This is a genomic window from Geodermatophilus dictyosporus (genome assembly GCF_900115505.1).
GTDB lineage: Bacteria > Actinomycetota > Actinomycetes > Mycobacteriales > Geodermatophilaceae > Geodermatophilus > Geodermatophilus dictyosporus.
This window is the reverse complement of sequence record NZ_FOWQ01000003.1, coordinates 230,687-343,553: the sequence shown is the minus strand read 5'-3', so window position 1 is coordinate 343,553 and position 112,867 is coordinate 230,687. Positions and strand designations below refer to the sequence as shown.

The 112,867-nt window shown below is 76.3% G+C and carries 114 protein-coding genes, 3 tRNA genes, 1 other RNA gene and 1 riboswitch (2 of these 119 cut by a window edge); of the genes, 60 read left to right on the top strand and 58 right to left on the bottom strand.

Annotation, left to right across the window (positions count from 1 at the left end):
- From BMZ33_RS08900 to BMZ33_RS08890, 3 genes are all read left to right on the top strand, one after another.
- A protein-coding gene (locus tag BMZ33_RS08900; protein WP_091109201.1) for a precorrin-2 C(20)-methyltransferase crosses the window boundary here: on the top strand, positions 1-585 show its final stretch. The gene continues 909 nt to the left of window position 1, outside the view; the window shows 585 of its 1,494 coding nt (coding positions 910-1,494); the start codon falls outside the window, past its left edge; the stop codon is at positions 583-585.
- A 49-nt stretch (positions 586-634) separates the two neighbouring features.
- A complete protein-coding gene (locus BMZ33_RS08895; protein ID WP_091109200.1) occupies positions 635-1,864 on the top strand; it encodes an MFS transporter in 1,230 nt (409 codons plus the stop codon).
- A gap of 161 nt (positions 1,865-2,025) precedes the next feature.
- Positions 2,026-3,513, top strand: coding sequence for an HNH endonuclease signature motif containing protein (locus BMZ33_RS08890; protein ID WP_091109199.1), 1,488 nt, complete (start codon positions 2,026-2,028; stop codon positions 3,511-3,513).
- 36 nt (positions 3,514-3,549) lie between these two features.
- Here BMZ33_RS08890 and BMZ33_RS08885 read toward each other — a convergent pair whose 3' ends face one another.
- The 5 genes from BMZ33_RS08885 to BMZ33_RS08865 are packed head-to-tail and all read right to left on the bottom strand — an operon-like array spanning position 3,550 to position 8,628.
- Positions 3,550-5,133, bottom strand: a complete 1,584-nt coding sequence (locus BMZ33_RS08885; protein WP_091109198.1) for a YfjP family GTPase — start codon at positions 5,131-5,133, stop codon at positions 3,550-3,552.
- A complete protein-coding gene (locus BMZ33_RS08880) occupies positions 5,130-6,827 on the bottom strand; it encodes a P-loop NTPase family protein (RefSeq protein ID WP_091109197.1) in 1,698 nt (565 codons plus the stop codon). Before BMZ33_RS08880 ends, BMZ33_RS08885 begins: the two co-directional genes overlap by 4 nt.
- A 9-nt stretch (positions 6,828-6,836) precedes the next feature.
- On the bottom strand, positions 6,837-7,499 hold the full coding sequence (locus BMZ33_RS08875; RefSeq protein ID WP_091109196.1) for an HAD hydrolase-like protein: 663 nt from the start codon (positions 7,497-7,499) through the stop codon (positions 6,837-6,839).
- A complete protein-coding gene (locus tag BMZ33_RS08870) occupies positions 7,496-7,855 on the bottom strand; it encodes an FBP domain-containing protein (RefSeq protein WP_244524263.1) in 360 nt (119 codons plus the stop codon). The genes BMZ33_RS08875 and BMZ33_RS08870 overlap by 4 nt, the downstream gene beginning before the upstream one ends.
- Positions 7,852-8,628 (bottom strand): cobalt-precorrin-6A reductase, encoded by a 777-nt coding sequence (locus BMZ33_RS08865; RefSeq protein ID WP_091109194.1) that lies wholly within the window; start codon positions 8,626-8,628, stop codon positions 7,852-7,854. Before BMZ33_RS08865 ends, BMZ33_RS08870 begins: the two co-directional genes overlap by 4 nt.
- Before the next feature lie 107 nt (positions 8,629-8,735).
- On the opposite strand from BMZ33_RS08865, the gene BMZ33_RS08860 reads away from it, so the two are divergent.
- Positions 8,736-9,818 carry a cobalt-precorrin-5B (C(1))-methyltransferase gene (locus BMZ33_RS08860; protein WP_169064079.1) on the top strand — a complete coding sequence of 361 codons (1,083 nt, stop codon included), beginning with the start codon at positions 8,736-8,738 and terminating at the stop codon, positions 9,816-9,818.
- On the opposite strand, the gene cobM is transcribed toward BMZ33_RS08860, so the two are convergent.
- From cobM to def, 3 genes are all read right to left on the bottom strand, one after another.
- On the bottom strand, positions 9,815-10,558 hold the full coding sequence (gene cobM, locus BMZ33_RS08855) for a precorrin-4 C(11)-methyltransferase (protein ID WP_091109192.1): 744 nt from the start codon (positions 10,556-10,558) through the stop codon (positions 9,815-9,817). The two genes, BMZ33_RS08860 and cobM, sit on opposite strands and share 4 nt — an antisense overlap.
- Before the next feature lie 64 nt (positions 10,559-10,622).
- Positions 10,623-11,852: a precorrin-6y C5,15-methyltransferase (decarboxylating) subunit CbiE gene (cbiE, locus tag BMZ33_RS08850; RefSeq protein ID WP_091109191.1), complete on the bottom strand. Its 1,230-nt coding sequence runs from the start codon at positions 11,850-11,852 to the stop codon at positions 10,623-10,625.
- On the bottom strand, positions 11,849-12,406 hold the full coding sequence (gene def / locus BMZ33_RS08845) for a peptide deformylase (protein WP_091109190.1): 558 nt from the start codon (positions 12,404-12,406) through the stop codon (positions 11,849-11,851). Before def ends, cbiE begins: the two co-directional genes overlap by 4 nt.
- Before the next feature lie 31 nt (positions 12,407-12,437).
- Here def and BMZ33_RS08840 point away from each other — a divergent pair, with 31 nt between their 5' ends.
- The 4 genes from BMZ33_RS08840 (at position 12,438) to BMZ33_RS08825 (ending at position 16,633) form a co-directional block, all read left to right on the top strand.
- Positions 12,438-13,508, top strand: a complete 1,071-nt coding sequence (locus tag BMZ33_RS08840) for a cobalamin biosynthesis protein (RefSeq protein WP_091109189.1) — start codon at positions 12,438-12,440, stop codon at positions 13,506-13,508.
- A gap of 66 nt (positions 13,509-13,574) precedes the next feature.
- Entirely contained in the window at positions 13,575-14,309 is a 735-nt protein-coding gene (locus BMZ33_RS08835; protein WP_091109188.1) for an ANTAR domain-containing protein, read from the top strand.
- A gap of 129 nt (positions 14,310-14,438) precedes the next feature.
- Positions 14,439-15,128 (top strand): lysophospholipid acyltransferase family protein, encoded by a 690-nt coding sequence (locus BMZ33_RS08830; RefSeq protein WP_091109187.1) that lies wholly within the window; start codon positions 14,439-14,441, stop codon positions 15,126-15,128.
- Positions 15,125-16,633, top strand: a complete 1,509-nt coding sequence (locus tag BMZ33_RS08825; protein WP_091109186.1) for a cobyric acid synthase — start codon at positions 15,125-15,127, stop codon at positions 16,631-16,633. Before BMZ33_RS08830 ends, BMZ33_RS08825 begins: the two co-directional genes overlap by 4 nt.
- On the opposite strand, the gene BMZ33_RS08820 is transcribed toward BMZ33_RS08825, so the two are convergent.
- Entirely contained in the window at positions 16,620-17,018 is a 399-nt protein-coding gene (locus tag BMZ33_RS08820) for an acyl-CoA thioesterase (protein WP_091109782.1), read from the bottom strand. The two genes, BMZ33_RS08825 and BMZ33_RS08820, sit on opposite strands and share 14 nt — an antisense overlap.
- 56 nt (positions 17,019-17,074) lie before the next feature.
- Between BMZ33_RS08820 and BMZ33_RS08815 the strand changes: the two genes are divergently transcribed.
- Entirely contained in the window at positions 17,075-17,683 is a 609-nt protein-coding gene (locus BMZ33_RS08815) for an MSMEG_1061 family FMN-dependent PPOX-type flavoprotein (protein ID WP_091109185.1), read from the top strand.
- Between the two features lie 36 nt (positions 17,684-17,719).
- Positions 17,720-18,145 carry a VOC family protein gene (locus tag BMZ33_RS08810; protein WP_091109184.1) on the top strand — a complete coding sequence of 142 codons (426 nt, stop codon included), beginning with the start codon at positions 17,720-17,722 and terminating at the stop codon, positions 18,143-18,145.
- Positions 18,146-18,167: 22 nt separating this feature from the next.
- Here BMZ33_RS08810 and BMZ33_RS08805 read toward each other — a convergent pair whose 3' ends face one another.
- Positions 18,168-18,365, bottom strand: a complete 198-nt coding sequence (locus BMZ33_RS08805) for a hypothetical protein (protein WP_091109183.1) — start codon at positions 18,363-18,365, stop codon at positions 18,168-18,170.
- Between the two features lie 155 nt (positions 18,366-18,520).
- Here BMZ33_RS08805 and BMZ33_RS22630 point away from each other — a divergent pair, with 155 nt between their 5' ends.
- Complete coding sequence (locus tag BMZ33_RS22630; protein ID WP_136697248.1) at positions 18,521-19,030, top strand: type II toxin-antitoxin system PemK/MazF family toxin; 510 nt, start codon at positions 18,521-18,523, stop codon at positions 19,028-19,030.
- A gap of 4 nt (positions 19,031-19,034) precedes the next feature.
- Here the strand turns inward: BMZ33_RS22630 and BMZ33_RS08795 are convergent, their stop codons facing one another.
- From BMZ33_RS08795 to BMZ33_RS08780, 4 genes are read right to left on the bottom strand one after another with little or no spacing between them, the layout of a single operon-like run.
- Entirely contained in the window at positions 19,035-19,325 is a 291-nt protein-coding gene (locus BMZ33_RS08795; RefSeq protein WP_169064077.1) for a hypothetical protein, read from the bottom strand.
- 44 nt (positions 19,326-19,369) lie between these two features.
- On the bottom strand, positions 19,370-20,431 hold the full coding sequence (locus tag BMZ33_RS08790) for an AbrB family transcriptional regulator (RefSeq protein WP_091109182.1): 1,062 nt from the start codon (positions 20,429-20,431) through the stop codon (positions 19,370-19,372).
- A 2-nt stretch (positions 20,432-20,433) separates the two neighbouring features.
- Positions 20,434-20,727 carry a transcriptional regulator gene (locus BMZ33_RS08785; RefSeq protein WP_091109181.1) on the bottom strand — a complete coding sequence of 98 codons (294 nt, stop codon included), beginning with the start codon at positions 20,725-20,727 and terminating at the stop codon, positions 20,434-20,436.
- Positions 20,724-21,167 carry a hypothetical protein gene (locus BMZ33_RS08780; RefSeq protein ID WP_136697247.1) on the bottom strand — a complete coding sequence of 148 codons (444 nt, stop codon included), beginning with the start codon at positions 21,165-21,167 and terminating at the stop codon, positions 20,724-20,726. The genes BMZ33_RS08785 and BMZ33_RS08780 overlap by 4 nt, the downstream gene beginning before the upstream one ends.
- Positions 21,168-21,274: 107 nt before the next feature.
- A riboswitch (cobalamin riboswitch) is annotated at positions 21,275-21,355 on the top strand.
- 61 nt (positions 21,356-21,416) lie between these two features.
- Here BMZ33_RS08780 and BMZ33_RS08775 point away from each other — a divergent pair.
- From BMZ33_RS08775 to cobA, 10 genes are all read left to right on the top strand, one after another.
- On the top strand, positions 21,417-23,417 hold the full coding sequence (locus tag BMZ33_RS08775) for a putative cobaltochelatase (RefSeq protein WP_091109179.1): 2,001 nt from the start codon (positions 21,417-21,419) through the stop codon (positions 23,415-23,417).
- Between the two features lie 2 nt (positions 23,418-23,419).
- A complete protein-coding gene (gene cobO, locus BMZ33_RS08770) occupies positions 23,420-24,034 on the top strand; it encodes a cob(I)yrinic acid a,c-diamide adenosyltransferase (RefSeq protein ID WP_091109178.1) in 615 nt (204 codons plus the stop codon).
- Between the two features lie 16 nt (positions 24,035-24,050).
- Positions 24,051-25,454, top strand: coding sequence for a cobyrinic acid a,c-diamide synthase CobB (locus BMZ33_RS08765; protein WP_091109177.1), 1,404 nt, complete (start codon positions 24,051-24,053; stop codon positions 25,452-25,454).
- The gene (locus tag BMZ33_RS08760) at positions 25,441-26,124 is read left to right on the top strand and encodes an energy-coupling factor ABC transporter permease (protein ID WP_091109176.1); all 684 of its coding nucleotides are present in this window, start codon (positions 25,441-25,443) and stop codon (positions 26,122-26,124) included. The genes BMZ33_RS08765 and BMZ33_RS08760 overlap by 14 nt, the downstream gene beginning before the upstream one ends.
- Positions 26,121-26,426: an energy-coupling factor ABC transporter substrate-binding protein gene (locus BMZ33_RS08755; RefSeq protein WP_091109175.1), complete on the top strand. Its 306-nt coding sequence runs from the start codon at positions 26,121-26,123 to the stop codon at positions 26,424-26,426. The genes BMZ33_RS08760 and BMZ33_RS08755 overlap by 4 nt, the downstream gene beginning before the upstream one ends.
- Positions 26,423-27,160 (top strand): cobalt ECF transporter T component CbiQ, encoded by a 738-nt coding sequence (gene cbiQ, locus BMZ33_RS08750; RefSeq protein WP_091109174.1) that lies wholly within the window; start codon positions 26,423-26,425, stop codon positions 27,158-27,160. The genes BMZ33_RS08755 and cbiQ overlap by 4 nt, the downstream gene beginning before the upstream one ends.
- Before the next feature lie 73 nt (positions 27,161-27,233).
- The gene (locus BMZ33_RS08745; protein ID WP_091109173.1) at positions 27,234-28,085 is read left to right on the top strand and encodes an energy-coupling factor ABC transporter ATP-binding protein; all 852 of its coding nucleotides are present in this window, start codon (positions 27,234-27,236) and stop codon (positions 28,083-28,085) included.
- Complete coding sequence (locus BMZ33_RS08740; RefSeq protein ID WP_169064076.1) at positions 28,076-28,423, top strand: cobalamin biosynthesis protein; 348 nt, start codon at positions 28,076-28,078, stop codon at positions 28,421-28,423. The genes BMZ33_RS08745 and BMZ33_RS08740 overlap by 10 nt, the downstream gene beginning before the upstream one ends.
- The gene (gene cobC / locus BMZ33_RS08735; protein WP_091109172.1) at positions 28,420-29,496 is read left to right on the top strand and encodes an Rv2231c family histidinol phosphate aminotransferase CobC; all 1,077 of its coding nucleotides are present in this window, start codon (positions 28,420-28,422) and stop codon (positions 29,494-29,496) included. Before BMZ33_RS08740 ends, cobC begins: the two co-directional genes overlap by 4 nt.
- On the top strand, positions 29,493-30,752 hold the full coding sequence (gene cobA / locus BMZ33_RS08730) for a uroporphyrinogen-III C-methyltransferase (protein WP_091109774.1): 1,260 nt from the start codon (positions 29,493-29,495) through the stop codon (positions 30,750-30,752). The genes cobC and cobA overlap by 4 nt, the downstream gene beginning before the upstream one ends.
- A 26-nt stretch (positions 30,753-30,778) precedes the next feature.
- Here cobA and ygiD read toward each other — a convergent pair whose 3' ends face one another.
- On the bottom strand, positions 30,779-31,630 hold the full coding sequence (ygiD, locus tag BMZ33_RS08725) for a 4,5-DOPA-extradiol-dioxygenase (RefSeq protein WP_169064074.1): 852 nt from the start codon (positions 31,628-31,630) through the stop codon (positions 30,779-30,781).
- A 10-nt stretch (positions 31,631-31,640) separates the two neighbouring features.
- Positions 31,641-32,177, bottom strand: a complete 537-nt coding sequence (soxR, locus tag BMZ33_RS08720) for a redox-sensitive transcriptional activator SoxR (protein WP_091109171.1) — start codon at positions 32,175-32,177, stop codon at positions 31,641-31,643.
- Between the two features lie 46 nt (positions 32,178-32,223).
- Here soxR and BMZ33_RS08715 point away from each other — a divergent pair, with 46 nt between their 5' ends.
- Positions 32,224-32,919, top strand: a complete 696-nt coding sequence (locus BMZ33_RS08715; protein WP_091109170.1) for an SDR family NAD(P)-dependent oxidoreductase — start codon at positions 32,224-32,226, stop codon at positions 32,917-32,919.
- On the top strand, positions 32,916-33,941 hold the full coding sequence (locus BMZ33_RS08710; protein WP_091109169.1) for an S-adenosylmethionine:tRNA ribosyltransferase-isomerase: 1,026 nt from the start codon (positions 32,916-32,918) through the stop codon (positions 33,939-33,941). The genes BMZ33_RS08715 and BMZ33_RS08710 overlap by 4 nt, the downstream gene beginning before the upstream one ends.
- Positions 33,942-33,956: 15 nt before the next feature.
- On the opposite strand, the gene BMZ33_RS08705 is transcribed toward BMZ33_RS08710, so the two are convergent.
- Complete coding sequence (locus BMZ33_RS08705; protein ID WP_169064073.1) at positions 33,957-34,664, bottom strand: (2Fe-2S)-binding protein; 708 nt, start codon at positions 34,662-34,664, stop codon at positions 33,957-33,959.
- A 169-nt stretch (positions 34,665-34,833) separates the two neighbouring features.
- Between BMZ33_RS08705 and acs the strand changes: the two genes are divergently transcribed.
- The 3 genes from acs (at position 34,834) to BMZ33_RS08690 (ending at position 38,394) form a co-directional block, all read left to right on the top strand.
- Positions 34,834-36,786, top strand: a complete 1,953-nt coding sequence (gene acs, locus BMZ33_RS08700; RefSeq protein ID WP_091109167.1) for an acetate--CoA ligase — start codon at positions 34,834-34,836, stop codon at positions 36,784-36,786.
- Between the two features lie 121 nt (positions 36,787-36,907).
- Positions 36,908-37,429 carry a phage holin family protein gene (locus BMZ33_RS08695; RefSeq protein ID WP_091109166.1) on the top strand — a complete coding sequence of 174 codons (522 nt, stop codon included), beginning with the start codon at positions 36,908-36,910 and terminating at the stop codon, positions 37,427-37,429.
- 77 nt (positions 37,430-37,506) lie between these two features.
- Positions 37,507-38,394: an alpha/beta fold hydrolase gene (locus BMZ33_RS08690; RefSeq protein ID WP_169064072.1), complete on the top strand. Its 888-nt coding sequence runs from the start codon at positions 37,507-37,509 to the stop codon at positions 38,392-38,394.
- Positions 38,395-38,483: 89 nt separating this feature from the next.
- Here the strand turns inward: BMZ33_RS08690 and BMZ33_RS08685 are convergent, their stop codons facing one another.
- Genes BMZ33_RS08685 through nth form a run of 5 tightly spaced genes read right to left on the bottom strand, consistent with a single transcriptional unit; the run spans position 38,484 to position 42,263 of the window.
- A complete protein-coding gene (locus BMZ33_RS08685) occupies positions 38,484-39,665 on the bottom strand; it encodes a MarP family serine protease (RefSeq protein ID WP_091109164.1) in 1,182 nt (393 codons plus the stop codon).
- Between the two features lie 3 nt (positions 39,666-39,668).
- Positions 39,669-40,127, bottom strand: coding sequence for a cupredoxin domain-containing protein (locus BMZ33_RS08680; RefSeq protein WP_091109163.1), 459 nt, complete (start codon positions 40,125-40,127; stop codon positions 39,669-39,671).
- On the bottom strand, positions 40,124-40,894 hold the full coding sequence (locus BMZ33_RS08675; RefSeq protein WP_169064071.1) for an NUDIX hydrolase: 771 nt from the start codon (positions 40,892-40,894) through the stop codon (positions 40,124-40,126). Before BMZ33_RS08675 ends, BMZ33_RS08680 begins: the two co-directional genes overlap by 4 nt.
- The gene (locus tag BMZ33_RS08670) at positions 40,891-41,472 is read right to left on the bottom strand and encodes a TlpA family protein disulfide reductase (protein ID WP_091109162.1); all 582 of its coding nucleotides are present in this window, start codon (positions 41,470-41,472) and stop codon (positions 40,891-40,893) included. Before BMZ33_RS08670 ends, BMZ33_RS08675 begins: the two co-directional genes overlap by 4 nt.
- On the bottom strand, positions 41,469-42,263 hold the full coding sequence (gene nth / locus BMZ33_RS08665) for an endonuclease III (protein ID WP_169064070.1): 795 nt from the start codon (positions 42,261-42,263) through the stop codon (positions 41,469-41,471). Before nth ends, BMZ33_RS08670 begins: the two co-directional genes overlap by 4 nt.
- 104 nt (positions 42,264-42,367) lie before the next feature.
- On the opposite strand from nth, the gene BMZ33_RS08660 reads away from it, so the two are divergent.
- Both BMZ33_RS08660 and BMZ33_RS08655 read left to right on the top strand, forming a co-directional pair.
- Entirely contained in the window at positions 42,368-42,607 is a 240-nt protein-coding gene (locus tag BMZ33_RS08660; protein WP_091109160.1) for a hypothetical protein, read from the top strand.
- 147 nt (positions 42,608-42,754) lie between these two features.
- Positions 42,755-43,432: a Crp/Fnr family transcriptional regulator gene (locus tag BMZ33_RS08655; protein ID WP_169064069.1), complete on the top strand. Its 678-nt coding sequence runs from the start codon at positions 42,755-42,757 to the stop codon at positions 43,430-43,432.
- Positions 43,433-43,492: 60 nt separating this feature from the next.
- Here the strand turns inward: BMZ33_RS08655 and BMZ33_RS08650 are convergent, their stop codons facing one another.
- The 3 genes from BMZ33_RS08650 to sp36 are packed head-to-tail and all read right to left on the bottom strand — an operon-like array spanning position 43,493 to position 44,968.
- Complete coding sequence (locus tag BMZ33_RS08650) at positions 43,493-44,299, bottom strand: NUDIX hydrolase (RefSeq protein WP_091109159.1); 807 nt, start codon at positions 44,297-44,299, stop codon at positions 43,493-43,495.
- A complete protein-coding gene (locus tag BMZ33_RS08645; RefSeq protein WP_091109158.1) occupies positions 44,296-44,784 on the bottom strand; it encodes a RidA family protein in 489 nt (162 codons plus the stop codon). Before BMZ33_RS08645 ends, BMZ33_RS08650 begins: the two co-directional genes overlap by 4 nt.
- Positions 44,785-44,794: 10 nt before the next feature.
- Complete coding sequence (gene sp36, locus BMZ33_RS08640) at positions 44,795-44,968, bottom strand: Sp36 family protein (protein WP_091109157.1); 174 nt, start codon at positions 44,966-44,968, stop codon at positions 44,795-44,797.
- Between the two features lie 96 nt (positions 44,969-45,064).
- Between sp36 and bagA the strand changes: the two genes are divergently transcribed.
- The 3 genes from bagA to BMZ33_RS08625 all read left to right on the top strand — a co-directional run bounded on the left by bagA (position 45,065) and on the right by BMZ33_RS08625 (position 49,582).
- On the top strand, positions 45,065-46,057 hold the full coding sequence (gene bagA / locus BMZ33_RS08635) for an ATPase BagA (protein WP_091109156.1): 993 nt from the start codon (positions 45,065-45,067) through the stop codon (positions 46,055-46,057).
- Between the two features lie 73 nt (positions 46,058-46,130).
- The gene (gene bagB / locus BMZ33_RS08630; RefSeq protein ID WP_169064068.1) at positions 46,131-47,375 is read left to right on the top strand and encodes an ATPase BagB; all 1,245 of its coding nucleotides are present in this window, start codon (positions 46,131-46,133) and stop codon (positions 47,373-47,375) included.
- 41 nt (positions 47,376-47,416) lie between these two features.
- Positions 47,417-49,582 (top strand): transglycosylase domain-containing protein, encoded by a 2,166-nt coding sequence (locus tag BMZ33_RS08625; protein WP_091109155.1) that lies wholly within the window; start codon positions 47,417-47,419, stop codon positions 49,580-49,582.
- On the opposite strand, the gene BMZ33_RS08620 is transcribed toward BMZ33_RS08625, so the two are convergent.
- Positions 49,583-50,035: a GatB/YqeY domain-containing protein gene (locus BMZ33_RS08620; protein ID WP_091109154.1), complete on the bottom strand. Its 453-nt coding sequence runs from the start codon at positions 50,033-50,035 to the stop codon at positions 49,583-49,585.
- Between the two features lie 57 nt (positions 50,036-50,092).
- Here BMZ33_RS08620 and BMZ33_RS08615 point away from each other — a divergent pair, with 57 nt between their 5' ends.
- The 6 genes from BMZ33_RS08615 (at position 50,093) to BMZ33_RS08590 (ending at position 56,513) form a co-directional block, all read left to right on the top strand.
- On the top strand, positions 50,093-51,001 hold the full coding sequence (locus BMZ33_RS08615; protein ID WP_091109153.1) for a metallophosphoesterase: 909 nt from the start codon (positions 50,093-50,095) through the stop codon (positions 50,999-51,001).
- A gap of 49 nt (positions 51,002-51,050) precedes the next feature.
- Positions 51,051-51,124, top strand: a tRNA-Pro gene (locus BMZ33_RS08610).
- A 101-nt stretch (positions 51,125-51,225) separates the two neighbouring features.
- Positions 51,226-52,581, top strand: coding sequence for a hemolysin family protein (locus BMZ33_RS08605; RefSeq protein ID WP_091109152.1), 1,356 nt, complete (start codon positions 51,226-51,228; stop codon positions 52,579-52,581).
- Entirely contained in the window at positions 52,578-53,708 is a 1,131-nt protein-coding gene (locus BMZ33_RS08600; RefSeq protein ID WP_091109151.1) for a hemolysin family protein, read from the top strand. Before BMZ33_RS08605 ends, BMZ33_RS08600 begins: the two co-directional genes overlap by 4 nt.
- A 70-nt stretch (positions 53,709-53,778) precedes the next feature.
- Positions 53,779-54,630 (top strand): phytanoyl-CoA dioxygenase family protein, encoded by an 852-nt coding sequence (locus BMZ33_RS08595; RefSeq protein WP_091109763.1) that lies wholly within the window; start codon positions 53,779-53,781, stop codon positions 54,628-54,630.
- A gap of 65 nt (positions 54,631-54,695) precedes the next feature.
- Positions 54,696-56,513 carry a S9 family peptidase gene (locus BMZ33_RS08590; RefSeq protein WP_091109150.1) on the top strand — a complete coding sequence of 606 codons (1,818 nt, stop codon included), beginning with the start codon at positions 54,696-54,698 and terminating at the stop codon, positions 56,511-56,513.
- Here the strand turns inward: BMZ33_RS08590 and BMZ33_RS08585 are convergent.
- Genes BMZ33_RS08585 through BMZ33_RS08575 form a run of 3 tightly spaced genes read right to left on the bottom strand, consistent with a single transcriptional unit; the run spans position 56,446 to position 60,054 of the window.
- Positions 56,446-57,714 (bottom strand): glycosyltransferase 87 family protein, encoded by a 1,269-nt coding sequence (locus tag BMZ33_RS08585; protein ID WP_136697246.1) that lies wholly within the window; start codon positions 57,712-57,714, stop codon positions 56,446-56,448. The genes BMZ33_RS08590 and BMZ33_RS08585 overlap by 68 nt on opposite strands.
- Positions 57,715-57,733: 19 nt before the next feature.
- Positions 57,734-58,789 (bottom strand): aspartate-semialdehyde dehydrogenase, encoded by a 1,056-nt coding sequence (locus BMZ33_RS08580; RefSeq protein WP_091109148.1) that lies wholly within the window; start codon positions 58,787-58,789, stop codon positions 57,734-57,736.
- Positions 58,786-60,054 carry an aspartate kinase gene (locus BMZ33_RS08575; RefSeq protein WP_091109147.1) on the bottom strand — a complete coding sequence of 423 codons (1,269 nt, stop codon included), beginning with the start codon at positions 60,052-60,054 and terminating at the stop codon, positions 58,786-58,788. Before BMZ33_RS08575 ends, BMZ33_RS08580 begins: the two co-directional genes overlap by 4 nt.
- 94 nt (positions 60,055-60,148) lie before the next feature.
- Between BMZ33_RS08575 and BMZ33_RS08570 the strand changes: the two genes are divergently transcribed.
- The 3 genes from BMZ33_RS08570 (at position 60,149) to leuA (ending at position 64,502) form a co-directional block, all read left to right on the top strand.
- The gene (locus tag BMZ33_RS08570; protein ID WP_091109146.1) at positions 60,149-61,741 is read left to right on the top strand and encodes a phospholipase D family protein; all 1,593 of its coding nucleotides are present in this window, start codon (positions 60,149-60,151) and stop codon (positions 61,739-61,741) included.
- Positions 61,742-61,945: 204 nt separating this feature from the next.
- Positions 61,946-62,584: a helix-turn-helix domain-containing protein gene (locus BMZ33_RS08565; RefSeq protein ID WP_169064067.1), complete on the top strand. Its 639-nt coding sequence runs from the start codon at positions 61,946-61,948 to the stop codon at positions 62,582-62,584.
- Positions 62,585-62,762: 178 nt separating this feature from the next.
- Positions 62,763-64,502 (top strand): 2-isopropylmalate synthase, encoded by a 1,740-nt coding sequence (leuA, locus tag BMZ33_RS08560; protein ID WP_169064066.1) that lies wholly within the window; start codon positions 62,763-62,765, stop codon positions 64,500-64,502.
- Between the two features lie 45 nt (positions 64,503-64,547).
- Here the strand turns inward: leuA and mnhG are convergent, their stop codons facing one another.
- From mnhG to BMZ33_RS08525, 7 genes are all read right to left on the bottom strand, one after another.
- On the bottom strand, positions 64,548-64,955 hold the full coding sequence (mnhG, locus tag BMZ33_RS08555) for a monovalent cation/H(+) antiporter subunit G (RefSeq protein WP_091109145.1): 408 nt from the start codon (positions 64,953-64,955) through the stop codon (positions 64,548-64,550).
- Positions 64,952-65,281, bottom strand: a complete 330-nt coding sequence (locus BMZ33_RS08550) for an MrpF/PhaF family protein (protein WP_091109144.1) — start codon at positions 65,279-65,281, stop codon at positions 64,952-64,954. The genes mnhG and BMZ33_RS08550 overlap by 4 nt, the downstream gene beginning before the upstream one ends.
- Entirely contained in the window at positions 65,278-65,844 is a 567-nt protein-coding gene (locus BMZ33_RS08545; RefSeq protein WP_091109143.1) for a Na+/H+ antiporter subunit E, read from the bottom strand. Before BMZ33_RS08545 ends, BMZ33_RS08550 begins: the two co-directional genes overlap by 4 nt.
- Complete coding sequence (locus tag BMZ33_RS08540) at positions 65,841-67,532, bottom strand: Na+/H+ antiporter subunit D (RefSeq protein WP_091109142.1); 1,692 nt, start codon at positions 67,530-67,532, stop codon at positions 65,841-65,843. The genes BMZ33_RS08545 and BMZ33_RS08540 overlap by 4 nt, the downstream gene beginning before the upstream one ends.
- The gene (locus BMZ33_RS08535) at positions 67,529-68,017 is read right to left on the bottom strand and encodes a Na(+)/H(+) antiporter subunit C (protein ID WP_091109141.1); all 489 of its coding nucleotides are present in this window, start codon (positions 68,015-68,017) and stop codon (positions 67,529-67,531) included. Before BMZ33_RS08535 ends, BMZ33_RS08540 begins: the two co-directional genes overlap by 4 nt.
- The gene (locus BMZ33_RS08530; RefSeq protein WP_091109140.1) at positions 68,014-70,890 is read right to left on the bottom strand and encodes a Na+/H+ antiporter subunit A; all 2,877 of its coding nucleotides are present in this window, start codon (positions 70,888-70,890) and stop codon (positions 68,014-68,016) included. The genes BMZ33_RS08535 and BMZ33_RS08530 overlap by 4 nt, the downstream gene beginning before the upstream one ends.
- A 148-nt stretch (positions 70,891-71,038) precedes the next feature.
- Positions 71,039-72,847 (bottom strand): ABC-F family ATP-binding cassette domain-containing protein, encoded by a 1,809-nt coding sequence (locus BMZ33_RS08525; RefSeq protein WP_091109139.1) that lies wholly within the window; start codon positions 72,845-72,847, stop codon positions 71,039-71,041.
- Between the two features lie 164 nt (positions 72,848-73,011).
- Here BMZ33_RS08525 and BMZ33_RS08520 point away from each other — a divergent pair, with 164 nt between their 5' ends.
- Both BMZ33_RS08520 and BMZ33_RS08515 read left to right on the top strand, forming a co-directional pair.
- Positions 73,012-73,878 (top strand): hypothetical protein, encoded by an 867-nt coding sequence (locus BMZ33_RS08520; RefSeq protein ID WP_091109138.1) that lies wholly within the window; start codon positions 73,012-73,014, stop codon positions 73,876-73,878.
- A 99-nt stretch (positions 73,879-73,977) separates the two neighbouring features.
- A complete protein-coding gene (locus tag BMZ33_RS08515) occupies positions 73,978-75,531 on the top strand; it encodes a Mur ligase family protein (protein ID WP_091109137.1) in 1,554 nt (517 codons plus the stop codon).
- Between the two features lie 15 nt (positions 75,532-75,546).
- Here the strand turns inward: BMZ33_RS08515 and BMZ33_RS08510 are convergent, their stop codons facing one another.
- Positions 75,547-76,311: a class I SAM-dependent methyltransferase gene (locus BMZ33_RS08510; RefSeq protein ID WP_169064065.1), complete on the bottom strand. Its 765-nt coding sequence runs from the start codon at positions 76,309-76,311 to the stop codon at positions 75,547-75,549.
- The gene (locus BMZ33_RS08505; RefSeq protein WP_169064064.1) at positions 76,308-77,327 is read right to left on the bottom strand and encodes a methylenetetrahydrofolate reductase C-terminal domain-containing protein; all 1,020 of its coding nucleotides are present in this window, start codon (positions 77,325-77,327) and stop codon (positions 76,308-76,310) included. Before BMZ33_RS08505 ends, BMZ33_RS08510 begins: the two co-directional genes overlap by 4 nt.
- Before the next feature lie 108 nt (positions 77,328-77,435).
- On the opposite strand from BMZ33_RS08505, the gene BMZ33_RS08500 reads away from it, so the two are divergent.
- The 4 genes from BMZ33_RS08500 to BMZ33_RS08485 all read left to right on the top strand — a co-directional run bounded on the left by BMZ33_RS08500 (position 77,436) and on the right by BMZ33_RS08485 (position 80,870).
- Positions 77,436-78,425, top strand: coding sequence for a pirin family protein (locus BMZ33_RS08500; protein WP_091109135.1), 990 nt, complete (start codon positions 77,436-77,438; stop codon positions 78,423-78,425).
- Positions 78,426-78,536: 111 nt separating this feature from the next.
- Positions 78,537-79,448: a DUF5996 family protein gene (locus tag BMZ33_RS08495; RefSeq protein WP_091109134.1), complete on the top strand. Its 912-nt coding sequence runs from the start codon at positions 78,537-78,539 to the stop codon at positions 79,446-79,448.
- Between the two features lie 28 nt (positions 79,449-79,476).
- Positions 79,477-80,445, top strand: a complete 969-nt coding sequence (locus tag BMZ33_RS08490) for a pirin family protein (RefSeq protein WP_091109133.1) — start codon at positions 79,477-79,479, stop codon at positions 80,443-80,445.
- Positions 80,442-80,870, top strand: coding sequence for a PPOX class F420-dependent oxidoreductase (locus tag BMZ33_RS08485; RefSeq protein WP_091109132.1), 429 nt, complete (start codon positions 80,442-80,444; stop codon positions 80,868-80,870). Before BMZ33_RS08490 ends, BMZ33_RS08485 begins: the two co-directional genes overlap by 4 nt.
- A gap of 45 nt (positions 80,871-80,915) precedes the next feature.
- On the opposite strand, the gene BMZ33_RS08480 is transcribed toward BMZ33_RS08485, so the two are convergent.
- Both BMZ33_RS08480 and BMZ33_RS24420 read right to left on the bottom strand, forming a co-directional pair.
- Positions 80,916-81,677 (bottom strand): VOC family protein, encoded by a 762-nt coding sequence (locus tag BMZ33_RS08480; protein ID WP_091109131.1) that lies wholly within the window; start codon positions 81,675-81,677, stop codon positions 80,916-80,918.
- 170 nt (positions 81,678-81,847) lie between these two features.
- Positions 81,848-83,941 carry a TPM domain-containing protein gene (locus BMZ33_RS24420; protein WP_091109130.1) on the bottom strand — a complete coding sequence of 698 codons (2,094 nt, stop codon included), beginning with the start codon at positions 83,939-83,941 and terminating at the stop codon, positions 81,848-81,850.
- 104 nt (positions 83,942-84,045) lie between these two features.
- Here BMZ33_RS24420 and BMZ33_RS08470 point away from each other — a divergent pair, with 104 nt between their 5' ends.
- On the top strand, positions 84,046-84,405 hold the full coding sequence (locus BMZ33_RS08470; protein ID WP_091109129.1) for a Rieske (2Fe-2S) protein: 360 nt from the start codon (positions 84,046-84,048) through the stop codon (positions 84,403-84,405).
- Here the strand turns inward: BMZ33_RS08470 and BMZ33_RS08465 are convergent.
- The 10 genes from BMZ33_RS08465 to ffs all read right to left on the bottom strand — a co-directional run bounded on the left by BMZ33_RS08465 (position 84,402) and on the right by ffs (position 94,957).
- Positions 84,402-85,529 (bottom strand): ABC transporter ATP-binding protein, encoded by a 1,128-nt coding sequence (locus tag BMZ33_RS08465; RefSeq protein ID WP_091109128.1) that lies wholly within the window; start codon positions 85,527-85,529, stop codon positions 84,402-84,404. The genes BMZ33_RS08470 and BMZ33_RS08465 overlap by 4 nt on opposite strands.
- A complete protein-coding gene (locus BMZ33_RS08460) occupies positions 85,526-86,596 on the bottom strand; it encodes an ABC transporter ATP-binding protein (RefSeq protein ID WP_169064063.1) in 1,071 nt (356 codons plus the stop codon). The genes BMZ33_RS08465 and BMZ33_RS08460 overlap by 4 nt, the downstream gene beginning before the upstream one ends.
- A gap of 5 nt (positions 86,597-86,601) precedes the next feature.
- Positions 86,602-87,543, bottom strand: coding sequence for an ABC transporter permease (locus BMZ33_RS08455; protein ID WP_091109127.1), 942 nt, complete (start codon positions 87,541-87,543; stop codon positions 86,602-86,604).
- A 28-nt stretch (positions 87,544-87,571) separates the two neighbouring features.
- Positions 87,572-88,576 (bottom strand): ABC transporter permease, encoded by a 1,005-nt coding sequence (locus BMZ33_RS08450; RefSeq protein WP_091109126.1) that lies wholly within the window; start codon positions 88,574-88,576, stop codon positions 87,572-87,574.
- Positions 88,577-88,688: 112 nt separating this feature from the next.
- Complete coding sequence (locus BMZ33_RS08445; protein WP_091109125.1) at positions 88,689-90,398, bottom strand: ABC transporter substrate-binding protein; 1,710 nt, start codon at positions 90,396-90,398, stop codon at positions 88,689-88,691.
- A 203-nt stretch (positions 90,399-90,601) separates the two neighbouring features.
- Complete coding sequence (gene recR / locus BMZ33_RS08440) at positions 90,602-91,201, bottom strand: recombination mediator RecR (RefSeq protein ID WP_091109124.1); 600 nt, start codon at positions 91,199-91,201, stop codon at positions 90,602-90,604.
- 36 nt (positions 91,202-91,237) lie between these two features.
- Positions 91,238-91,609: a YbaB/EbfC family nucleoid-associated protein gene (locus BMZ33_RS08435; RefSeq protein WP_091109123.1), complete on the bottom strand. Its 372-nt coding sequence runs from the start codon at positions 91,607-91,609 to the stop codon at positions 91,238-91,240.
- Positions 91,610-91,664: 55 nt separating this feature from the next.
- Positions 91,665-93,974 (bottom strand): DNA polymerase III subunit gamma and tau, encoded by a 2,310-nt coding sequence (locus tag BMZ33_RS08430; protein WP_091109122.1) that lies wholly within the window; start codon positions 93,972-93,974, stop codon positions 91,665-91,667.
- A 56-nt stretch (positions 93,975-94,030) separates the two neighbouring features.
- Positions 94,031-94,702, bottom strand: coding sequence for a YceI family protein (locus BMZ33_RS08425; protein WP_091109121.1), 672 nt, complete (start codon positions 94,700-94,702; stop codon positions 94,031-94,033).
- A gap of 159 nt (positions 94,703-94,861) precedes the next feature.
- Positions 94,862-94,957: signal recognition particle sRNA small type (ffs, locus tag BMZ33_RS08420), an RNA gene on the bottom strand.
- Positions 94,958-95,146: 189 nt separating this feature from the next.
- On the opposite strand from ffs, the gene BMZ33_RS08415 reads away from it, so the two are divergent.
- Positions 95,147-96,124 (top strand): DMT family transporter, encoded by a 978-nt coding sequence (locus BMZ33_RS08415; RefSeq protein ID WP_091109120.1) that lies wholly within the window; start codon positions 95,147-95,149, stop codon positions 96,122-96,124.
- Between the two features lie 45 nt (positions 96,125-96,169).
- On the opposite strand, the gene BMZ33_RS08410 is transcribed toward BMZ33_RS08415, so the two are convergent.
- Positions 96,170-96,254 (bottom strand) — tRNA-Ser (locus BMZ33_RS08410).
- A gap of 229 nt (positions 96,255-96,483) precedes the next feature.
- On the opposite strand from BMZ33_RS08410, the gene BMZ33_RS08405 reads away from it, so the two are divergent.
- Together BMZ33_RS08405 and BMZ33_RS08400 are read left to right on the top strand one after the other, a co-directional pair.
- The gene (locus BMZ33_RS08405; RefSeq protein ID WP_091109119.1) at positions 96,484-96,831 is read left to right on the top strand and encodes a hypothetical protein; all 348 of its coding nucleotides are present in this window, start codon (positions 96,484-96,486) and stop codon (positions 96,829-96,831) included.
- Between the two features lie 43 nt (positions 96,832-96,874).
- Entirely contained in the window at positions 96,875-98,605 is a 1,731-nt protein-coding gene (locus BMZ33_RS08400) for a serine/threonine-protein kinase (RefSeq protein WP_091109118.1), read from the top strand.
- 64 nt (positions 98,606-98,669) lie between these two features.
- On the opposite strand, the gene BMZ33_RS08395 is transcribed toward BMZ33_RS08400, so the two are convergent.
- The 5 genes from BMZ33_RS08395 to BMZ33_RS08375 form a co-directional block, all read right to left on the bottom strand.
- Positions 98,670-98,757 (bottom strand) — tRNA-Ser (locus BMZ33_RS08395).
- 10 nt (positions 98,758-98,767) lie between these two features.
- Positions 98,768-99,244 (bottom strand): nucleoside deaminase, encoded by a 477-nt coding sequence (locus tag BMZ33_RS08390; protein ID WP_169064062.1) that lies wholly within the window; start codon positions 99,242-99,244, stop codon positions 98,768-98,770.
- Positions 99,241-99,897 (bottom strand): HAD-IA family hydrolase, encoded by a 657-nt coding sequence (locus BMZ33_RS08385; protein WP_091109117.1) that lies wholly within the window; start codon positions 99,895-99,897, stop codon positions 99,241-99,243. The genes BMZ33_RS08390 and BMZ33_RS08385 overlap by 4 nt, the downstream gene beginning before the upstream one ends.
- Positions 99,894-100,400, bottom strand: a complete 507-nt coding sequence (locus tag BMZ33_RS08380) for a tRNA adenosine deaminase-associated protein (protein WP_091109116.1) — start codon at positions 100,398-100,400, stop codon at positions 99,894-99,896. The genes BMZ33_RS08385 and BMZ33_RS08380 overlap by 4 nt, the downstream gene beginning before the upstream one ends.
- A complete protein-coding gene (locus BMZ33_RS08375) occupies positions 100,397-101,104 on the bottom strand; it encodes an O-methyltransferase (protein ID WP_091109115.1) in 708 nt (235 codons plus the stop codon). Before BMZ33_RS08375 ends, BMZ33_RS08380 begins: the two co-directional genes overlap by 4 nt.
- On the opposite strand from BMZ33_RS08375, the gene BMZ33_RS08370 reads away from it, so the two are divergent.
- The 3 genes from BMZ33_RS08370 to BMZ33_RS08360 are packed head-to-tail and all read left to right on the top strand — an operon-like array spanning position 101,103 to position 102,722.
- Positions 101,103-101,543 (top strand): PaaI family thioesterase, encoded by a 441-nt coding sequence (locus tag BMZ33_RS08370; RefSeq protein WP_091109114.1) that lies wholly within the window; start codon positions 101,103-101,105, stop codon positions 101,541-101,543. The two genes, BMZ33_RS08375 and BMZ33_RS08370, sit on opposite strands and share 2 nt — an antisense overlap.
- Positions 101,540-102,451: a prephenate dehydrogenase/arogenate dehydrogenase family protein gene (locus BMZ33_RS08365; RefSeq protein WP_169064061.1), complete on the top strand. Its 912-nt coding sequence runs from the start codon at positions 101,540-101,542 to the stop codon at positions 102,449-102,451. The genes BMZ33_RS08370 and BMZ33_RS08365 overlap by 4 nt, the downstream gene beginning before the upstream one ends.
- A 37-nt stretch (positions 102,452-102,488) precedes the next feature.
- Positions 102,489-102,722, top strand: coding sequence for a DUF2630 family protein (locus tag BMZ33_RS08360; protein WP_091109113.1), 234 nt, complete (start codon positions 102,489-102,491; stop codon positions 102,720-102,722).
- 91 nt (positions 102,723-102,813) lie between these two features.
- Here the strand turns inward: BMZ33_RS08360 and BMZ33_RS08355 are convergent, their stop codons facing one another.
- The gene (locus BMZ33_RS08355) at positions 102,814-104,088 is read right to left on the bottom strand and encodes a PucR family transcriptional regulator (RefSeq protein ID WP_169064060.1); all 1,275 of its coding nucleotides are present in this window, start codon (positions 104,086-104,088) and stop codon (positions 102,814-102,816) included.
- 252 nt (positions 104,089-104,340) lie between these two features.
- Here BMZ33_RS08355 and BMZ33_RS08350 point away from each other — a divergent pair, with 252 nt between their 5' ends.
- The 7 genes from BMZ33_RS08350 to BMZ33_RS08320 all read left to right on the top strand — a co-directional run bounded on the left by BMZ33_RS08350 (position 104,341) and on the right by BMZ33_RS08320 (position 112,395).
- Positions 104,341-105,141, top strand: coding sequence for an ABC transporter ATP-binding protein (locus BMZ33_RS08350; RefSeq protein ID WP_169064059.1), 801 nt, complete (start codon positions 104,341-104,343; stop codon positions 105,139-105,141).
- A complete protein-coding gene (locus BMZ33_RS08345; RefSeq protein ID WP_169064058.1) occupies positions 105,134-105,946 on the top strand; it encodes an ABC transporter ATP-binding protein in 813 nt (270 codons plus the stop codon). The genes BMZ33_RS08350 and BMZ33_RS08345 overlap by 8 nt, the downstream gene beginning before the upstream one ends.
- Positions 105,947-105,982: 36 nt before the next feature.
- On the top strand, positions 105,983-106,864 hold the full coding sequence (locus tag BMZ33_RS08340; RefSeq protein ID WP_091109110.1) for a branched-chain amino acid ABC transporter permease: 882 nt from the start codon (positions 105,983-105,985) through the stop codon (positions 106,862-106,864).
- A 5-nt stretch (positions 106,865-106,869) separates the two neighbouring features.
- Complete coding sequence (locus tag BMZ33_RS08335; protein WP_091109109.1) at positions 106,870-108,027, top strand: branched-chain amino acid ABC transporter permease; 1,158 nt, start codon at positions 106,870-106,872, stop codon at positions 108,025-108,027.
- A 60-nt stretch (positions 108,028-108,087) separates the two neighbouring features.
- On the top strand, positions 108,088-109,425 hold the full coding sequence (locus BMZ33_RS08330) for an ABC transporter substrate-binding protein (RefSeq protein WP_091109108.1): 1,338 nt from the start codon (positions 108,088-108,090) through the stop codon (positions 109,423-109,425).
- 237 nt (positions 109,426-109,662) lie between these two features.
- Positions 109,663-110,640, top strand: a complete 978-nt coding sequence (locus tag BMZ33_RS08325; RefSeq protein WP_091109107.1) for a UDP-glucuronic acid decarboxylase family protein — start codon at positions 109,663-109,665, stop codon at positions 110,638-110,640.
- Between the two features lie 120 nt (positions 110,641-110,760).
- Positions 110,761-112,395, top strand: a complete 1,635-nt coding sequence (locus BMZ33_RS08320; protein WP_091109106.1) for a VWA domain-containing protein — start codon at positions 110,761-110,763, stop codon at positions 112,393-112,395.
- A gap of 118 nt (positions 112,396-112,513) precedes the next feature.
- Here BMZ33_RS08320 and BMZ33_RS08315 read toward each other — a convergent pair whose 3' ends face one another.
- Positions 112,514-112,867, bottom strand: the 3' end of a protein-coding gene (locus BMZ33_RS08315; RefSeq protein WP_091109105.1) for a glycosyltransferase family 9 protein. Its footprint extends 591 nt past the window's final position; the window shows 354 of its 945 coding nt (coding positions 592-945); its start codon lies off the right edge, out of view — the gene reads right to left on this strand; its stop codon occupies positions 112,514-112,516.

The following is a 112,867-nucleotide window of genomic DNA, read 5'->3' as shown; positions in this document are numbered from 1 at the left end:
CCCAGCGACAACCGGGTGGAGGCCGAGCGGGCCGCGCAGGCGCTGGAGCTGGCCCGGTCGGGACGGCGGGTCGCGGTGGTCTCCAGCGGCGACCCCGGGGTCTTCGCGATGGCCGCGGCGGTGCTCGAGGTGGCCGCGCAGCCCGAGCACGAGGGCGTCCGGGTGCGGGTGCTGCCCGGGCTGACCGCCGCGCAGGCCGTCGCCTCGCGGGTGGGCGCGCCGCTGGGGCACGACTTCGCCGTCATCAGCCTCTCCGACGTGCTCAAGCCACTCGACGTCGTCCTCGACCGGCTGCGTCACGCGGCCGCCGCCGACCTGGTGATCGCGCTGTACAACCCGCGGTCGAGGGCTCGGCCGCACCAGCTCGGCCAGGCGCTCGACGTCCTCCTCGAGGTGCGCAAGCCCGGGACGGTGGTCGTCGTCGGCCGCGACGTCGGCGGGCCGGAGGAGTCCGTGGTGGTCACCACGCTCGGCGAGCTCGACCCGGAGGCGGTCGACATGCGCTGCCTGGTGCTCGTCGGGTCGTCGCAGACGCGGGTGACGCCGTCCGGCCAGGTGTACACGCCACGCCGGTACCCGTCCTGACACGCCGTTGCAGGGAACAACGAGCGGTCGGCACGCCTTGACCTGACCCGTGCCGACCGCCCGACTCCCCCGCCCGGCCGCGTTCTGGACCGTCGCGGTGCTGCTCGTGCTGGTGCTGGCCGCCTCCGGCGTCCCCTCGCCGCTCTACCGCGTCTACCAGGAGCAGTTCGGCTTCGGCCCCGGCGTGCTGACCCTGGTCTTCGGCATCTACGCCTTCGCGCTGCTGGCCGCGCTGCTGGTGGTGGGCGGGCTGTCCGACCACGTGGGCCGGCGGCCGGTGCTCGCCGGCGGGCTGCTGCTGCAGGCGGTCGCCATGGTCGTCTTCCTCGCCGCGGACGGCGTGGGCTGGCTGCTGGCCGCGCGGGTGCTGCAGGGGCTCTCCACCGGCGCGCTCACCGGGTCACTGGGTGCCACCCTGCTGGACCTGCAGCGCGGCGAGCGGCCGCTCGGGGCGCTGGTCAACAGCGTCTCCCCGGGCCTGGGTCTGTCGCTGGGCGCGGTGGGCGCCGGGCTGGCGATCGAGGGCCTGGCCGAGCCGACGCCGTGGGTGTTCGGCGTGCTGACCGTCGTCTTCGTGCTGGGCGCGGCCGTCGTGCCGGCGCTGCCGGAGTCCTCCCCGCGGCTGCCCGGCGCGCTGGCCTCGCTCCGCCCGCAGGTCGAGGTCCCGCGGCCGCAGCGGCGGGCGTTCCTCGTCGCGGTCCCCTGCCTGGTGGCGCTGTGGGCGATGGGCGGGCTGGTGCTCTCGCTCGGCCCGTCGCTGACCGCCGCCGTCTTCGGCATCACCGACCACCTCGTCGGGAGCCTGCTCATCCTGTGCATGCAGGGCGCCGGGGCCGCCGGTGGCCTGCTGGCCCGCAACCTCGCACCCCGCAGCGCGATGGCCGGGGGCTGCCTGGTCTTCGCCGTCGCCGTCGGCGCGCTCCTGGTCTCGCTGGTCACCGGCGCGACCTGGCTGTTCTTCGCCTCGGCCGCGGTCTCCGGTCTCGGGTTCGGCGCGGCCTTCCTCGGCGCGGTCGCCACGGTCACCGCCGGGGTCGCGCCCGGCAGGCGCGCCGGGCTGCTGTCGAGCGTCTTCGTCGTCGGCTACCTCGCGTTCAGCATCCCGGCGATCGCCGCCGGGATCGCGTCGGCCTCCGTGGGGCTCGAGCTGGCCGCCGAGGTCTACGGCGTCGTCGTCATCCTGCTGGCGGTCGGGGCGGCGGTGGGCCTGCGGGTCTCCGGCCGCCGCGCCCCCGCCACCGAGCCGGCCGAGGAGCCCGCCGAGCCGCTGGCGGCCTGAGCGCCGTTCAGCCTTCGGCGTTCGGTGGGGCGCTCGACCCGACTGGATGGACTCCTGACCCGACCACCCGACCACCCGGCGCCCGGGTCCTCCGCTCACGCGAGGGCCCGTGAGCTGCGGGAACGGTCGTACCCCGGTCGTAGGTTCGTCCCGTGGAGCGGATGGAGGAGGACCAGCCGCCGGCGTTCGCCGGTGGTCTCCTCGGCCTGCTCGGGGCAGGGTCGCCGGAGCTGCGGCGGCTGCCGGTGGCGTTGCTGTCGCGGGAGCAGAAGGCCGCCGAACTGGAGCGGCTGCAGGCCGTCAAGGCGATGACCGCCGCCTACGAGGCGGAACTGGTGCTGGGTCTGGCCGACGACAGCCCCGACGACCTCGATGCCGCGCCCGGCACCCCGGGTGCCAAGCGCGGGTCGTGGGCGCCGGATCCCGAGCTGCCGGGCGTCAGTGAGTTCTTCACCGCGGAGCTGGCGGTGGTGCTCGACTGCGGGCACCGGTCGGCCTCGCTGCTCGCGCAGCGGGCCTGGGTCTATCGGGAGTCGCTGCCCGGCACGTGGGGGGCGCTGGCCGAGGGCACCCTTGATGAGGCGCGGGCGAAGGTGCTCGTGGACGTGCTGCAGCACACCGACCCGGCGGTGGCCCGGCAGGTGGAGTCCCGGCTGCTGCCCGAAGCCGCCACCTGGACCACCCACACGCTCAGGAAGCGGGCCGTCGCGGCGTTGCTCGCCGTCGATGCCGACGCGGTCGATGCCCGCCGCAGGGAGGCTGAGCGGCAGGCCGACGTGCGCGTCCACCCCTCCCCGCGGGAAGGCATGAGCACCCTGGCCGCCGACCTGCCCGCGCCGGCCGCGGCGGCGTGCTTCGACCTGGTTGACCAGCTGGCGGTGCTGTTGAAGAAGGACGGCGACGAGCGACCGGTCGGGCAGCTGCGTGCCGCGGTGCTCGCCGACCTCGTCCAGCGGCCCTGGGACGACTCCCGCCCGCCGGTCACGGCGCACCTGCAGCTGATCGCCACCCTGAGCGCCCTGGCCGGCGAGTCTTCCGAGGCCGGGGAGGTCAACGGGCTACCGATCACCATCGGTCAGCTCCGCGAGCTGCTCGCCCGCCTCGACCGGCTCGGCGTCCGGACACCGGCGGGCGGATCGGTGACGCTGGCGCTCACCGATGACGACGGCGCCCTGCGGGCCACCACCACGCTCGACCGGCTGCGCCGCCTGGCCCGCCGCGGCTGCCCGGCCCACCAGGGCGCCGGTTGCGGCTGTGCGGTGCTCGACCGGCCCGCCGAGGTCGATGGCTACGCACCTTCCGCCGCGCAGCAGACGTTCGTGCACAACCGCGACCGCTCCTGCCGCTTCCCCGGCTGCGGCCAGCGCGTCGGCTGGGCGGATGCCGACCACGTCGTCCCGCACGCCTGCGGCGGCCCCACCGACTGCGCCAACCTCTGCTGCCTCTGCCGCAGCCACCACCGGCTGAAGACCTTCGCCCCCGGCTGGCACTTCCAGATGAGCCCCGACGGCGTGCTCACCGTGACCACCCCGTCGGGGATCACCCGCACGACCAGACCGCCCGGCATGCGACCACCCGGCACGCAACCACCCGGCACGCAACCAGCACCACCGCCGCCCGACCCGGACGGCGACCCGCCGCCGTTCTGACCACCGACGAGCAGGAGCGTCGGCTTCCCTGTGACGTCAGGACCGTGCGCGACCGACCGCGGCGCAGAACCGGTCGTGGTCGGCGCGGGCCTCGGCCAGCGGCGCCAGCACCTCCTCGTCGGCCACCTCGGCCACCCGGGCGGTGAGCCGCCGTCGCGCCGTCCGGGCCCGGCGTCTGGCCCCTGCGGCCACCAGCGGCCGGCACACCAGCGCCAGCAGCAGTCCGGCGAGCAGCCCGCCCACCAGCAGCAGCGTGGGCAGCGGGATGCCCTGCACCCGCGGCAGCGGGACGACGTCGTCGAGCTGCAGCAGCCCCAGTCCGGCCAGCGCGAGCAGCCACAGCGCGCCCACCAGCGCGCTCAGCGCGAGCAGCCACTGCAGGCCACCGGCGGCGCGCTGCCACAGCGGCGTCCGGTCCGGGCCGAGGTCGGTGCCGGCGACGGCGCGGTCGAGCCGGTCGGCCAGCCGCTCCTCGGTGTCCTCCGACGTCCGGCGGAGCTCGTCGCGCCAGGCGGCCGGCAACCCGCGGCCGGCGTCGTCGCGGGCCCGGCGCAGCGCGGCGTCCATCCCGGCCCGCTGCACCACGCCGGCCTGCGGCAGCGAGGTCCGCACCCGCTCGTCGCCCAGGTGCAGCCGGCCCAGCGGGTCGCCGCGCAGCTTCGCCGTCCAGCGCAGCAGCGGCCAGCCGGTGTGCGCGGTGCCGTTGCGCCGAGCCGAGCGCTCGACGGCGGCCACCACGGCCGGTACCCCGGCGGCGTCGGCCAGCGCGCCGGTGAGCTCGTCGACGGCGGCCCGACCGGGGCCGCGGTCGGGCCCGAGGTCCGGCGCGCAGTGCCCGGCCAGGGCTCCCGCGGCGGCACGGGCGTCGGCGGTGAGCCGGTCGGTGGCGGCCTTGCGCGCGCCCACCCGGCGGGCCAGCTCGGCGCGCAGCTCCGGCAGGCCGTGGCCGGTGCGCGCCGCGGTGGGCAGCACCGGGGTCCCGGCCAGGCCCTCCTCGTCGAGCAGCCGGCGCAGGTCGGTCAGGCAGGCCACCGCGGCGGCCTCGTCGAGCCGGTCCACCTGGTTGAGCACCACCAGCAGCACGCCGGAGTGCCCGGCCAGCGGCGCCAGGTAGCGGGTGTGGACGGCGTCGTCGGCGTACTTCTGCGGGTCGAGCACCCACACCAGGACGTCGACCAGCTCCACCAGCCGGTCGACCTCCAGCCGGTTCTCCAGCCGCACGCTGTCGTGGTCGGGCAGGTCCAGCAGCACCAGGCCGTCCAGCGCCGGGTCGGGGTCGGCCACCCGGTGCCGGCGCGGCACCTCCAGCCAGTCGAGCAGCCGGTCGGCGCCGTGCTCGCCCCACACGCTGGCGTGCGCCACCCCGGTGGTCGGCCGCCGCACCCCGGGCGTGCTCACCTCGGCGCCGGAGAGCGCGTTGAACAGCGTGGACTTGCCGCTGCCGGTGGCCCCGGCCAGCGCCACCACCGTGGCGTCGCCCAGCGCCTCGCGGGCACCCGCCTTGGCCAGCAGCGACCGCGCGGTGCCCACCTCGGGCACCTCCAGCCGGCCCTCCGCGACGCCGACCGCCTCGCGCAGCGCGGCCAGCCGGTCGGCCAGCGACAGCTCGCGGCCCCTCACGCGGCGGTCCCGCGGGCGGCGGCGAGGGCGGCGACGGCGGCCCGCAGCCGGCCGGCGGCGTCGTCGGCGACCGCGGTGTCGGCCAGCAGCTCCTCGAAGCGGTCCTCCTCCCAGCGCAGCAGCCGGTCGGCGCGGGCGTCGAGGTCGGCGCGGGCCCGGGTGGCCAGCGCGCGCACCGCGGCGTCGCCGAACACCGCCTCGAGCACCCGCTGGCCGACCGCCGTCGTCCCGCCCGCGATGGCGAGCTCAGCGCCCGACAGCCCCGCCGTCGAGGCGAACACGGCGACCATCACCACCGCGCCGGCCCCGTTGACGCCCCACGACAGCAGCCGCGCCTGCGAGCGCTTGCCCCGCCCCTCCTCGCGCACCAGCTCCAGCACGAAGCCCTGCCAGTCGCGCACCTCCTCGGCGGCCACCGGCGCGAAGTCCGGCGAGACGCCCGACAGCTCCTCCTCCCGGCCGGCCAGCAGCCCCGGCCCGCCGGGCAGCGCCCGCCAGGCGGTGACCGTGCGGTCGGCGGCGCGGTCGGCCTCGGCACGCAGCAGCGTCTCGACGCCGGACTCCAGCGCGCCCTGCAGCGAGTCCGACGACGACGGCCGGCCGGTCAGCGCCGCGGCGAGCCGGTCGCGCAGCCGGCCCACCTGGGTCTGCAGGGAGCGCATCCACTCGCCGGTGCCGACGAAGTCCTGCCAGCGGGCGAGCACCTCGCCGCGCAGCAGGCTGCCGTTGCCGACCCCCTCGCTGACCGCGTCCCGGGCCCCGTCGTAGGCGGCGCCGGCGGCCGACCGCAGCGTCCCGGCGGCAGCGGCCTGCTCCTCGACGCCCGCGGCGACGGCGGCCACCCGCCCGTCGAGGCTCTCCAGCGCCCCCGCCAGTGTCTGGCGCACGACGGCGGCGCGCTGCTCCTGGTCGGCGGCCAGGCCGCGCAGCCAGCCGCGCAGCGCGGCCACCTGGTCCTCGGGCAGGAAGCCGTCGGTCAGCGGCCGCTCCTCGACGACGAACAGCCGCGCCGCGCCCAGCCCGCCGCGCTGGAGCATCCCGGCGAGGTCGGCGGCCACCTCGTCGACGGCCTCGGGCGGCACCCGGTCGAGCACGACGGCCAGCGCGGTGCCCCGCTCCTGCGCCGTCCGCAGCAGGTCCCAGGGGACGGCGTCGGCGTAGCGGGCCGCCGTCGTCACGAAGACCCACAGGTCCGCCGCCGACAGCAGCTGGCCGGCGAGGTCGCGGTTGGCCTCCACCACCGAGTCGACGTCGGGGGCGTCGATCAGCGCCAGCCCGGGCGGCAGCGCCTCCGAGGCGACCAGCCGCAGCCCGCCGGCGACGTCCCCCTCCCCGGTGGTGCGGGCCATGCCGGGGAGCACGCGGTCGCCGGAGAAGGCGGCGCGGTCGGCCGGCGAGCAGACCAGCACGGGGGCGCGCGTGGTCGGCCGCAGCACGCCGGGGGTGGTGACCCGGGCGCCGAGCACGCTGTTGACCAGCGTGGACTTGCCGGCACCGGTGGAGCCGCCGACCACCGCGAGCAGCGGCGCGTCGAGGTCGCGCAGCCGCGGCAGCAGGTAGTCGTCGACCTGGTCGACTACCGCCCGGGCGGTGCGCGCGGTGGCCTCGCGCGACGGCGTCGCCAGGCCCAGCGGGGCGGCGTCGACGGCGTCGCGCAACTCCTGCAGCGCGTCGGTCAGCGGGGGCGCGGTCACCACCGGTGTCTAGCCCGTCGGAGGCCCCGCTACCCGTGCCAGCGCGGACGGCACGTCCGCGGGCACCGCCGCGACGGCCGCGGCGCCCGCGCCGGCCAGCTCACCCGGGGCGCCCGGACCCCAGCCGGCGCCCACGCAGGGCAGCCCGTGCGCGGCCGCGCCCAGGACGTCCTGGGCCCGGTCGCCCACCAGCACCGCGGGCCGGCGGTCGGGGTGGGCGGCCAGCGCCGCGGCCACCACCTGGTCCTTGTGCCGCACCGTCCCATCGAGGGTGGCCCCGTGCACGCTGGCGAAGGCCCGCAGCAGACCCACGTGCCCGAGCACCCGGACGGCGAAGACCTCCGGCTTGCTGGTGGCCACCGCGAGCACGCAGCCGTCGGCGCGCAGGGTCCGCAGCAGCTCGGGGACGCCGTCGTACACGGTGACGTCGAACAGCGCCCCGGCCGAGTAGTGCGCCCGGTAGGCCGCGACCGCGCGGTCGACGTCGCCGAGCGGGACGCCGAGCACGGTGGCGAAGCCGTCCGGCAGCGGCGGGCCCACCATGTCGCGCAGCTGCGCCGGCGTCGGCTCGGGCAGGCCCACCGCCGCCGCGGCGACCCGCACCGAGGCGGCGATGCCGGGCGTGGAGTCGACCAGCGTGCCGTCGAGGTCGAACAGGACCAGCGAGGTCACCGCCGCACGGCGTCGACGAACTCCGCGACGCGCTCCCGCAGCTCGGCGACCCGCTCCTCGCCCACCTCGACGGGGTCGCGGTCGCGCAGCCACGGCGGGATCTCGGTGCGCGCGCGGGCAGCGCAGCCGAGGTCGGCGCACACGTAGGTGCCCACCGTGTCGCCGTTGCGGCCGGCCGCCCCGGCGCGGCGCGCGGTGAACAGCGACACCGCGTCGCCGGAGTGCGTCGACCGGCAGAGCAGGCACACGACGCTCCGGCGGGCCGACATCCGCGACTCCGCGGCGCGCAGCGCGGCCGAGTCGGCCTCGCCCTTCGCACAGTCCACGAGGGAGCGCCGCACCTGCTGCTCGGTCATCGGGTCCACGAGGGGCCATCCTCCGTTCCGGCACCGGTCCATCTCAACCGCTTCGTCCAGGCCACCGCCTCCGCCACGGTGGCCACCACCTCGACGCCGGCGGGCAGCGGCGGGCGGCGGACCAGCACGACCGGCAGCCCGAGCGCCCGCGCGGCGGCCAGCTTGGCCTCGGTCATGGCGCCGCCGGAGTCCTTGGTGACGACGACCTCCACACCGTGCTCCCGCATCAGCGCCACCTCGTCGTCGACGGCGAAGGGCCCGCGGGCCAGCAGCAGCACCGCCCGGGCCGGCAGCGGCTCGTCGGGCGGGTCCACCGAGCGCACCAGCACCCGGCCGGTCAGGCCGGCGAACGCGCCCACCCCCTGCCGGCCGGTGGTGAGCAGGACGCTGCCGGCGTCCCGGACCGCGCCGGCCGCCTCGTCGAGGGAGTCGACGTAGGTCCAGCGGTCCCCCGGCCCCCGCGTCCAGCCCGGGCGCTGCAGGCGCAGCAGCGGCACACCGGTGCGGGCGGCGGCCACGGCGGCCGACGCGGTGATCCGGGCGGCGAAGGGGTGGGTGGCGTCGACGACGGCGCGCGGCCGGTGCTCCGCCAGCCAGCCGGCCAGCCCGTCGGCGCCGCCGAACCCGCCGACCCGCACGCCGCCCTCGGGCAGCGCCGGGTCGGCCACCCGGCCGGCCAGGCTGGACAGGACGTCGGCGCCCCCGGCGACCAGCGCCGCGGCCAGCCGCCGCGCCTCCCCGGTGCCGCCGAGGACGAGCACCTGCCCGCTCACGATGTCTCTGCCTCGCTCCCGCGGGCCGCTCCGCTCCTCGCTCGTTCCTCGCTGCGATGCTCACGCCCCTGTCCGCTCGGGACGCACCTGCCGGGGATCATGGGCCGGTGAGCAGGGACGGCGCCGCGGGGCTGCGGCACGGCTGGACCACCGGCGCGTGCGCGACGGCGGCCACCACCGCGGCCTACACCGCGCTGCTCACTGGCGAGTTCCCCGACCCGGTGACCATCGACCTGCCGAACGACCGGCACCCGTCCTTCGCGCTGGCGACCGAGTCGCTGGAGGACGGCGCCGCCACCGCCGGGGTCGTCAAGGACGCCGGCGACGACCCCGACGTCACCCACGGCGCGCTGGTCCGCGTGCGGGTGACGCACGGGGAGCCGGGCAGCGGCGTCGGCTTCCGCGCCGGCGAGGGCGTGGGCACCGTGACCAAGCCGGGCCTGCCGCTGGCGGTCGGCGAGCCGGCGATCAACCCGGTGCCGCGGCAGTTCGTGCGCGAGCACGTGGCGGCGGTGGCGGCGCGGCACGGCGGCAGCGGCGACGTCGTCGTCGAGGTGTCCATCGAGAACGGCGCGGAGCTGGCCAGGAGGACCTGGAACCCGCGGCTGGGGATCCTCGGCGGCCTGTCGGTGCTGGGCACGACCGGCGTCGTCGTCCCGTACTCCTGCTCGTCGTGGATCGACTCGATCCGCCGCGGCATCGACGTCGCCCGCGCCGCCGGGCACGAGCACGTGGCCGGGTGCACCGGCTCGACCAGCGAGAAGACGGTGCAGGAGCTCCACGGCCTGCCCGAGGACGCGCTGCTGGACATGGGCGACTTCGCCGGCGCGGTGCTCAAGTACCTGCGCCGCCACCCGGTGCCGAGGCTGACCGTGGCCGGGGGCATCGGCAAGCTGGCCAAGCTCGCCGACGGCCACCTCGACCTGCACTCGGGCCGCTCGCAGGTCTCCTTCGACTCGCTCGCCGCCCGGGTCGCGTCCGCCGGCGGCGACCCCGGGCTGGTCGCCGGCGTGCGCGGGGCCAACACCGCGCTCGACGCCCTCCGGCAGTGCCAGGACGCCGGGCTGCCGCTGGGCGACCTGGTGGCCGCCGGCGCCCGGGAGACCGCGCTCGGCGTGCTGCGGGGTGCGCCGGTCGCGGTCGACGTCGTGGTGATCGACCGGGCGGGGACGATCGTCGGCCGCGCCTAGCTCCGGCATCGCGCGGTCGAGTACAGGTGGCTGTCGGGGAACTCGGCGGCGGTGAGCACCGGGCCGACGACCACGACCGCCGTCCGCCTGACGCCCGCGGCCTCGACCTGCCCGGCGATGTCGGCGAGCGTGCCGCGCAGCACCAGCTCGTCGTCGCGGCTGGCGCGGGCGACGACGGCGACCGGGCCGTCGTCGCCGTAGTGCTCGGCCAGCAGCGGGGCGAGCTCGGCCATCCGCTGGACGGCCAGGTGCAGCACGAGGGTGGCCCCGGTGGCGGCGTAGGCGGCCAGCTCCTCCCCCGGCGGCATGGGCGTGGAGCGGGCGCTGGTCCGGGTCAGCACCACCGTCTGCCCGACCCCCGGAACGGTCAGCTCGCGCTTGAGCGACGCGGCCGCCGCGGCGAACGCCGGCACCCCGGGGACGACCTCGTAGGGCACGCCGGCGGCGTCGAGCCGGCGCATCTGCTCGGCCATGGCGCTGTAGACGCTGGGGTCGCCGGAGTGCAGCCGGGCGACGTCGAGGCCGGCCCCGTGCGCGGCGACCAGCTCGGCGGTGATCTCGTCGAGGTCGAGCTCGGCGGTGTCGACCAGCCGGGCGCCGGGCGGGGCGGTGTCGAGCAGCTCGCGCGGCACCAGCGCGCCGGCGTAGAGGCAGACGGGGGCGCGCGCGATGACGCGGGCCGCCCGCAGGGTGACCAGGTCGGCGGCGCCCGGGCCGGCCCCGATGAAGTGCACCGTCATGCCCGGCCGGCCCTCCCGTGCACTCTCGCGGACGTGCACGGTGCACGTCCGCGGAGGTGCACGGTCACCACCGGGTCACCGACCAGATCGTCACGGGCATCGCGGGCTTCCAGCCGGTGAACGAGCCCACCGGCCCGGCGCGGGAGACCTCCACCCGCACCAGCTCGCCACCGACCTTCGCGTGCCACTGGGCGAGCACCGCCTCGCTCTCCACCGTGACGGCGTTGGCCACCAGCCGGCCGCCCACCGGCAGCGCGTCCCAGCAGGTCTCGACCAGCAGCGGCGTGGTCAGCCCGCCGCCGATGAACACCGCGTCGGGAGCGCCGAGCCGCGACAGCACGTCGGGCGCGTGCCCGTGCACCACGCGCAGGTAGGGGACGCCGAGCCGCGCGGCGTTGCGGGCGATCCGCTCGGCCCGCTCGGCGGAGGCCTCGACGGCGACCGCGCGGCAGGTGGGGTGCGCGCGCATCCACTCGATGCCGATGGAGCCCGCGCCCGCGCCGACGTCCCACAGCAGCTGCCCGGGGACGGCGGCCAGCCGGGCCAGGGTGACCGCCCGGACCTCCGACTTCGTGAGCTGCCCGTCGGACTCGTAGGCGCCGTCGGGCAGGCCCGGCGTGGTGGGCAGCGGCGCGGTGCCCCGGTCGGCCCGGCACTCGACGGCGGTGACCACCAGGGCCGGCGCCGGCTGCGACCAGGTGGCCGCGGTGCCCGTGCGCACCTCCTCGTCGGGGCCGCCCAGCCCGCCGAGCACCGTGACCAGGCTCTGCCCGTAGCCGCGGTCGGACAGCAGCGCCGCCACCTGCGCCGGCGTCTCCCCGTCGGACCCCAGCACCAGCAGCCGCCGGCCGGGCTGCACGTGCGGGTGCAGCAGCTCGATCGGCCGGCCGACGAGCGACACCACCTCGGTGTCCTCGACCGCCCAGCCCAGCCGGGCGCAGGCCAGCGACACCGACGACGGCGCCGGCAGCACCCGCACCCGCTCGGCGCCGAGCAGCCGGGTGAGCGTGGTGCCGATGCCCGACAGCATCGGGTCGCCGCTGGCCAGCACCACCACGGCCCGGCCGGCGTGCTGCTCGACCAGCCCCGGCAGCGCCTCGGTGAGCGGCGAGGGCCAGGGCACCCGCTCGGCGGGCACCTCCTCCGGCACCAGGGCCAGCTGGCGGGCGCTGCCCATCAGCACCTCGGCGCGCTCGACCTCGGCACGCGAGGTGGACGCCAGCCCGTCCCAGCCGTCGGCGCCGATGCCGACGACGACCACCGGCGCCCCGGCCGGGTCCGCGGTGCCGGTCACGCCGGCAGCCCGCCGTCGGGTCCGGCCGCCTCGGCCAGCAGCCGCTCGCGCAGGTCGGCGGGCAGCCGGTCGACGTACACGACGCCGTCGAGGTGGTCGACCTCGTGCTGCAGGCAGCGCGCGGCCATGCCGCTGGCCTCGATCGAGACCCGCGCGCCCTTGACGTCGACGCCGTCCACCCGGGCGCGGAAGGCGCGGGCGAGCTCGGCGTAGGGGCCGGGCACCGACAGGCAGCCCTCCTCGGTGACCTCCTCGGCCGGCTCGCCGTCGGCCGGCCCGAGCAGCGTGAGCTCCGGGTTGACGACGTAGCCGACGACGTCCTCGCCGCGCGCGTCGGGGCAGTCGATGACGAAGACCCGCGCGTCGACGCCGATCTGGTTGGCCGCCAGCCCCACCCCGTCGGCCTCGCGCATCGAGGCGAACATGTCGAGCACGAGCCGGCGCAGCCGCTCGTCGAACTCGGTGACCGGCGCGGTCGGCCGGTGCAGCACCTCGTTGCTGCCGTAGGTGACGATCGGCCGGGCGACGCCGTCGTAACGGCCGGGCAGGCGCATGGCCGCGATCCTAGGAAGCGCCCTGGGCAGGATGGACGCCGTGCTCCGCCGCCGAGGGACCAGCCGCCCGGACGTCCCCACCGCCCTCGGCCTGGCCGCCGGCGCGGCCGCCGACCTGCTGCTGGCCGACCCGCGCCGCCGCCACCCGGTGGCCGGCTTCGGCACGGCCGCCGCGGCGCTCGAGCGGCGGGTCTGGCGGGACTCGCGGGCGGCCGGCGCCGGGTACGCGGCGGTCCTCGTGGCCGGTGCCGCGGGTCTCGGGGCCGGGCTGGACCGGGTGACCCGTGGGCGGCCGGCGGTCCGCACGCCGGTGGTCGCCGTCGCCACCTGGGCGGTCCTCGGGGGCACCTCGCTCGGCCGCGCCGCCACCGCGATGGCCGGGGCGCTCGACGCCGGCGACCTGTCGGCGGCGCGCGCCCTGCTGCCCACCCTGGCCGGGCGGGACCCCTCGGCGCTCGACGCCGGGGAGCTGGCGCGGGCCACCGTCGAGTCGGTGGCCGAGAACACCTCCGACGCGGCCGTCGCGCCGCTGGTGTGGGGCGCCGTCGCGGGCCTGCCCGGCCTGCTGGCCTACCGCGCGGTCAACACCCTCGACGCGATGGTCGGCCACCGCTCGCCCCGGTACGCCCGGTTCGGCTGGGCCGCCGCGCGCGCCGACGACGTCGCCAACTGGCTGCCCGCCCGGCTGACCGCCGCCCTCACCGTCGCCGGCGCCCCACTGGCCGGCGGCTCCGCCCGCGAGGCGCTGCGCGTGTGGCGCCGCGACGGCGCCGCCCACCCCAGCCCCAACGCCGGGCGCTGCGAGGCCGCGGCGGCCGGCGCGCTGGGGCTGCGGCTGGGCGGGCGCAACGTCTACGGCAGCCGGGTCGAGGACCGGCCGGCGCTCGGGGACGGCCGCGGTCCCGGCAGCGGGGACGTCGCCCGCGCGGTGCGGCTCTCCCGCGCCGTCTGGCTGGCCGCGGCCGCCCTCGCCGCGGCCGCGCGGCTGGCCGGTCGGGCGCGGGCGGAGAACCAGGCCGTGCCGAAAAGCGTGCATCCGGGGGTCCGGACGGCTAACGTCAGGAGGGCCACGAGCGGCCGGCCCAGCCGGCGTACCGCCTGAGGTCGAACCCACGGCTGTGCGGCGCTCCCCCGGGCCCCGCCCGGCGCGCGTCACCCGGAGCACGCCATGACCTCGACCGTGTCCCGCACCGTCCACCGGCACGCCGCACCGGCGCCGCGGCCGGCCGCCCCGCAGCTCCCCCCTCCCCCGGCGCCCTCCCCGCTGACCACCCGCCGCACCCGCCTGGCCGGGCGGTGGCGCTACGACCGGCTCAGCGGCGAGTGGGAGTGGTCGGAGGAGATGGCCGCGCTGCACGGGCTGGGCGGCAGGCACCCGGGACCGTGCACCGAGGCCCTCGTCGCCGCGCAGCACCCCGACGACCGCCCGCGCACCATCGACGCGCTGTCGGCCGCCGTCACCGGCGCCCAGGCCTTCTGCCTCGAGGTCCGGCTGGCCACCGGCTCCGGCGACGAGCGCCCCGTGGTCTTCCTGGGTGAGCCGCAGCTCGACGACGACGGCGCGGTGACCGCCGTCGAGGGACTGGTCGTGGAGGCGCCGTCGGGCAGCTCGCGGGCGGCCGAGGAGCGCATCCGCGCGCTGGAGACCGAGGTCGAGCAGCTGCGCACCGCGATGGCCAGCCGGGCGCCGATCGAGCAGGCCAAGGGCGTGCTCATGCTGCTCACCGGCTGCGGCGACCAGGTGGCCTTCGACCTGCTGGCACACATCTCCAGCCACACCCACCGCAAGGTCCGCGAGGTCGCCGTCGACCTGGTGTCCTCGGCGTCGGGGCACGGCGTGCTGCCGGCCGACGTCCGGGCCATCCTGCGCGACGCCTGCCCGCCCGACCGCCGCGTGCCCTGACCGCGCGGCGCGGGTGACCCCGCTCTCTCCCGCCGCCCTGCCTCCTCGGTGGTCGGCGCGACGGGGGAGGATGCCCTGGGCCCGGCCGGTGGGACGGACGCCGGCGCGGCCCGAGGAGGGGAGACCGGCGTGTTCTACCTCGTGGCGCGCTTCGTGCTGCGGCCGCTGTTCTGGCTGCTGTTCCGGCCACGGGTGCGCGGGCGGGGCAACGTCCCGGCCGAGGGGGCGTTCATCATCGCCAGCAACCACCTGTCGTTCATCGACAGCATGGTCATCCCCCTCTCCGCGCCCCGGCGGGTGCACTACCTGGCCAAGGCCGAGTACTTCACCACCCCCGGGATCGGCGGCTGGCTGACCCGCACGCTGTTCAGCGCCCTCGGCGCGATGCCCGTCGAGCGGGAGACCCACCGCGCCGCCCAGGCCGCGCTCGACACCGCGCTCGGCGTGCTGCGCCAGGGCGGGGGCTTCGGCATCTACCCCGAGGGCACCCGGTCGCGCGACGGGCGGCTGGCCCGCGGCAAGACGGGGGTCGCCTGGCTGGCGCTCACCGCGGGCTGCCCGGTGGTGCCGGTCGCCGTCCGCGGCACCGACCGCATCCAGCCCGTGGGGTCGCGGTGGCCGCGCCCGCACCGCTTCTCGGTGGTCTTCGGTGAACCGCTGACCTTCCCCGACCACGCCGGGAAGGCCGGCAACGGCCGCGCCCGCCGGGAGGTCACCGACCGGATCATGGAGGCGATCGCCGACCTCTCCGGCCAGGAGAAGGCGGGCTGGGGCGCGCCGCGCGGGGTCGCGTCGGGCACGCCACCGACCGCGCCGTGAGCGGCGCCCTCCTCGTCGCCGGCACCACCTCGGACGCCGGCAAGTCGGTGGTCACCGCCGGCATCTGCCGCTGGCTGGCCCGCCAGGGCGTGACGGTCGCGCCGTTCAAGGCGCAGAACATGAGCAACAACTCGATGGTCACCCCGGACGGCGCCGAGATCGGCCGGGCGCAGGTGGTGCAGGCCGCGGCCGCCGGCGTGCCGCCCGAGGCCGCGATGAACCCCGTGCTGCTCAAGCCCGGCGGGGAGGACGCCAGCCAGGTCGTCGTCCTGGGCCGGCCGGTCGCCGAGGTGACCGCGCTGTCCTACCGGCCGATGAAGGCCGCGCTGCTCGAGCAGGTGCTCGGCTGCCTGGCCGACCTGCGGTCGCGCTTCGACGTCGTCGTCTGCGAGGGCGCCGGCTCCCCCACCGAGATCAACCTGCGCGCCGACGACATCGCCAACATGGGCCTGGCCACCGCCGCCGGACTACCGGTGGTCGTCGTCGGGGACATCGACCGCGGCGGGGTCTTCCCCGCCCTCTACGGGACGGTCGCGCTCATGCCGCCCGCCGACCAGCGGCTGGTCGCCGGCTTCCTCGTCAACAAGTTCCGCGGCGACGTCCGGCTGCTGCGGCCCGGCCTCGACCGGCTCACCGGGCTCACCGGGCGGCCGACGCTCGGCGTGCTGCCGTGGCTCCCCGGCGCCGCGCTCGACGTCGAGGACTCCCTCGGCATCCCCACCGGCGTCTCCTCGGCCGGCCCGCCGCACGGCGAGGACGTGCTCCGGGTCGCCGTCGCCCGGCTGCCCCGGCTGTCGAACTCCACCGACCTCGACGCGCTGGCCGCCGAGCCGGGCGTGCTGGTCCGCTTCGTCGGCCGGCCCGAGGAGCTCGCCGACGCCGACCTCGTGGTGCTGCCCGGCACCCGCGCCACCGTCACCGACCTGGCGTGGCTGCGGGCCACCGGGCTGGCCGACGCCGTGGCCCGGCACGCCGCCGCCGGGCGCCCGGTGCTCGGCGTCTGCGGCGGCCACCAGATGCTCGCGCGCACCATCACCGACGACGTCGAGTCGCGCGCCGGGTCGGTCGCGGGGCTGGGGCTGCTGCCGGCCGACGTCCGCTTCGCGCGGGAGAAGACCCTGGGCCGCCCGGCCGGCCACGCGCTCGGGCACCCGGTGCGCGGCTACGAGATCCACCACGGGCAGGTGACCTACGACGAGGGCGGCGCCGAGCCGTTCCTGGACGGCGGCCGCGCGGGGTCGGTGTGGGGCACCACCTGGCACGGGGCGATGGAGAACGACGGCTTCCGCCGCGCCTTCCTCGCCGAGGTGGCCCGGGCGAGCGGGCGGCGGTTCGTCGCGGCGCCGGACACCGCCTTCGCCGCGGTGCGCGAGCGGCGCCTGGACGCCCTCGGCGACCTGGTGGCCGAGCACGCCGACACCGGCGCGCTGTGGCGGCTGCTCGAGCAGGGGCCGCCGGCGGACCTGCCGCTGCTGCCGCCCGGGGACGCGCTCAGCCCGCGCTGAGGGCCTCCTCCAGCCGGGCGCGGACGTCGTCGGGCCAGGGCGTCGCGGCGCCGTCGGCGACGGCCACGTAGGTGTTGCGGACGGCGCAGCAGACCCGCTCGCCCACGCGCACGGTGAACCGCACGGTCAGGCTCGTGCGCCCGAGCCGCTCGGGCTCGGCGTCGACGGTGACCGTGTCGCCCCAGCGGGCCGACGACGACCACTCCAGCGAGCTGGCCTTGACCACCGGGTCGGCCCGCTGGACCAGCTCGTCCCACGGCAGCCCGACCGCGGCCCACCAGACCATGGACGCCTCGTCGGCCCAGACCAGGTAGTGGGCGTTGAACACCACCCCCTGCTGGTCGCACTCGACGAACCGGACCGGGGAGTTCCACGACACGGGCACGACCGCGAAGCTAACGGGGCCCACGACCGCGACGCCGCCCGGGCTACCGTCCTCCCGTGCAGGCCGACGTCTCCCCCGACCCCGTCCTGGCGTCCTACCGGCCGCCCTCGCAGCTGGTGCGGGACAAGGAGATCGACCACCTCGACGCCCACTGCCGCGCGTTCGTCGCGCTGGCGCCGTTCGCGGTGCTCTCCACCGCGGACGCCGCCGGGGCGCCGGAGGTGTCCCCGCGCGGCGGCGACCCGGGCTTCGTCAAGGTCCTCGACGAGCACCGGCTGGTGCTGCCCGACCGGCAGGGCAACAACCGGCTCGACAGCCTGCGCAACGTGGCGGCCAACCCGCAGGTGGCGCTGCTGTTCCTCGTCCCCGGCGTCGAGGAGACGCTGAAGGTCTACGGCACTGCGGCGCTGGCCGGGCCCGACGTCCCGGGCCTCGACCTCACCGAGTTCGGCCGGGCGCCGCGCTCGGTGCTGGTCGTCACCGTGACGCGGGCCTACCTGCAGTGCGCCAAGGCGGTGATGCGCTCGGGGCTGTGGGACCCGGCCGCGCAGGTGGACCGCTCGGCGCTGCCGCCGTTCGGCACGATGATCCGCGACCACTGCCGGCTGGAGACCCCGCTGCCCGACGACGCCACGCTGCGCGCGGAGCTGGCGCTCGAGCTGTAGGAGGGACCTGTCACTGGTCGCTGGCAGGCTCCGCGCATGGCGACCGAGTTCCAGGTGACGATCGACTGCGCCGACCCGCACCCGCTCGCCGACTGGTGGGCCGAGGCGCTGGGCTGGCAGGTGGAGCCCCAGGACGAGGCCTTCATCCGGCGGATGGTGGAGCAGGGCCACGCCACCGAGGCCGACACCACGACGCACCGCGGTGCGCTGGTGTGGGCCATCGGCGCGGCGCTCACCTCGCCGGACCCGGGCCGGCCGCGGGTGCTGTTCCAGCGCGTGCCCGAGCCGAAGACGGTCAAGAACCGCGTCCACCTCGACCTGCACGTCGGCGCGGAGCAGCGGGAGGCGGAGGTGGCCCGCCTGGTGGGCATGGGCGCGCACGAGCTGCACCGGGCCTCGATCGGCCCGCTGGAGTGGGCGACGCTGGCCGATCCCGAGGGCAACGAGTTCTGCGTCGCCTAGTGCCCGGCGGCGGGGCCGGCCGCTACGGGAGCGAGACGTCGCGCGCCAGGCGGCGGCTGGCGACGGTCCGCTCGGCGATCCGGCGGACGCGGTTGCGCCGCGGCCGGCGTTCGGTGCCGAGGTAGCGCGCGTCCTCGACCAGCTGGAACGCGGCGAGGACGCTGGCACGCACCTCGCGCGACCGCGGCATCGCGGGGATCACGGGCTGGGCCGACGTCATGGGAGCCCCCCTCTCCCGGGGCGCGGCGACGACGGGCCCCGTGACGCAATGGTGCCCCGGCAGGACGCTGCGCAACCAGAACCGGGGCGAATTGGTACCGGTGTGACGAACGGGACGGACGGGACGACGGCGACCCGGGTCCGTACGGTGCGCGCATGGCCCGCCGACTCGTCGACGTCCTCACCCGGCTGGTGTCCGCCGCCGCCCCCGTCGTCCGCCGCGCGGCCGCCCCGGCACGCCCCTGGCCCCCGCGCGCACGCCGGGCGCCCCGCGCGACCCCGGGCGTCGACACCACCTACCGGCCGCGCGCCGACGGCCGGCCCGACCCCGGCGAGGTGGTGTGGACCTGGGTGCCCTACGACGAGGGCGACGGCCGCGGCAAGGACCGCCCGGTGCTGGTGCTCGGCCGCCGCGGCGAGGAGCTCGTCGGGCTCCTGCTCACCAGCAGGGACCACGACCGCGACGCCGGGGACGAGGCCCGTGCCGGCCGCTCCTGGATGGACGTGGGCACCGGCGGGTGGGACAGCCGCGGCCGCCCCAGCGAGGTCCGGCTCGACCGGCTGCTGGTGCTCGACCCGGCCGCGGTGCGGCGGGAGGGCGCGGCGCTGGAGCGGGGGCTGTTCGAGCAGGTGGTCGCGGCGGCGCGGCGCACCCAGGGCTGGTAGGCCGTCAGCCGGCGCGGCCCGGCCGGGGCGCCGCGGGGCGCAGGCGGTAGACGCCGGCGCGGCCGGGCAGCGGCTGCAGGTCGTAGCGCGAGACGACCTTCGGCCCGTCGTGCAGGTGCACGTGCGTGACCGTGGGCAGCGGGTCGCCGTGGCGGGCGGCGCGGACCTCCACCCGCCCGTCGAGGGGGCCGCCCACGAACAGCAGGACGGCGTCCTCCTGGTCCGCGGCGGGGTCGTCCACCACCGCAGTCTCCACGTCGGACAGCTCCGTCTCCTCCCTCGGCGCGCGGCTCACCCGGTCGAGGGTAGGCGTGCGGTGCCACTGGTCAGGGCACCCGCTCAGGCCCGCCCGCGGCGCAGCCCGCGGGCGATCAGCGGCGCCGCCAGCAGCATGACGAACAGCCGCAGCACCTGGACGGCGAGCACGAACGTCGTGTCCGCGCCGGTGCCGGTGGCCGTGGCGAGGACGGCGTAGAGCCCACCGGGCGTCGTCGCCAGGTAGGCGTCCAGCGCGGTGGCGCCGGTGGCTGCCGCGAGCACCGCGCCCAGGCCGGCACAGGCGACCACCAGCCCGACGATGATCGCCAGGGCGAGCGGCAGCGCACGGCCGATGGTGCGCAGGCTCTCCCGGGTGAAGGCCAGCCCGACCTGCAGGCCGATGGCCCCGAACGCCACCGCCTCCACCGGCCCGGGCACCGTGGCGCCGCCGGAGAGCCCACCGAGGTCGACGGCGGCGGCGACGAGCATCGGGCCGAGCAGCGCGGGCACCGGCAGGCGCACCAGCCGGGCGAGCCCGTACCCGGCCAGCCCGCAACCGACGGTGAACGCCGGCCCGGCCGGCCAGCCGGGGCCGTCCGGGGTGCGCACCGCGCCACCGGAGCCCGGGTCGGCGCCGTAGACCACGGTCGCCACCACCGGCATGGCGACGACGACGAGCAGCACCCGCAGGTACTGCAGGACGGCGACCATGCGGTCGTCGGCGCCCAGGTCGCGGGCCATCGCGGTGATGCCCGAGGCGCCGCCGGCGATCATCGCGAACGCGCCGGTGACCGGGCCGATCCCCGGCTGCAACCGCAGCAGCAGGCCGGCGGCCACCGTGAGCAGCAGGGTGGCGACGGTGACCAGCAGGACGGGCAGCCAGTCCTCGCCGAGCGCGGCCAGGGTGTCGAGGTCGACCAGCGCCCCGATGGAGACGCCGACGACCGCCTGCGCGGCGGCGGTGCCGGCCCGCGGCACGGCCAGCCGGGTGCGGCCGGCCAGCCCGCGGACCAGCCCGGCGAGCAGCCCGCCGAACAGCGGCGCGGAGGGCACCCCGGCGAGGCCGAGCAGCACGCTCGCCAGCACCGCCCCGGCGACCAGGCCCGCGGCGTCGGCGAGCCGGCGCAGGGGGGCGCGCGCCACCCTCAGACGCCGGCGATGCGGCGCAGCTCGGCGACGTGGGCGTCGAACGCCCGCCGGCCCTCCCGGGTCAGCGACAGGCTGGTCCGCTGACGCGAGGCGATCGTCGCCTTGCTCACCCGGACGTAACCGGCCTCCTCCAGCTGCCTGACGTGCTTGGACAGCACCGAGTCGCTCACCTGCACCCGGTCGCGGACGGCGGCGAACTCCATCGTGTCGACTGCGGCGAGCAGCCCGCAGACCTGCAGCCGCGGCGGCGGGTGGATGACCGCGTCGAAGTGCGGCGCGACCGCGGTCACGGCTGCCCGCGCAGCTCGGCGACCCACCGGCGGCCCCAGACCCGGCTGAGCACCCCCGCGGCGGTCCCCAGCACCGCGCCGGCCACCACCATGGCCCAGTACCGGTCGTACCCCTCGGCCAGCACGAACGCCGGCACCAGCACGAGGAGGACCACCACACCCCAGAGCGCCATCACGCGTGGCGGCGTGCCCACCCACACACCGGTCATCCGCCGGTAGGCCGAGACCAGCGCCCCGAGCCCGGCGCAGAAGAGCACGAGCGCCGGGAAGGTCACCCCAAGCGAGTCGAGCGCGTAGGACGCCAGGAAACTGAAGAGCAGCAGTCCCAGCGCGACGTCGTACCACCACGGCTGCAGCACCCGGTCGGCCAGCGCCGCCCGGTCGGCCTGCAGTGCTGCGAGCTGCGCGGCGGCGTCCCGGTCCACGTCGTGGCTTTCCATGCCGGAAAGAGTGGACCGTCTCTTTCCGTTCCGTCAAGTCATCGGCCCGGCCTGTCGCCCCCGCGACCCGGCGTGGTTCCATGGGCGCCGCCACAGCGACGGCAGTGGAGGAAGCCCGGTGCGACTCCGGCGCGGTCCCGCCACTGTGACCCGGCCTCCCGACCAGGAGGCCGGGGAGTCAGGAACTCCCGCCGTCGCCTCCTGCCACCTCCGGGCGTGGACACCCGGGGAGAGGACCCGTGCCCCCGCATGACGTACCCCTTCGGCGCCGTCGTCGGCATGGACGACATGCGGCTGGCCCTGCTGCTCAACGCCGTCTCGCCGGCCATCGGCGGCGTGCTCGTCCGCGGCGAGAAGGGCACCGCGAAGTCGACGACGGTGCGCGCGCTGGCCGCCGTCCTCCCGCCGGTGGCCGTCGTCCCCGGCTGCCGGTTCGCCTGTGACCCCGCCGCGCCCGACCCGGCCTGCCCCGACGGCCCGCACGACGCCGGCGTCCCGGGTCAGACCCGCCCGGCCCGGCTGGTCGAGCTGCCGGTGGGCGCCTCGGAGGACCGGGTCGTCGGCTCGCTGGACCTCGAGCGGGCGCTCACCGAGGGCGTCAAGGCCTTCGAGCCCGGGCTGCTGGCCGCCGCCCACCGCGGGGTGCTCTACGTCGACGAGGTCAACCTGCTGCACGACCACCTGGTCGACCTGCTCCTGGACGCCGCCGCGCTGGGAACTGCCTACGTGGAGCGCGAGGGAGTCTCGGTGCGGCACGCCGCGCGCTTCCTGCTCGTCGGGACGATGAACCCCGAGGAGGGCGAGCTGCGCCCGCAGCTGCTCGACCGCTTCGGCCTCACCGTCGAGGTGGCCGCCCCGCGCGACCCGGCCGAGCGCGCCGAGGTGGTGCGCCGCCGCTTCGCCCACGACGCCGACCCGGCCGGCTTCGCCGCGTCGTGGGCCGCCGAGGAGTCCGGGCTGGCCGCCCGGATCGCCGGGGCCCGCGGCCGGCTGCCGCACGTCGTCCTCTCCGACGCCGCCCTGCAGCAGGTGACCGCCGTCTGCGCCGCCTTCGACGTCGACGGGCTGCGGGCCGACCTGGTCACCGCCCGCGCCGCCATCGCCCACGCCGCCTGGTCGGGCCGCGACGAGGTCACCGAGGACGACGTCCGGGTGGCCGCCCGCCTCGCCCTCCCCCACCGGCGGCGCCGCGACCCCTTCGACGCCCCGGGCCTGGACGACGACACCCTCGACCGGGCGCTCGAGGACTCCCGCCCCGACCCCGGACCCGACGACGACCCGCCACCGCAGGGCCCGGACGGCGGCCCCGGAGACGGCGCCCCACCCCCGCCACCCCTGGGCGGCGGCGAGGACACCGGCGCGCCCGCGGGAGCCGAGGCGGCCGAGGACGGCGCCACGCCGGGCGGACCCGCGGCCGAGCGGGCGGCGGTCGCGCCGGCCGACCCCTTCCGCGCGCGCCGGCTGGAGGTCCCCGGCATCGGCGCGGGCGCGGCAGGTCGGCGGTCGAAGGCGCGCGCCGAGCGCGGGCGGGTGGTGGGCTCGGTCCGCCCGTCGGGGCCGGTGACCCGCCTGCACCTGGTCGACACCGTGCTGGCCGCCGCCCCGCACCAGGTGGCCCGCGGGCGCAGCGGCGCGGGCCTGCGGATCGCCCGCGCGGACCTGCGCCAGGCCACGCTGGAGGGCCGCGAGGGCAACCTGGTCCTCTTCGTCGTCGACGCCAGCGGCTCCATGGGGTCGCGGGCACGGATGGGCGCGGTCAAGGGCGCGGTGCTGTCGCTGCTGCTCGACGCCTACCAGCGGCGGGACAAGGTCGGCCTGGTCACCTTCCGCGGCGGCGACGCCGAGCTGGCGCTGCCGCCCACCTGGTCGGTGGAGGCGGCCGCGGCCCGGCTGCGCGAGCTGCCCACCGGCGGGCGCACGCCGCTGGCCGCGGGCCTCGGGCGCGCCGCCGAGGTGCTGCGCGTCGAGCGGGTCCGCGACCCGCAGCGCCGGCCGCTGCTGGTCGTGGTCACCGACGGGCGGGCCACCGGCACGCGCGGCACCGACGCCGTGGGCGCCGCGCACGCGGCCGCGCAGCGGCTGGCCGCAGCGGGGACGGCGGCGGTCGTCGTCGACTGCGAGTCCGGGCCGGTGCGCCTGGGCCTGGCCGGCGTCCTCGGCGCCCACCTGGGCGCGCGGACGCTGCGGCTGGAGGAGCTGGCCGCCGACACGCTGGCCGCCACCGTCCGCTCGGTCCGAGAGGCGGCCTAGGCGTGCCGCAGGGACAGGTCGCGGTCACCCCGCAGGACGGGCTGACGACGCGCCAGCGCCGCAACCGCCCGCTGCTGGCCGTGCACACCGGCGAGATGAAGGGCAAGTCCACCGCCGCGTTCGGCATGGCGATGCGCGCGTGGAACCAGGGCTGGTCGATCGCGGTCTACCAGTTCGTCAAGAGCGCCAAGTGGAAGGTCGGCGAGGAGACCGCGCTCACCGCGCTCGGCCGGCTGCACGAGCAGACCGGCGAGGGCGGCCCGGTCGTCTGGCACAAGATGGGCTCGGGCTGGAGCTGGTCGCGCCGGCAGGGCACCGAGGTCGACCACGCCGCCGACGCCGCCGAGGGCTGGGCGCAGATCAAGCGGGACCTGGCCGCCGAGGCGCACCGGTTCTACGTCCTCGACGAGTTCACCTACCCGCTGAAGTGGGGCTGGGTGGACGTCGACGACGTCGTCGAGGCGCTGGCGCACCGGCCCGGCACCCAGCACGTCGTCGTCACCGGCCGGGACGCCCCGCCGGCGCTGGTGGAGGCCGCCGACCTGGTCGTGGAGATGACCAAGGTCAAGCACCCGATGGACGCCGGGCAGAAGGGCCAGCGGGGGATCGAGTGGTGACCGGCGGGGTGGGCGGGTGAACGGCGCGGTCCCGCGGGTCGTCGTCGCCGCGCCGAGCAGCAACGCGGGCAAGACGTCGGTCGCCACCGGCCTGGTCGCCGCGCTCGCCGCCCGCGGCCTGGCCGTCTCCCCGCACAAGGTCGGCCCCGACTACATCGACCCCGGCTACACCGGCCTGGCCGCCGGGCGCCCGGGCCGCAACCTCGACCCGGTGCTGCAGGGCGAGGAGCGCGTCGTCCCGCTGTTCCTGCACGGCGCGCGCGGGGCCGACGTCGCCGTCGTCGAGGGCGTCATGGGCCTCTTCGACGGGGCGACCTCCCCCGACGTCGAGCCCGGGTTCGCCTCCACCGCGCACGTGGCCCGGCTGCTGCGCGCGCCGGTGGTCCTCGTCGTCGACGCGAGCGCGCAGGCGCAGAGCGTGGCCGCGCTGGTGCACGGGTTCGCCACCTTCGACCCCCGCGTCCGGCTGGGCGGGGTGGTGGTCAACCGGGTCGGCAGCGACCGGCACGAGGAGATCCTGCGCGACGCGCTGGGCGGCAGCGGGGTCCCGGTGCTCGGCGCCGTCCGGCGGCTGGCCGAGCTGGGGACGCCGTCGCGGCACCTGGGCCTGGTACCCGCCGCCGAGCGGTCGGCCGAGGCGCTGGCCACCGTCGCGCGCCTCGGTGAGGTGGTGGCCGGCGGCCTCGACCTCGACGCCGTCCTGCGGCTGGCCCGCACGGCGCCGCCGCTGGACGCCGTGGCGTGGGACCCGGACGCCGAGGTCACCCCGGTCGAGGGCCGGCCGCGGGTCGCCGTCGCCGGCGGGCCCGCGTTCACCTTCGGCTACGCGGAGAACGCCGAGCTGCTCGCCGCCGCCGGCGCCGAGGTGGTGACCGTCGACCCGCTGCGCGACGAGGCCCTCCCCGAGGGCACCGCCGGGCTGGTCGTGGGCGGCGGCTTCCCCGAGGTGTACGCCGAGGCGCTGTCGGCCAACGCGGGCCTGCGCGCCGACGTCGCCGCGCTCGCCGCCCGCGGCGGCCCGGTCGCCGCCGAGTGCGCCGGGCTGCTCTACCTCTCCCGTGAGCTCGACGGGCACCCCATGTGCGGCGTCCTCGACGTGTCGACGGCGATGTCCCCGCGGCTGACCCTGGGCTACCGGGCCGCGGTCGCCGTCACCGACAGCGTGCTCGCGCCGGCCGGCACCCGGGTGCGCGGCCACGAGTTCCACCGCACGCACGCCGATCCCGGCGCCGGGGCCACCCCGGCCTGGCAGTGGGCGGCGGGTCGTCCCGGTCCCGCCCACCCCGAGGGCTTCGCCACCGGCTCGGTGCACGCCTCCTACCTGCACCTGAACTGGGCCGGGTCCCCGGCGCTGCCCGAGCGGTTCGTGGCCGCCTGCGCGGCGGCCGTGCCGGAGGAGGTGACACGTGCACATCGCTGAGGGGTTCCTCCCCGCCCCGCACGCGATCGGCTGGACCGTCGCCGCCGCCCCGTTCGTGGTGCACGGCGCCCGCGCGGTGGTGAAGGAGGTGCGCGAGCACCCCGAGTCCACGCTGCTGCTCGGCGCGGCCGGCGCGTTCACCTTCGTGCTCAGCGCGATCAAGCTGCCCTCGATCACCGGCTCCTCCAGCCACCCGACCGGCACCGGCGCCGGGGCGGTGCTGTTCCGGCCGCCGGTGATGGCGCTGCTGGGCACCGTCGTCCTGCTGTTCCAGGCGCTGCTGCTGGCCCACGGCGGGCTGACCACCCTGGGCGCCAACGCGTTCGCCTTCGCCGTCGTCGGGCCGTGGGCGGGCTACGGCGCCTACCGGCTGGCCCGGGCCCTGGGTGCCGGACTGCTGCCCGGCGTCTTCGTCGCCCTCGCGCTGGCCGACCTCGCCACCTACGTCACGACGTCGCTGCAGCTCGCGCTGGCCTTCCCCGACGCCGCCGGCGGGTTCGCCGGCGCGGTGGTCAAGTTCCTCGGCGTCTTCGCCCTCACCCAGGTGCCGCTGGCGCTGGCCGAGGGGCTGCTCGGCGTGCTGCTGTTCCGGGTGCTCACCACCAGCGCCCGGCCCGAGCTCGAGCGCCTCGGCCTGTTGCCGGCCGTCCCGGCGGAGGAGCGCGGGTGACCCGCCGGCGGCTGGTCACCGCGCTGCTGGTGCTCGCGGTGCTGGCGCTCGTCGCCCTCCCGCTCGCGCTCGGCGGCGGGGACGCCGAGTACGCGGGCACCGACGCCCAGGCCGCCGCGGCCGTCGAGGAGTCCGGCTACACGCCGTGGTTCGAGTCGGTGTTCCCGCCGTCGTCGTCGGAGGTGGAGTCGGGGCTGTTCGCGCTGCAGGCCGCGATCGGCGGCGGCGTGCTCGGGTACGTGCTCGGCCGGCTGCGCGGCCGCCGCGCGACCGAGCGCGCACGGGAGGACGGCCGCCCGTGAGCGCGGGGCTGGCGGTCGACGACGCCGCCTGGGCCAGCGCCTGGCGCACGCGCGCGCCGCTGGACAAGCTGCTGCTGTGCGGCGGCCTGGTGGTGTGCGCGCTGGTGCTCCCCGCCTGGCCGGGCAGCGTGCTGGTCGCGCTCACCGCCGTCGCCCTGGCGCTCGGGCCGGCGCGGGTGCCGGCGCGCACCTTCGGGCGGGCGGTGCGCTGGCCGCTGGCCTTCGTCGCCACCGGCGCGCTGACCGCCGTCGTCTCGGTGGACGGCGGCGGCCTCGGCTGGGCGCCCGACGCGGCGGCGCGGGCCGGCGACCTGGTCGGGCACTCGGTCGCCGGCGGCGCCGCCGTGCTGCTGCTGGCCACCACCACGCCGGTGTCGGACCTGCTGCCGGTGCTGCGCCGGCTGCGCGTCCCGGCGGCCGTGGTCGAGGTGGCGTCGGTGACCTACCGGCTGCTGTTCGTGCTGCTCGACAGCCTGCGCACCATCCGCGAGGCGCAGGCCAACCGGATGGGCTACTCCTCGGTGCGCCGCTCCTACCGGTCCTCCGGCGCGCTGGCCGCCGCGGTGCTCACCCGCTCCTTCGACCGCGCCCGCCGGATGCAGGAGGGGCTGGCCGGCCGCGGCATGGAGACGGGCCTGCGGGTGCTCCCCGAGGCGCTGCCGTCGTCCCCGGCCTTCCTCGCCGCCTCCGCCGCCGGGCTCGCCACCCTGCTCACCGTGGGCCTGGTGGCGTGAGCGAGCAGGCGAGCTCACCGACGGGTGGCGCAGCTCGGCTCCCGCGGTCGACGAGCGCCGGCGAGGGAGCCGCGTGAGCCACCGGTCGCTCACCGCCGAGGGGCTGGTCGTCGGCTACGAGCGCGGCCGCCGGGTGCTCGACGGCGCCTCGCTCACCGTCCCGGCCGGGCGCCGGCTGGCGGTGCTCGGGGCCAACGGCTCGGGCAAGACGACGCTGCTGCGCTGCCTGTCCGGGGCGCTGCGGCCCGACGCCGGCGCGGTCGCCGTCGACGGCGCGCTGCTGCGGCACACCCGCGGCGGGCTGCGGGCGCACCGGCAGGAGGTGCAGCTGGTCCTGCAGGACCCCGACGACCAGCTGTTCAGCGCCTCGGTGGCCCAGGACGTCTCCTTCGGCCCGCTGAACCTGGGCCTGCCCGACGACGCCGTCCGCGAGCGGGTGGCCGAGGCGCTGCGGCTGCTCGCCGTCGAGGCGCTGGCCGCCCGGCCCACCCACCAGCTGTCCTACGGCGAGCGCAAGCGGGTGGCGATCGCCGGCGCGGTCGCGATGCGCCCGTGCGTGCTGCTGCTCGACGAGCCCACCGCCGGCCTGGACCCCTCCGCCGTCGCCGAGGCGCTGGCGGCGCTGGACCGGCTGCAGGCGTCGGGCTCCACCGTCGTGATGAGCACCCACGACGTCGACCTCGCGCTGCGCTGGGCCGACGAGGTCGCCGTCGTCGTCGACCGCCGGGTGGTGCAGGGCCCGCCCGAGCGCCTCCTCGCCGACGACGACCTGCTCGCCCGGGCCCGCCTCGACCGCCCGTGGGCGCTGACGGTCGGCGCGCGGCTGCGGGCGCTGGGGCTGCTGCCCGACGGCCCTCTCCCCCGCGACGCCGCCGCGCTGCTGGCCGCGCTGTCCGACCGGCCCGGCGTCGGCACGTGGACGTGACCGTCGGCGTGGGCGCCGTCGCGGGCGTGGCCGCCGCGGAGGTGCTCGCCGCCGTGGACGCCGTGCTGCCGGACGGCGCCCGCGTCACCGGGCTGGCCACCCTCGACGCCCGCGCCGCCGAGCCCGGCGTCCGGGCCGCGGCCGCCGCCCGCGGCTGGCCGCTCACCGGCCACCCCGCCGCCCTGCTCGCCGCCGTCGACGTGCCCGCGCCGTCGGCCCGGGTGGCCGCCGCGGTGGGGACGGCGTCGGTGGCCGAGGCGGCCGCCCTGCTCGGCGGCACCCGGCTGCTGGTCGGCAGGACCGTGCACGGCCGGGTGACCGTGGCGGTGTCGGCGTGACCTCCTACGACCTGGACCACCACGGCGACCGGGAGCTGGCCCCCGGCCTGGCCGACCTCGCGGTCAACGTCCGCGCCGGCACGCCCCCGCCGTGGCTGCGGGAGGTGCTGCGCGCGGCCCTCGACGGCGTCGCCGCCTACCCCGACGCCGGCCCGGCCCGCGCCGCGGTGGCCGCCGCGCACGGCCGCGACCCCGCCGAGGTGCTGCTGACCGCCGGCGCCGCGGAGGCGTTCGTGCTGGCCGCGCGGGCGCTGCCCTCCCGGCGGGCGGTGGTGGTGCACCCGTCGTTCACCGAGCCGGAGGCGGCGCTGCGCGCGGCGGGGCACCCGGTCGAGCGGCTGCTGCTCGAGGCGCCCGCGTACCGGCTGCGCGCGCTGCCCGCCGACGCCGACCTGGTGGTGCTCGGCAACCCGACCAACCCCACCTCGGTGCTGCACCCGGCCGCCGAGGTCGCCGCGCTGGCCCGCCCGGGCCGCGTGCTGCTGGTCGACGAGGCCTTCGCCGACACCGTGCCCGGCGAGCCGGAGTCGCTGGCCGCCCGCCGCGACCTGCCCGGCCTGCTCGTGGTGCGCAGCCTGACCAAGACCTGGGGCCTGGCCGGCCTGCGGGTGGGCTACGTCCTCGGCCCGCCGGAGCTCGTCGCCGCGCTGGCCGCCGCCCAGCCGCACTGGCCGCTGTCCACGCCGGCGCTCGCCGCCGCCGTCGCCTGCACCGCCCCCTCCGCCCGCGGGGAGGCCGACGCGGCGGCGCGGGAGCTCACCGCGCACCGCGCCGCGCTGCTGGCCGCGCTGCCGCCCGGCCTGGTGGTCGGGGAGCCGCGGTCGTCGTTCGTGCTGCTGCGCGTCCCCGGCGGCGAGCGGGTGCGCGCGGCGCTGCGCCGACGCGGCTGGGCGGTGCGCCGCGGCGACACCTTCCCCGGCCTGTCCCCCGACCACCTCCGGGTGGCCGTCCGCGACCCGGCGACCTCGCGTGCGTTCGCCGCGGACCTCGCTGCGATCCTGGGTGCCGAGATCCCTGGTCCGCTGCCGACGACGACGTCGCTGCCGGCCGCCGTCCCGGAGGAGCACCGCTGAGCGCCACCCCTGTCGACCCCGCGAGCGGCGTCGTCTACCCCGTCGGCCTGCGGCTGCTCGACCGCCGCGTCGTGGTGGTGGGCGGCGGTCAGGTCGCCCACCGCCGGGTGGCCGGGCTGCTCGAGGCCCGCGCCCTCGTGACCGTCGTCAGTCCCGAGGTCACCCCGGCCCTGGAGGCGCTGGTGGCCCCGGGCTCGCTGACCTGGGTGCGCCGCCGGTACCGGCCCGGGGACCTCGACGGCGCCTGGTACGCCGTGGCCGCCACCGACGACCCCGCCGTCAACGCCGCCGTGGCCGGGGAGGCCGAGGGCCGGCGCGTCTTCTGCGCCCGCGCCGACGACCGCTCGGCGTCCAGCGTGTGGACCCCCGCCGTCGGGCGGCAGGGCGACCTGGTCGTCGGCGTCCACGGCGGCGGCGACCCGCAGCGGGCCGTGGGCGTGCGCGACGCGGTGGTCGCCGGGCTGACCGACGGCAGCATCCGCGACCGCGCTGCCCGCGAGCCCGAGGGCGGGCGGGCCGGCAGCGTCGTCCTCGTCGGCGGCGGGCCGGGCGACCCGGGGCTGATCACCGTGCGCGGCCAGCAGGCGGTCGCGCAGGCCGACGTCGTCCTCGCCGACCACCTCGCGCCGCAGTCGCTGCTGGCCTCGCTCCCCTCGGAGGTCGAGGTCATCGACGCCTCGAAGCTGCCGCGCGGTCGGTCGATGGCGCAGGAGCAGATCAACGCCCTGCTGGTCGAGCACGCCCTGGCCGGCCGGCGGGTGGTGCGGCTCAAGGGCGGCGACCCGTTCGTCTTCGGCCGCGGCATGGAGGAGCTCGAGGCGTGCGTCGCGGCGGGCGTGCCGGTCGAGGTCGTCCCGGGCGTGACCAGCGCGATCGGCGTCCCGGGGCTGGCCGGCATCCCGGTCACCCACCGCGGGCTGACCCACGAGTTCGTCGTCGTCTCCGGGCACGTGCCGCCCGGCCACCCCGCCTCGCTGGTCGACTGGCCGGCGCTGGGCCGCCTGCGCGGCACCGTGGTCGTGCTCATGGGCGTGGACACCGCCGGCGCGATCGCCGCCGCGCTCGTCGAGCACGGTCGCGCGCCGGACACCCCGGTCGCCGTCGTCACCGACGGGTCGACGCCGACGCAGCGCGTCGTGCGCACCACGCTGACCGGGCTGGCGCGGACGCTCGCCGACGAGGGGGTCCGCCCGCCGGCCGTCTGGGTGGTCGGCGAGGTCGTGCGGCTGACCGCGGAGCCCCGCCGGCCCCGCTGAGGCCGCGGCGCGCGATGCCCGCCGCGCTAGATGTTGGCGCCGTCCGGGGGTGGCGCCTCCGGCAGCGGGGCGGCGAAGCCGCTGCCCTCGGTCCTCGGCGCGGGCATGCCCACGGTGTAGGAGGTCATCGACAGCGACCCGTAGGCGTAGCCGTCGACGAGCACCTCGGCGGTCGTCCCGGTGGCGCCGGCCATGCCGGCCACGTAGAGCAGCGGCAGGAAGTGGTCGGGCGTGGGGACGGCGAGGTCGAAGTCACGGTGCCCGTCGAGGCGGGCCACCGCGGCGGGGTCGGTGAGCATGGACTCCTTGACCTGCTCGTCGAAGCGCTGCGCCCAGTCGAAGCCGGCGTCGGGCATGGCGCGGCTGACCCCGCCGAGGTTGTGCACCACGTTGCCGCTGCCGACCACCAGCACACCGTCCTCGCGCAGCGGGGCCAGTGCCGCGCCCATCTGCAGGTGGTAGTCGGCGCCCTTGAGCGCGTTGATCGAGAGCTGGACGACCGGGATGTCGGCCTCGGGGAAGGCGTGCAGCAGCACCGACCAGGTGCCGTGGTCGATGCCCCAGCTGTCGAGGTCGGCGCCCACCCAGGTCGGGGAGACGACGTCGGACACCTGCTCGTGCAGCTCCGGCAGCCCCGGGGCGTCGTAGCTGACGTCGAAGAGCTCGGGCGGGAAGCCGAAGAAGTCGTGGATGGTGCGCGGCCTGGCCATCGCCGTCACCGCGGTCGCGTGCACGTACCAGTGCGCCGAGACGACCAGGATGGCCCGCGGCCGGGGCACCGAGCGCCCGAAGGCGCGCCAGGCGTCGGTGTAGCGGTTGCGCTCCAGGGCGTTCATCGGGTTGCCGTGACCGATGAAGGCGGCGGGCATGAGCGTCATGCGGCTCTCCTCATCCGGCGGACGGGGTGGACGGCCCCGTCCCGGATCCTGCCCCGCCGCGGCGGGGCGCGCGAGGTGCCGGGACGGCGTTGCTCCCCGGCGGCGTGCGGCGCAGCAGCGGCGCGAGCCGGCGCGCGCCGGTCCCCTCCGTCGCGGCGGAGTCGCCCGGGTTGGACAGCGCGCAGGCGGTGAGCGACAGGCAGCCGCACCCGATGCACGAGGAGAGCCCGTCGCGCAGCTGCTCCAGCGCCGCGATCTGCGCGTCGAGCCGGTCCCGCCAGCCGCGCGAGAGCCGCGCCCAGTCGCGGGCCGACGGCGTCCGCCCGTCGGGCAGCGTGGCGAGGGCGGCGCGGATCTCCGGCAGCGACAGCCCGACGTTCTGCGCCGCCCGCACGAAGGCCAGCCGCCGCAGCACCGAGCGCGGGAAGCGCCGGGCGCCCCCGGCCGTCCGGGTGGCGGTGACCAGGCCCTGCGCCTCGTAGTAGCGCAGCGCCGACGGCGCCAGCCCCGCGCGGGCGGCCACCTCACCGATCGTCAGCCCCTCCACGGCACCCCCTTGACCTCAAGTGCACTTGAGATCCGACGGTAGCGCCATGACACCCCCCACCGCACTCGTCACCGGCGCCTCCCGCGGCCTCGGCGCCGCCCTCGCCGCCGCGCTGGCCGCCCGCGGCTGGCGCCTCGTCGTCGACGCCCGCGACGCCGGCCGCCTCGCCCGCACCGTCGCCGGGCTGCCCGCGCCCGACCGGGTCACCGCGGTCCCTGGCGACGTCACCGACCCCGCGCACCGCGCCGCGCTGGCCGAGGCGGTCGGCGACCGGCTCGACCTGCTGGTGAACAACGCCAGCGACCTCGGCCCCACCCCGCTCCCACGGCTGGCCGACCTCCCGCCCGCCGACCTCGAGCGGGTGCTCGCGGTGAACGCCGTGGCGCCCCTGGCCCTGGTGCAGGCGGTGCTGCCGGCGCTCGAGCGGGCCGGCGGCACGGTCGTGTCGGTCAGCAGCGACGCCGCGGTCGAGGCCTACGCCGGCTGGGGCGGCTACGGCGCGAGCAAGGCCGCGCTCGACCGGCTCACCGCCGTCCTCGCCGTGGAGCACCCCGGCCTGCGGGTGTACGCCGTCGACCCCGGCGACATGGCCACCGACATGCACCGGGCCGCCGCACCCGAGGACGCCGGCCTGCCCGACCCCGGGGACGTCGTCCCGGCGTTCCTGCGGCTGCTCGACGACCCGCCGCCCGGGAGCCGGCTGCGCGCCGCGGAGCTCCTGCCGGTGGAGGCCGGCCGGTGACCGCGTTCGCCCTCCCGCCCGGCAGCGAGGCCACCGAGCCGCCGGAGCACCGCGGGCTGTCCCGCGACGGCGTCCGGCTCATGGCCGTCCGGCCGGGCAGCACCACCGCCGCCCGCTTCTCCGACCTCCCCGGACTGCTCGAGCCCGGTGACCTGCTGGTGGTCAACACCTCGGCCACGCTGGCCGCCCGGCTCGAGGCCCGCCGCGCCGACGGGCGGGTCGTCCCGCTGCACGTCTCGACGGCGCTCGACGACGGCAGCTGGGTGGTCGAGGTCCGCCGTCCCGGCAACGACGGACCCGAGACCGGCCTGGAGCCGGGCACCGCGCTGGACCTGCCCGGCGGCGTCCGGCTGCGGCTGCGCACCGGCTTCCCCGACCCGGCACGCCCGTCCCGGCTGTGGCGGGCCCGCGTCGAGCCCGCCGTCGCGCTGGTCCCCTACCTCACCGAGCACGGGCAGCCGGTGCGCTACGGCTACCTGCGGGCGCCGGTGCGCCTGGCGGACGCGCAGAACGTGTACGCCACCGAACCCGGCAGCGCGGAGAACGCCAGCGCCGGGCGGCCGTTCACCGACCGGCTGCTGGTGCGGCTCCTCGCCCGCGGCGTCCCCGTGGTGCCGCTGGTGCTGCACGCCGGCGTCTCCAGCCCGGAGCTGCACGAGCCGCCCGCGCCCGAGCGCTACCGCGTCCCGGAGGTCACCGCGCGGCTGGTGAACGCCACGCGGGCGGCGGGACGGCGGGTGGTCGCGGTGGGCACCACGGCGACCCGCGCGCTGGAGACGGTCACCGGCGAGGACGGCGTCACCCGGCCCGGCGAGGGGTGGACCGACCTCGTGCTCGGTCCCGACCGCGCGGCGCGCGCGGTGACCGGCCTGGTCACCGGCCTGCACGCCCCCGAGGCCAGCCACCTGCTGCTGCTGCAGGCCGTGGCCGGGGCGGACCTGGTGGCCGCGGCCTACCGGGTGGCCACCGCCGACGGCTGGCTCTGGCACGAGTACGGCGACTCCATGCTGTTCCTCCCCTGAGGGAGGCCCCCGCCGTCACCACAGGCCGGCGGCGTCCTCGAGCAGGACCTGACGGTGCTCCGGCGACCGGCCGGGGCAGGCGGTGCACATCGGCTCGGCCGGCAGCCGGTACAGCAGGCAGCAGGAAGCCCGCCGGACGAACCGGACACCGCCGACGTCGGTGAACCGCGGCGCCGGCAGCGGGGGACCCACGGCCGCGGCCACCGGGGCGGCCAGCGCGGTCACCGGCCCGACGGCCCCCAGCGCCCGGCCCACGGCGAGCAGCCGGCCGGCCAGCGAGTCGGTGGCCACCGCCCACAGCGGCGCCTCGCGCACCCCGCCGGCCGCGGCCACCGCGGCGACCGCCGCGCCGAGCGCCGTCCGCAGCTCCCCCGCCGGGTCCGGGCCGGCCGGCGCCGCCGAGACCCCGGCGACCAGCGTGCCGCTGGCCAGCTCGTACAGCGTCGTGTCGGCCAGCCGCGCCGACAGCGGCCGGCCGGTGGCCAGCCCGGCGGCCACCGGCCCGAGCAGCACCGCCGACGCCGAGTACCACCAGACGGTGGCCAGCACGCGGCGGTCGGCGCTGCGGTAGCGGCGGCCCAGGGCCGCCACGCGCTGCGCGGTCCACGCCGGGTCGGCGAGCAGCTCCGCGGGGACCGGCCGGGCCGACGGCGCGGCGAGCAGGCCCAGGCCGGCGGCGCCGGGCACCCGGGCCGCGACCTCCGCCTGCGGGCCGCCGTCCACCGGTCCAGTCTGGACACCCGCCGCACGCGGGTCACGACCGGTTCCGCCCCGGGCGCTGCACGCAGGGTGCAGGGGCTCACGCGCCATCCGATCGGGCCCTACGGTGTGTGCTGGGACACGCCGGGTCGCGACGGGGCGACCCCACGCACGACATGGAGGGAGCCGCACCGTGAGCGAGTCGACCGTGCAGGAGGGCCGTCGCTTCCCGGCGCCGGAGGAGCTGACCGCCCAGGCGAACGTCGGCCCGGACGTCTACGCCGAGGCCGAGCGGGACCGACTGGCGTTCTGGGAGAAGGCCGCCCGCCGGCTGAGCTGGGCGCAGGAGTGGGACCAGGTGCTCGACTGGAGCAACCCGCCCTTCGCCAAGTGGTTCGTCGGCGGCAAGCTCAACATCGCCTACAACTGCGTCGACCGGCACGTCGAGGACGGCCACGGCGAGCAGGTCGCCTACCACTGGGAGGGCGAGCCCGGCGACACCCGCACGATCACCTACGCCCAGCTCAAGGACGAGGTGTGCAAGGCGGCCAACGCGCTGCTCGAGCTCGGCGTCCAGGCCGGCGACCGGGTGGCCATCTACATGCCGATGATCCCCGAGGCGGTCGTGGCGATGCTGGCCTGCGCCCGCATCGGCGCCGTCCACATGGTCGTCTTCGGCGGCTTCTCGGCCGACGCGCTGGCCAGCCGGATCACCGACTCCGGCGCGGTCGCCGTCGTCACCGCCGACGGCGGCTACCGGCGCGGCGCGCCCAGCGCCCTCAAGCCCGCCGTCGACGACGCGGTGTCGCGCACCGAGAGCGTGCGCAACGTGCTCGTCGTCCGCCGGACCGAGCAGGACGTGGAGTGGACCGAGGGCCGCGACCTGTGGTGGCACGACGTGGTCGACCGGCAGTCGACCGAGCACACGCCCGAGGCCTTCGACGCCGAGCACCCGCTCTACATCATGTACACGTCGGGGACGACGGCGAAGCCCAAGGGCATCCTGCACACCTCGGGCGGCTACCTCACCCAGGTCGCCTACTCGCACTGGGCGACCTTCGACCTCAAGCCCGACACCGACGTCTTCTGGACCTCGGCCGACATCGGCTGGGTCACCGGCCACAGCTACATCGTCTACGGGCCGTTGGCCAACCGGGCGACGTCGATCATGTACGAGGGGACGCCGGAGACCCCGCACCGCGGCCGCTGGTTCGAGATCATCGAGAAGTACCGGGTGACGATCCTCTACACCGCGCCCACGGTGATCCGGACGTTCATGAAGTGGGGCGAGGACATCCCGGCGAAGTTCGACCTGTCCTCGCTGCGCGTCCTCGGCTCGGTCGGTGAGCCGATCAACCCCGAGGCCTGGCTCTGGTACCACCAGAACATCGGCGGCGGCCGCTGCCCGATCGTGGACACCTGGTGGCAGACCGAGACCGGCGCGCACATGATCAACCCGCTGCCGGGCGTCACGGACCTCAAGCCCGGCTCGGCGCAGACGCCCTTCCCCGGCATCTCGGCGAAGGTCGTCGACGACGAGGGCAACGAGCTCGGCGACGACACCACCGGCCTGCTGGTGCTCACCGAGCCGTGGCCGTCGATGCTGCGCACCATCTGGGGCGACGACGACCGCTACGTCGACACCTACTGGTCCCGCTTCGGCAAGGAGGTCTACTTCGCCGGCGACGGCGCGAAGAAGGACGCCGACGGCGACGTGTGGCTGCTCGGCCGGGTCGACGACGTCATGAACGTCTCCGGGCACCGCATCTCCACCACCGAGGTGGAGTCCTCGCTGGTGGCGCACCCGACGGTCGCCGAGGCCGCGGTGGTCGGCGCCAGCGACCCGACCACCGGGCAGGGCATCGTCGCCTTCGTCATCCTCCGCGGGAACGCCGAGGACTCCGGCGACGAGCTGGTGCAGCAGCTGCGCACCCACGTGGCCCGCGACATCGGCCCCATCGCCAAGCCGCGGCAGATCATGGTCGTGCAGGAGCTGCCGAAGACCCGCTCGGGCAAGATCATGCGCCGGCTGCTGCGGGACATCGCCGAGAACCGCGAGCTCGGCGACGTCACCACGCTCACCGACTCGTCGGTGATGAACCTGATCAAGGACAAGCTGCCCGCCAGCTCGTCCTCCGACGACTAGGGGGGACCGCCCCGGCCTCCCCGTGCACGATCGGGGAGGCCGGGGCGCGGTCCCGGCCGTCATGCGGGACGATCACCTGCGACAGGCCGCGCCGCGGTCGCTCGAGCAGGGAGGAGCCCCCGTGGCCCACAGCGTGTCCTCGTCCACCCCGGCCAGCGGGCGCCACGCCGCGTCCGCCGTCTCCGCCGACGCCGACCCCTCGGTGGGGGCGCTGGTGCAGAGCGCCATGGCCGACGTGTCCACGCTGGTCCGCAGCGAGATCGAGCTGGCCAAGGCCGAGATCGGCCGCTCGGCGAAGAAGGCCGGGGTCAGCATCGCGCTGTTCGCCGTCGCCGGCGTGCTGCTCGCCTTCGCCGGGATCTACCTGTTCGTCACCCTGGCCGAGGGGCTCACCGCGCTCGGCCTGCCCCGCTGGGTGTCCTACCTCATCGTCACCGTCCTCCTGTTCGTCATCGCCGCCCTGGCGGGGCTGATCGGCCTGCGGATGCTCAAGAAGATCGACAAGCCCGAGCGCACCCTCGAGTCGCTGCGCGAGCTCCCCGACGTCATGCACCGCGAGGAGCCCGGTCAGCGCCGCCGCGCCCTGCCGACGGTGAGCAACGGCCGCGTGGAGCGCCGCGGCCCCGACACCTACCTGGTCTGAGCCCCGCTCCCGGGCGGCGCGGCGGGCGCGCGGCCCCGGCCGCGGTCCCCACCGACGAGCGGCCCGACGCCACCAGCGTGCTGCTGCCGGGTCCGTGGGTGCACCGCGACGCCTCGGCCAACGGGGTCCGGCTGCACCTGGCCGAGGCCGGCGAGGGCCCGCTGGTGCTGCTGCTGCACGGCTTCCCGCAGTACTGGTGGACCTGGCGCGCCCAGCTGCCCGCCCTCGCCGACGCCGGCTTCCGGGCCGTCGCCCCGGACCTGCGCGGCTACGGCGCCAGCGACAAGCCGCCGCGCGGCTACGACCTGCCGACGGCGGCGAGCGACGCCGCGGCGCTGGTCCGGGCCCTCGGGGAGCGCGACGCCGTCGTCGTCGGGCACGACTGGGGCGCGCTGGTGGCCTGGACGATGGCCGCGCTGCACCCGCGCAGCGTCCGGCGGCTGGTCGTCGTGTCGATGGCCCACCCCCGGCTGCTGCGCGCGGGGCTCGCCGACCGGGCCCAGCGGCGGGCGCTGCGGCACGTGCTGGGCTTCCAGGTGCCGCGCTGGCCCGAGCACCGGCTGACGCGGGCCGACGACGACCCGGTCGCGGAGTACCTGCGCCGGTGGGCGGGGCCCGCGTGGACGCAGACCGCCGACTTCGCCGAGGCGGTGGAGCGCTACCGGTCGGCGGCGCGGATCCCGCAGGCCGCCTACGGGTCGATGGAGTACTTCCGCTGGGCCGGCCGCTCCCAGCTGCGTCCCGACGGGCTGCGCTACGCCCGCCGGATGGCCTCACCGGTCACCGCGCCGACCCTGCAGCTGCACGGGACCGCCGACCCGCTGGTGCTGCCGCGCACCGCCCGCGGCTCGGGCCGCTACGTCGCCGGCGCCTACGCCTGGCGCGAGCTGCCCGGCACCGGGCACTTCCCGCCCGAGGAGACCCCCGCCGACGTCACCGACGCGATCACCACGTGGGCCCAGTGAGGGGCTGGAACGGCCCGGGTGACCGTCTGGAACGGCCCCCGTGCAAGGGGCCCGCGGCGAGCGTGCGAGCCGGGGGGGCCCGGGTCCTTTCACTCGCAGGCGCCGGTGTCCGCGGGGACGGTGCCGGCCAGGCCCTGGCGGGCGGCCGGCGCCACCTGCTCCGCGGTCAGCGCGTAGCCGGTCGACGGGTCGTCGATCGCCGAGGCGAAGACGACGCCGAGCACCTGGCCGGTGGGGTCGAACAGCGGCCCGCCGGAGTTGCCGGCCCGCACCTCGCCGAAGAGGGCGTAGACCTCGCGCTCGACGGTCCGGGTGTTGCGGAAGTCGGGGCCGCTGATGTCACCGCGGTCCCGGACGCGGGCCGGGCCGACGAAGAAGTCCCCGCCGCCGGGGTAGCCCATGATGATCGCGTCGTCGCCGGTGGCCGCGGGCGCGGCCGCGAAGTCCAGCGGGAGCTGCGGCAGTCCGGGGACGGCGAGCACCGCGACGTCGAGCTCCTGGTCGACGTAGACCGGCGTCGCCTCGTACTCCTCGCCCTCGGCGAGCACCACGGGCCCCGGGACACCGGCCAGCACGTGCGCGTTGGTCATCACCCGCTCCGGGGCGTAGACGAAGCCCGACCCGTCGATCTGCCGCGAGCACGAGGGCGCGACCCCGCTGATCTTCACGACCGAGCCCTCCACCCGGCCGACGACCGGGCTGGCGGCCAGCGCCGCGTCGGGTGCCTCGACCTCGCGGACCTCGGTGGGGGTGAGCGGGTCGAGCACGTCGGGCAGCCCGCGCCGGTCGATGGCCTCGTGCAGCGAGTCGTACACCGCCCGGACGCTGTCGGGCACCGCCCGGTCGACCACCTGCACCAGCGCCGACTTGCGCACCTGGCCGGCGACCTCGGGGAAGGGCGCGGTGGCCAGCGGGGTGGCCACCATCCACGCGACGAGCAGCACGGCGACCGCGGACACGACCGCGCCGGCGACGGCGTCGAGCACCTCGGCGGGCTCCCAGGTGACGCGGCTGCGCACCGCCCGGCCGACCGCGCCGGCCAGCACCTGCCCGAGCAGCGCCCCGGCCAGGACCACGACCAGCGCGGCGAACACCCGGGTGACCGGGGAGCCGTCAAGGCGGTCGGCGACCGGGCCGGACAGCTGCGCGCCGAGCACGGCACCGCCCAGGAAGCCCAGGAAGGAGGTGGCCGAGACCAGCAGGCCCTGGCGGAAGCCGGAGAAGGCGAAGACCAGCGCGAGCGCGACGAGGACGAGGTCGACCAGGGACACGGATCAGCCCGACACCGTCATGACGCCGGTCTGCCCGAGCGGCACGTGGAAGCTGCACTCGTACGGGTGCTCACCGGGCACCGTCACCTCGAACTCGATGGTCCGGGACTCACCCGCGGCGAGCAGCGGGATCTCCGGGGGGATCTCCTCGGCACCGGCGCCGGGCGTGAAGCGGAAGTTGTGCGTGGCCTGGGTGGCGGTGCTCTCCACGGTCAGCCGGACCCTGCCGGGCGCGACGGTGAAGGTCCCGGGGAGCCAGACGTACTCGTCCGGCGTCTGGATGGTGACCTCCTGGACGCCGTCCTCGGCGACGGTCACGGTGCCCAGCGACGGGTCGGCCGTGGCCGGTGCCGCGGTGGCGCCGCCGTCGTCGGACCCGCAGCCGGACAGCAGGCCGGCCGCCAGCAGCAGGCCGCACAGCAGCGCCCGGCCGCGCCCGGCCGGTCCCCTCGTCGCGCTCATCGCCGGGGAACCGTACGCGCCGGACCGCCGTCCGGTGCGGGGCTCGCCACCGTCGGCGCGGCGGCGTCCTCGGCGCCGCCCTCGCCGAGCGAGCCGGGCGCCTCGGCCGGCCGGGTGCCGGACTCCTCCAGCGCGCGCACGTCGCGCACGTCCCACGGCCGCGCCAGCCCGGCGGCCTCGAGCAGGGCGTCCAGCAGACCGCCGGTGAACCCCCAGACGACCATCCCGGCCACGCCGAAGGCCGGGCCGACGTAGCCCGAGGGGTGGTGCACCCGGAACCGGTTGACCGGGTCGGCGAGCTCGGCCAGCGGCACGCGGGCCACCCGGGCCACCTCGCGCGGGTCGCCGACGACGACGTCGCTCGGGTCGTCCCACCACGCGACCACCGGGACGACGAGGTTGTCCGACGGGCCGAGGAACAGCTCCGGCAGCGTGGCCAGCACGCGGACGCCGTCGGGGTCGACGCCGGCCTCCTCCTGCGCCTCGCGCAGCGCCGTGCCGACCGGGTAGTCCTCCCCCGGGTCGGCACCGCCGCCGGGGAAGGCCGGCTGCCCCGCGTGGGTGCGCAGCCGCGCCGACTTCTCGATGAGCAGGACGTCGGTGCCGCCCGGCCCCTCGCCGAAGAGGATGAGCACCGCCGACCGGCGCGCGGTGGCCGAGGGACTCGGCATCCGGTGGCGCAGCGGCAGGTCGGGACCGGCGTCGAGCAGCCGGCGCACGGGCCCGGGCAGGCCGGAGAGGTCGGCCCCCGGGAGCACGCCGGTCACAGCTGCACCCCGAGGTGCTCGGCCACCAGCGCCCGCAGCTCGTCCACCGACGCGACCGGCCCGACCTGCGTGTGGACCAGCGCGCCGTCGGCGTCGACGAGGTAGGTGAACGGCAGCGCCTGGATGCCCAGCTCGTCCATCAGGGCGCCGTCGCGGTCGTAGGCGCTGGGGAAGGTGGCCCCGGCGTCGGCGGCGAAGCTGTCGGCCTGCGGCACGCCGTCCTTGCTGATGACGCCGACCACCGACAGCCGGTCGCCGGCGAGGTCGGCGAGGTCCTGCACCAGCGGGAGCTCCTCCCGGCAGGGCCCGCACCAGCTCGCCCAGAGGTTGACCACCGTCGGCGTGCCCGGGGCGCGGCCCAGGTCGAGGGTGCCGCCGCCGGGGCACCGGAGCGCCACCGGCGGCAGCGTCGCGGCGCCGGCCGCGGGCCGGTCGGGCTGCTCGGGGCAGGCCCGCAGGGGTGCGCTCCACGTCGTCGGCGCGGCGGCCGTCGTCCCCCCGCCGTCGCCGGACGCGGTGCAGGCGGAGAGGAGCAGCCCCAGCCCCAGCAGCGCGGCCGTCCGCCGTCCGGCGCTCACTCGGTGTCCGACGCCGCGGGCGTCTTCACCAGCTTCGCGGCGGCCCCGGGGTCGGTGGGACCGATCCCGAACGACGGGCACCAGCGGGCCAGCCCGCAGGCGCCACAGGCCGCCTTCTTGGCGTGGCACACCCGGCGGCCGTGGAAGATCACGCGGTGGCTGAACATCGTCCAGTCGCGCTTGGGGACGAGCTCGGCGATCTCCGCCTCGACCTTGACCGGGTCCTCCTCGGCGGTCCAGCCGAAGCGGCGGACCAGCCGGCCGAAGTGGGTGTCGACGGTCAGCCCCGGGACGCCGAAGGCGTTGCCGAGGACGACGTTGGCGGTCTTGCGGCCGACGCCGGGCAGGGTGACGAGGTCGGCCATCCGCCCGGGCACCTCGCCGTCGAACCGCTCGACCAGCGCCTGGGCCAGGCCGAGCACCGAGGCGGCCTTGGCGCGGAAGAAGCCGGTGGGCTTGAGGATCGCCTCCACCTCGGCGCGGTCGGCCCCGGCCAGCGCCACCGGGTCGGGATAGCGCGCGAACAGCGCCGGGGTGACCTTGTTGACCGTCTTGTCGGTGGTCTGCGCCGAGAGCACGGTGGCCACCAGCAGCTCGAAGGCGTTGGTGAAGTCCAGCTCGCAGTGCGCGTCGGGGTGCAGGACCGCCAGCTCGCGCGCCATCCGGCGGGCGCGGCGGGTGCGGGCCAGGGGCGTCTCGTCGGGGTCGAACGGCGCGGCGGCCGGGCGGCGAGCGGGAGCGCGGCGCGCCGCGGGACGCGCGGTGGGCTGCACGGGGGCCGGCGAGGACACGCGGTCGAGGGTAGGCGTCGTCGGCGACACCGCCGGACGCGTGCCACCATGGCGGTACGGGCCCCACCAGGGCGTGCCCGCTCGCGACCGGACCGGGAGGTGACGTGGTCGCGCTCATCGTCATCCTCTTCCCCCCGATGGTCATCGCCTTCCTGCTGGTCATGGAGCGCGTCGAGGAGCCGCTGCGCCGGCCGACGTCGCCGCGCGAGGTGGCCGAGTTCCTCGAGTCGGCGACGCCGGGCGAGGTGGACACGTTGGCCGCCTCCGGCATCCGCCGCGCCATGGCCCGCTGGCGTCGTCGTCGCCGGTCACGGGTGCGCCGCGGCTCCGAGCCGCTGGTCTGAGGAGCTCCTCCCCGCACCACCGGCCTCCCCCGCGCGGGTCAGAGGCCCCCCGCCGGAGGGGTGACGGTCGGCACAGCCCCCTAGACTGCCTGCGGATGCGGGTGCTGCTGCCCCGCAGGTCGAGCGACGGTGGGGTGGAGAGACAACGTGGTGGACGAGGTGCTGGCCCAGTCCGGGATCTTCCAGGGGCTCTCGGAGGAGGCCGTCGACCCGGTCGCCGACCGTCTGGAGACGATCACCCTGCCGCGGGGCCGGGTCGTCTTCAACGAGGGTGAGCCCGGCGACAGCCTCTACATCGTGCTGAGCGGCAAGATCAAGCTCTCCCGCCGCTCCCCCGACGGCCGGGAGAACGTGCTCGCCGTCATGGGGCCCTCCGACCAGTTCGGCGAGCTGTCCGTGTTCGACCCGGGCCCGCGCACCGCCACCGCCACCGCGGTCACCGACGTCCGGCTGGCCAAGATGCCGCAGTCGGTGCTGCGGCCGTGGATCGAGGCGCACCCGGAGATCGGCGAGCAGCTGCTGCGCGTGCTGGCCCGCCGGCTGCGGCGCACCAACGACTCGGTGGCCGACCTGATCTTCACCGACGTCCCCGGCCGCGTGGCCAAGGCGCTGCTGCAGATGGCCGACCGCTTCGGCAGCCGCGAGGCCGACGGCCTGCGGGTCAAGCACGACCTCACCCAGGAGGAGCTGGCCCAGCTGGTCGGCGCCTCCCGCGAGACGGTGAACAAGGCGCTGGCCGACTTCGTGCACCGCGGCTGGATCCAGCTGCAGGGCAAGTCGGTCGTCGTCCTCGACGAGGACCGGCTCCGCCGCCGCGCGCGCTGACACCCGAGCTCCGAACGCCGGTGGCCCGGAACCGTCACGGTTCCGGGCCACCGGCGTCCCTCAGGAGGGGAGCGGCACGACGATGCGGATGCGGGTGCCGTCGGGCAGCACGGCCCAGCGGCCGTCGGGCTCCTCGGTGAAGGTCGGCATGATCGGGCTCAGCGGCTCGGGCGGGCTGCCGGCCAGCGCCGAGGCCACGTCGGGGAACGCAGCGAGCTGGCCGAGGGTGTGGATCGTCGGCGGCAGCATCGGCCGGGTGCCGGCGCGCATCTCGGTCAGCGCGGCCTCCGGCGTCAGCCAGCTGACCTCGTCGGCCTCACCGGAGACGTCGCGGGCCTCCTGGCCCACCGGCAGGGCGGCGGCGAAGAAGCGGGTGTCGTAGCGGCGCTTCTCCGCCGGCGGCGTCACCCAGTGCGCGAAGGGCCGCAGCAGGTCGGCCCGCAGCGCCAGGCCGCGGGAGGCCAGCAGCTCGGCCAGCGACAGCTCCCGGCTCAGCAGCGCCTGCCGCTGCGCCTCCCAGTCGTCCCCCGACACCGACGGCACGATCGCGCCCACCCCGTCGCCGCCGTCGGGCGAGCCGGCCAGCAGCACGCCGGCCTCCTCGAAGGTCTCCCGGACGGCGGCGCACACCAGCTCGCGGGCCAGTCGCTCGTCGCAGCCCAGCGAGGCGGCCCACACGGCCGGCTCCGGCCCGGCCCAGGCGACGTCGACGTCGGCGTCGCGCGGGTCGACCCCGCCGCCGGGGTAGGCGGTCATGCCGCCGGCGAAGGGCATGCCGCGGGTGCGCCGCAGCAGGTGGACCTCCAGGCCCGCCGCGCCGTCGCGCAGCAGCAGCACCGTGGCCGCGGGCCTGACCTCCGGGCTCACCGCAGCTCGACGGTGAGCTCGACCTCGACGGGGGCGCCCAGCGGCAGCTCGGCGACGCCGACGGCGCTGCGGGCGTGCCGGCCGGCCTCGCCGAACACCTTGCCCAGCAGCTCGCTGGCCCCGTTGACCACCCGCGGCTGGCCGGTGAACCCCTCGGCGCTGGCCACGTAGCCGACCACCCGCACCACGCGGGCGACGGAGTCCAGGCCGACGAGCTCGTGGACGGCGGCCAGCGCGTTGAGCGCGCACAGCTTGGCGTCGGCGGCGGCGTCCTCGGGGTCGACCGACCCGCCCACCTTGCCGGTGCGCCGCAGCCCCCCCTCGACGAAGGGCAGCTGGCCGGAGGTGAACACCAGCTGGCCGCTGCGCACCGCGGGCACGTAGGAGGCGACCGGTGCCGCCACGGGGGGCAGCCGGATCCCGAGCTCGGCCAGCCGCTGGGTCCAGCTCTGGGCCGGCGCCGGAGCACCCTGCGCCTGGGTCATCGCGGCCGCCTCAGCCGACCGGGCGCTTGAGGTAGGCGACCAGCTGCTCGGCGCCGCCCGGACCGGGCAGCACCGTCACCAGCTCCCACCCGTCGGTGCCCCAGGAGTCGAGGATCGCCTTGGTGTTGTGGATCAGCAGCGGGATGGTGGCGTACTCCCAGCGGCGGCGGGCCGGTTCGCTCATGGGGGACGACGCTAGCGCAGGACGGCGGGCCTGGTCCGGGGCCGGTCCCGGACCTGCGAGGGGTGGGGAGGACGCGGTCCTCCTACGCTGGTCGGGGTGAGCCCCTCCCCCCTGCCCGTGCGCTGCCACGTCGTCACCGGGAAGGGCGGCACCGGCAAGACGACGGTCGCGGCCGCCCTCGCCCTCGCCCTGGCCGCGGAGGGCCGCACCGTGCTGCTCGTCGAGTGCGAGGGCCGCCAGGGCATCGCCCAGCTGTTCGACACCCCGCCGCTGCCCTACGAGGAGCGCCGGGTGGCGGTCACCCGCGGCGGCGGCGAGGTCCGGGCCCTCGCGATCGACGTCGAGGAGGCCCTGCTGGAGTACCTCGAGATGTTCTACAACCTCCGCCGGGCGGGCCGGGCGCTGCGCAAGATGGGCGCCGTCGACTTCGCCACCACCATCGCCCCGGGCCTGCGCGACGTGCTGATCACGGGGAAGGTCAAGGAGGCGGTCACCCGCCGCGAGGGCGGCCGGCCGGTCTACGACGCCGTCGTCGTCGACGCCCCGCCGACCGGGCGGATCACGCGGTTCCTCAACGTCACCGGCGAGATGTCCGACCTGGCCCGCTCCGGCCCGATCAAGACGCAGAGCGACGGCGTCATGGCGGTGCTGCGCTCCCCGCAGACGGCGGTGCACCTGGTCACCCTGCTCGAGGACATGCCGGTGCAGGAGACCGCCGACGCGATCGCCGAGCTCACCGCGGTGGGCCTGCCCGTCGGGTCGGTGATCGTCAACATGGCCACCGAGCCGGTGCTGCCGGCCGAGAGCCTGGCCCGCGCCGCCGAGGGCCGGCTGACCGGCGAGGACCTCGCGCCGGGGCTGTCGGCCGCCGGGCTGCCCGGCAACGGCCGGCTGGCCGACGCCCTGGCCGCCCAGGCCGTCGAGCACGCCCGGCGCTGGGCCGCGCAGGACGCGCTGCGCGCCCGGGTCGAGTCGCTGGGCCCGCCGACCGTCGAGCTGCCGATGCTGGCCGCCCCGATCGACCTCGGCTGCCTGTTCGAGCTCGCCGGCCGGCTCGAGGACCACCTGGGCGCGGAGGTGGCGGCGTGAGCGGGCTCGCGAGCGAACCCAGGGACACAGCAGCGCCGCGAACGCGGCCGACGAGCACCAGCGAGGAGGACTCGTGAGCGCGGCGGAGGAGACGCCCGCGGCGTCCGCGCGCCCGGCCCGCGGCGCGCGGACGGCCGCCGACCGGCTGGCCCCGTCGATGGACCTCGCCGCGCTGATCGGCGACCCGGACACCCGGATCGTGGTGTGCTGCGGCTCCGGCGGCGTCGGCAAGACGACGACGTCGGCGGCGCTGGCGCTGGCCGCGGCGGAGGCCGGCCGGCGGGTCGTCGTCCTCACCATCGACCCGGCCCGGCGGCTGGCGCAGTCGCTCGGCCTGGTGGAGCTGGACAACGAGCCGCGGCCGGTCGACGTCCCGGGGGCCGCCGGCGAGCTGCACGCGATGATGCTGGACATGAAGCGCACGTTCGACGACATCGTCGTGGCGCACTCGACCCCCGAGCGGGCCGAGCAGATCCTGGCCAACCCCTTCTACCAGACCCTGTCGTCGTCCTTCGCCGGGACGCAGGAGTACATGGCGATGGAGAAGCTGGGCCAGCTGCGGGCCGGGGACCGGTGGGACCTCATCGTCGTCGACACCCCGCCGTCGCGGTCGGCGCTGGACTTCCTCGACGCCCCCAACCGGATGAGCCGCTTCCTCGACGGCACGATGATCCGGCTGCTGATCGCGCCGAGCCGGGCCGGGTTCCGGTTCGCCAGCGCCGGCTTCCTGTTCTTCAGCCGGATCATCAGCAAGGTCCTCGGCGGCCAGCTGCTGCGCGACATCTCCGCCTTCGTCACGGCGCTCGACACCATGTTCGGCGGGTTCCGCGAGCGGGCCACGGCCACCTACGAGCTGCTCCGCCGGCCGGGCACCTGGTTCGTCGTCGTCGCCACGCCCGAGCCCGACGCACTGCGCGAGGCGTCCTACTTCGTCGACCGGCTGTCGGCCGAGGGCATGCCGCTGGCCGGGCTGGTGCTCAACCGCACCCACCCGCCGGCGAGCACCGCGCTGTCGGCCACCCGGGCCGAGGCCGCCGCCGAGGCGATCGGCGACGACGGCGAACCGGCCGGGGCGCTGGCCGCCGGGGCGCTGCGGGTGCACGCCGAGCGGATGACGCTGGCCGCCCGGGAGCAGCGGCTGGCCGACCGGTTCACCAGCGCCCACCCCGAGGTCGGGATGCGGACGGTGCCGGCGGCCGCGGGCGACGTCCACGACCTCGACGGGCTGCGGGTGATGGCCGAGGCGCTGACCGGTCCCGACGGCGACACGCCGACGGGTGTCCCGCGGACCCGGGTGCTCCCCGCGCGCCGCGCCTGAGCGCGGGCTCGGCGCCTTCGCGCGCCGTACCCTGGCGGGTGATGTCGACTCCCGCCCGCGCCAGGGTCCTGGCCAAGCTCGCCCTGATGATCGTCATCGCCGGCGCCCTCGTCGCCGGCGTGCTGGCCCCTGCCATCGCCGGGGGCGGGATCGCCGCCCGCAACTCCGCCTCGCTGCTCGACGCGCTGCCGGTGGAGCTCACCGACGCCACCCCGGCGGGCAACTCCCGCGTGCTCGCGGCCGACGGCTCGCTGATCACCAACTTCTACGCCAACAACCGCACCGTGGCGACGGCCGACCAGATCGCCGACGTGGTGAAGCAGGCGCTGGTCGACATCGAGGACGCTCGCTTCTACCAGCACAACGGCCTGGACGTGCAGGGCACGCTGCGCGCCGCGGTCACCAACGTCGCCGCGGGCTCGGTGCAGGAGGGCGGCTCGACGCTGACCCAGCAGCTGGTCAAGCAGACGCTGCTGGAGACCGCCGACACCCCCGAGGAGCGGCAGGCCGCCACCGAGCAGGACATCTCCCGCAAGCTGCGCGAGGCCCGGTTGGCGCTGGCCCTCGAGGAGACCTACTCCAAGGACGAGATCCTCACCCGCTACCTCAACATCGTGTACTTCGGGCAGGGCGCCTACGGCATCCAGGCCGCCGCCCAGAAGTACTTCAGCGTCAACGCCGCCGACCTCACCCTGCCGCAGGCGGCGATGCTGGCCGGCCTGGTGCAGAGCCCGGCCAACGACGACCCGATCACCAACCCGGAGAACGCGCAGACCCGCCGCAACCAGGTGCTGCAGCGGATGTTCGACCTCGGCCACATCAGCGAGGCCGAGCTGACCGAGATCTCCGCCCAGCCGGTGCAGGTCGCGCCGGGCATCAACCCGCCCAACGGCTGCATCGACGCCGCCATCGGCGGCTTCTTCTGCGCCTACCTGCAGGGCTACCTCACCGGCGTCCTCGGCATCACCCAGGAGCAGCTGGACAACGGCGGGCTGACCATCCAGACGACGCTCGACCCGCAGCTGCAGGCCCTCGGCGACCAGGCCGTGCTGAACACGCTGCCGATGGGCGACCAGCTCGCCGGCATGTTCACCGCCGTCCGCCCGGGTACCGGCGACGTGCTGGCGATGAGCGTCAACCGGCAGTTCGGCTGCTCCGACCCCCAGTGCGAGTCGGTCGTGCTGCACGCGGCGGCCAGCAAGGGCGCCGGGTCCACGTACAAGGTGTTCACCGCCGCCGCGGCGCTCGAGGCCGGCATCCCGGCCAGCACGGTGATCAGCACGCCGGGCAACCAGTACACCTCGCGCGTGTTCCGTGGCCCCTCCTGTGGCGGTGACCGGGAGCAGGGCAACGGCATGTACTGCGTGCAGAACGTGGGCAACTACCCCGACACCCTCGACATGGTCGGCGCGCTGGTCCGCTCCTCGAACACCTACTTCCTCGCGCTCGAGGACCGCCTCGGCAGCGTCGAGGGCCCGGTGCGCATGGCCGAGCGGATGGGCATGAACTTCGACCAGCCCACCCAGAACTCCGCGGACGAGATCATCGACGGCAACTTCGGGTCGTTCACCCTCGGCGCCGAGGCCACCAGCCCGCTGGACCTGGTCACCGCCTACGCCACGCTCGGCGCGCAGGGCACCCAGTGCGACCCGGTGCCGGTGGTGCAGGTGCTCGACCGCGCCGGCCAGCCGCTCACCCGCGAGGACGGCCAGCCGGTGGTCACCGACGGCGGCAACTGCACGCCGAACGCGATCCCCCCGAACGTCGCCAACACGCTGGCCAACATCCTCGTCGGCGACACCGCCAGCCCCGAGGGCACCGGCACCCGGGCCGCCATCCCGGGCCACGCGATCGCCGGCAAGACCGGCACCTCGCAGGGCCGGGACTCGGTGGCCTTCGTCGGGGTCATGCCCGAGTACGCCGCCAGCGTCATGGTGTTCAACCCCAAGCAGCAGCAGGACGTCGGCGGCTACGGCGGCAACATGCCGGCCACCATCTGGCGCAACGCCTTCGCGCCCTACCTGGCCGACAAGCCCACGTCGGCGTTCGCGCCGAGCGACCCGGCGCTGCTGGGCCCGGCGCCGGCCCCGGCCCCGGCTCCGCAGGCCGGTGGCGGCGGGAACGGCGGCGGGGACGACGACGGCGGGGACGACGGCGGCGGCCGCGGCAACTGGGGCGGCGGCAACGGCGGCGGCCGCGGGAACTGATCAGCCGAGCTGGCGGCGGACCTCCGCGGCCACCCGGGACCCGTCGGCGCGGCCGGCCACCTCGGCGTTGGCCGCACCCATGACCCGCCCCATGTCCTTCATGCCGGTGGCGCCGGTGCGGGTGACGACGTCGGCGACCAGGGCGGCGAGGTCGGCGTCGTCGAGCTGGGCGGGCAGGTAGCCGGCCACGACCTCGCCCTCGGCACGCTCCCGGTCGGCCTGCTCGGCGCGGCCGGCGGCGCCGAACGCCTCGGCCGCCTCGCGGCGCCGCTTGCCCTCCCGGCGCAGCACGGCCAGCACCTCGTCGTCGGAGAGCTCCCGGGCCTCCTTGCCGGCGACCTCCTCCGCGCTGACCGCGGCGAGCACCATCCGCAGCGTCGCGGTGCGCAGCTCGTCGCGGGACTTCATGGCACTGGTCAGGTCGGCTCGGAGCCGGTCCTTGAGGGCGGACACGGCCCCAGCCTGGCACGACGGGGCAAGCACCCCGGCCCGGCCCGTACCCTCGGCGCCGTGCGCTGGTACACGCTGCCCACGGCCGTCGTCGCGGCGGGCACCACGACGCTGGCCTACGCCTCGCTGTACGAGCGCACGCGGTGGACGCTGCGCCGCTTCGACGTCCCGGTGCTGGCACCCGGCTCCGCGCCGCTCACCGTGCTCCACCTGTCGGACCTGCACATGACCGCCGGCCAGCGGTCGAAGCAGCAGTGGGTGGCCGCGCTGGCCGAGCTCGAGCCCGACCTCGTCGTCGACACCGGCGACAACCTGGCCGGCGTGGACGCCGTCGGCCCGACGCTGCGCGCCCTCGACCCGCTGCTCGACCTGCCCGGCGCGTTCGTGACGGCGTCCAACGACTACTTCGCGCCGCGGCCGAAGAACCCGGTCCACTACCTCACCCGCAGCCGGAAGCGGGTGCACGGCCAGGAGCTGCCCTGGCGCGACCTGCGCGACGGGATGACCGCCCGCGGCTGGCTGGACCTCACCAACGCCACCGGCGAGCTCACCGTGGCCGGCCGCCGGATCTCCTTCGCCGGCGTCGACGACTCGCACCTGGAGCGGGACCGCTACGACCTGGTCGAGGGGCCGGCCGACCCGGCCGCCGACCTGCGCATCGGCCTGGCGCACTCCCCCGAGCCCCGGGTGCTCGACCGGTTCGCCGGCGACGGCTACGACCTGCTGCTGTGCGGGCACACCCACGGCGGGCAGCTGCGCGTCCCCCTCTACGGCGCGCTGGTGACCAACTGCGGCATCGACCGGGCCCGCGCCCGCTGGCTGCACCGCTGGGCGCAGCCCTCGCCCGGCCGCCCGAACGGCACCTGGCTGCACGTCTCCGCGGGGCTGGGGACCAGCCCCTACGCCCCGGCCCGCTTCGCCTGCCCGCCCGAGGCGACGCTGCTGACGCTGACCGCGCGACCGTCGTGACCCGGCGCCGGGCCGGCGGCGCGGCTCGGCTACAGTGGTCGAGGCACCCCGGGGTGTGGCGCAGCTTGGTAGCGCGCGTCGTTCGGGACGACGAGGCCGCAGGTTCAAATCCTGTCACCCCGACTCCGGATCAGGGGCCGCCTTCGGGCGGCCCCTGAGTCGTATCCGGGCCAGGATCGCCCGTTCCGGTTGGGGAACCCGCGTGGCGGGCACCGGGGAGCCTGATGACCGAGTGGTTGCTCCTCCTCGCCGCCGTGGTGCTCACCGCACTCACCGGCTTCTTCGTCGCCGCCGAGTTCTCGCTGACCACCGTCGACCGCGGGCGTGCCGAGGAGGCCGCCCGCGCCGGCGACGCGGGCGCCGGCGGCGTCGTGACGGCGCTCAAGTCGCTGTCCACCCAACTGTCGGCGGCCCAGCTGGGCATCACGCTCACCACGCTGGTGGTCGGCTACCTCGCCGAGCCCGCCCTCGGCCAGCTGCTGCGCGGCCCGCTGGAGGCGGTCGGCCTGCCCGGCGGCGCGGTCACCGCGGTCTCCTACGGCCTGGCGCTGGCACTGGCCACCACGCTGCAGATGCTGCTCGGCGAGCTCGGCCCCAAGAACCTCGCCATCGCCAACCCGCTCGGCGTCGCCCGCTTCGTCGCGCCGGGCATGCGGGCGTTCACCGCGGTCACCGGCGTCCTCCTCAACGCCCTGCAGCGGCTGGCCAACGCGATCGTGCGGCGGCTGGGCTTCGAGCCGCGCGAGGAGCTCGACTCCGCCCGCGGCGCCGACGAGCTGGCCGCCGTCGCCCGCCGCTCGGCCGAGGAGGGCGACCTCTCCCCCGTCGCCGCCCGGCTGCTGCAGCGCTCCCTGGGTCTGCGCGCCAAGTTCGCCACCGACGTCATGACCCCGCGCACCCGGCTGTGGACGCTGCGGGCCAGCGCCACCGCCGCCGACGTCATCACCGCGGCGACCGAGTCCGGCAACTCGCGGTTCCCCGTCTACGGCTCCGACCTCGACGAGGTCACCGGCGTGGTGCACGTCAAGCGGGCGGTTGCGGTGCCGGAGGCCGAGCGCTCCCGCCGCACCGCCGGGGAGCTGGCCGACCCCGTGCTCGCCGTCCCCTCGTCGCTGCGCCTGGAGCGGCTGGTGGACCTGCTGCGCGAGCAGGGCCTGCAGATCGCCCTGGTCGTCGACGAGTGGGGCGCCACGCACGGGGTGGTGACGCTGGAGGACATCGTCGAGGAGCTGGTCGGCGAGATCACCGACGAGACCGACCGCCCGCTGCGCACGCTGCGCCGCATCGACGACGGCCACTGGCTGCTGTCGGGGCTGCTGCGGCCCGACGAGGTGCTCGAGCGGACCGGCATCGCGGTGCCCGAGGGGCGCTACGAGACGCTGGCCGGCTTCCTGGCCGAGCGGCTGCAGCGGCTGCCCGAGGAGGGCGACACCGTGGAGCTCGAGGAGGCACGGCTGACCGTGGAGTCGCTCGACGGCCGCCGGGTCGGCCGGGTCCGCGCCGAACGGACCGTGGTCCGGCCGCACGGGGCGACGGCGTCGGCCCGGCAGCGCGCGGAGCAGAAGGTGGCGGCGGCGTGAGCGACGTCGTCAGCCTGCTGGTCCTGGTCGCGCTGCTGCTGGGCAACGCCTTCTTCGTCGCCGCGGAGTTCGCGCTCGTCTCCGCCCGGGTCGACCAGATCGAGCCGCGCGCCGCGACCGGCGCTCCCCGAGCGGTGAAGACCCTGGCCGCGATGCGCAACGTCTCGCAGAACATGGCCGGCGCCCAGCTGGGCATCACGCTGTGCTCCCTCGGCCTGGGCGCCGTCGGTGAACCCGCCGTCGCCCACCTGATCGAGGTCCCGCTGCACGCCCTGCACGTCCCCGACGCGCTGCTGCACCCGATCGCGCTGGTCATCGCCCTGTCCATCGTGACCGTGCTGCACATGGTGCTCGGCGAGATGGTGCCGAAGAACATCACGATCGCCGGTCCCGACCGGGCGGCGCTCGTCCTGGGGCCGGCGCTGGCCGCCTTCACCCGGCTGCTCAAGCCGGTCATCTGGTTCTTCAACACCACGGCCAACGTCTTCGTGCGGCTGTTCGGGGCGACCCCCACCGACGAGGTCGCGGCCAGCTTCGACGAGGGTGAGATCCGGTCGATGATCACCCAGTCGCGGCGGGAGGGGTTGCTCGGCACCGAGGTCAGCGAGCTGGCCGCCGGGGCGCTGCAGTTCGAGCAGCACGCCGTCGAGGACGTGGTGCTGCCGATGGACACCGTGGTCACCGTGCCGCGCTCGACCACGCCGCGGCAGCTGGAGGCCGTCGTCGCCGAGCACGGCTTCAGCCGCTACCCGGTGCAGGGCGACGACGGCACCCTGGTCGGCTTCGTGCACGTCAAGGACGCGCTCGGCGCTCCGGCCGCCGAGCGCGACCGGCCGATCGCCGACGACCTCGTCACGCCCCTGGTTCCGCTGGCGCCGGGCACGAAGCTGCCCGAGGTGCTGTCGGAGATGCGCGCGCAGGGTGCGCACCTGGGCGGCGTGGTGGAGAGCGACGGGGGCGAGCGGCGGACCGTCGGCCTGGTGGCGTTGGAGGACGTGCTCGAGCTGCTCATCGGCGACGTCCGCGACGCCTCCGCCGAGCACACCCGGGCGATGGCCGACCGCGCCCGACGCGGTGCCGGCCGTCGGGCCGGGGCGCAGGCCGGGGCGGGCGCCGGAGGCCGCTGACGACGGGCCCGGGCGCCGCCGACGTCGCATCATGGACGGTGACGGACGCCACAGGGACGAGGGAGACGGCATGAGCACGGACGCACCCACCGACGCTCCCGGCGCGCGCACGGACGACGGCATCGACCGGGCCGCCATCCGCGAGGCGCTCCACACCGACGGCATCACCGCGCTCAAGGGCGCCTTCCCGCGCGCCTGGGTGCAGCAGCTGCGCGAGGACGTGGACGCCGCCTTCGAGGAGGCCCGCGGCCGGGAGGGCGGCGCCGTCGGGCGTGGGCCGAACCGCTGGTACGTGGAGATCCACCCGGAGGCGCTGCGCGGGTTCGTCGACCTCGTCGACCACCCCTGGGTGCGGGCGACCTGCGAGGCCGTCCTCGGACCGGACTACACGATCGTCGAGGTGGGCTTCGACACCCCCTTCCCCGGCGCGAAGGACCAGCCCTGGCACCGGGACTTCCCCAGCCCGCGGGAGTCGCGGGAGGAGCACAGGCTGACGTCGCTCGCGTTCAACGTGACCACGGTCGACACGACGGAGGACATGGGCCCGTTCGAGGTCGCCCCGGGCACGCAGTGGGAGACCGGCGAGGACTTCGACCACGGGATGTTCCCGCCGCGGTCCGAGTACGGCCGCTACGAGGCACTCGCCGTCCGCAAGTACCCGCAGATGGGCGACATCTCGGTCCGCTCCGCCCTGACGCTGCACCGCGGGACGGAGAACCACTCGCAGCTCTCCCGCCCGGTGCTGGTCCTCGGCGTGGACGCCCCCGGCGCCGGCAACGACGAGCACCACGACCTCGCGGTGACCCGGGACTACTGGGCGCAGCTCCCCCAGCGGGTGCGCGACCACCTGCGCTGCCCCGTCGTCGACGAGCTGACGCCGATAACCCAGAAGCACACGATCGAGGGCCTGGTCATGGGCTGAGGCGTTCCGGGCAGGGCCTGGGACCCCCGGACCGGGAGGCCGACCAGGGCGGGCACGATGGGGAGGTGAACGCCGAGCCCGCCGCCTCCGAGACCGCCAGCCTCCCGCCGGAGGTCACCGCCCGCTGGCAGGCCCGGTTCCGCGCGCCACGCGTCAGCCTGCCCGACTGGGCGCTGCACGCGCCGCAGCGCAGCCTCTACGCCTCCGACGTCAGCGGCGTCGTCGAGCAGTACGCCTGGGACCGCACCACCGAGGCCCACCGCCAGGTCACCGACCGGCCCAACGGCACGCTGATCGGCACGCTGTCCCCCGACGGCGAGGACGTCTGGTGGTTCGCCGACACCGACGGCGACGAGTTCGGCGTCTGGATGGTGCAGCCCTTCGCCGGCGGCGAGGACCGGGTCGCCGTCCCGGAGGTCGGGCCGGCCTACCCGGCGGGCCTGGAGATCGGCTCGTCGCTGGTGGCGATCGGCCGGTCCACCGACGACGGCAGCGAGCTGTGGCTGGCGCCCGCGGGCGGCACCGCGCGGGTGGTCTACCGGCACGCGGACCCGGCGTCGGTGGACGCGCTCACCCTCGACGACGAGCTGCTGGTCGTCTCGCACTCCGAGCACGGCGACCCCCGCTACCCGGCGCTGCGGGTGCTGCGCACCGCCACCACCACCGAGGACGCGCCCGACGTGGTGGCCGAGAAGTGGGACGGCGAGGGCCGCGGCCTGCACGCGCTGGAGTTCGCGCCGCTGCCCGGCGACCGGCGGCTGCTGGTCGGTCACGAGCGCCGCGGCCGGGAGGAGCTGCTGGTCTGGGACGTCGCCGACGGCACCGAGACCGAGATCGTCCTCGACCTGCCCGGCGACGTGACCGCCGGCTGGTACCCCGACGGGTGGGCGCTGCTCGTCGGCCACGACCACGCCGCCCGCAGCGAGCTGTACCGCTACGACCTGGCCACCGGGACGCTGGAGCGGCTGGACACCCCGACCGGCGTCGTCCGCGGGGCCACCGCCCGGCCCGACGGCACGGTCGAGCTGGCCTGGTCGTCGTCGGAGCGGCCCCCGGTCATCCGCCGCGCCGACGGGCCCGTGGTGCTCGCCGCGCCCGGCGAGGAGCCGCCGGCGGCCCACCCGGTGGAGGACCGCTGGGTGCCCGGCCCGGGCGGGGACGTGCACGCGCTCGTCGTCCGCCCGGCCGGCCCGGCCCCGTACGCCACCGCCTTCCTCGTGCACGGCGGCCCGGAGGCCGCCGACGACGACTCCTACCGCGCCCGGCGCGCGGCCTACGTCGACGCCGGGTACGCCGTCGTGCACGTGAACTACCGCGGCTCCACCGGCTACGGCAGCGCCTGGCGCGACGCGCTGACCGGCCGGCCCGGGCTGACCGAGCTCGAGGACGTCGCCGCGGTGTACGACGCGCTGGTCGCCGAGGGCTTCCTCGACCCGGGGCGGGCGGTGCTCACCGGCGGCTCGTGGGGCGGCTTCCTCACCCTCCTGGGCCTGGGCACCCAGCCGGAGCGGTGGGCCGCGGGCATCGCCGAGGTGCCGGTGGCCGACTACCTGGCCGCCTACGAGGACGAGATGGAGGGACTGCGCGCCTACGACCGGGCGCTGTTCGGCGGCTCGCCGGAGGAGGTGCGCGACGTCTACGTGCGCTCCTCGCCGATCACCTACGTCGAGGCCGTCGCCGCGCCGGTGCTCGTGGTGGCCGGCGCCAACGACCCCCGCTGCCCCATCCGGCAGATCGACAACTACCTGGGCCGCCTGCAGGAGCTCGGCAAGCCGCACGAGGTGTACCGCTTCGACGCCGGCCACGGCTCCCTGGTCATCGAGGAGACGATCCGGCAGGTGGAGACGGCGCTGTCCTTCGCGTTGCGGCACGTCCGGCCCTGACCGGCAGCGCCACCACCACGACCAGCGTCAGCAGCAGCCACAGGTCCTCGACGAGCAGGCCGGCGACGCCGAGGTCGTGGTGGTGGCCGGGGTCGGCCTCGGCGAACCAGATCGCCGAGGAGGCCAGCGCCACCGCGGTGACCGCGGCCAGCGTCCCGGCCGCGACGCGGGCGCGGGCCTGCCACCGGCCCGGGGCGGCCGGGGTGCCGGCGGCGACGTCGACGAGGACGACGAGCGCCGGCACCAGCCAGACGAAGTGGTGCGACCAGGAGATCGGGCTGACCAGGCACGCCGCCAGTCCGGTGAGGGCGACCCCGGCCAGGTCGTCACCGGCCCGCCCCGCCCGCACCGCGCGGGCCACCACGGCGACCAGGACGACGACGGCGGCCAGCAGCCAGACCAGCCGCGGCGGGTCGGCCGGGTCGGTGAGCCGGGCCAGGCCGCCCAGCAGCGACTGGTTGGAGGTCTTGTCCAGCCGGCCGACGCGCTCGGTCTGCCACAGCGTCTGCGTCCAGAACCGCCACGACGTCGCCGGCGCCACCGCGAACGCCAGCAGGGTGGCCGCCGCCGCCGTGGCCGTGGCGACCCCGGCCGCCCGCCGCCGTCCGGTGAGCAGCAGGTACACCACGAAGAGGCCGGGGGTCAGCTTCACCGCCGCGGCCAGGCCGGTGCCCACCCCGGCCCAGCGGGAGCCCCGGCGCAGCGCCGCGACGTCGGCGAGCACCAGCGCGGCGAGCAGCAGGTTGACCTGCCCGTAGCCGATGGTCTCCCGCACCGGCTCGAGCACGAACAGCACCGGCACCGCGGCCAGCCAGGCGAACGGCAGCGGCCAGCCGTGCCGCCGGGCCAGGGGGGTGACCAGCCACCACGTCAGCCCGGTCAGGACGGCGACGTTGAGCAGCGTGTGCCCGGTCGCCACGGCGGCGGCGGGCAGCAGCGCCATCGGCGCCACCAGCAGTGCGGCGAACGGCGGGTAGGTGAACCCGTAGGGGCTGCGGCCGTAGGTGTAGTCGTAGAGCGGCCGGCCCTCGAGCCACGAGGCGACCGCGCCGCGGTAGACCCGCAGGTCGAAGAAGTCGTGCCAGGGGTCGTTGGGCACCACCACCGAGACGACGGCGGCGAGCCCGACCAGTGCCAGCACGACCGCCGCCCGTGCGGCGACCCGAAGCGCGCCGGCCCGGGGGCGGGTCGCGCTGCGCACCGGGCCGCCGTCGCGGGCTCTAGCGGCGCCGCTCGAGCAGCAGTTCGGCGATCTGCACCGTGTTGAGCGCGGCGCCCTTGCGCAGGTTGTCGTTGCTGACGAACAGCGCCAGCCCGCGGCCGTCGTCGACACCGGGGTCCTGCCGGACGCGGCCGACGTAGCTGGGGTCCTGGCCGGCCGCCTGCAGCGGGGTCGGCACGTCGGTGAGCTGCACGCCGGGCGCGGCCGACAGCAGCTCGGTGGCCCGCTCGACCGACAGCGGCCGGGCGAACTCGACGTTGAGCGAGAGCGAGTGCCCGGTGAAGACCGGCACCCGCACGCAGGTGCCCGAGACCCGCAGGTCGGGGATGCCGAGGATCTTGCGGCTCTCGTTGCGGAGCTTCTGCTCCTCGTCGGTCTCGAACGAGCCGTCGTCGACCACCGAGCCGGCCATCGGCAGCACGTTGAAGGCGATCGGCCGCACGTACTTCTGCGGCTCGGGGAAGGCCACGGCCGCGCCGTCGTGGGTGAGCTCGGCGGCCTTGTCGACGACCGCCCTGACCTGGGAGTCGAGCTCCTCGACGCCGGCGATGCCGCTGCCCGAGACGGCCTGGTAGGTGCTGGCCACGATGCGGACCAGCCCGGCCTCGTCGTGCAGTGGCCGCAGCACCGGCATCGCGGCCATCGTGGTGCAGTTCGGGTTGGCGACGATCCCCTTCGGGATGGTGTCGAGGGCCTGTGGGTTGACCTCGCTGACGACCAGGGGGACGTCGGGGTCGCGCCGCCAGGCGGAGCTGTTGTCGATCACCGTGACGCCCGCGGCGGCGAAGCGCGGGGCCTGTGCCCGGGAGGTCGACGCGCCGGCGGAGAAGATCGCGATGTCGAGGCCGGCCGGGTCGGCGGTGGCGGCGTCCTCGACGGTGATCTCGCCGTCGGCCCAGGGCAGGGTGCTGCCGGCGGAGCGGGCGCTGGCGAAGAAGCGCAGCTCGGCCAGCGGGAAGCGCCGGTCGGCGAGCAGCCGCCGCACCACGGCGCCGACCTGGCCGGTCGCGCCGACGATCCCGACCCGCAGGCCCTCGCCACTCGTGCTGGTCATCGTCCGGTCCCTCCGTAGACCACGGCCTCGGCCTCCTCGGTGCCCAGGTCGAAGGCGTCGTGCACGGCGCGGACGGCGACGTCCACGTCGGTGTCGCGGCAGACCACCGAGATGCGGATCTCGGAGGTGCTGATCAGCTCCAGGTTGACCCCGGCGTCGGCCAGGGCGCCGAAGAAGCGGGCCGACACGCCGGGGTGGCTGCGCATCCCCGCGCCGACCAGGCTGACCTTGCCGATGTGCTGGTCGAAGCGGACGTCGGTGTAGCCGACGGTGTGCTTGACCTTCTCCAGCGCCGCGATGGCCGTCGGGCCGTCGCTCTTGGGCAGCGTGAAGGAGATGTCGGCGAGCTTGCTGGCCTCGGCCGAGACGTTCTGCACGATCATGTCGATGTTGATCTCGGCGTCGGCGAGCACGCGGAAGAGCTGCGCGGCCTCGCCCGGGCGGTCCGGGACGCCGTACACGGTGATCTTGCCCTCGCTGCGGTCGTGCGCGACGCCGGTGATGATCGCCTGTTCCACGCTGAGGTCCTCCATCGAGCCGGTCACGACGGTGCCGGGGAGCTGTGAGTAGGAGCTGCGGACGTGCACGGGGATGCCGTAGCGGCGGGCGTACTCGACGCAGCGCAGCATGAGCACCTTCGCGCCGGAGGCGGCCAGCTCGAGCATCTCCTCGTAGGTGACCGTCTCGAGCCGCCGCGCGTTGGGCACGATCCGCGGGTCGGCGGTGAAGACCCCGTCGACGTCGGTGTAGATCTCGCAGACGTCGGCCCGCAGCGCCGCGGCGACGGCGACGGCGGTGGTGTCCGAGCCGCCGCGGCCGAGCGTGGTGATGTCCTTGGTGTCCTGGCTGACGCCCTGGAAGCCCGCGACGATGACGATGGAGCCCTCGTCGAGCGCCGAGCGCAGCCGGCCGGGCGTGACGTCGATGATCCGCGCCTTGCCGTGGCTGGAGGTGGTGATCACCCCGGCCTGCGAGCCGGTGAACGACCGGGCCTCGTAGCCGTGGGTGCTGATCGCGATGGCCAGCAGGGCCATGGAGATCCGCTCGCCCGCCGTGAGCAGCATGTCGAGCTCGCGGCCGGGCGGCTCGTCGGTGATCTGGCTGGCCTGGTCGAGCAGCTCGTCGGTGGTGTCACCCATCGCGGAGACGACCACGACGACGTCGTTGCCGGCCTCCTTCTCCGCGACGATGCGCTCCGCGACGCGCTTGACGTGGGCGGCGGAGGCCACGGAGGAGCCACCGTACTTTTGCACGACGAGGGCCACGGGGCATGAGGCTACCGATGGGCGGTCGGGAAGCCGTGCTCACGTCCGGTCCCGCCCCGTTGCGTCGCCCCGCCGCGCGCGATGTGATCATGCGGTGACCGACCCCGAGGACTGGCTGCTCAGCGCCGAGGAACGGGGGAACCCGGCGACCGACCTGCCCGCCTACACCGAGGGCAACCTCGCCGTCCCGCTGCTGCACGGGACCGCCTACTTCGACCGGCTCGTCGAGTGCGTCGAGGTGCTCGACGAGGGCGACCACCTGTTCTTCACCGACTGGCGCGGCGACCCCGACCAGCTGCTGCGCCCCGGCGGGCCGACGGTGGCGCAGCTGCTCACCGAGGCGGTGCGCCGCGGGGTGACCGTCCGCGGCCTGGTGTGGCGCTCCCACCTGGACGCGGCGTCGTTCTCCAAGGAGGAGAACCGCGCGCTGGACCGCGAGGTCGAGCACGGTGGCGGTGAGGTGATCCTCGACCAGCGGGTGCGCCGGCTGGGCAGCCACCACCAGAAGTTCGTCGTCTGCCGGCACGACCAGGACCCGACGAAGGACGTCGCCTTCGTCGGCGGCATCGACCTGTGCCACAGCCGCCGGGACGACGCCGGCCACCGCGGCGACCCCCAGGCGGTGGCGATGTCCTCGGCCTACGGGCCGACGCCGCCGTGGCACGACGTCCAGCTGGAACTGCGCGGGCCGGCGGTGCAGGTGCTCGACACGGTGTTCCGCGAGCGCTGGGATGACCCCAACAGCCCCGACACCGACCACCCGATCGCGTGGATCCGGGACAAGCTGCACCACGCCCGGCTGGAGGGCGACCCGCTGCCGCCGCAGCTGCCGCCGCCGCCGCCGGCCGGGCCGCACGTGGTGCAGAACCTGCGGACCTACCCGGCCATGCGCCCGCCCTACCGGTTCGCGCCGCAGGGCGAGCGGTCGGTGGCCCGGGGGTACTCCAAGGCGATCAAGCGGGCGCGCCGGCTGGTGTACCTGGAGGACCAGTACATGTGGTCGGGCGAGGTGGCGCGGCTGTTCGCCGAGGCCCTGGCCGCCCACCCGGACCTGCACCTGGTGGTCGTGGTCCCCCGCGTCCCCGACCAGGAGGGCGCCTTCGTCGAGCGGCCGCAGTACGTGGGGCGCTGGCAGGCGATCGAGATGTGCCGCCGGGCCGGGCAGGACCGGGTGCACGTGTACGACGTCGAGAACCACGAGGGCACACCGGTGTACGTGCACGCGAAGGTCTGCGTGGTCGACGACGTGTGGGCCAGCGTCGGCAGCGACAACTTCAACCGCCGCTCGTGGACGCACGACAGCGAGCTGTCCAGCGCCGTCCTCGACACCACGCTCGACCCCCGAGAGCCACGCGACCCCTCCGGTGCCGGCGACGGCGCACGCACCTTCGCCCGCGACCTGCGGCTGGCACTGGGGCGTGAGCACACCGACCGGGCCGCCGACGGCAGCGAGGACGGCGACCTGGTCGACCCCGCCGCGTTCGTGGCGACGCTCGAGGCCGCCGCCGACGAGCTGGACGCCTGGCACGACGGCGGCCGCCGCGGCCCGCGCCCCCGCGGGCGGCTGCGCCACCACCGTCCCGAGAAGCTGTCGCGGGTCACCCGCCTCTGGGCCACCCCGGTCTACCGCCTGGTCGAGGACCCGGACGGCCGCCCCCTGCGCCTGCGCCTCCGCGGTGACTTCTGAGCTCCTCCTCCCCGGAGCCGGACCGACCACCTCCTCCCGAGCCGGGTCGTGCTCTGACCACCCACGTGTGCAGAGCACGAGATCGCTCGGACCCCTACCACCGGCCGCCTTCGTGCTCTGAACGCAGTTGTGGGCAGAGCACGACCGTCCCCAGGTGCGGACGTGGCCTGGCTGGCGGGGAGGCAATCCCGACAGGCTCGCCGCGTGTCAGACACCGACGACCTGGCCGGGCTGCTGCGCCGCATCCGGCGCGTCGCAGACCTGTCCCAGCGTGACCTCGCCGCCGTCAGCGGGGTGCCGCAGCCGACCATCGCGGCTGCCGAGGCCGGCACGCGGGGACTGGACGCCCGTCGCCTCGCCCGCTTGGCGCGAGTAGCGGGACTGCGGCTCGTGCTGGTGGACGCCGAGGGCACCGAGGTCGCGCCGATGGACGCGGACGCCGTCCGGGACGAGGTCGGGCGGCGCTACCCCGCCCACCTCGACACCCGGCACGGCGACGAGGGCTGGTGGCACGGCCCGCACCGGTACGACCGGCCGCCGGTCACCTACACCTTCACCCGGGACCGCCGGCACCGCGACGACGTCCGGAGGCTGCGCGGGACCCCGCCCGACCACCAGCGACCGCAGCCTGGGGACGGCCTGGCCGAACGGGCGGCGGCGCGGCGGGCCGCGGCCCGGCAGGCCCGGGAGGAGGAGCGCCGGCGGCGCCTCGACGCCGGGGAGCTCGCGCCGGCCGCCCTCGGCTTCGACTGCTCGTGCCCACCCGCGTGCGACGAGCTCGACGACCGGTCGGGGCCGCCGAGGCACGCCGGGGACTGCGCCTGTGGCTGTGACCTGAGCTGACCCGCTGCTACCGTGGTCGTCGTGCGCGGCAGCCTCCTGCTTACCCGCCGCGGCGAGGCCCTCTCCTAGGTCGGCCCCCTCGCCGCGGAGTCCAGCCGCGACGTGAGCGCGTCCCCGGCGCCTGCTGACCGCCCCCAGGAGCGACAGTCCAGCCCGCGCCAGAGGAGTCGAGTCCCCCGTGAGCACCCCGCAGCACCCGCACGCCCGCAACCCCCAGCGTCCGTCCCGGATGCCGGTCCACCGCTACGCGCCCTTCCAGCCGGTCGACCTGCCCGACCGCACCTGGCCGGAGCGGGTCACCACCGCGGCCCCGCGCTGGTGCGCCGTCGACCTGCGTGACGGCAACCAGGCGCTGATCGACCCGATGACCCCCGACCGCAAGCGGCGGATGTTCGAGCTGCTGGTCCGGATGGGCTACAAGGAGATCGAGGTCGGCTTCCCGGCCGCGAGCCAGACCGACTACGACTTCGTCCGCCAGCTCGTCGAGGACGACCTGGTACCCGACGACGTCACCATCCAGGTGCTGACCCAGGCCCGCGACGAGCTCATCGAGCGCACCTTCGAGTCGCTGCGCGGCGCCCGGCAGGCGATCGTCCACCTCTACAACTCGACGTCCACGCTGCAGCGGCGGGTGGTCTTCGGCTCCGACCGCGCCGGCATCGTCGACATCGCCGTCCACGGCGCCCAGCTCGTGCGCAAGCTGGCCGAGCAGATGGGCGACACCGAGATCCGCTACCAGTACAGCCCGGAGTCCTTCACCGGCACCGAGCTGGACTTCGCCGTCGAGATCTGCAACGCGGTCACCGACGTCTGGGAGCCCACCCCCGACCGGCCGACGATCATCAACCTGCCGGCGACGGTCGAGATGGCCGAGCCCACCGTCTACGCCGACCAGATCGAGTGGGTGCACCGCAACCTGGGCCGCCGCGACGCCGTCGTCCTGTCCCTGCACCCGCACAACGACCGGGGTACCGCCGTCGCCGCCGCCGAGCTCGGCCACCGCGCCGGCGCCGACCGCATCGAGGGCTGCCTGTTCGGCAACGGCGAGCGCACCGGCAACGTCGACCTGGTCACCCTGGGCCTGAACCTGTTCAGCCAGGGCATCGACCCGCAGATCGACTTCTCCGACATCGACGAGATCCGCCGCACCGTCGAGTACTGCAACCAGCTCGGCGTGCACGAGCGGCACCCCTACGGCGGCGACCTGGTCTACACCGCCTTCTCCGGCTCCCACCAGGACGCGATCAACAAGGGCTTCACCGCCCTGGCGGCCGACGCGCAGGCCGCGGGGAAGCCCGTCGACGAGATGCCGTGGGCGGTCCCCTACCTGCCGATCGACCCCAAGGACGTCGGCCGCAGCTACGAGGCGGTCATCCGGGTCAACAGCCAGTCCGGCAAGGGCGGCGTCGCCTACATCATGAAGACCGAGAACCACCTCGACCTGCCGCGCCGGCTGCAGATCGAGTTCAGCGCGGTCATCCAGCGGCACACGGACGACGAGGGCGGCGAGGTCACCGCCGGGCAGATGTGGGCCGCCTTCAGCAGCGAGTACCTGCCCGACCCCGACGCCCCGTGGGGCCGCTTCGCCCTCGCCGGCCACCGGCACACCACCCACGGCGACTCCCTCGACGAGATGGTCGTGGAGCTGGTGGACGACGGCGTCCCGGTCAGCGTGCAGGGCCGCGGCAACGGCCCGATCGCGGCCTTCGTCGACGCGCTCAAGACCCTCGACGTCGACGTCCGCGTCCTGGACTACGCCGAGCACGCGCTCAGCGCCGGCGGGGACGCGCGCGCCGCGGCCTACGTCGAGTGCGCCGTCGGCGACCGGGTGCTGTGGGGCGTCGGGATCGACCCCAACATCGTCAGCGCCTCGCTGCGCGCGGTGGTGTCCGCGGTCAACCGCGCCCACCGCGGCTGATCCTCCGGGCGAGCAGCCGGGGCGGCGTGCGGCGCCACCCCGGCCTCAGCCGCCCGGCCGGAGGTCGGGACGCTCGGGCGGGGCGTCGCCGGGCTCGTCGCCCCGGTACGCCTCGTCCTGGTGGCCGGCGCCGCCGAGCTCGTCGACCAGCAGCAGGTCCCGGCGCACGTGCCTGCGGCGGTAGGCCACCCGGCTGACCAGGTGTGCGCTCACCGGGGCGGTCAGCAGCTGGAAGGCCGCCACGAGGAGCAGCATCCAGGCGTTCGCCCAGCCGTCGAGCCGGATGGCGGCCCCCACCATGACCAGCAGGACGCCGAGCACCTGCGGCTTGGTGCCGGCGTGCATCCGCGAGAGCACGTCGGGGAAGCGCACCAGGCCCAGCCCGGCGGTGAGGCAGAGCGCGGCGCCGGCCAGCAGGCAGGCGTACGCCACGACGTCGGCGAGCGCCGTCACGGCGAGGCCTCCCGTTCCTCGGCCGCGACCGGCAGGCCGACGTCACGGCCGTCCCCGGTGTGCGAGCGCAGCAGCATCCCGCCGACGTAGCGGGCGACGGCGACCGACCCGACGAAGGCGAGCAGCGCCACGACGACCAGCACCGGCAGCAGGGTCGGGTCCTGCACGAGCGCGGCGTGTACCGCCAGTCCGGCCGAGATGATGACCAGCAGCGTGTCGGTCGCGACGACCCGGTCCAGCAGCGAGGGCCCGCGCGCCAGCCGGACGAGGGCCAGCAGCGCTCCCCCGCCGATGAGCGCGTACAGCGTGGCTTCCACGACCGTCACGGCGTCGGCACCCCCTCTCCCCGGTGGGTGTCGAGGGCGGCGAGGTCCGCGGCCGACCCGAACGCCCGGACCAGGCGCCGCTCCACCACCAGCACGTGGGCCTTCTTGCGCTCCACGTCCTCGAGGTCGCGCACGGGCAGCAGGTGCAGCGTCATCACCCGGTGCTCCCGGTCCAGGTCGAGCACGAGGGAGCCCGGCACGAGCGAGGTCGCCTCGGCGACCATCGTGAGGAGCAGGTCGGAGTCGGCGCGCAGCTGCACCCGCACGATCGCCGTGCGGTCCACCCCGCCCGGGCGCAGGGCCTGCCAGGCGACCTCGGCACCGGAGGTGAACAGGTCGACGACGAAGTGGCCGAGGAAGACCAGCAGCGGCACCGGCCGCACCCGGGTGCCGTCGATCACGTGCGGCAGCGGCAGCAGGGTGAGCACGGTGAGCGCGACGAGCAGGCCGGAGAGCAGGTTCGCCCACGACCAGGAGCCCCAGAGCAGCATCCAGACCAGGACCAGCCAGGCCATCAGCGGGACCTGGTGCCGCAGCCGGGTCGCCGCGGGCTCGACGGTCACCGGATCTCCCCCGTCCCGAACACCGAGGTGAGGTAGGGCGTGCGGTCGACGAGGTCCGTCGCGGCGCGGTCGGCCAGGCCGTACAGCGGGCCGGCCAGCCCGGTGAGGGCGACGGTGAGCGCGACCAGCGCGACCGTGGCCCCCACCATCGTCCGGGGCAGCGGGCGCAGCGCCCGGACCGCCCCCGCCGCCGGCGGCAGGTCGGGCTCGGACGCCGTCGCCACGGCCGTGTGCCGACGCCAGGCGTCCTGCAGCGCGGTGCGCGGCCGACCGTCCGGGGACCCCTCGCCGTCGCCGCCGCCCGCTCCGGTCCGGCCGGCCCCGGCGTCCATCGCCGCCGCCGCGGCGGTGTCGTCGGCCGGGGACTGGCTCGGGGGCCGCCAGAAGGCGCGCGTCCAGACGCGGGCGACGGCGAGCAGGGTGAGCAGGCTGGTGACCACCCCGCCGCCGACCAGCGCGAAGGCCAGCACGCTGCCCTCGGCGACCCCGGCCTGCAGCAGGCCGAGCTTGCCGATGAAGCCCGACAGTGGCGGGATGCCGGCGAGGTTCATCGCGGGCACGAAGAACAGCACGGCCAGCAGCGGGGACCGCCGCGCCAGGCCGCCGAGCCGGTGCACCGACGTCGTCCCGCCCTGGCGCTCGACCAGGCCCGCGACCAGGAACAGCGTCGTCTGGATGGCGATGTGGTGGGCGACGTAGAAGACCGCGCCGGCCAGGCCGGCCGCCGTCCCGAGGGCGATGCCGAACACCATGTAGCCGATGTGGCTGACCAGGGTGAACGACAGCATCCGGCGCAGGTCGCTTTGCGCGACCGCACCCAGGATGCCGATGAGCATCGTGGCCAGCGCCGCCCACATGAGCAGGTCGTCGAGCGCGCCGCCGGGGAACAGCAGCGTCTGGGTGCGGATGATGGCGTAGACGCCGACCTTGGTGAGCAGGCCGGCGAAGACGGCGGTGACCGGGGCGGGCGCGGTCGGGTAGCTGTCGGGCAGCCAGGCCGAGAGCGGGAAGACGGCGGCCTTGATGCCGAAGGCGATGAGCAGCATCGACTGCAGCAGCACCTGGGTGCCCTCGGGCAGCTCGCCCAGTCGCACCCCGAGCTGAGCCATGTTCACGGTGCCGGTCGCGGCGTAGACCAGCCCGATCGCGGCCAGGAACAGCAGCGAGCTGGTCAGGCTGACCACGACGTAGGTGATGCCGCCGCGGATGCGCGCCGCCGTCCCGCCCAGGGTGAGCAGCACGTAGGAGGCCATCAGCAGGATCTCGAAGCCGACGTAGAGGTTGAACAGGTCGCCGGCGAGGAAGGCGTTGCTCACGCCCGCGACCAGCACCAGGAACGTCGGGTGGAAGATCGACACGGGGGTGCCCTCGTCCCCGTCGGCAGAGCCTTGGCCCACGGCGAAGACGAGGACGCCGAGCGCGACGGTGGAGGCGACCACCAGCATCAGCGCCGAGAGCCGGTCGACGACGAGCACGATGCCCAGCGGCACCGGCCAGCCGCCGACCGAGACCGAGCTCGCGCCCTCGGCGTCGGCGGTGAGCAGCAGCGCCACCGACACGGCCAGCACCGCGACGAGCACCACCGTGCTCAGGCTGCGCTGGAACGCCGGGTGGCCGCTGACCAGCAGGGCGCCCGCGGCCCCGAGGAGCGGGAGCAGCACCGGCAGCGGGGCGAGGACCTCGGTCACCGGCTGCTCCCCGCGGGCAGGTCGACGTCGTCGGCCAGCTCCTCGGCGTCCCCGGCCAGGCTGTCGGCGTGCCCGGCGATGCGGTCGTCGGGGGCCAGGTCGTCCGGGTCCAGCTCGTCGGCGTCGGGAGCCCGCCGGGCGGCCACGCGGCGGTCCTCCTCGTCGGTGCCCACGACCTCCTCGCGCACCAGGCGCCAGGAGCGGTGGATGATCGCCAGCACGAACGCCGCGACGCCGAAGGTGATGACGATCGCGGTGAGGATGAGCGCCTGCGGCAGCGGGTCGTTGATCTCCTCGGCGTCGGAGTAGCCGAGGATCGGCGCCAGCCCGGCGGGCCCGCCGGCGGACAGCAGCAGCAGGTTCGTCGCGTTGCCCAGCAGCAGGAACCCCAGCAGCACGCGGGTGAGGCTGCGGTCGAGCAGCAGGTACACCCCTGCCGCGTAGAGGCCGCCGACCATCAGCGGCAGCACGATCGTGGGGGTCACCGCAGCACCATCTCCCCGGGGTCGAGCTCGACGGGGTCCTCCTGGTCCTCCTGGCGGTCGAGCTCCGCCCCGAGGCTGCGCAGCACGTCGAGCACCAGCCCGACGACGATCAGGTAGACGCCGACGTCGAAGAACAGCGAGGTCACGAGCTTGACGTCGCCGAGCACCGGCAGCGTGGTCTCGAGGACCGCCGTCTGCAGGACCCCGGCACCGAGCGCCAGGCCGACGACGCCGGTGGCCCCGGCGAACAGCAGCCCGCTGCCCAGCAGCAGACCGGGAGCGACCGGCGCGGCCTCACCGAGCTCGTAGCGCCCGCCGGCCAGGTAGCGCAGCACCAGTGCGAGGCCCGCCACCAGGCCGCCGGCGAAGCCGCCGCCGGGCTCGTTGTGCCCGGAGAACACCAGGTACAGCGAGAAGACCGTGATCGTGTGGAAGAGCAGCCGGGTCACGACCTCGAGCACCACCGAGCGGCGGGCCGGGTCGAGCGTCGCGGTGGCGGCCAGCCAGCGGTCCCGCGGCGCCCGGCGGGCCCGCCGGCGCTGCTGCGCGAGCTCGGTGCGGGGGGCGCGGTCCACCCCGCCGGTGCGGCGGCGCAGGAAGACCAGGCTGGCCACGCCGGTGGCGGCGACGACCAGCAGGGAGACCTCCCCGAGGGTGTCCCAGGCGCGGATGTCGACCAGGGTCACGTTGACGACGTTCTTGCCGCCGCCGAAGTCGTACGCCGGCCCGGGCCAGCCCTCCGACACCGGCACGGCGGTGCGGGCGGACAGCGCGACGGCCCCGACCGCGGCCATGAAGGCGCCGACCGCGACGGCGATCACCCCGCGGACGGCGCGCTCCCGGGGCCGGTGCCGCTCGGTGATGTCCTTGGGCAGCTTGCGCAGGACCAGGACGAAGACCACCAGGGTCAGCGTCTCGACGAGGAACTGGGTGAGCGCCAGGTCGGGGGCGCCCTGCAGCGCGAAGACGACGGCGATGCCGTAGCCGGTGACCCCGACGACCAGCACCGCCGAGAGCCGCTGGCGGATCCGGAGGGTGAGTGCCCCGGCGGTCACCACGACGACGCCGACGACGGCCTGCACCGGGGTGTCCCAGGCCCGCCACTCCCCCGGCCAGGGCGCGCGGGTCAGCAGCAGCACCCCGGGCAGCGCCAGGACGGCGACCAGGATGGTGCCGAGGTAGGCCGGCAGCGACCCGCGCTGGGTGGTGCCGGTGACCAGCACGGAGAGCCGGTCGACGCCCTGCAGGACGTTCCAGTAGCCCTCGTCGGCCGAGGCGCCGACGGCCGTCCGCCGCTGCAGCCGCTGGACCGGCACGCGGAGGACGAACAGCACCGCACCGCCGGCGACGGTGAGGGCGGAGAGCGCCAGCGCCGGTTGCCAGCCGTGCCACAGCGCCAGGTGCTCCACCTCGGGGGCGAGCAGCGGCAGCGTGTCGGCGTGGGCGGCGACCAGCCCGTCGAGCAGCGGGCTGGCCGGCCCGAGGACCAGCCCGGTGAGCGCCAGCACCACGGGGGCGGCCAGGAACAGCGGCTCGGGCGCGTGCCCGACCTCGGTGTCCCCGCTGCCGGGCTTGCGGGCGAACGCGCCCCACACGAAACGGGCGGTGTAGGCGGCGGTGAGCACCGAGCCGGCCACCAGCCCGACCAGGACGGCGAGCGCGGCGGTGCGGTCGGGCAGCCCGCCGTCGAGCAGGGCGGTGAACGCCGCCTCCTTGCCGACGAAGCCCAGGAGCGGCGGCAGGCCGGCCATGGACGCCGCAGCGGCGGTGCCCGCGACGGCCAGCACCGGCAGCCGCCGGCCCAGACCCGAGAGGCGGGTCAGGTCGCGGGTGCCGGTGGCGTGGTCGATGACGCCGACGGTGAGGAACAGCGTGGACTTGAACAGCGCGTGCGCCAGCGTCATGACCAGCCCTGCCGCGGCCAGCTCGCGACTGCCGGCGCCGACCAGCGTGACGAGGAAGCCCAGCTGGCTGACCGTGCCGAAGGCGAGCAGCAGCTTGAGGTCCTTCTGGCGCAGCGCGCGGTAGCCGCCGACGAGCATGGTCGCCACGCCGAGGCCGAGCACGAGCGGCCGCCAGCCGGGGACGTCGGCCAGGCCCGGCGCCAGCCGGGCGACCAGGTAGACGCCGGCCTTCACCATCGCCGCGGCGTGCAGGTACGCGCTGACCGGCGTGGGCGCCTCCATGGCCGCCGGCAGCCAGAAGTGGAACGGGACCAGCGCGGACTTGGTGACCGCCCCCGCCAGGACCAGGACCGCGCCCCACACCACGGCGGTGCCGCTGCCCGGGTCGGCGACGACCTCCGACAGCCGGAAGGAGCCGCTGGCCTGCCCGATGACGATGAGCCCGACGAGCATCGCCAGCCCGCCCGCGGTGGTGAGGACCAGCGCCTGCGACGCCGCCCGCCGCGCGGCCAGCCGCCGTCCCGACCCACCGATGAGCAGGAACGAGAAGACGGTGGTGAGCTCCCAGAACACGTAGAGCAGCAGCAGGTCGTCGGCGAGGACGAGGCCGAGCATCGACCCGGCGAAGGCGGTCAGGGTGCCGGCGAAGCGGCCGGTGCCCTCGTCGTCGGGCCCGAAGTAGCGGGCGCAGTAGACGAAGACCAGGGCGCCGACGCCGGTGACCAGCGCGGCGAAGGTGAGCGCCAGCGCGTCCAGGCGCAGCGCGACGTCGAGGTCGAGGGCGGGGATCCACGGCACGGTCTCGCGGACGTCGTCGCCGGCCAGGACCGTGCGCAGCTGCAGCACCGTCCAGACGAAGCCGGCGCCCGGTGCCAGCGCCAGGACGAGGAATGCCTGCCTGCCCCACCACCGCACGAGGAGAGGTGCCAGCAGCGCGGCCAGCAGGTGGAGGGACAGCAGTGCGGTCACGGGTCTCCCGGGAGTCGGAGGCGGCTCGGGGACCACAGACGTCGGTCGACGACGGCCGGCGGTGGCCCCAGCCTACCGGTCGGGCGCGACCGGGCCGCTCCCGTCGGCCTCCGCGACCGCCGCCGGCCGGGCCGGGACTCCCCGGGGCTCAGCCCTCGGCGAGCTCCGCGGCGGCCAGCCAGTCGGTCTCGACCTGCTCCTTCTCGGCGAGCAGCTCCCGCAGCCGGCCGTCGAGCTCGAGCACGCGCCCGTGGTCGGTGGCCGCGGCGGCGAGGTCGGCGTGCAGCCGCTCCTCCTCGGCGCCGAGCCTCTCCAGCCGGCGCTCCAGGCGGGCGGCCTCCTTGCGGGCGGCACGCACCTCGGCGGCCGAGGGTCCGGCGGGCGCAGGGGCCGCGGCCGGGACCGGCCCGGCGGCCGCCGAGGACAGCGCGGCCTCCCCGGCGGCCCGCCGCTGCAGGTACTCCTCGACACCGCCGGGCAGTGCGGCCAGCGAGCCGTCGCCCATGAGGGCCACGACCGAGTCGCACACCCGGTCGACGAAGTACCGGTCGTGGCTGACCACGAGCACCGCGCCGGGGAAGGAGTCGAGCAGGTCCTCGAGCTGCGTGAGGGTGTCGATGTCGAGGTCGTTGGTCGGCTCGTCGAGCAGCAGCACGTTGGGCTCCGCCATCAGCAGCCGCAGCAGCTGCAGCCGCCGTCGCTCGCCGCCGGAGAGGTCGCCGACCGGCGTCCACTGCCGCGACGCCGGGAAGCCGAACCGCTCGGCCAGGGACGACGCCGAGATCTCCTGCCCGCCGATGCGCGCGACGCGGGCGATCTCCTGCACCGCCTCGAGCACCCGCAGCCGCGCCGGCAGCTCGGTCACGTGCTGCGACAGGTACGCCGGCGCCACCGTCTGGCCGCGCACCACGCGGCCGCGGTCGGGCTCGGCCTCGCCGACCAGCAGCCGCAGCAGCGACGTCTTCCCCGCGCCGTTGACCCCGACGACGCCGATGCGGTCACCGGGCCCGACGTGCCAGGTGAGGTCGCCGAAGAGGGTCCGCGGGCCGGTGTCGGTGGGCACCGAGTAGTCGACGTCCTCGACGTCGTAGACGGTCCGCCCGAGCCGGCGGGCGGCGAAGCCCTTGAGCGCCATGGTCTCGCGCGGCGGCGGCTCGTCGGCGATGAGCGCCTCGGCCGCCTCGATGCGGAAGCGCGGCTTGCTCGTGCGCGCCGGCGGGCCGCGGCGCAGCCAGGCCAGCTCCTTGCGCACCAGGTTGAGCCGCCGTTCCTCGGTGGCCGCCGCCACCCGCGCCCGCTCGGCGCGGGCCAGCGTGTAGGCCGCGTAGCCGCCCTCGTAGGCGTGCACCGCGCCGCCGGTGACCTCCCAGGTCTGCGTGCACACCTCGTCGAGGAACCACCGGTCGTGGGTGACGACGACCAGCGCGCCGACCCGCCGCCGGACGAAGTCGGCCAGCCACGCCACGCCCTCGACGTCGAGGTGGTTGGTCGGCTCGTCGAGGACCAGCAGGTCCAGCGGGCGGATGAGCTGCGCGGCCAGCGCGACGCGGCGCCGCTCGCCGCCCGACATCGGCGCCACCGGGCTGTCCAGGCCCAGCCGGTCGAGCTCCAGACCGGACAGCACGCTGCGGACCGCCGGGTCGGCGGCCCACTCGTGCTCGGCGGCGAACAGCGACGCCGGCAGGACGACGTCGCGCACGGTCGTCCCGGGCGGCAGCGTGCCGGACTGGTCGAGGACGCCGACGGCGAGGTCGCCGCGCTGCGTCACCCGCCCGCTGTCGGGCTCCTCGCGGCCGGTGAGGACGCCGAGCAGCGTGGACTTGCCGCTGCCGTTGCGCCCGACGACGCCGATCCGCTCGCCGGCCGCGACGCCCAGGGAGACGTCGTCCAGCAGCACGGTGGTGCCGTGGGACTTGGTGACCCGCTCGAGGTTGAGCAGGTTCAGCGGCGCGCTCACCGTCGGGTCCGGGTCATGAGGGTCCCCAGTATCGCCGCCCGCGTCCGCGCTGCGGCGGCCGGCTGCCCGCTCCCGCTAGTGGACCGCAAGGAGGCCGCAAGTGCCGCCCGGAGAGTCGGGGGCAGCACTCCCCGGGAGCACGGGGGCGGAGGAGCGGAGGACCCATGAGCACCACGGCGGCGGCCCACGACACGACGGCCCACGGCACGACGGCCCGCGGCACGACGGCCCGCGCCACGACGGCCCGCGGCACGACGGCCCGCGGCACGACGGCTCACGACGCGGCGATCCACCGCAGGACGGTCCCGGCGCCGGCCGGGCCGCACCTGAGGGCGGTCCCGCCGCTGCCCGCCGACCCCCCGCCGACGGGGACCCTGTGGTGGGCGCGGCTGCTGCGCCGCGGCCCCGGCCCCGTCGAGTACTCGCTCGTCGCGGTGAACTCCGACCGCTTCCCCGACGGGACCCCGGTGGACATGACCGCCGTCGACGCCCGTGGCCGCCGCCCCGCCGGGTGGGCGGTCGACGTCCGCCACCGCGCCGCCGACGGACGGGTGACCCGGATCGAGGTCGCCGAGGAGCTGGCCGACCGGTGCCCGCCGATGTGGTTCGCCGAGCTGCACCACGCCTCGAGCGCGCTGCCCGCGACCTCGCTGCTGGCCTACCGCGGCACGGCGTTCTCCCCCGGTGCGCTGGTCGGCCCGCACGAGCTGGCCGCCGCCGGCGTCCGCCCGGCCGACCGGATCGGCGAGGTGCGCTGGTGGACCCGCTCCGGGCTGGTCGACGCGGTGACCGTCGCGCCGGTCTACCGCGGCCGCGGGGTGGCCCGGACGCTGGTCACCGCCGCCGAGGGGCTGCGCTTCCTGCGCGGGTGGGCCCCGCTGCGCTCCGACGGCCGGCTGACCGACGCCGGCGCCGCGTGGCTGGCGTCCGCACCCGCGGCGTGGCGGCCCCGGCTGGCCGAGCGGACCGAGGTGCTCCCGGCCGAGGAGACCGACGAGGGCCCGACCGGCGTGGCCCGCCTGCTGCGCTGAGTGACCGGTCCGTGACGACGGACACGGGAAGGGCGGCGCGCCACCAGATCGTGCCGTCCCGATCTGCGCGGTGTCCCGGGCGCACCTAGCGTCGGCCGGGTGCTCCCCGCGGTCCCCTGGTCGGAGGTGGAACGCCGTGCCCGCACCGTCCCCGGGGGCGCCGTCACGCGCGTGGGCGGCGACGCCGGCCTGACCGTCCGCGGCCTGGTGACCGACTCGCGCCGCGTCGTCCCGGGGTCGCTGTTCGCCTGCGTCCGAGGCGCCGCCAGCGACGGGCACCGCTACGCCGCGGCGGCCGCGCGGGCCGGCGCGGCCGCGCTGCTGGTCGACCGGCCGGTCGACCCGGCCGTCCCCCAGTTGCTGGTCCCCTCGGTGCGCGCGCTGCTCGGCCCGCTCGGCGCCCTCCTGGCCGGCGACCCGGCCCGGGCGCTGCGGCTGGTCGGTGTCACCGGCAGCAACGGCAAGACGACGACGAGCACGCTGGTGCGCGGCGCCCTGGAGGCGGCGGGCGCGCGCACCGGGGTCGTGGGCACCCTGGGCGCCACGGTCGGCGGGCGCTCGCGCAGCACGTCGCTGACCACCCCCGAGGCCCCGGAGCTGCACGAGCTGCTGCGCTGGATGGTCGACGCCGGCGCCCGGCGGGCAGTGGTGGAGGCCTCCTCGATCGCGCTCGACATGGGCCGCATGGACGCGCTGGCCTTCGACGTCGCCGTCTTCACCGGCTTCGAGGAGGACCACCTCGACCACCACGGCACCGTCGAGCAGTACTGGGCCAGCAAGGCGCGGCTGTTCGAGCGGGACCGGTCCTCGGCCGGCGTGGTCGTCGTCGACGACCCGTGGGGGCGCCGGCTGGCCGACCAGGCGCCGGTGCCGGTGACCCGCGTGGGCTCGGCCGCGGACGCCGACGTCCGGGTGCTCGGGTGGCGCACCGGCGTCGCGGGCACCGAGGTCCTGCTGGCCGACGACACCGGCGGGCACCGGGTGCGCAGCCCCCTGGTGGGGCGGGTGCACGTGACCAACCTGGCCGCCGCGTGGGCCACCGGCCGGGTGCTCGGGGTACCGGCGCCGCGGATCGCCGCCGGGCTGGCCGCGGTGGCACCGCCCCGCGGGCGCAACACCGTGCTGGGCGGCGGCGGGCGGCCGCTGGTCGTCGTGGACTACGCGCACACCCCGCAGGCCCTGGCCGCCGCGATCGGCACGGCGCACGACCTCTGCCGGCCCGGCGGTCGCGTGCACCTGGTCCTCGGCGCGCGCGGCCGGCGCGACCGCTACAAGCGGCAGGGCCTGGGCGGGTCGGCCCGCGCGGCCGACGTCGTGTGGCTGACCAACGAGGGCAGCCACGGCGAGGACCCCCTGGCGATCATGGCCGAGCTCCGGGTCGGCCTGCTCGGCGCGGCCGCGGCGGTGCGCACGGTCCCCGACCGGCGGGCGGCCATCCTCGCCGCGGTCCGCGCCGCCGGGCGTGCCGACGTCGTGCTCGTCGTCGGCCGCGGGCACGAGACGCGGATGCTCGACACCACCGACCCGCTCGACGCGGTCCACCTCGACGACGCCGAGGTCGCGAACCTCGCGCTCATCGCCGAGCACGGGCCGCCCGCCGCCGCGGGCGACGGCCTCGGCGCCCTCGACGGCCCGGCCCACCGCGCCTCCTGACCGCCGGCGACCGGGTCAGCCCGCCTCGGCGACCCCGAGCCACGGCCGCAGCGCCCCACCGGAGAGCAGCCTGGCCACCCGGCCGGCCTGCTCCTGCGCCTCCCGCCAGCGCGGGTCGTCCCGGTGCCGGCGGGCCACCTCGGCGTCCACCGCGTCGGCGCGCGCGTCCCACTCCGGCGGGCTGTCGCGGAGGTCGGCGGTCGCGGTCTCGCGCAGCCGCAGTCCGGCCGCGGCCAGGAGCCGCCGCAGCTCCGCCTCGGACGGGAAGTCGTTGCCCTCGGGCAGCGGCGGCGGCAGCGGGCGGTCGGCCACGAAGACCAGCAGGCCCAGCCGGCCACCGTCGGGGAGCACCCGCCGCAGCTCGGCCAGCGCCCCGGCCTTGTCCGACGTCGTGCACAGCACCCCGAGGCACCAGGCCGCGTCGAACGCGCCGTCGCCGAAGGGCAGCCGTTGCGCGAGCGCGGCCACCGACGGGAGACCGAAGAGCCGGTGTGCCGCGCGCGCCGCGGCGTGCATCGGCTCGGCGCAGACGGGGCGGACGCCGCGGTCGGCGGCCAGCCACCCGGCGGGGCCACCGACGCCGGCGCCGTCGTCGAGCACCCGACTGCCCGCGGTCAGCGCCAGCCGGTCGGCCAGCCAGCGCAGCGCCCCCTCGCTGCCGCTGCCACGGCACCCGGCCGGGATCGCGTGCCCGGCACCCAGCGCCCGCACGGCCTCCTCGGTCCAGCCGGCGACGGTGCCGAACTCGGCCTCCATCGCCTCGCTCTCCAGCTCGCTCACGTCCCCTCCCCGATCGCGGCGGCGACCTCCGCCTTGACCCGCGCACCGGCGTCCTCGCCACCGTCCGAGGCCAGGCCGGAGAGGTTGACCCCCACGACCCCGGGCACGGCCAGCAGCGCCCGCGCCTCCGCCACCGCGGCCGCGATCCCGGCCTCGCGGGGGTCGGGCGCGGCGAGCACCCGCTCGACCGCGGCGTCGTCGACGTGCAGGCCGGGGAAGCGCTGGAGCACGCGCGCCGAGCGCTCGTCGGTGTAGACGGCGACCGCGGCGACGAACGGCAGCGTCGCCCCGGCCCGACGTGCCGCCGCGACGAAGGCCGCCACGCCGGCCGGCGTGCGGACGTGGTTGAGGACGCACACCTGGGCGCCCGCCCGCTGCTTGTCCGCCACCCGGGCCGGGCGCCGGGGCGCCGGCGGGGCGTCGGGGGACTCGGGGACGGCGACGGTCAGCCCGGCGGCCGCGGCCAGCGCCGCCAGGCGTGTGCCGTCGAGGTCGAAGACCTGGGTGACGCCGGGGCGCACGCCCGGGCCGCGGGCATCGCCGGTCACGCACAGGACGCCGTCGACGCCGACGGCGGCCAGGCCCGCCAGCTCCTGCTCGAGGACGACGCGGTTGCGGTCGCGGCACGCGAGCGTCGTCCAGGGCCGGCCGCCGGCGTCGAGCACCTCGGCGGCGAACAGCGTGGGGGGCAGGTCGGGCCGGTTCGCGTGCTCGCCGACCAGCAGCCCGTTGGACACCGGGGCCAGCACCGCCACCACCCGCCGCAGGGAGGCGGGGTCGTAGGGCGCCACGGTGAGGTCGGTGAGCACGACCGGCCGGGTGCGGGCGCGGTCGAGCAGGCTGCCCGGTCTCGGTGGCGCCGGCGCCGGCGCGGGTGCGTCCCAGTGCGGGGCGGGGTCGTCGAGGAAGACGCAGCGGTGCTCGGCGACCTCGCAGCGACCGTCGTCGCGGACGCCTCCGCAGGGCCCGAAGACCATCCGCTTCGGGCAGCCCGTGCGGCGTCGGGCGTCGTCCACGGCCGGTGCCTGACCGGATCGGCGGGACGCCAAACGGCGTCGGGAAGACAGGCGCCTCCTCCGGCGCTACAGTCGCCACTAGTTGAGCTCTCAACCGAGGAGGCCGGCATGCCTGCCGTGACCGTCGAGGACACCACCACCCTCCCCCGCGTGCCGCTGCCGGCGCCGCGCACCGTCCGGCGCCGCACCCGCTCGGTGACCACCGCGCCGTCGGGCTTCGAGGGCGAGGGCTTCCCGGTGCGCCGCGCCTTCGCCGGGGTCGACCTGCACGACCTCGACCCGTTCCTGCACATGGACCAGATGGGCGAGGTCGAGTACGCGCCGGGTGAACCGAAGGGCACCTCCTGGCACCCGCACCGCGGCTTCGAGACCGTCACCTACATCATCGACGGCACCTTCGAGCACGCCGACTCCCACGGCGGGGGCGGCACGATCAGCAACGGCGACACGCAGTGGATGACCGCCGGCGGTGGCGTGCTGCACGTCGAGCGGCCGCCGGAGCACCTGGTGGCCAGTGGCGGGCTGTTCCACGGCCTGCAGCTGTGGGTGAACCTGCCGCGGGCGCAGAAGTGGGTGGAGCCGCGCTACCAGGACCTGCGCGCCGACGCGTCGGTGCTGCTGGCCAGCGCGGACGCCGGCGCGTTCCTGCGGGTGATCGCCGGCGACGTCGCCGGGCACCGCGGCCCGGGCTCGACGTACACGCCGATGGCCATGGTGCACGCCACCGTCTCCCCCGGCGCGACGCTCGACCTGCCCTGGGACCCGTCGTTCAACGCCCTGGTCTACGTGCTCTCCGGCGCCGGCGCGGTCGGCATCGACGCCGCGCCCGTGCGCACCGGCCAGCTCGCCGTCCTCGGCCCGGGCGACACCGTGACCGTGCGCGGCGCGGTGCACCAGGAGGCGCGGAGCCCGGCCCTCGACGTCGTCGTCCTCGGCGGGCGGCCGATCCGCGAGCCGATCGCCATGTACGGGCCGTTCGTGATGAACACCCGGCAGGAGGTCGTCGACGCCTTCGACGACTTCCGGGCCGGCCGCCTCGGCAGCGTCCCCGCCCTGCGGGTCCCGCACGACTCCGTGCGCGGCGAGACCGGGCAGTGAGCACCGACCGGTGAGCGCCGACCGGTGAGTGCAGCCCCCGGTGGCGGCTTCCGCGCCGCCGCCGGGGACTGCATGCTGGCCGCCAGCCGATCTGCGACGCCAGGAGCCGCCGTGCCCGTCTTCCCGCCCGTCCCGCTGGCCGAGTGGTCCGACACCAAGGACACCCTGCACCGCTTCCTGCAGGTCCTCGGCAAGCTGCGGCTGGCCAACGCCCCGCGGCGCAACCATTGGTGGCACGTCCCGCTCCACCTCACCGGCCGGGGCCTGACCACCCGGCCGATGGGCTTCGACCCCGTCTTCGCCGTCGACCTCGACCTGGTCGACCACCGGCTGGAGGTGTCGGTGGACGACGGACGGCGGGCGTCGTTCCCGCTGCCCGGCCTGAGCGTGGCGGCGTTCTACCGGCAGCTGCTCGACACCCTGTCGGGGCTCGGCCTGCCCTCGACCGTCGAGCTGCCCGTCCCGTTCGACCTGGCTGACCGCACGCCGTTCGCCGAGGACGAGCAGCACGCCGCCTACGACCGTGCCGCGGTCACCCGCTACTGGGTGGTGCTCGGCCAGGTGGCCCAGGTGCTCGAGGAGTTCGCCGGCCGCAGCTACGCCAAGACCAGCCCGGTGCACCACTTCTGGCACACCTTCGACCTCGCCGTCACCCGCTTCTCCGACCGGCGGGTGGAGCAGCCGGAGGCGGTCGACCCGGTCACCCGCGAGGCCTACTCGCACGAGGTGATCAGCGCGGGGTTCTGGTTCGGCGACGAGCGGGTCCCGGAGCCCGCGTTCTACTCCTACACCGCCCCGGAGCCCGCGGGCCTGGCCGAGGAGCCGCTGCGGCCGGCCGCTGCCCGCTGGATCGACAGCCGCGGCGCCCACCTCGCGCTGCTGCCCTACGAGGACGTGCGGACGGCGGCCGACCCGCGCGCCACCGTCCTGGACTTCCTGGAGAGCGCCTACGCCGCCGGCGCCCGGCGCGCCGGCTGGGACCTGGCGGCGCTGCGCTGCCCGGACGCACCCGAACCCCGATGACCCGCCGCGCCCCCTGGAGGCCCGCGCCATGAGCAACACCGAACCCCGCCCCGCGCCGCGCGAGGTCGGCGGCCTGGCCGACACGACCGCGGGCCCCGCCCTCGACCTGCTGCCCGGCAAGCAGGTGCCGCTGGGCGAGGGCACGGTGGTCCGCCGGCTGCTGCCCACGCTCGGCCGGCGGATGGTCGGCGCCTGGGCCTTCGTCGACCACTACGGCCCCGACGACGTCGCCGACGGCCCGGGCATGCAGGTCTCGCCGCACCCGCACACCGGGCTGCAGACGGTGTCCTGGCTGCTGCAGGGCACCGTGCACCACCACGACTCCCTGGGCAGCGACGTCACCTTCGGGCCCGGGCAGCTGGCGCTGATGACCGCCGGGCACGGCATCGCGCACTCGGAGCAGTCGCCGGTGCCCCACCCCCGGTACCTGCACGGAGCCCAGCTCTGGGTGGCGCTGCCCGACTCCGCGCGCGACACCGCGCCCGCCTTCGAGCACCACGCCGCACTGCCGGGGTTCGACTCCGACGGCGTCACCGCCACCGTGCTGATGGGGTCCTTCGGCGGGGCGACGTCGCCGGGGACGGCGCACACGCCGATCCTCGGCGTCGACCTGGACCTGGCCGCCGGCACCGACGTCGAGCTGCCGCTGGAGCCGGACTTCGAGCACGCCCTGCTCGGCGCCTCCGGCGGGGCCGACGTCGAGGGCGCACCCCTGGCCCACGGCGCGATGGTCTACCTCGGCACCGGCCGCCGGTCGGTGCGGATCCGGACCGAGGCGGCCACGAAGCTGCTGCTGCTCGGCGGCGAGCCGTTCGAGGAGCGCCTGGTCATGTGGTGGAACTTCGTCGGCCGCTCGGGTGAGGAGATCGCGTCCTACGCCGAGCAGTGGAACGCCGAGGACACCCGCTTCGGCGCCGTCGAGGGGTACGAGGGCGACCGCCAGCTCGCCCCGGCCCTGCCGCCGGTGCCGCTCAAGGCCCGGGGGCGGGTCCGGTGACCGCCGACGACCGGCACCTCGCCTTCCTCGCCGAGCACCGCTGGGGGGTGCTGGCCACGGTCAAACGCGACGGCCGCCCGCAGCTGTCCAACGTCGGCTACGCCTACGACCCGGCGCAGCGGCTGTTCCGGGTGTCGGTGACCGCCGACCGCGCCAAGACCCGCAACCTGCTGGCCGACCCGCGGGTGACCCTGCACGTGTCGTCGCCGGACTTCTGGTCCTGGGTGGCCGTCGAGGGCACCGCCGAGCTCACCCCGGTGGCCGCCGACCCGCACGACGCCACGGTCGACGAGCTCGTCGCCTACTACCGCGGTGTCTCCGGCGAGCACGAGGACTGGGACGACTACCGGCGGGCGATGGTCGCCGACCGGCGGCTCGTCGTCCGGTTCGCGCCCACGCACACCTACGGCCAGCTGTCCGGGTGACCGGCCCCGGCCGGCGCGTCCCCGCGCGCCGGCCCGGGCCGCCGCTCAGGCCGCCGAAGGCTCCTGCATCACCGTGAGGACCGCGCCCCACGGATCGGTGAGGACGGCGAACCGGCCGAACTCGGTGTCCATCGGGGCCATGGTGACCTTGCCGCCGGCGGCCTCGACCGCGGCGACGGTGTCGTCGGTGGAGGCGACGCCGAAGCAGGTGGCCCACCCCGTGGGCACGCCCGGGCTGGTGCCGCCGAGCCCGCCCAGCGGCCGGTCGGCGGTCGCGAAGGTGGTGTAGCCCTCGGCCCCCGGGACCTCCTCGTAGGTGAAGTCGAAGACCGCGGCGTAGAACTCGCGCGCGGCGGCGGGGTCGTCGACCGCGGCGTCGTTCCACACCAGCGAGCCGGGCTCGCCGTACACCTGCACGCCGGTGTGGGTGCCGGCCTGCCACAGGCCGAACTGGTTGCCCTGCGGGTCGCGGGCCACGACCATCGTGCCCATCGGCCCGACCTCCATCGGCTCGACGACGACGGTGCCGCCGGCCGCGCGGATGCGGTCGCAGGTGGCCGCCGCGTCGCTGGTCGCGAAGTACGTCGTCCACGAGGGCGAGGCGCCCGGGTCCATCAGCGGGCCGAGACCGGCGGCCTGCCGGCCGTTCCTGAGCGCGTTGACGTACCCGCCGAACTCGGGGCTGTCGGCCGTCCAGTCCCAGCCGAGCAGCTCGCCGTAGAAGGCCTTGGCCGCGGGGAGGTCGGAGGCGCCGTAGTCGATCCAGCAGGGCGTGCCGTCGGGCCAGGGGGTGTCGCGGGTGGGCATGGTGCCTCCTCGGTGTCGGGGGGAGCACCGTCCCACCCGGCACCGACGGTTCCCAGCCCTCGGCACGCGGTGTGCGCGTCCTCCCCCACCGCAACGCGTCCTCCCCCACCGCCCACCGTCGGGGAGGACGCGCGACGATCAGGTCACCTGGTCGTCGCGGGGCACCCGCGTCAGAAGCGGCCGCCGCCGGAGCGCCCGCGGCTGCGCGAGCCGCCGAACCCGCCACCCCGCGGCCGGCCGCCACCGCCGAAGCCGCCGCCGAGACCGCCGCCGAGACCGCCGCCGAGACCGCCGCCACCGCTGATCCCCCCGCGCATGCCGCCGGCCAGGATGCCGCCGAGCACGAGGCTGCCGAGGTCCACGCCCCCGCGGCCGCCGTAGCCGGGCGCGTAGCCCGGTCCGTACCCACTCCCGTACCCGCCGCCGTACCCGCCGCCGCCGTAGCCGCCGGACCAGGTGGCGACGTCGTCCTGCGCGAGCTGCAGCGCCTGCTGGGCCAGCTGGTCGGCCAGCTGGGCCTCGCGCAGCGCGCCCTCGGGGTCGGTGCGGCCGGTGCCGGCGGCGACGTCGAGGTGGCGCTGGGCCTCGGCGAGCCGGGTGCGCGCCTCGGGCCCGACCGCCCCGCGCCGGGTGGCGACGAAGTCGGCCGCCGCGGCCACCGTGGAGCGGGCGCGCAGCAGCGTCTGGTCGAGCGCGGCCGCGGCCCGCCGTGCGCGGGTCTGCGCGTCCCGGGCCACGGTCAGCGCCTGCTCCAGCGCCAGGCCCGCCTCCTCCAGGCGGCGGAGCGCGGCCAGCGGGTCGGGGAGGGTGCCGCCGCCGGCGGCCATCGCCTCGTCCGCGGCGGCCAGGGCGGCCTCGGCACGGGCGATCTGCGGCCGCAGCCCGCGGGCGTCCCCGGCGGCCACCAGCGCCCGGGCCTCGGCGAGGTCCTCCTCGGTCTCCGCGCGCACTGCCGGGAGGCGTGCGGCGGCGTCCTCGAGGTCCCGCTCGAGCCGGCCGACGGCGTCGAGCAGGGTGCCCACCTGCGCGAGCGCGTCCTCCGCGGCGCGCAGGTCGCCCACGGCCTCGCCCGGCCGGCCGGCGTCCAGCGCGGCGCGGGCCTCGGCGACCTCCTGCTCGGCGGCGGCCAGCCGCGCGCGGGCCTGGTCGAGGTTGCCGGCCACCGGCGCGAGCGCCGAGGGGGCGTAGCGGCGCTGCAGCCGGGCCGCCCGCTCCTCGTCCTGCGGCAGCCGGCCGTGCAGCGCGGTGACCCGCGGCGCCAGCCCCTCGAGCACCTGCGGCGCGGTGCGCTCGAGGTCGCGCAGCTCGGCGAAGGCCTCCGCCTGCGCGTCGAGCCGCTCGTCGGCGGCCGAGGTCAGCTGCAGGATCCCGGTCACCAGCGCGCGCCGGGTCGGCTCGTCCTCGGCCACCTCGTCGTCGAGCTGCTGGCGCAGCGTGAAGGCGCGGGTGAGCTCCTGCCGCGACTGCGCCAGCGCCTCGCCGAACCCCGCGACGGCGGCCTCGCCGTACTGCAGCCGCGCGAAGTCCAGGTCGAGCTGGGAGGTCTTCACCGCCTCGTCGAGCTCGAGCAGCGCGGCACTGGCCCGGCCCTGCAGCTCCTCGGTGGGGACGCCGGCGTAGGGGTCGGGCCGCTCCAGCCGCCGCGTCGGCGGGGGCTGCGCCTCCCGCCGCCGGCGCCGCGAGCGCGCCACCAGGTACGCCCCGCCCCCGAGGACGGCGATGCCGCCGACCACCGCGGCCGTGGTGGCGCCCGAGCCCGAGGACCCCGACGAGGACGACGTGGACGACGTGGACGACGTGGACGTCGAGGCTCCCTCGCCGATCCCGCCGGCGAAGGCGACCGCCGCGCCGGCCCAGTCGTCGGCGGCCAGCTCCGGCTCGACGTCGGCGGCGAGGAAGGCGTCGATCCCGGCGGTGTCCTGGGGGAAGGCGTCGTCGACCCAGTAGCCGTACTGCCGGTCGTCCACCGCCACGGCGAGCAGCACGTCGGTGCGGCCCAGGCCCGACAGCCCCGCCGTCCGCCGGGCCCACTCACCGGACTCCAGCCCGTCGAAGGAGGACACGTAGACGACGAACACCTGGGTGCCGTCCTCGGCCTGCCGCTCGTCGACGGCCCGCTGCACCCGGTCGGTGTCGCCGCCGAGCGCGCCGACAAGGTCGGTCACCTCCTGCGGCGCGCGGAACGGCACCTCCGCCAGGGCCGGGCCGCCCCCGGCGAGCAGCAGCACCGCCGCGACGGCGAGGACCCCCATCAGCCGGCGCACGGGACCGACCCTAGGTCGGCCGCGCCGCCGGGGCAGCCCGGCCGGGTAGGACGCGCACGACCGGGTAGGGGACGGTCAGCCCAGACCCGGCCCGAGGAGGACCCGTGAGCGACGACGACCGCATCCCCGCCAGCCAGCTGCCCTCCGGGGCGGTGCGCCGCGCGGGCAACTGGGCGGTCGGCAACCGCGACGGGGAGTACTTCGCCGTCTCCCGGCGCTGCCGCCACCAGCTGGCCGACGTGTCGAAGGGCGGCATTGACGCGGACGGCTGCCTGGTCTGCCCGTGGCACGGGGCCCGCTACGACGTGCGCACCGGCGAGATGGTCGCGGGCCCGCGCGGCTTCCTCGGCTACCACGGCCCCACCCCGGGCTACACCCAGTTCGTCCGCGGCTACGCCAGGGTGCTGCGGCTGCGGGTCCGCCGCGCGCTGCGCCGCGGCGACGACGTCGTGGTGGAGCGCTAACGCCGCTCGATCGGGGCGTCGAGGCCCTGGACCAGCGCGTCGCTCTCCGGGTTCTCCACGCCCGTCGCCCGGATCGAGACGCCCATCGTGGCGGCGACCTCCTCCGCGCTGCGCGGGGTGAGGACGCCGTCGCGGATCTCCTCCGCCCAGTGGCAGCTGACCAGGTGCCCGGTGCCGAGCTCGCGCAGCACGGGCGCCTCGTCGTCGCACCGGGTCTCCTGCCGCCAGGGGCAGCGGGTGTGGAACCGGCAGCCGCTGGGCGGGTTCGCCGGGGAGGGCAGGTCGCCGGCCAGCAGGATGCGCTCGCGGTTCTCCTCCACGACGGGGTCGGGCACCGGCACGGCGCTCATCAGCGCCCGCGTGTAGGGGTGCAGCGGCTGCTCGTAGAGGACGTCGGCCGGCGCCTGCTCCACCAGCGACCCGAGGTACATGACGCCGACGACGTCGCTGATGTGCCGGACGACGGCGAGGTCGTGCGCGATGACCAGGTAGGTCAGCCCGAGCCGCTCCTGCAGCTCCTCGAGCAGGTTGAGCACCTGCGCCTGCACGCTGACGTCGAGGGCCGACACCGGCTCGTCGGCGATGAGCAGGTCGGGCTCGAGCGCGACCGCCCGGGCGATGCCGATGCGCTGCCGCTGCCCGCCGGAGAACTCGTGCGGGTAGCGGCGCAGCGCGGCGCTGGGCAGGCCGACGGCGTCGAGCAGCGTGCGCACCCGCTCGGCGATGCCCGCCCTGCCGCCGCCGAGGCCGTGCGCGTGCAGCGGCTCGGACAGCAGCGACTCCACGTCCTGCCGCGGGTCGAGGCTGCCCAGCGGGTCCTGGAACACCATCTGCATGCGCCGCCGCATCCTGCGCAGCGGCTCGCCGGACAGCGAGGCGACGTCGGTGCCGTCGAACCACACCTGCCCGGCGGTCGGCTCGACCAGCCGCAGCACCGCGCGGCCCAGCGTCGACTTCCCGCAGCCGGACTCGCCGACCAGGCCGTAGGTCGACCCCCGGTCGACGGCGAGGTCGACGCCGTCGACGGCGCGCACGTGCCCGACCGTCCGGTCGACGAACACACCCCGCTTGATCGGGAAGTGGACCTGCAGGCCCTCGACGCGCAGCAGCGGGTCGGCGGTCATCGGGCGGCTCCGGCGGCAGTGGCCCCCGCGGGGGACCTCGGGTACTCGAGCGGGTGGCGGCAGCGCAGCTCGCGGCCGGGCCCGTCGTACTCGAGCGGGACGGTGCTGCCGGCGACCTCGGTGAGACAGTCGTCCTGCGCGTGGTCGCAGCGCGGCGCGAAGGCGCAGCCCTCGGCCCACGGGATCACGTCCCGGGCCGACCCGCGGATCGGGTGCAGCGGCGCGCCCCGCACGCCGTCGAGGCGCGGCACCGAGGCCAGCAGCCCGCCGGTGTAGGGCTGGCGGGGCCGGGCGAACAGCTCGTGCCGGTCGGCGGACTCGATGATCCGGCCGGAGTACATGACGTGCACCCGGTCGCAGAGGCCGGCGACCACGCCGAGGTCGTGGGTGATCATCACCAGCGCCGTCCCGGAGTCGACGACCAGCTCCCGCAGCAGCTCGAGGATCTGCGCCTGGATGGTCACGTCGAGGGCCGTCGTCGGCTCGTCGGCGATGAGCAGCCGCGGCCGGCAGGCCAGCGCCATGGCGATGAGCGCCCGCTGCCGCATGCCGCCGGAGAGCTGGTGCGGGTACTCCTTGAGCCGGCGGGCCGGGTCGGGGATGCCGACGCGGTCGAGCAGGTCGGTCGCCTGCGCGGTGGCGTCCTTGCGCGACAGCTCCCGGTGCTCGAGCAGTACCTCGGTCACCTGGGTGCCGATCGGCACGGTGGGGTTCAGCGAGGACAGCGGGTCCTGGAACACCATCGCCATGTCCGCCCCGCGCAGCCCGCGCAGCGTCCGGTCCGGCGCGCCGACGAGCTCCTGCCCGTCGAGCCGCACCGAGCCGCCGACCTCCACGCCGCGGCGGGGCAGCAGCCCCATCACCGCCAGCGAGGTGACCGACTTGCCGCAGCCGGACTCCCCCACCAGCCCGACCGTCTCCCCCGGGGCCACGGCGAAGCTGACCCCGTCGACGGCGCGGGTCGGCTGCTCGCCCCGGCGGCGGAAGGTCACGGTGAGCTCGTCGACCTCCAGCACCGGCCGGCCGCTGCGGTCGGCGGCGTCCGGTGGCAGGTCCTCGATGATCACGCCGGTCACCTCCGGAACTTGGGGTCGAGCGCCTCGCGCAGCGACTCGCCCAGCAGCGTGAAGCCCAGCGCGACGACGATGATGCACAGCGCCGGGTAGATCGCCAGCTCCGGGCGGACCGACAGGAACGGCTGGGCGTTGGCCAGCATCGCGCCCCACTCCGGCCGGGCGAGGTCGGGGTCTCCCAGGCCGAGGAAGGACAGCGCCGCGGCCTCGATGATCGCCGTCGCCAGCGACAGCGTGGCCTGCACGATCACCGGCGACAGCGAGTTGGGCAGGACGTGGCCGAACACGATCCGGCCCCGCTTGATGCCGAGCGCCTGCGCCGCGAGGGCGTAGTCGCTGCCGCGCTGCGCGAGCATCGAGCCGCGCAGCAGCCGGGCGAAGACCGGCACCTGGGTGACCGCGATGGCGATCATGAGCGCGTACTGGTTCTGGCCCAGCAGCACCGAGATGGTGATGGCCATCAGCAGGCTCGGGATCGACAGCAGGATGTCGATGAAGCGCATGACGACGGTGTCCACCCACCCGCCGAAGGCCCCGGCCAGGACGCCCAGCGCCATGCCGACGACGACGCCGAGCACGGTGGACACCACACCGATGAGCAGCGACTGCCGGGAGCCGACGACCAGCCGGGAGAGCAGGTCGCGGCCGAGCTCGTCGGCGCCCAGCGGGAAGCCCGCCGTGGCCCCGGGGATGAAGCCGGGCCGGATCTCGCTGAGCAGCGTCTGCGCCAGCGGGTCGCGGGGCGCCAGCAGCGGTGCGAACGCGGCCACCACGAGGAACACGAGCACGATGACCGCGCCGAGGATCGCCACCGGGTTGCGCCGCAGCCGCCGGAAGGCGCTCCTCGTCAGCGAGACGCCGCCCTCGCCCTCGGGCACCTGCCCCGCGCGCGCGGCCAGCTCGTCGATGCGCCGCCGGCGCACGTCCCCGATGGCGGTCACCGGCTCTGCCCCCGTCCGATCCGCGGGCTCATCGGACCCGCACCCTCGGGTCGAGCAGGCCGTAGGAGATGTCGACGAGCAGGTTCACCAGGACGTAGACCACCGCCAGGATGAGGATGAAGCCCTGCAGGACGGCGAAGTCCCGGGCGAAGATGGCGTCGAAGATGGCCGAGCCGACGCCGCCGAAGGCGAAGACCGACTCGGTGAGCACCGCCCCGGACAGGAGCAGGCCGGTCTGCAGGCCGATCGTCGTGGCGACCGGCAGCAGCGCGTTGCGGATGACGTGCCGGCGGCGGACGGTGGCCGTCGCCAGGCCCTTGGCGTTCGCCGTCCGGACGTAGTCCTCGTTGACGACGTCGAGGACCGAGGCCCGCGTGATCCGGACGATGATCGCCAGCGGGATGGTGCCCAGGGCGATCCCGGGCAGCACGAGGTGCGTGAAGGCGTCCCAGGCGGCGTCCCACTCGCGGGTGAGCAGGCCGTCGAGGACGTAGAAGTTCGTGATCCGGGTGGCGTCGATGCGCACCTCCTGGCGGCCGGAGCCGGGCAGCCACCCGAGCTCGACGGCGAACAGCAGGCGCAGCAGGTAGGCCAGGAAGAACACCGGGATGGCCACGCCCAGCAGCGAGCCGATGACCGACGCGGAGTCCAGCCAGCTGCCGTGCCGGCGCGCGGCCAGGTAGCCCAGCGGGATGCCGACGCCGATGGCGAAGACCATGGCGAAGAGGGTCAGCTCGATCGTGCCGGGCATCCGCTCGAGGAACTCCTCCGTGACCGGGCGGCCGGTGCGCGAGGAGTTGCCGAAGTCCAGCTGCACGGCGCGGCCGAGGAAGCGCAGGTACTGCACGAACAGCGGCTGGTCCAGGCCGAACAGCTCGTTGTAGCGGGCGATCGCCTCGGGTGTGGCGCGCTCACCGAGCGCGGCCTGGGCCGGGCCGCCGGGCAGCGCCCGCAGCCAGGCGAACAGCAGCACCGACAGGCCCAGCAGGATCGGGATGAGCTGCAGGAGCCGCCGGACGACGAAGCGGAGCACGTCCTCGAGTTCCCTCTCACGGAGCGGCGGACCGCCCGGACAGGCTCGCGGCGGCCCCCTTGCAGGGGCCCGCCGCGAGCCTGCGAGCGGTGGGGGGCGAGGGGGTCCTTTCTCAGTCGCTGAGGGAGACCGTCGAGAAGACCTCGGCGGTCAGCGGGCTCGGCTCCAGACCCTGGACGTTCTCGGCCACCACGAGCGCCGGCGGGGAGTGCGAGATCGGGACACCGGGCAGGTAGTCCATGATCAGCCGGTTGGCCTCCTGGTACTGCTCGGTGCGGGCACTCGCGTCGGGCTCGGCGTCGGCCTGGGCGAGGGCGGCGAAGATCTCCGGGTTGCTGAACGCCCCGAACTCGGCCGACGCCTGGCCGTTCGACGCCTCGGCGAAGAAGGTGCCGATGAAGTTGTAGGCGTCGTTGTAGTCACCGGTCCACCCGAGCAGGTGGATGTCGGCCTGGCCCGCCTGGACGGCGTTGAGGTAGTCCGGGTTCCACGGCAGCGCGGTCGGCTCGACGGTGAAGCCGGCGTCGGTGAGGTTCTGGCTGATCACCTGGAACATCGCCGCCGGGTCCGGCAGGTAGGGCCGGCTGACCTCGGTCGGGTAGAAGAACCGCAGCGTCGTCCCCTCGGCGCCGGCCTCCTGCAGCAGCTGGCGGGCGCGGTCGGGGTCGTACTCGTAGGTGGTGACGTCGTCGGCCCAGCCGTCGACGGTCGGGGGCATGAACTGGGTGGCGGCCTCGGCACCCTCGGGCAGCAGCGAGTTCACGATCGTCTCGCGGTCGATCGCGTGGGCGATCGCCTGGCGGACCCGCTCGTCCTGCAGCGCCGGGTTCGCGCTCGTGCCGGGCACGTTCCCGCCGTTGAAGCCCAGGTAGAGGATGTTGAACGGGTCGCGCACGAGGACCTGGAAGCCCTCGTCCTCCAGCGACCCGTAGTCGGCCGGGGCCACGAAGTCGTAGCCGTCGATCGAGCCGGCCTGCAGCTCCTGCCGCCGGGTGTTCTGGTCGGAGATCGTCCGGAAGATGATCTCGTCGAGCAGCGCGGCGTCGCCCCAGTAGTCCTCGTTGCGGACGATGGTGACCTCGCCGTTGCCGCGGTCCCAGCTCCCGAACTTGAAGGGACCGGTGCCGGTCGGGTGCTCCAGGGCGTACTCGGAGTAGCTGAGCGCGTCCTCGCTGCCGGAGAGGTTGTCGGCGTCGTACTCCTGCAGGGCCGTGGGGCTCTGGATGGAGAACGCGGGCAGCGCGAGCGCGGCCGGGAACTTCGAGGTGACCTGGGTCAGGCGGATCACCGCGGTGTTCTCGTCGGTGGCCTCGCAGCTCTCGTAGATGCTCGGGGTGTCCGGCGTGCTGGCGAAGCCGCCGAAGACCGCCTGGTAGTAGTACGAGGCGCTGGGGCTCTGGGCGAGGCCCTCGAAGTTGTACCAGCGGTCGAAGTTGAAGCAGACCGCCTCGGCGTTGAAGTCGGTGCCGTCGTGGAACGTCACGCCCTGGCGGAGGTTGAACGTGTACTCGAGGCCGTCCTCGCTGGCCTCGTAGTCCTCGGCCAGCTCGGGCACCGGCTCCGTGCCGCCGAGCTCGTTGCCCAGCAGCCCCTCGTGGATCTGGCGGGCGATGCGGAAGGTCTCGCCGTCGCTGCCGAAGGCAGGGTCGAACATGGCCGGGTCGCCGGCCGCGCCGAAGACGAGGGTGCCCCCGGACTGCGCCTCCTCACCTCCCCCGTCGCCGGAACCGGAGTCCCGGTCACTCGAGGCACAGGCGGCCAGGGTGACGGCGGTGAGTGCCGCCGCCGAGGCGGCCAGCACACGCTGTGGTCGACGCTGCATCGCGGGAGACCTGCCTTCTCGGCCCCAGGGGGGCCGGGTGTCTGCGGCTGGGCGGCCACACGGCGGGAGGCCGCGCGGACGTGCGTCGGACCCTAGGTCCGCGCAGCGGCCGGTCGTGAGCCGCGGCAGCCCATCGACACCATCCTGTGACCTTGCCGACAGCGCCCTCACCAGCGCGGGGACGCGCTCGCGCGGTGTGGTCCCTAGGCGTCGATGCGGCGGCGGCCCTCGAACGCGCGGCCCAGCGTGATCTCGTCGGCGTACTCCAGGTCGCCGCCCACCGGCAGGCCGCTGGCCAGCCGCGACACCGCCAGCCCGAGGGGGCCGACCAGCCGGGCGAGGTAGGCCGCGGTCGCCTCCCCCTCGAGGTTGGGGTCGGTGGCGATGATCAGCTCGGTCACCGAGCCGTCCATCAGCCGGGTCATCAGCTCCTTGACCCGCAGGTCGTCGGGGCCGACGCCCTCGATCGGGCTGATCGCGCCGCCGAGCACGTGGTAGCGGCCGCGGAACTCACGGGTGCGCTCGATCGCGACGACGTCCTTGGGCTCCTCGACCACGCAGATGACGTCGTCGGAGCGGCGCGGGTCGCGGCAGATCCGGCACTGCTCGGCCTCGGCGACGTTGTAGCAGGTCACGCAGAAGCGGACCTCGGCCTGCACGCGCTGCAGGGCGGCGACGAGCCGGCCGACGTCGGCGGACTCGGCGGCCAGCAGGTGGAAGGCGATGCGCTGGGCGCTCTTGGGCCCGACGCCGGGCAGGCGGCCGAGCTCGTCGATGAGGTCCTGGACGGCCCCCTCGTACACGGTGCTCCTCGGGGAAGTCGGGTGGGCGGGCGCCGGTCAGGCGCCGGGCAGCCCGGGGACGCCGCCGGCGCCGGGGAGGCCGCCACCGGGCAGGCCACCCAGACCGCCGGCCAGCGGGCCCATGCGGTCGGCGGTCAGCTCGCCGGCGAGCCGGGAGGCGTCCCGGACCGCGGCGACGACCAGGTCCTGCAGCGTCTCCAGGTCGTCGGGGTCGACGGCGGCCGGTGCGATGGTGACGGCGGTCAGCTCGCCGTCGCCGGTCATCGTGGCGGTGACCAGACCCCCGCCGGCGGAACCGGTGACCTCCTCGGTGGACAGCTGCTCCTGCGCGGCGGCCAGCGCCTGCTGCATCTGCTGGGCCTGCTGGAGGATCGCCTGCAGGTCGGGCTGGCCACCACCGGGGAACATGCGTCGAGCGTAGGCCGCCGCACGGACATCGGGGGGACGGCGGCCCGGTCTCGGGTCAGGAGTCGACCGGGCGGGCGCCGAGCTGGGTCCGCAGCAGCGCCAGGGCGGCCTGTTCGGGGTCGACCGCCGGCACGTGCTCCCGCTCGCCGTCGGCGGTGACCTCCGCGGCCCGCTCGGCGAGGAGCTCCCGCGCCTCCGCGGCCTCGGCGGCGCGGGCGGCCTCGCGGGCCACCTCCGGCGTCACCCCGCCGCCGCGGCTGCCGGTGCCGGCCGCCCCCTCGACGACCGCCTCGACCTTCCAGCGCACCCCGAGCAGCTCGTTGAGCGCCTCGCGGAGCACGTCCTTGTTGAGGTCGTCGCCGATCCGGCGGGCGAGCGCGGGCGAGGCCGTGGACAGCGTCAGCACGCCGGCGCGCAGCTCGTGCACCTGGGCGTTCTTCAGCAGCGCCTCGGTCGTGCGCTTGTGCCGCTTGACGACGGCGAGCAGCTCGGGCCACACCCGGCGCACGTCGCTGGTCGTCAGCGCGCCGTCGCCCCCGGCTCCACCCGCGGCGGCGCCCTCGGGGTTGGCCGACACCACCGGCGTCGGCTCCCCGCCGCGCGGGGCGGGCGTGGACTCCGCGGCCGCCCGCGGGGGCGAGGCCGGCGGGCGCGGCTGCGCCACCCGGTCCGCGGCGGCGCGGGCGGCGGCCGGCTGGGCGGCGTGCGGCCAGTCCTCGTCGTCGGTGGGCTCGGGCGGCAGCGGGATGTCCGGCTCACCGGCGGCCACCCGCGCGCCGGGACGGGCCGCCGGCGCGGGCGCCGGGGGCGCCGCCGGACGGCCGGCGCCCGACCCCGGCGGGGTGGTCTCGGGCCAGTCGTCGTCCGCGGCGGGGGCCGGCTGCGCCGGACGGGTCGCCGCGGAGCCGGGCGCGGTCGTCTCGGGCCAGTCGTCACCGGCGGCCGCGGCCGCCGGAGCGGGGGACGTGGCGGGTGGCGGCGGGGCGGCCGCCCGGGGAGCCGGTTGCCGGGCCGGTGCCTGCTGGGGAGCCGGCGCCTGGCTGCGCTGCGAGGGGCGGACGTACTCCCGCCGGGACGGGCCGCCCCGCTCGGCGGGGGCCGGCTCCTCCCGCGCGGGAGGAGCCGGCCGGGCCTGCTCCTGGACCGGCTCGCGGGACGGCGGGACGTCCACGGGGACGTCGGCGACCGCGCTGCCGCCCCCGGCGATCGACAGCCGCCGCTCCAGCCGCTCGAGGCGCTGCAGCGTCGCGGCGGCGGAGTCGTCGGTGGCCGGCAGCAGCATCCGCGCGCAGACCAGCTCGAGCAGCAGCCGGGGCGCGGTCGTCCCGCGCATCTCGGTCAGGCCGTCGTGCACGGTGTCGGCCATCCGCGACAGCGTCGCCGAGCCCAGCGCCCGGGCCTGCTGGCTCATCAGGTCCAGCCGGTCGGGCGGGCAGTCGAGCAGCCCGTTGCCGCCGGCGTCGGGGACGGCGTCGAGCACGATGAGGTCGCGCAGCCGGTCGAGCAGGTCGGTGGCGAACCGGCGCGGGTCGTGCCCGGCCTCGACCACCCGGTCCACGGCGCGGAAGACGCCCGGCGCGTCGGAGGCGGCCAGCGCGTCGATGGCCTCGTCGAGCAGCGCGTCGTCGGTGACGCCGAGCAGGCCCACCGCGCTGGCGTAGGTGACGCCCTCGGGCCCGGCACCGGCGAGCAGCTGGTCGAGGATCGACAGCGAGTCGCGCACCGACCCGCCGCCGGCCCGCACCACCAGCGGGAACACCGTGGGCTCGACCTGCACGCCCTCGGCGGTGCACGTCTTCTCCAGCAGCCCACGCAGCGTCGTCGGCGGGACCAGCCGGAACGGGTAGTGGTGGGTGCGCGAGCGGATGGTGGGGAGGACCTTGTCCGGCTCCGTGGTCGCGAAGACGAACACCAGGAACTCCGGCGGCTCCTCGACCACCTTGAGCAGGGCGTTGAAGCCCTGCGTGGTCACCATGTGCGCCTCGTCGACGATGTAGACCTTGTAGCGGCTGCTGACCGGGGCGAAGAACGCGCGCTCGCGCAGGTCGCGGGCGTCGTCGACACCGCCGTGGCTGGCCGCGTCGATCTCGATGACGTCGAGCGACCCGGGACCGTCGGGCGCCAGCGCGACGCAGGACGCGCACACCCCGCACGGGGTCGACGTCGGGCCCTGCTCGCAGTTCAGCGAGCGGGCCAGGATCCGCGCCGAGGACGTCTTGCCGCAGCCGCGCGGGCCGCTGAAGAGGTAGGCGTGGTTGATCCGCCCGCCGTCGACGGCGTTGACCAGCGGGGAGGTCACGTGCTCCTGGCCGACCACCTCGGCGAAGGTCGCCGGGCGGTACTTCCGGTAGAGCGCCAGAGCCACGCGGCGAGGTTACGTGCCCGGGGTGACGTCCCGGCAGCACCCGGACGCCGGACGCGTCACTGCGCCAGCCGGAGCAGGAACTCGACCTGGCCGCGGTCCTCGACCCGGACGAAGCCCAGGTCGGGCGGGGTGATGCCGAAGTCGGCGAAGACCACCGGGACGGCGCCGGAGACCTCGACGCCCTCGGCCGTGCGGACGACGGACAGGTCGGTCCGCACCGGCCGCGTCGTGTCGCGCAGGGTGAGCTCGCCGGTCACCGGGACGGTCACCGGCGTGCCGGTCAGCTCGGGGAGGTCGACCGGGCCCTGGACGGCGAACGTCGCGGTGGGCCAGGTGCCGACCTCCATGACGCTGTCGCGGAAGTAGCCGTCGCGCCGGCCGACGTCGGTGCGGATGCCGGCGACGTCGACGACGACCTCGGCCGTGGCCAGGTCCCCGCCCTCGACGACGACCGAGCCGGTCACCCGGTCGGTCGTGCCGGCCACGGTGACGTCCGCACCGTTGAGCACCTCGTCGACCCGGTAGCCGGCCGACGAGCCGGGACCGACGGTCCAGGTGCCGTCGGTGTCGGCGGCCAGCTCGGCGTCGGAGGGCTGGGCCTGCACGGTCGGGGCGGCCGCGGCGTCCTCCTGGAACGCGGCGTACACCAGCGGGCCGAGGACCAGGCCGAGCACGAGCAGCGCGACGACGCCCCCGACGACCCACCACACGCGACGACGACGGGCCACGGCGGGCTCCTCTCCTTGATGTTTCAAGCTGAGGGTGCCGTGCCGTGGCCGTCAGGCGGAACACCGCACCGGCGCGTCGCCGAGCACCAGGAGGGAGGAAGGGCCCCTCGCGCGCCCGCCGGAGCCCGTTCGTCCTCGTCGCCTGCCGGCACGGGGGAAAGAAGGGACCCCCCGCGCACCCGCCAGAGCCCGCTTATCCTTGCTGCCTTCCGGCCCTGGGGAGGTTCACAGGGTGACGCCACACGAGGGGTCTGGGCACCACTGTAGAGGACGCCGGCCAGTAGGCTCCCGCCCCATGACGCCCCGGCGCGCCCTCGTCCTGCCCCCGCCCCGCTCCTGACCCGGAGCACCGCGGGCTGAGACCCGCGGCCGGCGCGCCCGCCGGCCGCCCCTGCGCCGTGCTCCGGACCGCCTCCCCGTCCGGCACCAGCGCCCAGGAGCGTCATGTCCCCCGCCTCGTCGCCCGCCTCGTCCCCCGCCTCGTCCCCCGCCGTCCGCCGCAGGTCCTCCGCGGCGAACCGCGGCTTCCTGCTCGTCGTCCTCGCCTCGCTGTGCTGGGGCACCGCGGGCCTGTCCGGCCGCGTCGTCGCCGACCGCAGCGGCCTGTCCGCCCTCGACATCGCCTGGTACCGCCTCGCCGTCGGCGCGGTGGCCCTGCTGGCGGCCTGGGCGGTGACCACCCGGCGCCGCGGTCCGGCCGTGCGGGTCACCCGCCCGGTCGCCGTCCGCCTGGTCCTGATCGGCGCCGGGCTGGCCGCCTACCAGTTCGCCTACTTCTCCGCGGTCGCCCTGGCCGGCGTGAGCATCGCGACGCTGGTCGCCCTCGGTCTGGCGCCGCTGCTCGTCGCCGTCGGCGGCGCACTCCTCGGGCACGGCCGGCCGAGCCGCGCGACCCTCGTCGCGCTCGGCGTCGCCCTCGTCGGGCTCACCCTGCTCGTCGGCGTCTCCGCGGGCGCCGACACCGGGACGACGGTGCTGCTCGGCGCGCTCACGGCCACCGGCTCGGCGCTGGGCTACGCCGTCGTCACGCTGTCCGGCGGCGGGGTGCCGGCCGGCACCCCGGTCACCCTCGTCGGGTTCGCGCTCGGGGCGCTGCTGCTCACGCCCGTCGTCCTCGCCGAGGGACTGACCGTCCCGACCGACGGGGTGGCGCTGGCCGTGCTCCTCTACCTGGGGCTGGTGCCCAGCGCGCTGGCCTACGGCCTGTTCTTCACCGGGGTGCGCAGCGTGCCGGGCGCGGTCGTGTCGATCGTCACGCTGCTCGAGCCGCTGACGGCGACCGTCCTGGCCACGGTGTTCCTCGGCGAGCGCCTGGCGCCGGCCGCCGCTGCCGGGGGGCTGCTGCTGCTGGCCGCCGTCTCGGGGCTCTACCTGCGCGAGCTGGGCGGCCGGGGCCGGGCGGTCGCGGCGCCGGGGGCCTGAACGGCGACGGGCCCCGGCTGCCTGCCGGGGCCCGTCGGGGACGTGCGGAGGATGGGAGATTCGAACTCCCGAGGGGTTGCCCCCAACCCGCTTTCCAAGCGAGCGCCATAGGCCACTAGGCGAATCCTCCCGTGCCCGTCGATGGTAGCGGACCGCCGTCGGGGCCCCGGTCCCCGCCGGAGGCCGCGCGCCGCCCCGGGTGGTCCGCGGGCGCGGCTCGGGGCAGGCTGGACCCCTCACGGGAGTGTGCGACGACCCCGCGCCGTCCCGTCGGACGTCAGCGAGGGCGTCCACACCGCACGCCGCACCGAGGCGACGAGACGCGCAGCCGGTCCCGGGGCGAGGAGGAGGCAGGACGGATGAGCGATCCGGGACAGGTCAGACCGGAGGTCGTGGCGGCCATCGTGGCCGTCCTGCACGGTGCCGACCCCGCGGGGCTGCCGCCCTCGGCGACCCGCGAGGAGAAGGCGGCGGCCAAGGACCGCTACCTCTCCGAGTTCGTCGCCGAGCGCAGCAAGCGCGACCGCCAGGCGCAGGCGTGGGAGCTGCTGCTCACCCGCAGCTACGACGAGCCGCCCACCTGGGAGCGGCTCTTCGACGACCTGGCGCCCGACGCGGTCGCCGAACTCGGGGAGCTCTACGACGCGCTGCCGTCGGGCGCGCAGGAGGAGTACGCCCGCCGCTACGGCGTCCCCAGTTCGGTCTGACCTGCAGGTTCGGCCAGGCCGCTCGCGGGGGTAAGGGCCTCCGGTGACCACCACCGCCCCGGGCCGCCTCGTCGCGGCCCGCTACCGTCTGCTCACGCAGATCGGCGGCGGCGGTCAGGGCTCGGTCTGGCTCGGGCGCGACGAGCTGCTGGGCCGGCAGATCGCCGTCAAACAGATCCGCTTGCCGGCGGGCAACAGCCCCGGCCTCGGCGACGAGCAGCGGCAGCGCGCCCTGCGGGAGGGGCGCATCGCCGCCCGGCTGAGCCACCCGCACGCCATCACCGTCTACGACGTCGTCCTCGAGGACGGCATCCCCTACCTGGTCATGGAGTACCTGCCCTCGCGCAGCCTGGCCGCGGTGCTCACCCAGGAGGGCGTGCTGCGGCACGACCAGGTCGCCCAGATCGGCGCCCAGCTGGCCGACGCGCTGGCCGCGGTGCACGCGGCGGGGATCGTGCACCGCGACGTCAAGCCGGGCAACGTGCTCATCGGCGAGGGCCCGCGCGTCCAGGGCCTGGTGAAGATCACCGACTTCGGCATCTCGCACGCCGCGGGCGACGTCACGCTCACCCAGACCGGCCAGATCACCGGGACGCCGGCCTTCCTGGCGCCCGAGGTGGCGCAGGGCGTGGAGATGTCCGCGGCCAGCGACGTGTTCTCGCTCGGCGCGACGCTCTACACCTGCCTGGAGGGCCATCCGCCGTTCGGCATGGACGACAACGCGCTGCGCCTGCTGCACAAGGTGGCCGGCGGGGACGTCCGCCCGCCGCGGCGGGCGGGGTCGCTGACCCGGCCGCTGACGCAGATGCTGGCCGCCGACCCCGCGGCCCGGCCGGACATGACCCAGGTGCGCGACGAGCTGGCCAAGCTCGCCGCGGGCCGCGACGGCGACACGACGACGGTGCTGCTGGCCCGCACGGACCTGCGGCCGGGGCCCACGGAGGCCGGGCGCCCCGACGCGACGGCGACGGCGACGCCGGCGGCGCCCCTGCCGCCGGTCTCCCCGCCCACGCCGGCCGGCCCGCCGGTGCCGATGGCCGAGCCCGACCCGCCGACCGCCGCGGGAGCCGCGTCCCGGGGCGACACGCGCACCGACCTGCCCGCCGCCGGGCCGGCACCGGCACCAGGCCCGGCGGCGGAGCGCTCCGGCCCGCTGGTGGGCGCCCGACCGCGGCGCCGCCGCCCGCTGCTGGTGGCGCTGCTCGCGCTGGTGGTGCTGGCGATCGCGGGGGCACTGGCGTGGGCCGGCCTGCGGGACGACGGCGCGGACCCGCAGGCCGGCGCAGGGTCCTCGTCGTCCGCGGCGCCCTCGGGGACGGACGGCGCGAGCGGCGAGGCGACCGACGGGGCCCCGGCGGACACCCCCGCGTCGGAGACCCCGCCGCCGTCGGCGGAGGAGCCCACCGCGGAGGCGACCTCGGAGTCCCCTCCGCCGTCCGCGACGCCCGCGGCCGCCGACCCGGCAGCGGAGGCGCAGCAGACGCTGGAGCAGTACTACGACCTGCTGCCCGGCGACACCGCCGCGGCCTACGACCTCACCGGCCCGACGCTGCAGTCGCGGGCCAGCTACGGCTACTACGAGGACTTCTTCGGCCGCTGGTCGGAGGTCAACCTGCTCGACGTGCGCGACGTGGACGACCAGGGCGACACCATCACCGCCACCACCGACGTGGAGTTCCTCAACCCCGGGGAGCGGCGGGTGGAGACCCACGCGGTGACCTTCGTGCGCGGCGAGGACGGCCGGCTGCTCATCGACCTCGACGTGGTCGCCTGAGCGTCACCCGGTCCGCACACGACGACGGCGGCGCCCCTGCTGGGGCGCCGCCGTCGGCTGCTGCTGGCGGTGGCGGTGGGATTTGAACCCACGGAGGCTTGCACCTCACACGCTTTCGAGGCGTGCTCCTTCGGCCGCTCGGACACGCCACCGCCGGAGAGACTACAGGCCCCGCTTCGCCCGGAAGAAGGCGCGTAGGAGTGTCGCGCTCTCCCCGGCGCGCACCCCCGCGGTGACCTGCGGCCGGTGGTTGAGCCGCCGGTCGCGCACCACGTCCCACAGCGACCCGGCGGCGCCGGCCTTCGGGTCGTCGGCGCCGTAGACCACCCGCGCCACCCGGGCCAGCACGCTCGCGCCGGCACACATCGTGCAGGGCTCGAGGGTCACCACCAGCGTGCAGCCGGTCAGCCGCCAGCCGTCGCCGTGCACCCGGGCGGCCGCGCGCAGCGCCAGCACCTCGGCGTGCGCGGTGGGGTCGCCGGTCCGCTCGCGCTCGTTGGCCGCCTCGGCCAGCACGGTGCCCCCGGGCCCGAGGACGACGGCGCCGATCGGCGTGTCCCCCCACCCCTGCGCCGCGGCCGCCAGCTCCAGGGCGCGGGCCATCGCCGCGTCGACGGCGTCGTCGGCCGGCCCGGTCACGCCCGTGCGCCGGCCAGGGGGACGCCGGTCAGCGCGGACAGCTCGGCCAGCGCGTCGGCCGGGTCGACGACCTTGATCGTGTGCATGCCCAGCGCGCGGGCCGGCTTGAGGTTGATGCCCAGGTCGTCGAGGTAGGCGCAGTCGGCGAAGGCGAGCTCGCGGCCCACCGCCTCCGACAGCCGGGCCAGCGCCCGGCGGTAGATCTCCGGCTCGGGCTTGCGGACACCCTCGACCGACGACTCCACGACGGCGTCGAACAGGCCGAGCAGCTCGGCCAGCCGCCCGGTGCGCTCCATCGGCGCGACGTTGTTCGACAGCATCCCCAGCGGCAGGCCCGCGGCGCGCAGCGCGCGCACCGCCTGGACCATCTCGGGGCGGAGCTCCCCGGACAGCGCGGCCAGCACCCGGCGGGCGTCCACGTGGTGCCCGGCGGCCAGCGCCTCGGCCTCGAAGGTGTCGACGAAGCCGTCGACGTCGAGCTCGTTGCGCTCGTAGCGCGCCCAGGCGTTCGAGTCGGGGTCGGTGCTGTTGAGCCGGCGGATCAGCCCCTCGGGCAGCCCGGCCTCGGCCTCGTAGGCGGCGAAGGCGAGCATCGGGCTCTCGGTGATCACCCCGCCGAGGTCGAAGACGACGGCGCGCACGGTCGTGCTCACGCCTGCACCGCCGCGGCCAGCTCGTCGGCGAAGCCCAGTCGGCCGGCGATGCGGGCGACCATCTCGTCGGCCCACAGGTCGTCGGCGGTCACGATCGGCCGCAGCTCGTCGGCGGGCAGGCCGTCGTCGGCGAACACGTCGAGGTCCCCTCCCGGCCAGCCGGTCTCGTCGTCGTCGAAGGCGCCGTCCTCGTCGACGGCGATGCCGTAGCGCTCCACCACCTCGGCGCCGAGCACCCACTCCTGCATGGTGGCGTCGGAGATCAGCGCCCGGACCATCCCGCCCGGGCCGTGCCGCAGCACCACGAAGTACAGCCGCGAGTCGACGACGACCACGAACGGCGGCGGCCACTCCCCCGCGCCCGGCTCGCCCAGCGCCCGCTCCAGCACCGGCAGCTCGTCACCGGCGTCGGCGGCCAGCAGCTCGACCCGCCAGCGGCCGTCCGGGCGGGCGACCCGCACCGCCCAGCTCGACGGCGCCGCGGCCTCGTCGGCGGCGCTCACCGGACCCGCAGCACGGTCAGGCCGTCGGCCAGCGGCAGCAGCACCGTCTCGAACCGCGGGTCGGTGGCCAGGGCGGCGTTCAGCGCGGCCAGCGCCCGGTCGTCGTCGCTCTGCGGGTCGAGCACCCGGCCGCTGCGCAGCGTGTTGTCCAGCAGCACCAGCCCGTCCGGCCGCACGCGGGGGTGCAGCTCGTCGACGTAGGCGGGGTAGCCGGTCTTGTCCGCGTCGACGAAGGCCAGGTCGAAGACGGGCTCGACGGGCAGCGCGCGCAGCTGCTCGAGCGCCTCGCCCAGCCGCAGCTCGACGCGGTCGGCGACACCGGCCCGCGCCCAGTACCGGCGGGCGACGGCGGTCCACTCCTCACTGCGGTCCAGGCACAGCAGGGTGCCGTCGGCGGGCAGGCCCCGGGCGATGCACAGCGCCGAGAACCCGGTGAACGTGCCGATCTCGATCGCGCGGCGGACGCCGAGGGCACGGGTGAGCAGCTGCATGAGCACGCCCTGCTCGACGGCGATCTGGAAGGTGGCCGGCGCCTGCCCGCGCTCGGCCAGGGCGGCGGTCTCGGCCACCAGGTCCGCGGCCACGTCGTCGAGGGGCGTGGAACCGGCCCGGACGTAGTCGCCCATCTCCGGGGTGAGCAGGAACGACCGCGGCGTCACGTCGGGGACCAGGGGCGCGGGGAGCACGGCATAGCCTCCGATCATGGCCGATCCCGCACCGGACGACGGAGCCGACGTCGACCCCGCCCTCCTCGCCCGGCTCGCGGCCGACCCGCTGGCGGTGCACCTGGGCATCGAGCTGGAGCAGGTCCGGCCCGGGTACGCCCGGGCGTCGATGACGGTGGGCCCCCACCTGCTCAACGCCGTCGGGACCGCGCACGGCGGCGCGACGATGGCGCTGCTCGACGTCGTGCACGCCGCGGTGAGCAACAGCCACGGCACGGTCGCGGTGGCCCAGGACGTGCACACCGAGTTCCTGCACCCCGGCCGGCCCGGCGAGCGGCTGGTCGCCGAGGGCACCGAGCTGCACCGCAGCAGCCGCACCGCCGTCTACCGGATCGACGCCCGCGGCGAGGACGGCCGGCTGGTGGGCACCGCGCTGGCCCGGGTCTTCCGCACCGACCGCCCGTGGGGGACGGCGTGACCCTGCCGGTGCCCACGATGGCCGCACCGCCGGTCGGCGTCGTCGGCCTCGGCCAGCTCGGCGGCTCCCTGGCCGCCGCGCTGGTGGCCGCCGGGCGCGAGGTGCGCGGGTGGGACGTCGACCCGGCGGCGCGGGAGGCCGCGGCGGCGCGCGGCGTGACGGTCACCCGCGAGCTCACCGGCGTCGTCGTCCTCGCCGTCCCGCTGCCGGCGATGGCCACCGCCCTGGACGGCGTCGCCGCCGACCCGGCCGCCACGGTCACCGACCTGGGCTCGGTGAAGGGCCCGGTGCTGGCCTCGGTCGGCGCGGCGCTGGGCGGGCGCTTCGTCGGCGGCCACCCGATGTGCGGCACCGAGCGCTCCGGTCACGACGCCACCGACCCCACGCTGTTCCGGGGCGCGCGCTGGGCGCTGTGCCTGGAGCCCGGCACCGAGCTGCCGCGCTGGCTGCGCGCGGCCGAGGTCGCCCTGGCCGCGGGCGCCGAGGTGGTGCCGGTGACCGCCGCCGAGCACGACGACGCGGTGGCCGCCGTCAGCCACGTGCCGCACCTGCTCGCCGCGGCGCTGGCCGCGGCGGCCGGCGAGGCCGGGCCGCTCGCCCTGGCCCTGGCGGCCGGGAGCTTCCGCGACGGCACCCGCGTCATCGGCAGCGACCCCGCGTTCGTCACCGCGATGGTCGGGGGCAACGCCGGGCCGACGGCCGCCGCGCTCGACCGGGTGCGCGCGCAGCTGGAGCGGCCCTGGCCCGAGCTGGTCGCCGCCGGGCACGCGGTGCGCACCACCGCCCCGGGCCGGCGGGCCGTCCGCGTGCCCCTGGACCGGGCGGCGCTGCTCGCGCTGGGCCGGACCGGAGGTGCGGTCACCCGGCGGCTGGCCGCCTTCGTCGAGGGCTGGGTGCCGCAGGCCTGACCCGTTTCGCCTCCGCCGCGCCGGGCAGGGACCGGTCATGGACGACAGCGAGATCCGCAGCCGCATCGACGCCCTGGTCGAGGAGGAGCACCGGCTCCGCGACGGCGGGGAGCACACCGAGGAGCAGCGCGCCCGCCTCCGGCAGATCGAGGAGGAGCGCGACCAGCTCTGGGACCTCATCCGGCAGCGGGACGCCAAGCGGCAGTACGACGAGGACCCGGACAGCGCCGAGGTGCGCCCGAGGTCCGAGGTCGAGGGCTACCTGCAGTAGGAGGAGGCCGAGGTCGGACCGCGACCCCGGCGGCCCTCCTGCAGGGGCCCGCCGCGAGCTTGCGAGCGGTGGGGGGCAGGAGGGTCCTCACTCACGCGGAGTCGCGGACGGGGCGGCGGGAACCGGCGTCGTGGTGGCCGGTGCCCAGCAGCGCCAGCTGCCACAGCAGCCGCGACCGCGGGTCGGTGAGCTTGCGGCCGGTCACCGACTCGACCCGCCGCAGCCGGTGCATGACCGTGTTGCGGTGGCAGTACAGGAGGTCGGCGGCCCGGGTGGGTGAGCCGTCGGCGTCGAGCAGGGCCGACAGCGTCTCCAGCAGCACCTCCCGCTCGTCCTCGGGCAGCTCGAGCAGCCGGCCCAGCGTCTGGCCGACCAGCCGCTCGGCGATCTCGGGCGACTCGCTGAGCAGCGCCTCGGGCAGCCGCTCGTCGATGGTCGCCACGCGGGCGGCCCCGGCGGGCAGCGTGCGGGCGGCGGTCTCGGCCAGCCGGTAGGCACCGGCGACGGCGGCCGCGTCCTCGACGGCCGCCGAGACGCCGACCGGCCCGCCCGCGAGGACGCCCAGCCAGCCCAGCAGCTCCGGCAGCCGGCGGGCGCCCAGGGGCACGACGCCGACCTGCGCCTGCGCGCGCGTCCCCCACACCGAGCGGATGCCGCGCTTGAGCAGCGCCGCGGCGGGGTCGGCGAGCGCGGGCGGGCCGTCGTCCCGGCCGGGCGCCACGACCACGACCAGCCGGCCGCGCAGCGGCACCGCCAGCGCCTCGCCCGCCGCCCGGACGAAGGCCGGATCGCCGCCGCGGCCGTCGAGCAGGCCGTCGAGCAGCCGCTGGCGCTCGGCCTCGCCCAGACCCGAGCGGCGGCGCTCCTCGGCCCGGTAGCCCTCGGCGACGGCGCTGCACCCGCGGTCGTTGGTCCGCCACAGCGAGCCGGCGACCTCCAGCAGCAGCGCGTCGTCGTGCCGGTCGCCCTCGCGGGAGAGCGCGACCAGCGCCTCCCAGGTGATCTGCCCGCCCAGCCGGTAGGCCCGCAGCACCGCCTCGAGCGGGAACCCCTGCGCCGCGCGCTGGCTGCCCACGGCCCGGGCGCCCTCGGCGTGGGTCTGGTGGTAGGTGGCCGGGACGTCGGGCAGCAGGCCCCGGATGCTCACCTCGATGTTGCGCCGCAGCGTGGCCCGCACCCGCGGGTCACCGCCGGTCAGCGCCTCCCGGTAGGCGGGCTCGGTCTCCACGAGGATCCCGGCCATCCGGTCGGTCATCGCGTCGAGCCGCTCGAGCAGGTCGGGCACCAGCCCCGCCAGCCACCGCCGGACGTCCGGCCGCCCCTCGGCCCCGGTCCCCGGCCCGCTGCCCGACGAGGCCGTCTGCACGCGCCCACCTCCGCTGCTCATCGCTGACAGCACAACACGCGTTCCCCATCACTGTGCGGTCAGCCCATTGTGACGGCGTTCACCGGTCGGCAGGCTCATACGGACGGAGCCGTGACCGAACCGAGGCCCGCGCCGCGCGCGGCCCCGGGGACTCCCCGACGCAGAGGAGACGTGGGCCCCTTGGCGCAGCCGCCCGGAACCACAGGCAGCAGTACGCCCAGGCAGGACCGACCACCCACCTCCCGGCTGGAGATGACCGGGATCAGCGTCGCCTTCGGCGGCGTCCGGGCCCTCACCGACGTGTCGCTGACCGTCGAGCCCGGCCAGGTGCACGGCCTCATCGGCCCCAACGGGGCCGGCAAGACGACGATGTTCAACGTGGCCTGCGGGCTGGTCCGGCCCACCGAGGGACGGATCACCTGGCGCGGTCAGGAACTGCGGCGGCTGCGGCCGGCCCAGCTCTCGGGGCTGGGCATCGCGCGCACCCTGCAGGGCGTCGGGCTGTTCCCCGGCCTGACCGTGCTGGAGAACGTCATGGTGGGCGCGCACCGGCACGCCCGGGCCGGCTTCTTCTCCGCGCTCTTCGCCATCCCGACCGCCGACCGCGACGAGGCCCGGCTGCGGGAGCGCGCGCTGGCCGCGCTCACCGAGCTCGACGCGGAGGAGTTCGCCGGCCGCTACCCCGGCAGCCTCCCGTACCCGGTGCAGAAGCGGGTCGCGCTGGCCCGCGCCCTGGTCGCCGAGCCCGAGCTGCTGCTGCTCGACGAGCCGGCCAGCGGCCTGTCCGAGGACGAGATGCACGAGCTGGGCGAGCTGATCCGGCACCTGAGCGGCCGGATGAGCGTGCTGCTGGTCGAGCACCACATGGACCTGGTCATGCGCGTCTGCGACCAGATCACCGTCCTCGACTCCGGTGAGCAGATCGCCGCCGGCACCCCGGAACAGGTGCAGAACGACCCGGCGGTCACCGAGGCCTACCTCGGCGACGCCGTCGACGCCGAGGCCGACGCCGCGGAGCTCGCGGCCAGCGACGGGGGGACCGGGCGTGGCTGACGCGGGCGCACACGGCAGCACCGCGTCCGGCGCCGGTGCCGCCGGGCTGACCAGGGGTGCCGCGGCCGGCGGGGTGGCCGGCGGGACGGCGACCGCACCGGCCGTCCTCCAGGTCGAGGGGCTCAGCGCCGCCTACGGTCCGGTCCGGGCGCTGCAGGACGTGACCCTGCAGGCCGAGCACGGCCGGATCACCGCGGTGCTGGGCGCCAACGGCGCGGGCAAGACGACCCTGCTGCGCACGATCAGCGGGCTGGTCCGGCCCACCGCCGGACGGGTCGTCCTGGGCGGCGAGGACGTCACCCGCGCGCCGGTCGAGGCGATGGTGACCAAGGGCATGGCCCACGTGCCCGAGGGTCGCGGCGTCATCGCCGAGCTGACCGTCGACGAGAACCTGCGGGTCGGCTCGCTGTTCCGCGGCAAGGTGCCGTCGGAGGAGTTCGAGCGCGTCTACACGTTCTTCCCGCGCATCGCCGAGCGGCGCAACCAGACCGCGCACACCCTCTCCGGCGGCGAGCGGCAGATGCTCGTGATCGGCCGTGCGCTGCTCGCCCGGCCGAAGGTGCTGCTCCTCGACGAGCCGTCGCTCGGCCTGGCGCCGCGGATCGTCGCGCAGATCTTCGCCATGGTCCGCCACCTGGTCGACACCGAGGGCCTGTCGGTGCTGCTGGTGGAGCAGAACGCCCGCAGCGCGCTGTCGGTGGCCGACACCGGCGTCGTGCTCAACCTGGGCCGCGTGGTGGTCACCGACGACGCCGCCCGGCTGGCCGGCGACGAGGACCTCCGGCACGCCTACCTCGGCTTCTAGCCCCGCTCCCCGCACCACCAGGAAGGCAGCCCTCACGTGCGAGAGTTCATCAACCTCACCCTCGGCGGGGTGATCACCGGCGCGGTCTACGCGGCGTTCGCGCTCGCCCTCGTGCTGATCTGGCGCTCCACCCGGATCGTCAACTTCGCCCAGGGCGCCATGGCGGCCATCACCACGTTCATCGCGCTGTCGCTCATCGAGTCCGGGCAGTCCTACTGGGTCGGCCTGGCCGTCGCCCTGCTGGCCGGCCTGGTGCTCGGCGCGGTGGTCGAGCGGCTGGTGATCCGGCCGGTCGAGGGCGGCCCCGAGCTCAACGCGGTCATCGTCACGCTGGGTCTGTTCATCGCCATCCAGGCGCTCATCTCGGTGCTGTTCGGCGTCAACCAGCGGGCCTTCGTCGCGCCGTTCTCCACCATCGGCTTCCGCGTCGGCGACAGCAGCCTCGCGCTGAGCCCCAACACCCTGTTCACCCTCGGCGCGGTGCTGCTGGTCATGGTCGGCCTCACCGCGCTGTTCCGGTACACCCGCGTCGGCCTGGCGATGCGCGCCTCGGCCTTCGGCCAGGAGGTCGCCCGGCTGCTCGGCGTCCGGGTGGGCCGGATGCTCACCCTGGGCTGGGCGCTGGCCGCCGTCGTCGGGTCGCTGGCCGGCATGCTCATCGCCGCCGAGGTCACCTTCGTGACCCCGACGTACATGGACGCGCTGATCGTCTTCGGCTTCGTCGCGGCGGTGCTCGGCGGCCTGGACTCCCCGGTCGGCGCGGTCGTCGGCGGCCTGCTGCTCGGCCTGCTGCTCAGCTACGTGCGCGGCTACGTCGGCGACGAGCTGGTCGGCCTGGCCGCGCTCGCCGTCCTCGTGGTCGTGCTGCTCGTCCGGCCCGGCGGGCTGTTCTCGACGACCCAGACGCGGAGGGCATAGCACCCGTGAGCGACCTGCAGACCCCCGCCTCCTCGGCGGCCGCCGGCGCGGCCACCTCCGACGCCCCCGTCAGCGCCACCGCCGCGGCCAACGCCTCGTCGGCCCAGGCCACCGGTGGCCGCACCCTCCTGCCGCGCAACACCCTGCTGCGCCACCTGCTCGTGCTGGTCCTCTGCGCCGTGGGCGCCGTGGTCCTGCTGGAGTCGACCGACCTGGGCTTCAACGCCCAGATCGGGTACGTGGCCTTCTACGCCATCGCGGCGGGCGGCCTGACCCTGCTGACCGGCCTCAACGGCCAGATCTCGCTGGGCCACGGCGCGCTCATGGCCGTCGGCGGGTACACCACCGCGCTGCTGCTCGACGCCGAGGAGCCGCTGCCGCTGGTGGTCATCTTCCTGGCCGCCGTCGCGCTCACCGCGCTGGTCGGGGCGGTCGTGGGCGTCGCGGCGGCCCGGCTGCACGGCCCCTACCTCGCCGGCGCCACGCTGGCCCTCGCCGTCGGCCTGCCCGGCCTGGCGCTGTACTTCAAGGAGACGCTCGGCGGCGAGCAGGGCCTGACGGTCTCCACCCCCGACCGCCCGGAGTGGTTCACCGAGACGATCCGCACGCTGTCGGGCGGCTCGCCGTCCGGGGTCAAGTGGATCGCCTACATCAGCGTCGCCTGCCTGCTGGTCACCTACTTCCTGCTGGCCAACCTGATGCGCAGCCGCGTCGGGCGCACCTGGCGGGCGGTGCGCGACCAGGAGGTCGCCGCCGAGCTGGCCGGGATCGACCTGGGCGCGTGGCGGGTGACGGCGTTCGTCGTCAGCGCCGCCGCGGCCGGCCTCGCGGGCGCGGTGCTGGCGCTCGTCGTCCGGCTGACGGCACCGACGGCGTTCACCATCGTGCTCTCGCTGTCGCTGCTGACCGCGATCGTCATCGGCGGGCTGGGCAGCCTCTTCGGGGCGCTGGTCGGCTCGGTGCTGCTGGTCTTCCTGCCCCGGCTGCTGCGCGACGCCGGTGAGTCGCTGGACATGGACGCCGCGCAGGCCGCCGAGATCTCCTACGTCGTCTACGGCGTGATCCTCGTGGTGGTCATGCTCTTCGCCCCCGCGGGACTGGTCGGCTCCGTCCGCCTCGCCCTGCTGAGGTCCCGCGCCCGCCGCTCCGCCGCCCGCGGCTGACGCCGTCCCCACCCCCAGACTCCCGGGCACAGGCGCCCGGGTCCGCACAGAGGAGAACCCTTGACACGATCCTCACGACGCCTCGTCGGCCTCGTCGCCGCGGCGACCGTCGCCTCCACCCTCGCCGCCTGCGGCGGTGGGGACTCCGGTGGTGGAGGTGGCGGCTCCGAGGAGAACGAGGCCTCGGACGTCGGCATCACCGAGGACACCATCCGCATCGGCGCGCACTACCCGCTCACCGGCGTCGCGGCGCCCGGTTACAGCGAGATCCCGACCGGCGTCCAGGCGTACTTCGACTACGTCAACGCCAACGGTGGGGTCAACGGCCGCCAGATCGAGTGGATCTACCGCGACGACGCGTACAACCCGACCAACACCAGCCAGGTGGTCAACCAGCTCGTCCTCGAGGACGAGGTGTTCGCGATCATGGGCGGCCTGGGCACCCCGACGCACAACGCCGTCACCGACTTCCTCAACAGCGAGGGCGTGCCGGACCTGTTCGTGGCCTCCGGCTCGCGGCTGTGGGACGACGTCGAGGAGAAGCCCACCACCTTCGGCTGGCAGCCCGACTACGAGATCGAGGGCAAGATCATCGGCCAGTACGTGGCCGAGAACTTCCCCGACGCGAAGGTCGGCCTCTTCCTGCAGGGTGACGACTTCGGCGAGGACGGCGCGGCCGGCGCCAAGCAGTACCTCGAGGACCAGATCGTCGCCGAGGAGACCTACGTCCCCGGCAACACCGACGTCCGCCCGCAGATCTCCGCGCTGCAGGCCGCCGGTGCCGACCTCGTCCTGGGCTTCAACGTGCCCAGCTACACCGCGCTGTCGCAGCTGACCGCGCTGCAGCTGGGCTACGACCCGCAGTGGTTCTACTCCAACGTCGGCTCGGACCCGGCGCTGGTCGGCTCGCTGCTGGCCCGCTTCTCCGAGGGCGCGGTCAGCGACGCCAGCCTGCTCGACGGCGTGCTCACCACCGAGTACATCCCCACCGTCGACACCCCGGACAACCCCTGGATCCAGCTCTACCAGCGGGTGTGGGAGGAGTCCGGCCAGGAGGGCGAGCTCACCAACTACCGGGCCTACGGCATGTCGCAGGCCTACACGATGGTCCAGGCGCTGCAGGCGGCCGGCCAGAACCCGACGCGTGACGACCTCGTCGCCGCCGTCGAGCAGGCCGGCGCCGACTGGGAGGGCCCCGGCTTCGCGCCGTTCCGCTACTCCGAGGACCGGCACGCCGGCTACAGCGGCATGCTGGTCAGCCGGATCGCCGGCCAGGGCTCGGAGGAGCTGACGCCGGTGCTGGTCACCGACAACGGCGACGCCGAGATCGAGGAGTACGACGGCGAGGCCGCGACCCCGCCGGAGAGCGGCATCCCGGACGAGGAGCCCGTCAACTAGTCGAAGGGCCCTCTCGCCTCCCACCCCCCGCTGCCGCTCGGGGCGGGGCCCTGCGCGAGGGCCGTTCCGGAGCCTCACCACCCGGCGGGCCGCCGGTCCCCTCGGGGGCCGGCGGCCCGCCGCCGTCCCGGGCGACGTCGGGCAGGACACTCAGCTCCCGAAGTGTCGGGAGTTGATCTCCGGGTAGGGCAGCCGCGGGGCCCCTGCGGAGGGGACGGCGAGAGGGCGGGAGCAGCGATGGTGCACGCGGCGCGGACGATCCGGCGGGCGGTGGTGACCGGCGGCGCCGGGTTCCTCGGCTCGCACCTGTGCGAGCACCTGCTCGACCGGGGCGTCGAGGTGGTGTGCCTGGACAACTTCCTCACCGGGTCGCCCGAGAACGTCGTCCACCTCCTGGAGCACCCCGGGTTCCGGCTGGTGCGCTGCGACGTCACCGACTACGTCCACGTGCCCGGCGACGTCGACCTGGTGCTGCACTTCGCCTCCCCGGCCAGCCCGCTGGACTACCTGCGGATGCCGATCGAGACGCTGAAGGTCGGCAGCCTCGGCACGCTGCACACCCTCGGCCTGGCGCACGAGAAGGGCGCCCGGTACGTGCTGGCCTCGACCTCGGAGGTCTACGGCGACCCGCTGGAGCACCCGCAGCGCGAGGAGTACTGGGGCAACGTCAACCCGGTGGGCCCGCGCGGCGTCTACGACGAGGCCAAGCGCTTCAGCGAGGCGATGACCACGGCCTACCGCACGTCCAAGGGCACCGACACCGGCATCGTGCGGATCTTCAACACCTACGGCCCGCGGATGCGCCCCGACGACGGCCGGGCCATCCCCGCCTTCGTCGGGCAGGCGCTGTCGGGCCGGCCGCTGACCGTGGCCGGCGACGGCTCGCAGACCCGCTCCATCTGCTACGTCGACGACACGGTGCGCGGCATCCTGGCCCTGGCGTTCTCCGACCAGCCCGGTCCGGTGAACGTCGGCAACCCCGACGAGCTGTCCGTGCTGCGGCTGGCGCAGTGGATCGTGGAGCTGACCGGGTCGTCGTCGCCGATCTCGTTCGTCGACCTGCCGGTCGACGACCCGAAGGTGCGCCGTCCCGACACCACCCGCGCCGAGCAGCTGCTGGGCTGGCGGCCGACGGTGCCCTCCGAGGAGGGCCTGCGCCGCACCGTCGCCTGGTTCGCCGAACAGCGCCGGACGGCGGCCCTGCGGGTGAGCTGACCCCCGCGCCCGCGGGCCGCCGGGTCGTCCTCCCCGCGGCACCCCGACCCGGTTGCGCAACTACGCTGGTGCCCGGCGTCGTGGGTACGCCTGATGACCGGACACTCACGGAGAGCGATCATGGGCCGCCACGCCGACACCACCTCCGCGCGCCGACTGCCGGCCCGCCCCGCGCCCGTCGCCCTCGTCGTCGCCCTGGTCGTCCTCGCCCTGGTCGCCGGCGGGCTGGTGTGGTGGCTGGCCGGATCGGGCGGGGGCTGCGACGAGACGCGCACCGTCCGGGTCGCCGTCGCCCCCGAGCTCGCCCCGGTGGCGCAGGACCTGCTCGCCGAGCCGCAGGACCTCGGCGGCGGCACCTGCGCCGGCGCCGAGGTGACCGCGCAGGAGCCGCTGCAGGCCGTCGGCGACCTGCAGGCGCTCGAGGACGAGGCGCTGCCGCAGGTGTGGGTGCCCGACAGCTCGCTGTGGACCGTCCGGGCGACCGACGCCGTCCTCGACGCGTCGGGCTCGATGGCCACCTCGCCGGTCGTCCTGGGCACCAGCCAGGGGACCGTCGACGAGCTGGGCTGGGGCGCGCAGCCGCCGTCGTGGGCCGAGGCGCTCAGCGGCGTCCGCCCGGTGGCGGTGCCCGACCTCGCCGAGAGCGCCGAGGGGCTGTCCGCGCTCGCCGCGCTGCGCACCTCCCTCGGCGGCGACGAGTCCGCCGACAACGCCGTCGTCCAGGCGGTGCTCGCCGCCCGCCGCGGGCCGGCCGTGAGCCCCGCCGACGCGCTGCAGGCAGCCGGGTCGGGCGCGGCCGACGCGCCGCTGGTGCCGGTGAGCGAGCAGGAGGTGCTCGCCACCACCCGGGAGTCAGCGGACTCGCGGCTCGTGCCGGTCTACCCGTCGGAGGGGTCGCCGCAGCTGGACTACCCGGTCCTGCGGGTCGGGACGCCGTCGGACGAGGAGCGCTCGGCCGTGGACGCCGTCGTGCGGACGCTGACCTCGGAGACAGCGCGCACCGCCGTCCTGGGCGCCGGGTTCCGCGACGCCGAGGGCACCGCGCCCACCGACGCCGGCGAGTCCGTGCCGCAGGAGGCGCCCGAGACCGTGGACGTCGACGCCGAGCAGGTGCAGTCGCTGCTCACCGAGCTGTCCCGCCTGGCCGCGCCGTCGCGGATCCTCACCGTCTTCGACATCTCGACCTCCATGGAGGCGCCCGCGGGCGACGGCACCCGGGCCACGCTGGCCCGGGACGCCGCCCAGAGCACGCTCACGCTCGTGCCGGGCAACTTCGCGCTCGGCCTGTGGTTCTTCGCCCGCGAGCTGGAGGACGACCGGGACTGGGTCGAGGCCGTGCCCACGCGCGCGCTGGAGTCGGAGGTCGACGGCAGCAGCCAGCGCGACCTGCTCGACGCCGAGCTCGACACCATCCCCGACCGGCTCAGCCCCGGTGGCACCGGCCTCTACGACACCACGCTGGAGGCGGTCCGCGCGGCCCGCGAGGACGTCGACCCGAACGCGGTGAACAGCGTGCTGATGGTCACCGACGGCACCAACGACGACGACGGCACCTCGCTCGACGCGCTGCTGCAGACCCTCCGGGACGAGGCCGACCCGGAGCGGCCGGTGAAGGTCATCGGCGTCGCGCTCGGCCCGGACGCCGACATGGCCGCGCTGGAGCGGATCGCGGAGGCCACCGGCGGTGCCGCCTACTCGGCGGTCGACCCGACCGACCTGCAGGGCGTCCTCTTCGACGCCCTCCGCCAGCGCTGAGCACACCGTCGGCCTACCGGCCGACACCGCGGCCACGTGCCGTCCCCTGCTCCGGTGAGCCGCTGCCCGTGTCCCGATCGGGGGGCCTCCCGCCCCCGCGATCGGTCCACCCTGCCGGTCAGCGACGGGCGAGCAGCCGTTCCAGGGCCTGCGTGACCTCGTCGACGGTGATCCGCGCGAGGGCCGGGTCGAGCTCGGTGCCCCAGGGGTCGCCGGTGCCGTCGCCGTGCCAGAGGGCGACGTGCTGCGCGCGCGGCGGCGGGCCCCACAGCGCCGGGGAGACCGGTCCGAACAGCACCACCGACGGGCGGCGGTAGGCGCTGGCCACGTGGGCGACGCCGGTGTCGCCGCTGACCACCACCCGCGCCGCGGCGACGGTCGCGGCCAGCTCGAGGGTCGTGGTGGCGCCGGCGAGCACGGCCTCCTCCCCCAGCCCGGCCCCGTCGGCCACCGCGCGCGCGAGCTCCCGTTC

Bases quoted from the DNA above. Each gene is read 5' to 3' on its own strand.
- BMZ33_RS08890 (WP_091109199.1), top strand. From the start codon at position 2,026: ATGGAGGAGGACCAGCCGCCGGCGTTCGCCGGTGGTCTCCTCGGCCTG.
- BMZ33_RS08870 (WP_244524263.1), bottom strand. From the start codon at position 7,855: ATGACCGAGCAGCAGGTGCGGCGCTCCCTCGTGGACTGTGCGAAGGGC.
- cobM (WP_091109192.1), bottom strand. From the start codon at position 10,558: ATGACGGTGCACTTCATCGGGGCCGGCCCGGGCGCCGCCGACCTGGTC.
- def (WP_091109190.1), bottom strand. From the start codon at position 12,406: ATGCGCCTGCCCGGCCGTTACGACGGCGTCGCCCGGCCGATCGTCACC.
- BMZ33_RS08840 (WP_091109189.1), top strand. From the start codon at position 12,438: ATGGACGCCGTGCTCCGCCGCCGAGGGACCAGCCGCCCGGACGTCCCC.
- BMZ33_RS08835 (WP_091109188.1), top strand. From the start codon at position 13,575: ATGACCTCGACCGTGTCCCGCACCGTCCACCGGCACGCCGCACCGGCG.
- BMZ33_RS08810 (WP_091109184.1), top strand. From the start codon at position 17,720: ATGGCGACCGAGTTCCAGGTGACGATCGACTGCGCCGACCCGCACCCG.
- BMZ33_RS08805 (WP_091109183.1), bottom strand. From the start codon at position 18,365: ATGACGTCGGCCCAGCCCGTGATCCCCGCGATGCCGCGGTCGCGCGAG.
- BMZ33_RS22630 (WP_136697248.1), top strand. From the start codon at position 18,521: ATGGCCCGCCGACTCGTCGACGTCCTCACCCGGCTGGTGTCCGCCGCC.
- BMZ33_RS08780 (WP_136697247.1), bottom strand. From the start codon at position 21,167: ATGGAAAGCCACGACGTGGACCGGGACGCCGCCGCGCAGCTCGCAGCA.
- BMZ33_RS08775 (WP_091109179.1), top strand. From the start codon at position 21,417: ATGACGTACCCCTTCGGCGCCGTCGTCGGCATGGACGACATGCGGCTG.
- ygiD (WP_169064074.1), bottom strand. From the start codon at position 31,630: ATGACGCTCATGCCCGCCGCCTTCATCGGTCACGGCAACCCGATGAAC.
- BMZ33_RS08715 (WP_091109170.1), top strand. From the start codon at position 32,224: ATGACACCCCCCACCGCACTCGTCACCGGCGCCTCCCGCGGCCTCGGC.
- BMZ33_RS08680 (WP_091109163.1), bottom strand. From the start codon at position 40,127: ATGAGCGCGACGAGGGGACCGGCCGGGCGCGGCCGGGCGCTGCTGTGC.
- BMZ33_RS08645 (WP_091109158.1), bottom strand. From the start codon at position 44,784: ATGACCCAGGCGCAGGGTGCTCCGGCGCCGGCCCAGAGCTGGACCCAG.
- sp36 (WP_091109157.1), bottom strand. From the start codon at position 44,968: ATGAGCGAACCGGCCCGCCGCCGCTGGGAGTACGCCACCATCCCGCTG.
- BMZ33_RS08625 (WP_091109155.1), top strand. From the start codon at position 47,417: ATGTCGACTCCCGCCCGCGCCAGGGTCCTGGCCAAGCTCGCCCTGATG.
- BMZ33_RS08605 (WP_091109152.1), top strand. From the start codon at position 51,226: ATGACCGAGTGGTTGCTCCTCCTCGCCGCCGTGGTGCTCACCGCACTC.
- BMZ33_RS08595 (WP_091109763.1), top strand. From the start codon at position 53,779: ATGAGCACGGACGCACCCACCGACGCTCCCGGCGCGCGCACGGACGAC.
- BMZ33_RS08580 (WP_091109148.1), bottom strand. From the start codon at position 58,789: ATGACCAGCACGAGTGGCGAGGGCCTGCGGGTCGGGATCGTCGGCGCG.
- BMZ33_RS08520 (WP_091109138.1), top strand. From the start codon at position 73,012: ATGAGCACCACGGCGGCGGCCCACGACACGACGGCCCACGGCACGACG.
- BMZ33_RS08500 (WP_091109135.1), top strand. From the start codon at position 77,436: ATGCCTGCCGTGACCGTCGAGGACACCACCACCCTCCCCCGCGTGCCG.
- BMZ33_RS08490 (WP_091109133.1), top strand. From the start codon at position 79,477: ATGAGCAACACCGAACCCCGCCCCGCGCCGCGCGAGGTCGGCGGCCTG.
- BMZ33_RS08480 (WP_091109131.1), bottom strand. From the start codon at position 81,677: ATGCCCACCCGCGACACCCCCTGGCCCGACGGCACGCCCTGCTGGATC.
- BMZ33_RS08465 (WP_091109128.1), bottom strand. From the start codon at position 85,529: ATGACCGCCGACCCGCTGCTGCGCGTCGAGGGCCTGCAGGTCCACTTC.
- BMZ33_RS08445 (WP_091109125.1), bottom strand. From the start codon at position 90,398: ATGCAGCGTCGACCACAGCGTGTGCTGGCCGCCTCGGCGGCGGCACTC.
- BMZ33_RS08435 (WP_091109123.1), bottom strand. From the start codon at position 91,609: ATGTTCCCCGGTGGTGGCCAGCCCGACCTGCAGGCGATCCTCCAGCAG.
- BMZ33_RS08415 (WP_091109120.1), top strand. From the start codon at position 95,147: ATGTCCCCCGCCTCGTCGCCCGCCTCGTCCCCCGCCTCGTCCCCCGCC.
- BMZ33_RS08405 (WP_091109119.1), top strand. From the start codon at position 96,484: ATGAGCGATCCGGGACAGGTCAGACCGGAGGTCGTGGCGGCCATCGTG.
- BMZ33_RS08370 (WP_091109114.1), top strand. From the start codon at position 101,103: ATGGCCGATCCCGCACCGGACGACGGAGCCGACGTCGACCCCGCCCTC.
- BMZ33_RS08375 (WP_091109115.1), bottom strand. From the start codon at position 101,104: ATGATCGGAGGCTATGCCGTGCTCCCCGCGCCCCTGGTCCCCGACGTG.
- BMZ33_RS08360 (WP_091109113.1), top strand. From the start codon at position 102,489: ATGGACGACAGCGAGATCCGCAGCCGCATCGACGCCCTGGTCGAGGAG.
- BMZ33_RS08350 (WP_169064059.1), top strand. From the start codon at position 104,341: ATGACCGGGATCAGCGTCGCCTTCGGCGGCGTCCGGGCCCTCACCGAC.
- BMZ33_RS08325 (WP_091109107.1), top strand. From the start codon at position 109,663: ATGGTGCACGCGGCGCGGACGATCCGGCGGGCGGTGGTGACCGGCGGC.
- BMZ33_RS08320 (WP_091109106.1), top strand. From the start codon at position 110,761: ATGGGCCGCCACGCCGACACCACCTCCGCGCGCCGACTGCCGGCCCGC.